The following is a 115,343-nucleotide window of genomic DNA, read 5'->3' on the forward strand; positions in this document are numbered from 1 at the left end:
GTGCAGTACTTAACACTGCGAAAGTTGAAGAAGGCAATACTATTGCTGTCTTTGGTCTAGGCGGTATCGGTCTTGCTGCTATCATCGGTGGTACTATGGCTAAAGCAAGCCGTATCATTGCGATTGATATCAACGAAAGCAAATTCGACCTTGCTCGTAAGCTAGGTGCAACAGATTGCATTAACCCAATGAACTACGACAAGCCAATTCAAGAAGTGATTGTTGAATTAACTGATGGCGGCGTAGATTACTCTTTTGAGTGTATCGGTAACGTTAATGTTATGCGTTCAGCACTTGAGTGTTGTCACAAAGGTTGGGGCGAGTCAGTTATCATTGGTGTAGCTGGTGCAGGTCAAGAGATCTCTACCCGTCCATTCCAACTAGTGACTGGTCGTGTATGGCGTGGTTCTGCATTCGGTGGCGTTAAAGGTCGTTCAGAGCTTCCAGGTATCGTTGACCGTTACATGGCAGGTGAATTCCAACTTGATGACTTCATCTCATTCAACATGGGCCTAGACGACATCAACAAGTCATTTGACCTATTGCACGAAGGTAAGAGTATCCGTACGGTTATTCACTTCGATAAGTAATTATCAGCCTTAAACGGCGCTATTCTCAACGTATAGCAATATACGTTGAGAATTATTTTTATTTTCACTTGTTCAATACCATACGCTAATGGATTAGCAATTAACTCATTAACGATACTATATATAATTTCACTTATACCTTATTTGGATACACATCTAAATCATCGTTAATTGAGAATGGCATTTGCCACGCTCTGGCATCACTGTCAGAGCGTTTTTATTTATATACATAATAATATTTATTACATTTCTTGGATTAGGCACTCTAATTATTAATAAGCCTTTAGTATTCCAAGTTCTTCTTTTTATATTCTCGTTACGAAACGAACACCGAACAGAGACCTTTTTCATGAACCGTCGTCTATTCAAATCGTTACCTTTTCAATTAATGATTGCAGCTCTATTAGCATGGAGTATTGCTTCTTTATTGCCATTGCATGCTGGTTTTGAGCAGTCAACTGCATTTAAATTGTTAATGCTAACCAAAACAACTTATATCGGCTTACTCAAAATGCTGGTTGGGGTTGTGGTTCTATTATCCTTATTACAAGGTATTACTAGCATTGGCTCAACATCACGTTTAAAAACATTAGGTTATAAAACAATTGCCTTTTATAGCTTAACATCAACACTTGCAATTAGTTTAGGTTTAGGGGTATCACTGGCGCTTCCTAAATGGCCACATTTAATTGATACAGCAGAAGTCACTGTCGGTAGTAATGTTCAATTGATTGATAATAGCTCTTCTTCTGGTGGTGCTATTGCAGAAAAGTTATTTAACATGGCCTTGGTTAATCCTTTTCAAGCGCTCGCAACCACAAACTTATTAGCGATTGTTGTTTTTGCCTTATTACTTGGTATTGCATTATTAGCTAGCTTACCGCCTAAGCATGCTGTTTTTGAACTTATTTCAGGACTTAACATTGCTATAAATCGTGTTGTCTCTACGGTAATAAAATTAGCGCCGTTAGCTGTATTTGCGATTGTGTTTCAATTTACCGCTCAAAGTGGCAATAGTATTTTTGGTGAATTGGCACTGTTTGCTTTATTAGTGTTTTCATTGACATTAGTACATGGCGGAATTGTATTACCTCTGCTTGCTAAAATATTTACCGGTATTAAATATTCAACATTATTTCGCGCATTATCAGCGCCAATGGCTATGGCATTTGCAACATCATCAAGCTCTGCGACACTGCCACTGTCATTACAAACAGCCCAAGAAGATTTAAATATATCGCAACCCACCAGCAGTATGGTCTTGCCTCTTGGCTCTATTATGAATATGGATGGTACGGCATTATTTGAAGGGGTCGCTGCTATTTTTCTGGCTCAACTCTATGGCATTGAGCTGGGAACATCAGGCCTAATTATGATTTTTATTATGGCAATGGTGTCATCTATCGGTGCGCCAGGTATGCCATCAGGATCCATGTCAGGAATGCAACTTGTATTACTTGCCGTCGGTATTCCGCTTGAAGCTATTGCGATATTGCTCATTATTGAACGTCCACTGGATACTTTCCGTACAGCCGTCAATGTTGAGGGAGATCTAATCGCCGCGTTAGTTGTCGATAAATGGCAAAACCAGTCAACAAAAGTGTGATCTAGGTCTTTTTTAGCATGTTATCGTGTTATTAAGTAATGACCAAATATTGCTTTGACTCTCATTTAACCCTGCCATAGAATTTACACATAATGACAACAATTGGTTACTTAAACCAATTGTTGTCATTAAATTTTTTAACATCCTTTATATCAATAACAGTACTGTTTACTCAACAGGCGATATAATGGAGCCATTGGAAGCTCAAGGACGATGTTAATTCTCTAATAATTTAAGGCAACGACTTCCCCAGTAGTTTTGGTGTTGTGGATTGCCTTATCTATAAATTAATAGGTTTTAATTATGGTCAAAAAATTATTACAGTCGTTCGGATTTAAAAGTGCCGAAACTAAATCTCGTCAACTTCGTGAACGACTTGAGTTTGCTATGCAACAAAATTTAGGTCAACGTGAGTCTCGCGCCAACCGTGCTAGCAATCATCTATAGGTGTTAATTATATTTACGCGCCTTGGCACGCGCTACCACAATAAGACGATTAAGTAGTACCTTTTTCTTAGCCGTGCCCGCTTGATTTAATTCACGCACAATACGTGATACTTCTACTTCCAAATACTTCATTGGTTTTTGTACCAAACTACGAACCAACTTGTCAGCATTCTCAGGCATAGGCTGTTGTAACGCCCACTCATAGCTATATACACTTTCCCCGGTCGCATTTGGCTCTGGTAACGAAATAGAAACCGCTTTAGGCGGTAACTGCATGTCATCAAAACGTGCTAATCGGCGATAATATCCCTGTACTACAGCTGATTTATGATATGGTAATTCACCCTCTTGATATAATACCGGACCAATCTCTTGCGCTACATCAGCCTTTGATTCAATGATAAATTGACTGGCATTTTTATCCTTACGCACATACTGATCTTTTTTAGTATTTTCGACTGTATAATAAATTTTCGCACTCTGTTTTGCGCGTGTTATTGCCACATAGGCAAGTCGACGTTCTTCTTCAGTATCGGCAGAAATGCCCAATGCAGACCGGTTTACATAAGGAAAAGCATCTTTATCCCAATAAGGTAAATGAACCTGCGTATACTCACAGCCTTTAGCTCTAAATATCGTGGTTAATTGAACACTGTTATTATTTTGAGTCTGATTTTCAGCCGCTGATTGTTGAGTATAATATTCAAAATACTGCAATGCTTTTTCACAGTTTTGATCCATCGATTCAAGCACAGTTTCAACACTGTCTAAGCGCTCAACCGCCTCTTCAATTTCCGTCGCTGTTGCTTCAGTTTTCCAAATCCAAGTATCTAATTCACTGTCACGCCGATACTGCCTGTAAACAGCTAATGCTTTAAAATTGCCTTTCCGCTGTAGCATTAGCAATAACTCAATCCTATCTGTAAACGTTTCTAGATTTAATGTTGGTTGAATTTTTTGGGTTTGTTTTATGACAGCCAACCATTCAGAGCTTGGTCGGTGCGCTAGAGCCTCACACAAAGGGCGTAAGCTTTTATTCGGCACATAACAATGTGGGAATGATAATAAGTTAAACAACAAATTTGCTTGCTCATTATTGGCTAACGTCAAAAAGCGTCCAGTTGCCAATACCATAATATCCATTAGTAATTTAACTTCACGGCTATGAGTTAGCACTGAACCAATCGGCATGTGGTAAGGTATTTTCTTGGTTAAAAAAGCAAGTTCAAATAGCATTGCTTGCGACCAGCGCCGGACTAAAATAGCCACTTCTGCTGGTTGGCCACCCTGCGCAATGAAATCAGCGACTGATTGCGCAATTTCTCCCACTTGACGCGCAGTTCCGATAACATCAACCGTCGTATCAGCAACGGACTCATGAGCAATAGTTTGAAAGTCATGAAAACGCTGTTTATTATTGGCAATCAAATGGCTAGCGGCTAACGCTAAACTATGCCCAAAGCGAAAAGTGTGTGACAAACTATAAGTAGTTGCAGGCGCAAAATCTTGTTCGAAATTAAGCATAAATTGAGGTGCACTGCCGCGCCATTTATAAATACATTGATCAACATCGCCAACAGCAACTAATTGGGCTTGTGGCGACAACAATAATTTTAATAGCTGATATTGAGCGGTATTTATATCTTGGAACTCATCAACCATCATAAATTGAATTTGCTGATGGTAATGTTTCTGTAACGCGGGATCATTATTTAATAACTGGATTGTTTCAACCAGCCAATCATCAAAAAATAATTGCTTACGCTCTTTGCGGACCGTCTCAAAATTCCAAAAAGCTTCAATAATAAATTTATATTCACTGCTAATTTCAGACAGTTCAAACACTTCTTTTGGAGGTAACATATGTGCTTTTACCAGTCCAATAAAGCTCATCAGTAATTCAATGGTACGTGGATCTTTAAACTGCTGCTGTTTTTGATACGATTTTTCTTGAGCTGCCATTTGTCGCAATATCAGTTTAGCAATGGTTTTATCACTATCACCATTATTAAAGTCAATTTGGTAACCCGTCGCCGCTAAATACCCAGATTGTCTCAATAATTGAAAACAAAAGCTGTGAAAAGTATGCACAGGTACCCGTTCAGCTAACGGTATTTGAGCTAACTTGGTTTTAAAGTCGGTTCGAATATCGCGGTTGAACATCAACACCAGCATATTTTCAGCTGCTATCGTCTGTAATTTATGCTCAACAACACCGACTAATGTGGTTGTTTTCCCCGTTCCAGCACCCGCTACACATAGCGCATTACCTGACTGATGATAAATAAAAGCAGTTTGTTCAGCTGTAAAACGGGTCATTAACAATACTCAGTAGACAATAAATGCATAGCGAGCGAGTATAACAATTGCTATCTGAAGTTTAAATCGTAAAGCCGCCATTAGCATCAGCAAACACAAATGTAGCGTAGGTCTATTTCTATCTGTTAGAATTTGGCTAATTATAAATGGCAACATGCTATTTCCTGACCCAATGACCGTATCTCTCGGTGTTACAACGACTAAGAATTACCACATGTTAAAAAACAAAAGTTTCATGACCAACGCCCTTTCGCTATTACTGTTATTCATTGGTTATATTACTAACAACCACATTATTCTTTACTGTGGTTTATTTGCCTTTTCAGGTGCATTAACCAACTGGCTTGCTATTTATATGCTGTTTGAAAAAGTTCCCGGTCTATATGGATCAGGCGTTATTCCTGCCCGTTTTGAAGCCTTTAAAGCAGCAATCAAAGCATTAATGATGGAGCAGTTTTTTACTCAACAAAATATCAGCCGCTTTTTAAAACAAAGTAATGTTGGACCTGCACAATTAGACATGCAACCTATCATTCAAAAGATCGACTTTGCTCCAACGTTTGATTCATTATTGAATGTGATTATGGACTCATCATTTGGCGCTATGATCACCATGATGGGAGGAACGGAAGCGATGGAACCATTACGCGAACCGTTTATTGAAAAAATGCAACAATCAGTTACCGATATCAGCCAACAAGATAACTTTAAACAAGCACTCAAAGAACAACTTAGCCAACCAGAATCGTTAGGTGATATTGAAGGGACTATCGAAGATATTATTGATCAACGTCTCAATGAACTTACCCCTAAAATGGTTAAAGATATGGTTCAAAAAATGATCAGTGAACACCTTGGATGGCTAGTGATTTGGGGCGGTGTGTTTGGTGGCGTAATTGGTATCATTTCAGCATTAATTACTGGCTAATATTGATCGTTATCAGTCGTATTGTTAATAATCGACAATACGACTATCGCTGAACTTTTAATCGTGCACTTTGCTCTCTCTTTACTCTTCCATTATATATCGACAATAACGGTGAAAATGGCTCTTTTTTATCCAGTCAATTTCATTTATTACACCAAAAGTGTGATAAATGTTGAATAATGATAACCAACAGTGATAAATACCTGTATATGTATCCAGTTGGAATTCATTTTTCTTGGCAAATTTCTCAACCCATTTCACGGTTGCAGCAATTGTTAGTGGTTTAACAGCAACCACGCTTTTATCTGCAGACCATATTAGCCCTAGTATTGCACTATGGATGACCTTTTTTGGCACCATTGGTGGGCTTTTACCTGACATAGATTCAGACCATTCAACCTCAATGAAAGCCTTGTTCACGCTGTTAGCGGGGTTTTGCTGTTTTATACTTGTCAGCCATATTTACACCCAAGTCGCAATGCTAGAACTGATTCTTTACGTTGTATCACTATTTATTACGATTCGTTATTTTGGCAAAACAGTATTTGATCGCTGCACGGTACATCGAGGTGCATGCCATTCCATCGCATTTGTCACCCTTATTGCTCTATGTTGTGTACATATATGTGTCTTGCTTGGTCACACGGCAACCGACAGCTGGTTAGCAGGTGGGTTTGTGCTACTTGGTGGTATAGTTCATTTAGCATTAGATGAAATATACAGCGTTGATCTGTCAAATAAACGCCTAAAGTCATCATTTGGTACAGCACTTAAACCGTTTGCTTTTACCAAACCGTTTATCAGCCTAGCTCAAGTTATTGCGATTGTAATTTTATTTAATATCGCTCCTAGTTATGACGGCGCATTACACGTCATCACCAATTGGAGCCATTTCCAATTTACTCCAGTCTGGTTCAATATTGAAGACACAAAACAGTGGCTATTGCATATGTTTTATATTACACCCCGTGATTTACATGCCTTTTATCAACGATTTTAACTTCTCTTAATCAACTCATTCCTCATCATGTTAAGTACAATACTTCACTATTGTACTTACGTTTTATTATGATACGGCACTCAAGGCAATCGTTTGCTTTTTTGCTGGTAGTCCAACAATGAACCTAGTATTATGCCCAATAAGATGAGTGATTAAGCGACATATTGCCTTAAGCACTCTGTATTTCGATGCCATCGTTTTGAAATAGGAATTTCACCATGAGCCTTGCAAATCAAGTTCTTGCCGTCAATGACGACCTTCCCATCCGTACCGATAAACCCGTCCATAGTGGGAAAGTACGCTCCGTTTATTGGTTAACAGAAGCAGATAGCCGTCGTCTTATTCAACAAAAAGGCTATAACGTTCAACCTGATGCTCCTTTAGCAATAATGATCATCAGTGATCGAATTTCTGCATTTGATTGTATTTGGCATGGTGAAGGTGGTTTAAAAGGTGTTCCTGGTAAAGGGGCTGCACTCAATGCAATTTCAAACCATTGGTTTAAACTATTTAAAGATAATAACTTAGCTGATAGTCATATTCTCGATATTCCTCATCCATTTGTTTGGATAGTACAAAAAGCGAAGCCTGTAATGGTTGAAGCAATTTGTCGTCAATACATCACCGGTTCTATGTGGCGAGCATACAGCAATGGTGAACGTCATTTTTGTGGGATAGAGCTACCAGAAGGTCTAGCAAAGGATCAAAAACTTCCTCAACTACTGATGACGCCATCAACCAAAGGTATTCTCAAAGGCATTCCAAATGTTCCTGAAGCTGATGATGTTAATATCACTCGAAAAGACTTAATCGATAATTACCAAGCTTTTAATTTTCGCCACCCTGATGATATTAATGTCTACGAAAAACTCTTAGCTGATGGCTTTAATGTCATTAGTGACCAATTAGCTAATTTAGACCAAATTTTTGTCGATACTAAATTTGAGTTTGGTTATGTTACAGACACCAATGGTGACGAAAAACTAATTTACATGGATGAAGTCGGCACACCAGATTCATCACGTATTTGGGATGGCGCAGCCTATCGTGATGGGCAGATTGTTGAAAACTCAAAAGAAGATTTTCGCCAAGTGTTATTAAATTATTTCCCTGATCCTGATATTTTATTAAATAAAGAACGGATGCCTGAACGCTTTGCATTAGCGAAAAATAATGCATTGCCTCAAGAAGTATTAATGCAAATTTCTACAATATATACCAGTATTGCAGAAAAAATTACCGGTAAAGCAATTGTCTTAAGCCAAGATCCTAAAGCCGAAATCATTGATATTTTACGTCATCAATATCAGCTTATTGATTAATATTTTTGTAGGGGGCTATGCCACATGTGCGCCATAGCTCTCTTGTTCTAATACTAATATTCTATTCATATTTCCCTTACCATTATTGTTTAACATGCTTTTTTATTTACACTATCCCACCATCAAATAACCCAACCCACACAACCATAACAACCAAGAAAAATCGCACAAAAAAACCAACCAAACATCAACATTTACATCGAAAAACCCAACAAGATCACAACACCAACAACCACGAAACCCTGCAAAAAAAACAAACAATCACACTTACTATTTCACTAACTTTCACATAACCACTTTTACCATTAACAATTACTGTTAATGTCAAAAAAATACCATTTTATCCGTAAAATAATGCATTTATTAATTGAATAAATACAGCAGTCTACTTTATGATCACATTGCAATTAGAATTGATATAAATATTTATAAGAACTCATTTTTTACATTTAACAATCTCAGGAGGTTTTATGAGCAGTATTACTGATCCTACTGCCAAGAAAACACGCAGCCGCGAATGGAAAATGTTCCTTTTTATTACCATTTTTCTTTTCCCTATTTTAAGCGTCATTTTCGTTGGTGGTTATGGCTTCACCGTATGGATGTTGCAATTGTTTGTCTTTGGTCCTCCCGGTCACGGTGGTTGATTTCCTACTTTACGCTGCAAGCATCATATAAAGAGAAACAATAATGAAAGCATTTTTGAAAAGAGCTTGGCTAACCCTATCACGCCCAAGTGTTCATATTAGCCTCGGAGTCCTCGCTCTCGGTGGTTTTGTTGCAGGTATTATTTTCTGGGGCGGGTTTAATACTGCACTTGAAAAAACCAATACTGAAGAGTTCTGTGTCAGTTGTCATGCTGACAATGTTGTGCCTGAATACGTTAATACTATTCATGACAAAAATCGCTCAGGTGTTAGAGCTACATGTCCTGATTGTCATGTACCCCATGATTGGACTGATAAAATTTCTCGTAAGATTCAAGCAAGCAAAGAAGTATTTGCTCACTTTGCAGGCTTTATCGATACCCCTGAAAAGTTTGAAGATCGTCGTATCGTGCTCGCTCAGCATGAATGGGAACGATTTAAAGCCAATGGCTCACAGGAATGTCGTGATTGTCACGATTATAAAGGCATGGACTTTGAAAAAATGTCACCTGTTGCTCGCGTACAAATGAAAAATGCCGCCGAGCGTGATCAAAGCTGTGTTGATTGCCATAAAGGTATTGCTCACCACTTACCCAAAGATATGGACACCAGCGGGGGCATGATTTCAGAGTTAGTACAACTGTCACACGGTACTGACTACAGCAAAGGTGAACAAATTTACAGTGTCCGTTTCTTACCCGTTTATGAAGACAAGGCTATGAAAGTTGAAGCCGGTATTCTAAACCCAGCTTCTGGTGTAAAAGTCATAGATGAAACCGATGATGCCATTGAAGTTGAGATTGCTGGTTGGCGTAAAGATAAAGGCTATGGTCGTGTAATTCAGGAAGACTTTGGAATGAATATTCCTGTGGCCTCTCTGCTTAAAGAATCAGCACAAAACGACAAAGTCGTTGATAAATATGAAGAGAAAGTCGATGACTTAACCGGTCTTCCTTGGCAACGTGTAACAGCAAAAGTGTGGATGCCTAAAGATTCATTAGTCAATGACATCACACCGGTATGGGCGCAAGCAAAAACAGCTTACACCACTAACTGTTCTGTTTGTCACACACAACCAGCTGAAGGCCATTTTGATGCCAATACATGGCCAGGCATGTTTAACGGTATGTTGGCATTTGTAAACTTTGACCGTGATAGTGAAGCGATTGTGTTGAAGTATCTACAGAAACATTCTTCTGATTTTTCTAATGGCCAACACTAAGCGTTGATGGAGTAAATACTATGTCTGTATCAAGAAGAAGTTTTCTTAAAGGTCTTGCGACAACAACTGCAGCGACTGTTATCGGCCCAAGCCTACTCGCATCATCAAAAGTGTTTGCAGACGATCAAATTGGTCAAGGCACGTGGCGTTATTCTGGTTCTCATTGGGGGGCTTTCCGCGCTCAGATCTATGCCGGGAAAGTACAACAAATTGAAGCGATTGAAATAGATAAAAACCCAACCGAAATGCTAAAAGGCATTAAAGGAATTATCTATAATCCATCACGTGTTCGTTATCCTATGGTGCGTCTAGACTGGCTTAAAAAGCACAAGTTCAGCGGCGAAACTCGCGGCAACAATCGCTTTGTCCGTGTAACATGGGATGAAGCCTTAGATCTGTTCTATCGTGAGCTTGAACGTATTCAAAAAGACTATGGTCCATGGGCGCTACACGCAGGTCAAACTGGCTGGCGCCAAACCGGTCAATTCCATAGCTGTACTAGTCATATGCAACGTGCTGTGGGTATGCATGGTAACTACATCACCAAAGTTGGCGACTATTCAACAGGTGCGGGTCAAACCATCATGCCTTACGTGCTAGGTTCGACCGAAGTGTATGCTCAAGGTACATCATGGTCTGAAATTTTAGACAACAGTAAGAACATTATTTTATGGGCTAACGATCCGGTTAAAAACCTTCAGGTCGGTTGGAACTGTGAAACTCACGAGTCCTACCCTTACCTTGCGCAGCTTAAAGAAAAAGTGGCAAAAGGTGAGATCAATGTTATTTCAGTTGATCCGGTTAAAAACAAGACTCAACGTTACTTAGAAAACACCCATCTATACATTCACCCACAAACTGATGTGCCGTTTATGTTGGGCGTAGCGCACACGCTTTACACTGAGAATCTTTATGATAAAGAATTCATCAAGATGTATTGCTTGGGCTTTGATGAGTTCATTGGTTACGTAACAGGCGAAACCAAAGACAAGGTTGAAAAAACACCAGAATGGGCTGCAGAAATTTGTGGCGTTCCCGCTGATCAAATTCGTGAGTTTGCTCGTATGCTAGTTAAAGAGCGTACTCAAATTCTATTTGGTTGGTGTATTCAACGTCAAGAACACGGCGAACAACCTTACTGGATGGGTGCGGTTATTGCGGCGATGGTTGGCCAAATTGGTTTGCCTGGCGGCGGTATATCTTATGGTCACCACTACTCTGGTATTGGCGTTCCATCAACAGGTTTTGCAGCACCAGGCGGCTTTCCACGTAACGTCGATGAAGGTCAAAAACCTAAATGGGATAACAATGACTTTAACGGTTACAGTCGTACTATCCCTGTTGCACGCTTCGTTGACTGTATTTTAGAACCCGGCAAAGAGATTAAGTACAACGGCTCTAAAGTCATTCTTCCAGATTACAAAATGATGGTGATAAGTGGTAACAACCCTTGGCATCACCACCAAGATCGTAACCGCATGAAGCAAGCGTTCCAAAAATTACAAACTGTGGTAACGATTGATTTTGCATGGACAGCAACTTGTCGCTTCTCTGATATCGTATTACCTGCATGTACTCAGTTTGAACGTAACGACATTGACGTTATGGGCTCATACAGTGGTCGCGGTTTAATTGCGATGCAAAAATTGGTAGATCCGTTATACCAATCAAAAACTGACTTTGATATTTTCACTGAATTATCACGTCGCTTTGGTAAAAACAAAGAATACACCCGTGGTATGGATGAAATGCAATGGGTTAAAATGCTGTATAACGATTGCCGTAAAGCTAATGCAGGCAAATTCGATATGCCTGAATTTGATGTATTCTGGCAACAAGGATTCCTTGATTTCGGTACTGGTAAACCTTGGGTTCGCCATGCGGATTTCCGTCAAGATCCTGAAATCAATGCTCTGGGGACACCGTCAGGCTTTATTGAAATCACCAGCCGTAAGATTGGTCGTTACAAATACGAACACTGTCAAGAACACCCGATGTGGTTTGAAAAGACAGAACGATCTCATGGCGGGCCTGGTTCTGATAAACACTCATTCTGGATGCAATCTTGTCACCCCGATAAGCGTTTGCACTCACAAATGTGTGAATCAGATGAATTCCGAGCGACTTATACCGTTCAAGGTCGTGAGCCGGTCTACATAAACCCCAAAGATGCTGCAACTAAAGGCATTAAAGACGGCGATGTGGTAAGAGTATTTAATGATCGTGGTCAATTACTTGCTGGCGCTGTAGTTACAGATAGCTATCCACAAGGTGTGGTGCGTATCGAAGAAGGTGCATGGTATGGTCCATTAAATGAAAAAATAGGTTCGCTTGATACCTATGGCGATCCAAACACATTAACCATGGATATTCCAACCTCAGAATTAGCTCAGGCTACCAGTGCCCAAACCTGCTTAGTAAGCATTGAGAAATTCACAGGCGAGTTACCCCCAGTAACAGCCTTTGGTGGCCCAATAGAAGTAAGTTAATCTCGTGATCTTAGTGTGATATTTAAGCCCTCGTACTCTTCATTGATACGAGGGCTTTTTTACGCCAACAAATCATTGTGATTTGCAATCATCAGCATAAATTAAACCCTCACCAGCAACATTATTGTGGAATAAGTGTATCAAAAAAGAGACATTTGCTTATTTTTTGTCAAACTTATTATGCACATATTGATCAGTTGTCATCTGTGAGCGAAAATTAACTTATAAGCATGGAGGTTTATAACAGTTTTATTTTATAGATATTTGATTTGAAAGGTACATACTATGTCAGGTTTTTCTTATCCCCATACTTGCCCATTAATTGACAAACAAATAGGTCGAGCAAAAGGTGATCTAACCACTTATGCGCGTGATTTATTACGTTCTTATAATATTGAAATCAGTGGTCAAGAGATGCGACTTGCTGGCGAAGAGTTATTTAGTGCACTTAGCGATATTTTTGAAAAAACACGCAAAACAAATGAAGATATGCGTACAGAAGCACACAAGCAAATAGTGGCGCTTGAAGCCGAAAATATGGAGCTAAGGGCATTATTATATTGCCAACGTATGGCAAGTTAAATGCCGATTATTTGCCTTATAAAACCCATAAAAAAGCCACCGCGAACGGTGGCTTAGTATGCTTACTGCGTTTATATATTAAACGTCGTAAGTAGTAGAAGCAGTGTCGCCACCAGTACCAGTCCAATTAGTATGGAAGAATTGACCACGAGGCTGATCAACACGCTCGTAAGTGTGAGCACCGAAGTAATCACGCTGCGCTTGGATCATATTCGCTGGAAGGCTTGCCGTTGTGTAGCCATCAAGGAATGTTAATGCTGATGTCATGGTTGGCATTGGTAGGCCAATTTCCATCGCTTTTGATGCGACTTTACGCCATGCTGGCATGCTGCTTAATAGAATATCTTTGAAGTATGTATCTGAACCTAAGAATTTGATTTCTGGGTTAGCTTCGTACGCATCACGAATATTACCTAGGAATGCACTACGAATGATACAACCACCACGCCACATTAGCGCTACGTTGCCGTAGTTTAGATCCCAGTTAAACTCTTCTGAAGCTTCACGAATTAGCATAAAGCCTTGCGCGTAAGAAATGATCTTAGATGCAAGTAGTGCTTGACGTAATGCGTCAACCCATACTTGCTTATCACCATCAACCTTAGCAATTGTTTTACCAAATAGGCTTTCAGCTGCAACACGTTGATCTTTCATTGAAGATACACAACGCGCAAATACAGCTTCTGTAATTAGCGTTAGTGGAATACCTAAATCAAGTGCGTTAATACCTGTCCACTTACCAGTACCTTTTTGACCAGCAGTATCTAGAATCTTCTCAACTAGTGGTTGACCATCTTCATCTTTATAACCAAGAATTTCAGCCGTAATTTCAACTAAGTAGCTATCTAACTCAGTTTTATTCCACTCTTGGAAAATCGCTTGCATCTCGTCATGAGAAAGCTCAAGACCAGATTTCATAAAGTGGTATGCTTCGCTGATTAACTGCATGTCACCGTATTCGATGCCATTGTGAACCATTTTAACGAAGTGGCCAGCACCATCTTTACCTACCCAATCACAACAAGGCTCACCAGCAGCTGTTTTTGCTGAGATTGCTTGGAAAATTGGTTTGATTGCAGGCCATGCAGCTTCAGAACCACCAGGCATAATTGAAGGACCAAAACGTGCACCTTCTTCACCACCAGAAACACCAGAACCTACATATAAAATACCTTTTGCTTCAAGCTCAGCAACACGACGGTTAGTATCTGGGTAGTTTGAGTTACCACCATCAATGATGATATCGCCTTTGTCTAGTAACGGAACTAGTTGGTCAATAAATGCATCAACAACATCACCAGCGCGTACCATTAACATCACTTTACGTGGTGCTTCTAGCTTAGCAACAAGATCTTCAAGAGACGTTGCGCCAATAATGTTAGTGCCTTTTGCAGCACCTTCTAGAAACTCTTCTACTTTAGAAACAGTACGGTTAAACGCAACAACTTTAAAGCCATGGTCATTCATATTAAGGATCAAGTTTTGACCCATAACTGCTAAACCAATTACACCGATATCGCCTTTCATATTATTCTCCTTGTGCTAGCAGTTTTGCTGCTGCTGCATCTAAATACCATTCTGTTTCGCCATGAGAGGCTTTAATTTTTGCCGCCGGATAAACAAGCTCTTCCGCCGGTGTACTATTTATTTGTTGTAAGACGTCGGCCTTACTTTCACCCAACACCAAGTAAGTAATACGATCAGCATTTTCAAGTAAACGTGCTGTTTTTGAAATACGCTGTTGACCACTTTGTGGTTGAGTCGCAATCACTGCTAGTGCAGGATCATCAAAATTGGTTTGATGTGGAAATAAAGACGCAGTATGACCATCGCCACCCATGCCTAATAAAATCCAATCAAATGCAGGCAAGCCATTTTTATGCGGGATCACCGCATCCATTTCTGCTGCAAAACGCGCGCATTCAGCTTCAACCTCAGCTTCACCACGAATACGATGAATATTTTCGGCAGGAATACTAATATGCTTAAACAATAGCTCGTTAGCTTCACCAAAATTACTTTCAGCATCTGTTGGAGCAACACAACGCTCATCACCCCACCAGAAGTGAAGCTTATTCCATTGAATATTGTCAGCAAAAGGCGCTTGCGCTAATACTTTAAACAATAATTTAGGGGTACTTCCCCCTGATAATGAAATATGTGCGGCATGATCTTGCAGGCTCATCGCTTGCAGTGTTTCAGCTAGAGAAACAACAACATCATGCGGAGTCGCAAACACTTTATAATTAATCATGCTTATAACTCACAATAATCTGTATTGGCCAAGTTTTTACATGGGAAGCGCCATTGACGACCATCATTTGATAGTAATTCATCAGCTTCTTTAGGTCCCCACGTTCCTGCCGCATAACCAAATAAATGCTCTGGTTGTTCTTTGTAGTCAAGAATTGGCTGAACAAACTTCCAGCAGGCTTTTACTGCATCAGTACGCGCAAACAAGGTCGCATCTTGCTTCATACAGTCAAGCAGCAAACGTTCGTAAGCGGTAAGCATATTAAGCGACTCAATGTTGTCGTAATGGAAATCCATTGACACTTCTTGAGATTCAAAACCTGCACCTGGTTTTTTAAGGCCGAAGCTCATTAAAATACCTTCATCCGGTTGAATACGAATGATTAATTTGTTCTCTGGAGCATTAGCACCAAACACTGGATGTGGCGTCTTTTTAAAGTGAATCACAACCTCTGTAACACGGGTTGGTAAACGTTTACCAGTACGGACATAAAACGGTACACCGTTCCAACGCCAGTTTTCGATAAACATCTTCATACCAACGTATGTTTCAGTACGTGATTCGTCATTAACACCGTGTTCTTGACGATATCCAGGAAGATGTTTACCACGAACGTCAGACTCAGTATATTGACCTAAGACTAAGTTTTTATGTAAATCATCATCAGATAAAGGTTTAAAGCTTTGCATCACTTTAACCACTTCATCGCGAATAGAATCAGCATTGATTGCAGCAGGTGATTCCATACCTACCATTGCTAATACTTGCAATAAATGGTTTTGGAACATATCACGTACAGCACCTGCACCATCGTAATAACCGCCTCGATCTTCAACACCTAATGCTTCAGATGCTGTAATTTCTACATAATCGATGAAGTTACGGTTCCACAATGGTTCAAACATACCGTTAGCAAAACGGAAAACTAATAAGTTTTGTACTGTTTCTTTGCCTAAGTAATGGTCAATACGATAGATTTGATGCTCTTGGAAGCATGCGTGGATTTGCTTATCTAACGCAATTGCAGATTCAAGATCATAACCAAATGGCTTTTCAACGATCAGATTTTTCCAACCGTCAGCTTCATCGTTAAGACCATGAGCTGCAAGACATTCAGGAATAACACCATAAAGGCTTGGCGGTGTCGCAAGATAAAAGACTGCATTACCACGAGTATGATGGGTATCTTTAAATATGTCTAAGCGCTGCTTTAATACTGCGTATTCTTCAGCGTCAGAAGTGTTTAATGCTTGGTAATATAAATGCTGACAAAACTTCGTTAATGTCGCTGCGTCTGTTTTTTCATTTTCTTCTAATGCAGAGCGAAGTTTGTCACGAAAGTCCTGATCGCTATATGCCGTACGACTAACACCTAAAATTGCGAAATCTTCTGGCAATAAACCATTCGCGTATAAGTGATAGAACGCAGGAATTAATTTACGATGAGTCAAATCGCCTGACGCACCAAAAATCACAATTGCGTTATTTTCTGGTTTAACCATGTAATGTTCCCATTTATTTACAGATCATTCGATCTGGTACAGCAATCAATTGCTTGGTATAACGGGCGTTATTATGCCGTAATTTTCAATTTGGTATCTATTATTTCGTGATAAAAATTAAAAATTTTTGTTATACCTTAAGTCTCATTTCAGTCGATGACTACATATAATCTATGGCATTTATCGCTAATACAATAACATATCAGACAATTTGCTACTGTTTACTCTTCTTTATACTGTGTATGTTAACAATTATTGACCTCGGTGCTAGACGAAAAAACCTATTAGTCCAATAGGTTTTTTCATCAAATTATCCCTTTTAACCATTTACTATCATTTTATAGTGTCGATTAATATGACTTTAGTGTGAATATAAAATCCGTCCAATGCAATCGATTACTTGAATACAAACCACAAATCAAACCTCGCTTGCTATATTTTTAAGCATATTGGCTACTTATTTTTATATGTTAGTATCTGCTCAACGCTTGATAAGCAACACAATGGCGGTTATTATGCCCGCAATTTCAGCCACCTTTATTTTGGTGGCTTTTTCGTTATAAAGTGCACTCATTCAACAATGACGGCACTAATATTCCATAGCAAACAGGTTATCCCATGTCTAAATTTTTCTTTAAAGGCCGCATCGAAAAAAAACCAAAGCACAGCAGCTGTGGCTACAACACAAAGCGCGAGAATAAGCTTGGCACGGAAACCAATCCACTCACATTGATTGTGACCACAGAAGAACGTCAACAGCAATTAGAAGCACAACTAGCAACTGAGCAACTATTTGCAACAATTACTGTAGATGCTAATGCAGAAGAAGATATTACCGAGCTGACTGCAACATTAAACAAGCCCGTCACTACAGTATTTGATAAAACACCTAATCGAAATGATCCTTGCTCATGTGGTAGCGGTAACAAATACAAAAAATGCTGCGGTAAATAATTTTCCTAATAACAAAACAGGGGCATGAGTTCCTGTTTTATTCTCTCCTAATTCATTATACCGATGGTAAAAATATCACTCCTAGGTATAAAATTCTGCCTAAATTTCAAAAGTAGATACAAATATGAGCAAAAAAAGTCAGGGATACGCTTGCGTAGGCCTTTTTAACCCCAAAACACCTGAAAATGTCGGATCTGTTATGCGTGCAGCGGGCTGTTATGGTGTTAACTCTGTCTTTTATACTGGCACTCGCTATGATCATGCAGCACAATTTTGCACTGACACCAAAAATGCAGCACTTGATATTCCTTTAATTGGTGTTGAAGATCTAAAAGCGATCATTCCTGTCGGTTGTGTGCCCGTTGCCGTCGATCTGATTGATGATGCAAAGCCATTACCTGAATATAAGCATCCGAAACGGGCTTTTTATATTTTTGGTCCTGAAGACGGTACATTAAAAAAAGATATCACTGATTTTTGTCGTGAAACAATTTATGTTCCAACCAAAGGCAGTATGAATTTAGCGGCGGCAGTCAATGTGATTTTATATGACCGCTTAGCGAAGGGTGATAATTTTTCTAATCATAAATAACCCTGATCTATAAAAACCACTGCAACTCAATCCTATAGTGCAGTGGTTATATTGCTAGCGTTGAATACCACGCTGTTTGTAAAATTTTCTTTTATCTTTATACATCGCTTTATCCGCAATAGAACAAAGTTGGTCAGTCGAATAATGTTCGCTACTCGCATACCCCATTGCAAAATGTATTTCGACACTTTGACCACCGGGTAAAGTCGCATAATTGCAGTTTTCGCGAACAGTTTCTAATCGCTGCCATAAAATAGCACAACTATCATCATCACCAGCTTCAAGAATAATGGCAAATTCATCCCCGCCTAAACGATAAACCTTATCTGTTACTCGGCATGCCTCAACCAAAAGCTTACTGGTTTGAATTAATAAAGCATCGCCCATATTATGGCCATAATTATCATTTGCTCGCTTTAGTCCATTCACATCTAACATAAACAATCCAAATCGACGCTCAGGATAACGATGAGATAGCTGGATATGTTCTTCTAGATCATGATCAAATGCTTTTCTATTTGCAATCCCTGTCAATGAATCCGTTATTGCTATACGTGCTAATTCACTATTAAGTAAACGGCCTTCTAATTCAGTAGATAACTGGCGAATAAATAATGAAATAACCTCAAAGTCATCACGCTGAAGCTTTTCATATTGCATAACAATCATACCAACGACTTCATTATGGCTGTTTTTTATCTTAAAACAGTGTAAATATTCATCCCCATTAGGTAAGCAATAATAATCACTATAATGAGAGTTAGGTTGAATATTATTCTTTTTTAAACAATCCCTATCAATATTCTCACATGCCCATGACCCATTATTATACCTATAGGCTTTCATTGCCCACCCTGCGGTAGGATATAAAGCAACAACTTGAGTCATTACAACTTCAATAATATTATTAGCTGCTTGCAAATCATGACTAAATGATAATAGCGACTGCAACATTGAACGTCGATTTTCTTCTCTCATTAAAGAAAAACTTAATGCCAATGTCTTCTCTTCAACTTTTCTTTCTAATTCATCATTAAAATCGACTAATTGTAAGTTCGCTTGTTCTTTTTCTTTATAAGCTACATTTAACTCTGCATTCTTTATTGCTAAATCAGAAACTTGTGCTTGAATAGTTTTCGCCATATTACGAATAAGTTTATCAACCATGAAAAATTCTGCAAAACGAAGATCACGATTTGAGCGTTGGTATTCACCTTGAGAATAAGCACGTACAGTCGCCATTAATCCCCCTAGTGGTCTAGCAATCCAACGGTATGTCATTCCAGCACTAAAAAATGCCAATATAATAATCACCGAACCAAATAAAGAAATATATTTCAATGAGTTAATATATGGATTTTTACTTATATATTTATCCATATAAACCACCATTGTATATTCAATCGGTTCTGATATATATTTGTTCTCTAATTTGATTTTTATTGTTTTCTGTATTGTCGGTGTGTTTTCAGCGATATCACTTTGCGATATTATAATATTACTCATATCAGCCATATTTTTCATATCACCAGTTCGATTATTTTTAAATATTACTCTCTCGCCATCTTTTAAATATGGTTTTAATACTTTTTTAATATTTTCTATTGGTACAACAAGAATCAAATAACCTAATGGTAAATGCTTTAATTCATCAGTCATAGAGCGAAAAATAGGTACACCAATAACAACACCTCGACGTGTTGGATTATATTTTTCCGGCATTAGTTTCTCGCCGTTATAATAAAAAACCCATTGTTTTAATCGTTTTTTTCCTTTTATTGACAACCTATGATTAAGTTCCTTTTTTAATTTTGAAAATGAGTTTAACCCAGGAATACCATTATAACTTTCAATTTCATTCCATTGGTCATCAATTAAATAAGCCGCTTTAGTTAATGGCGTATTTTTTACTAATGTTCCCAATGAATTAATAACATGTCCAGCAAGAAAATAATTGTTTATTGCTTGTACAAATAACCTATCACGTGATAACACATCTAAACTTGTTGATAGCAATGAAAAACGATAATAAAATTCTTGTTCAATAGTGCTAGCAAGTCGATCTAACATATCAATACGATAATTTGCTTCAACATCTGACTGTTGTTTTAAAAGCAATCCACCGACAATCGCGGCAGGTACAACTGAAATAATTAGCATTAATAATGCTAACGATGATTTTAACCGTAACTTCATCAATTATCGTCCAACTGATTCATCTGCTCTATTGCCATTTTTTGCATATGTTGTGCTGAGTATTCCGCAGTAGCGCCCGCTTGATAACGTTGGAACCCAATAGCCATCGCTTGCCATGCAATAGACATATTTAGCGATGAAGACATTGGCGTTGTTAATGCCATCTGACGAAACAGGATCTTATGATCTCCAGTCGCATTTTGTTTAAGTTGTTTATAATAAGCCATAGATATAGGTAATAGGTCAGTTTTTTCATACACTAATTGTTGACTACTTGGTTGCTGAACAAACTCAGAGAACGCTTTAATCAGCTGTTGTTTTTGTTTTGAATGACGCTCATACATTGGAATCGCTAACACAAATGTACTGGCCATAGGGTGCATCCTATGTCCATTAATCTTAGGTAATACCGCTACACCTAAATCATCACCTAGCATATTCTTTAAATCACGGTATGCCCAATCTCCATTGATGGCATAAGCACTCTTTCCTTCGACAAAATCGTCTTGAGAACAACGGTAATCACACTCTGGATTAACAATGCCCTGTTGTGCTAAAAAACGATAATATTTTAATGTTTTAACCATTGCCGGAGTATTTAGCGTAATTTTCCCATCTTCAATCGGTTTACCATTAAAGGCTGTTAAAAATGGCATCAAATAATACATATCATTATAATTCCAACCAATTGGCATTATACTTTTTGCTAAAAAGGCATTTTTTTGCAAAAGAATATCGTCAAAATCTGTCGCTGGATGCGTCACATATTTTTTATTGTAATACAATAATAAAAAATTGCCCTGAATAAGAGGCACTCCCCAACATTCTGATTTTGTTTTTACTGTTGAGCTAACCATATGATTCAGTTTTTCTTTATACCAATTATCAGGGATCGGCCATAGGTTCATCATCTTATGAAGACCTAAAAAATCAGAGGGTATAACGACTAAATCTGGAAAAACATTATCTTGTGCACTTAAAATAATTTCAGCTTTTATTTCAGATGGATCCAATTGTTCAATTGAGATTTTAACATCATGCTTTTCCTGAAATTTATTCGACATTGCTGCTAAAAATTCATGATTTTGATGAGACGACCAAATTGTTAATGTTTCTGATGCCAGTACTGATTGAGAAAATAATAAAATGAATAACAAAAAAGAAAAATGAATATTATTTAATAAATTATTGAACATTATTTTAATAAAACCCCAAAATATTTTGTATGACATATTAGAGCTAATAATAATAACTAACTAAAACCTATATAGGCTCTATTAAACAATAAAAAACTGATATGAACTAGCAAAAAGTATAGACTATCTGCATAATAAAATTGTTAATTGATAACAATCAAAAAATACATTGTTTTTTTGTATCTATTGCATGACAAGTATAACCTGTTCTTATCTCCCCACCTCTTCACATAAGAAAGAATAAACCATAATGAATATCAATCTATCATTGAAGCATATTTTACCATTATCACTATTACTTCTCATGGCTTGTGTAACCAAGGTTAATGCATCACCACAACACGCTAGCACATTCAAAACCTTAAATAGTAATGTTGGCCAACAACCGCATAAAGAAACGATAGCACAACAAAAAATGATTAATTATGCGAGAAAAAACATAGGTATACCTTATGTTTGGGGAGGAACATCACCAAGCGGGTTTGATTGCTCAGGATTTATTAAATATGTTTATAACCATTTTAATATATCTATTCCACGAACGACTGCGGCATACACACAATTGTTTAAGCATTCAATATCATTAAAAGATGCAAAAGTTGGTGATCTGATTGTTTTTACAGGGACTAATTTAAAAATTAGAAGGCCAGGCCATGCGGGGATTATCACTGAAATAAAACCAGGGTTGGTTAAATTTATTCATAGCTCATCATCTAAAAAGCATTTTGGCGTCACTGAAACGAGTTATTATCAAAGTGGTTATCCAAAACGCTATTTAACCGTTATACGAATGCCAAATCCTACAATAAAGGAGTAAAAATACTCCTATTTATTGTTTTGTTTATGGTGCGACACATTCGGTAAGTAACCGTAAGCATCCATAATCAATTAACCAATCATGCTGTTGTTGATCTTTTACTAAAAAACAGCCTGAATAATTTAATGCATTAGCAAAAACGTCACCAATATGATTAGTGCGTCGAGGGATCACCAACATCCAATTTTGAGTTAATAAAATATTGTATGGTAAACACTCGATCGGTTCATTGATATTTAAACTGGCATTTTTAGGCGTCAAGCCCAAATCATGCATTGCAGCCAAATAGCAAAAATATGCTTTTTCACTATTAATCCGATCAAAAGTAAATAATTTATGCCTAAAGGGTAACTGACCTGACAGAATCAAACTTTCTAATGGCACCATCGTTTTCATCAATTGCATATGTCGATGAGGCTGACTTGCTCCAGCTTCTGCTGCTGAATTAAAAAAACCTAATACGTTTTGATAACTAACACCTTGGATCCAAGCTGAAAAATCTCGTAGGTCAAGTAAAGACGACTGGTTCACAAACCCTTTACTACAAATCAGTAAATGTGGTTCACTGACTGGATATTTATTTAATAAACACACATGTTCGTCACCCACTGTATCAACAAACATTCGCTCTTCATAAGGCAAAAATGGGTTAGGCTGTGTCTGTCCTTGCTGTATCTTTTTATTAATATTGTCATTCATAACCTTAATAAAAAAATCAACGCCCTGCTCAGATACAACTGAGTTCATAGTCGAAATTGGCAGTAATACGTGTGCTTCACTTGCCTTTTTAGCAACGGTTAACGCTTTATCCCATAACATCAACAAATACCTGCAACCATTCTAATCACTAGAAAATAAAACAACACCAACCTCTCACCTAATAAAAAAAACGTATTATTAGATCCCAAAATTATAATTCGTAATGAAAAGTTTACACTTTTGGTGAAAAATCACTTTTGCTAAAAACGGTTTGAATATAGCTCTCATTAGTGAAAGTTTGTATTATCAGCCGATAAATTCTATTGTTCACTTACGATGTTAATTCGTACTCCAAAGTAGATTATAGACTTTAATGATTAAACTTTATATTGGTCATATAAAGTGCTTCAACAGGGTACTACAGATCGGTCAATCTGCTACCCTGCTCTCTTTTAGATACTCATCATATAAGCAAAAAAAACGCCCATCAATAATGAGCGTTTAACTAAAAATGACAAATTGTTAAATAAGTTGCGCACCAATTAAGAAGCAACCGAAGAACAGACTCATTAGCATTGCACCTGAACCTCCTGCCACTTGATAATCATCATCTGATGCCGTTTGAGCTGATTTTCTTATATTACGAATCATTAACATCGGTATAAATACCGCAATAAATACTAAAATCAATCCAGCATAGCTTAAAACAGACAAGAATTGATTAGCAGCAAAGATTGCGCCTAATAAAGGCAAAATAAATGTTAAAATATAAGTAAATAAGCGATTTTTTCTAAATAAATCAATATTTTGATCAAACAATGACATCGCGACGCCTAAGAATGACGTTAACAACGCTAAGCCCGTGAAAATAGAAAGAATGATGTGAATGCCAACAAAACGAGAACTTAACGCATCAATAAGCACTGAAACATTATCAAACTTAATTAATTGCTCAGCAGATAAACTTCCGACCACTGCGTATAACCATAGTAAATAACAGCCTAGAGGGATAAGAGATCCTAATAAAACCATATTTCTCAATTGCTTATGCGTTGCTTTTTTATTATAAGATACAAGAGAAGGTATAACAGGAAAGAAACCAAAGCTAGTAAACAATACTGCGCTGGTTTTAATTAAATCAACGTTATTGGTATTACTTGCTTCAAAGAAGTGATTAAAACTCATACCCGGTATTAATGCGGCTAACGTAATAATCAAGACTGCGATCATGATGATAAATAACACACGGTTAAGTTTATCAACCACACCCGTTCCTGCAGCAACAATCCCCCCAGCTAACACTGTGAAAATGATTTGACTATGCAGTGTCGATAATTCAAAACCCAACCCTGTCACCAGTTTTTGTAATAAATCACCAGCACCAATAATGTAAGCCATTAACAGGCAAACTAGTAAAGCATACAACAACCCATTAGTAATGAGTTGCCCACCTTTACCTAGTGTTTTGCGTGCGATGGTATTCATACCTAAGCCACCGCCAACTTTAATACTGGCTTCTAATAATAATAAAGCAGCATATGTTGTCCCACTCCAAATAAACAGCATCAATAATGAGCCTGAAAGTAAGCCAAACTGAGCTAATACCATAGGTATAGCAAGCATTCCTGCGCCTAAAGCCGTGCCCGCAATAATTAGCGAACTACCTAGTAATTTTGTATTCATATTTCCATTTCTTCTTATTTGTTAGATACAGCTATCCATATACCTCAACTGAGATACATGACTAATAACAGATGATTTTTAGTCGATAAAAGGCGCGGTTACAGTGAACCGTTACTAAATCGGAAACTAAAATAACAAGCAGAAGAAAAACTCATCTTACATACCTTATGAGTAATACAAGCATGTACTATTAATGATGAGGGGGGGTAACAGTGTTCATTTTGAGGGTGATGCGTCATTATCGTACTCCTAAACGATGAATCCCAGTCTATTAGCAATATTCGGTCAGAATATAATTCTTGTTTCGGTCAAAAACAGAATGGTCAGCTAATAACTGCATACTAAAGCACATTGTTCAGGAATGGAATGAATGTTTATGTTTCTACCTAACAAAAAACCCAATCCTAAGATTGGGCTATCTTTATATAAGCGATGAGACAACAACAATTAGACGCTGAGAGTTGTATTATCATTCTGTTTAGGGTTATTACCAAAGCGGTTGCTTCCTTCTGTACTGTTTTGCAACATGAAGTAAAGTAACACCAGAATGCCCACGATAGGAATGAGCATAATCAAAGCCCACCAACCGGTACGATCTTGATCATGCAAACGCCGAACAATCACAGCAACTGTAGGTAAAAATGCAAAAACCGCATATATAGCAGCTAACACACCATAGCCTTCAACCAATGTTGGTAAGTGTAATGTTGTGTCGACTAAGCCACATACCATACTAAGGAATGCGTTAATTAATGTAAAAAACCAAAACTCTTTTCTGCGTGAACGCCCTTGAAATTGAGCATATTTACGAAGAACAGCAAAATACCAATTCATTCTATTTCCTTGTGAATATTAATAACGCTTAATTCGGACGACTTTCATTATTTCAAATTCTAAGCCTGCCACTGTAATTGAATCAGCATAATAGGTCATATTTACTTTTGCGCCAACAAGGGTTCGATACCTTGATTTACGCTTAAACTTAAAAGGCACGTTATAACCGTCAATCATCAATGAATGCTGTATCCACTCGCCATCATCTCGCTGCGTATGAGAATTCACTGTTACGCCTTCACTGTGAATTAATTGCGCGTGTTTTGCGATGAGTTTGTCACTATCAGACTTCATTGATCATCTTCCTACTATTGGTGCTTTATTTCGAATACAAAAACAGAGAGCTAGGCTCTCTGTTTATTCTAATCTTTCAGCGTCAATATACCACGATTAAAGCGGAAGAAATAAGCCCGCTAAAGTCGCACTCATTAAATTAGCTAACGTTGCAGCAAAAATCGCTTTCATACCTAAGCGAGCAATTTCAGGACGACGTTGAGGTACAATACCACCTAACCCCCCCATTAACATTGCGATAGATGTTAAGTTAGCAAAACCACATAGTGCAAATGTTACGATTGCCTGCGAATGCTCACTCAATTTCGCAATCGTTTCTGGTTTCATTAACTCAGCAAACGCAATAAATTCATTTACTGCAATTTTAGTACCAATTAGGCTAGCTGCGGTGGTTGCTTCTGACCAAGGTACACCAATTAACCATGCCACTGGCGCAAATATATAACCGAAAATCATATTAAGACTAAGATCATTAATCCCAATCCAATGACCAATATGGCCTAACCCACCATTTACCATCGCAATTAAACTGATCACGGCTAACAGACTTGCACCTACAGCCATAGCAATTTGTAGACCACTTAGCGCGCCACGAGATGCAGCATCGACTAAGTTAACGGGTTCATCTTCTTCACCGTCATCTTCTTCTTCCATGCTATGTACACCTTCAGTTTGTGGCACGATCAATTTTGCCATCATCAATCCTGCAGGCGCAGACATAAAACTAGCGGCAATAAGGTATTTTAATTGCACCCCAAGACCGGCATAACCCACCATCGTGCCACCAGCAACAGAAGCTAGTCCACCAACCATTACTGCAAATAATTCTGAGCGAGTCATACGGGCTAAAAATGGACGTACAACTAATGGTGCTTCTACAGAGCCAACAAAAATATTCGCCGTCGCTGACATCGATTCAGTACGTGTAGTGCCCAATAGACGTTGTAATAAGCCACCGATGCCACGGATAACCCATTTCATAACACCTACATAATATAATACGGAAATTAATGCCGAAAAGAAGACAATAGAAGGTAAGACATTAACCGCAAAAATAAAGCCCAATTTAAATTGTGCTAATTGACCAAACAAAAATGATGTACCTTCGCGGCCATAATCAATCACGCCAGATACTGCACCAGAAACACTATTTAATACCACTCGGCCAACGGGCACATAAAGAATAAAAGCGGCAAACACAACTTGAATGCAAAAAGCTCCTAAAACACTGCGCCAATTAACTGCTGAGCGGTTTTCTGAAAATAAAAAACCTACTGCAAAAATAGTAATAATACCGAGCATGCCAACAAGATAATGCAAAGTCATTCCCCAATGTTTGGTGTAGTAAACGATTGCGGAAAGAGTGTATTCATAAAAAAAAGTGTGACAAGGATCAAATTGTTATTGCAAGCAACAGTAACTTAACAAATTAAGCTTAAATTGCATTATTTTTAGGCTAAGCAAACGAAAATCATTAGATTGGTTCCTATAGGGGATACTATTACCTCTAATAATTACAATTTGGAACATTAACTCCCCTGTTTTAGCCAACCGTTTGCGTGAAGTTGCTGTTTTTTGCATCATCACCATTTACACAAAATATTGCCCGCATCTATATGCCTACGAATAAATTCTATAAATAGATTCACTTTATTAGGCAAAAATTTATGTCTTGGATATACAGCATATAACGGCATATGCTGTGTCAATTGCCAATCAGGCATTAATCGAATCAACTTTCCTTGACGAATCTCATCAGTTAATAAATATGTTGCCAAATAACCAATACCATTACCTGAAATTGTTGCGTCTCGAATAGCATCAGCAGAGTCGACACGGTAATTACCTGTCACTTTAATATTCTGATTATTATTTTGCTGACTAAAACTCCAAACATTATCTTTGCGTTCACGGCTAAAATAAATAATACAGTTATGGTCAGCTAAATCACTCGGCTGATAAGGTACACCATGAGTGGCTAAATATTCTGGGCTGGCCACTAATACAAAATCACAATTACTCAAATGACGAGCCACAAAACCTTCTGGTGGTGAATCCATAAAACCAATCCAAAGATCAAGTTGCTCTGCAATCAAATCAACACGGTGATCAAACAAACTCAACTCTAAATCTAATAATGGATGTTGTTCATGAAACTCATTGATATATGGTGCCACATGATGAGAAGCAAAAGATTGTGCTATACCCACCCGCAATAATCCTTGTGAGTTATCTTCATTTCCTAATAATTCACTTTCAGCTTCATTGATTTCTTGCACTACTTTCTCACAGTGCTTCGCAAATAAACGTCCGGCCTCTGTTAACGCAAATGATCGGGTTGTTCGTTGTACTAACTGCACACCAAGTCGCTGTTCTAACTGTTGTGTGAGTTTACTGACTTGAGTACGTGAGATATCAAGTAGTTGCGCGGCTTTAGTAAAGCTTTGTTGTTTAGTTAGCGCATTAAATACAATCATTTGTTGTGCTTTTTTTAACATCGACAACCTATTTATTTTAAGAAAAAACCATGACAATCCAAACAGATTAATGCGGTGTCATCGTAATATGGTTTATTGTTGACAGTATATGACATCCAATTATGTGATTGAATATTGATTACGTTAACGACACTTAAACCCTCCAAATAAAAGAATTTTTTAATACATACTTATTAAGCATTTATTACAGCATTCATAGAGTGTTCAAACTTCTGAAACATTACTGTCACATAACTTTTCTAATCTTTGTCATGTTCATTCAAACCTATTGGCATTTTGCCCAACAAGAAAGGATTAGGAAAATGAAAACAAAGATTATCGGCGCAGTTGTTGTTGCAAGTTCACTTGCTGTTAGTTCTGCAGCGTTCGCTGGCGAGACTATCTCTGTTGTAGGTTCTAGCTCTGTTTCTCCCCTCATGGAAGTATTGGGTGAAACTTATGCGAAATCTAACGATGTAACGGTAGAAGTTCAAGGACCAGGATCATCAGCAGGTATTCGTGTTGCTCACGACGGTTCAGCTGACCTTGGTATGTCATCTCGTAACTTAAAAACATCAGAAGAATCACCACAAATAAAAGAAATCGTTATTGCACGTGATGGTATCGCCGTTGTTGTGAATAACAATAACCCTGTCACTGATTTAACCAAAGAACAAATCACTGAAATCTACAAAGGTAATGTAACTAACTGGAATCAAGTCGGTGGCGAAGATAAACCGATTGTTGTCGCAACACGAGATACAGCGTCAGGTACTCGTGGCGCATTTGAAGACATCATGTCGTTAAAGAAAAAGATTAACGGCATAAAAGTATCAGCGATTTCCCAAAAAGCACAAGTCGCAAGTGGTAACGGTCAATTAAAAACGACGGTAGCCAATAACCCTTTCGCTATCGGTTATATTTCACTGGGCTCGGTTGATAATACCGTTAAGCCACTGACTATTGATGGACATAAACCATCCGTCGCAGCGATTAAAGCCGGTGATTATAGCGTTCAACGCCCATTTATCGTGGTTTATAAAGAAGGCCGTCCATCAAAAGAAGCATTGGAATTCCTAACATGGGCCCAATCACCAGCAGCGCAAAAAATTGTTGCAGATAAAGGTTTCATCTCAGTTAACTAATTTTTATTTTAGCGCTCAACTTAATTTGAGTTGAGCGTTTTTGACTTCTCAGAAATAGGCTGCTCATTGGTAGCCTTTCTGGAGTGTAGGTTATGACCATCGCGAATATTGAAAAATCAACTAAGAATATACCATCGTTAAAGTCGAAAAAACGTATCGACTGGCGCGAAATGTTCTTTAAATACCTGTTTATGCTCAGTGCAGCTATCGGTATCTTGTCACTTATTACTATTGGCTACTTTATTTTCCGTGAAGGCTATGCAGCTTTTGCTTACTCTGGTGTTGCAGGTATTGTCCTCGGCACCGATTGGTTACCACCAGCGCTCTATGGTATTGCACCGATGATTGTCGCTTCACTTGTTTCAACAGCAGGTGCAGTAATGATTGGTGTCCCCGTTGGCGTATTAACTGCCATTTTTATTGCTGAAGTAGCACCAAGACCCCTTGCCAGTTTTATTCGTCCAATGATTGAATTGTTAGCCGGTATTCCATCTGTTGTTTATGGCTTTTTTGGGCTGGTTATTATTGTGCCGCTGATTCAAGAAATATTTAATGTACCAGCGGGTAATACAATCTTAGCGGGAATTATCGTACTTGCAGTGATGATTCTACCAACCGTAATTACCATTTCTGAAACATCAATTCGTGCGGTACCACGGGCTTATAAAGAAGGTTCGTTAGCGCTTGGCGCATCACCGATGTTTACTATTTTTAAACTCATCGTTCCCGCTGCACGATCTGGCATTATGACTGGCGTGATTTTAGGCGTAGCACGTGCACTTGGCGAAACAATGGCAATCATTATGGTTATGGGTAATTCCCCTGCGATGCCTGAAGGGTTACTTGAGTCAGCACGAACACTAACAGCAAATATTGCTATTGAAATGTCTTACGCCACCGGTATTCATGCTAGCGCACTGTATGCCACAGGTATTGTGCTATTGGTGTTTATTATGACACTCAACGGCATCCTTCTTTATCTAAATCGTGAGCGAGCGAGGTAATTTACAATGCTTAATCATCACTCTTTATCTGCTCAAACCAGTCGACTAGAAAATGCCAATCCTGCGGCACAAAAACGAAAAGATCGCTTAGCTATTGCCGTTATCTGGTTAGCGGCTGGCGTTACGGTTGGCTTTTTATTATGGGTTATGTGGTACATTCTCAGTAATGGCCTTGCTCATGTGGATTGGTCGTTTATTAGCTCAAACTACACCACGATTGGCAAAGAATCTGGCATTTGGCCAATGATTGTATCGACTCTTTATATGGTTGCTGCTTCAATTGCTGTTGCTGCACCATTAGGGATCATGACTGCAATTTATCTTACTGAATATGCCAAAGTTGGCAGTCGGTTAGTTAAAGTTATTCGTTTTTGTACTGAATCTTTAGCTGGTATTCCTTCGATTATCTATGGCCTTTTCGGTATGACCTTTTTTGTGGTTATTCTCGGCTTTGGTTATTCGATCCTATCAGGTGCATTAACTTTAAGTATTTTAATTCTTCCGGTGATTATTCGTACCACTGAAGAAGCATTAATGGCGGTACCACAAACTTACCGTGAAGGTTCATACGGTTTGGGAGCCTCTAAGATTTATACTATTTGGCGACTCATTCTTCCGAGCGCAATGCCTGGAATTGTGACCGCCATTATCCTCAGCGTTGGTCGCGTTATTGGTGAATCGGCACCGGTATTTATGACAGCAGGTATGGTAGCGCGTATACCTGACAGTGTGTTTGACTCGGGACGTACACTGACTGTTCACTTGTACAAACTTACTCAAGAGCTTTATACCGTACATGAATGGAACCAAGCTTATGGTACTGCAACAGTACTCATTATTGTTGTTCTTGTAATTAACCTAATTACCAAGCTTATCGCTAGCCGTTTTAATACTGCGACTTACTAAATTTTGAGGATCCATTACATGAACAAATTTAACATTGAAAATCTTGATCTTTTTTACGGTCAAAACCAAGCATTAAAGCAAATTAACTTACCGATCCCTAACCGCCAAGTAACGGCACTTATTGGCCCTTCTGGTTGTGGAAAATCAACCTTATTACGTTGTTTAAATCGTATGAATGACTTAATCGAAGGCGTTACCATTAAAGGCTTACTGACCATTGATGATGAAAATGTTTATAGCAATATAGACGTGGCTCAATTACGTATCAAAGTTGGAATGGTATTTCAAAAGCCAAATCCATTTCCAATGAGTATCTACGAAAATGTCGCTTATGGTTTACGTGCTCAAGGTGTAAAAGATAAAAAAACCTTAGACGCCATTGTTGAACAATCTCTTCGTGGAGCCGCATTATGGGATGAAGTCAAAGATCGTTTGAAATCGCATGCTTTTGGCCTTTCTGGTGGTCAGCAGCAACGTCTATGCATTGCACGCACCATTGCAATGAAACCTGAAGTAATCTTAATGGATGAGCCAACATCAGCCCTTGATCCTATAGCAACCAAAAAGATTGAAGACTTGATGGAAACACTGAAAAAAGAATTCACCATTGTTATTGTGACTCACTCAATGCAACAAGCTCGCCGTATATCAGATCGAACAGCGTTCTTCTTAATGGGGGAATTAGTTGAACATGATGAAACCCAAAATCTATTTAATAACCCAGCAGATGATCGTACTCGAGGTTACGTTAATGGCGATTTTGGTTAAGCCTATTTTTAACGAATAATAAAAGCGATGGTACTTCTTGCCTCTTCTTTATGAAGGGGCTTTTTTATTAAAACCTCATAAAATCAGTAACTAAAATACAATCACACGATACTATTAAGAGAAATGATTGCAGTACCACCTATAAACATGTATTTTATAGTTATGTTTTATTTCTACTCAGTAGAGGCACACATCATGGCAACGATTCCAAAAGACTACGTGAACTATAAATCCACTCCAATATTTACTGCTGAAAATATTCCGAAGATGTTTTTACATCGTCACAATACTCGTACTGGTGTTTATGGAAAAATATGCGTATCACAAGGACAACTCAAATTTTATGGCTTTAGTGACCGACGTAGTGATATTGAACAACAAGTTATCATTCATGCAGGTGAGGTTGCCATTAGTCCACCGCAATACTGGCACAAAGTCGAATTTTTAACTGCTGATACACAATTTCAAGTCTGTTTTTACGCTCAAAAAGACAGTCAAATTGTGTATGATAATTTAAATGAACGAGATCCAGAGTGATAACAACACCATAGCGCATTCACACAATCATTACTCCATTAGTTCGAAATTAACTCTATAATGAAAGTACATAAATAAGGATTAGATAGTCTTGCCCACCTTGATAGCTAACACTTGATAATGCCAATTATGGAGGGTGTGATGATGCGCTATAAACAACAAATAAGACAAGTTACGGCTTGGATAGATGTACTTACATCAACGAATATTCCAATAAAATCAGTGGCTATATTAATTAATAACTCTCCTGTTAATAAATTATTTGTCTACCAATTAAATCATCGAAATATAAAATCCTATACATTAATCAAACAATTAAACCCCCAAATTTTAATTAATCAAATTATCGACAATGATTGCAATATTATTATTGTTGATAAGTCGAGTTACTTATTATTGCAGCAAATATTGCCCTCTTTACAACACAATGTCGTGATTGTTCTTACACAAGAATATTGGCAACCAGATTGGACATGGGCTTTTAATCACTATCGGTTTTTATGTCAGCAGGATTTACCTTAGCAGTTATTGTCATTCACGATAAAAACAGTTGCTACATCAATTTTTCAATTTTGAATGAATATTTATAGCAGCGAGCGTCGATTTAGTTATAATCTGCGCACATTTGTCTAATGGCAATATATAGCTTGTTATCAGTAGTCATTATAAACACTGATAACTTTATATTATCTCTTATCACCAGCAGGAGTTTATCGCAACATGCGCTTACTGGTATTAATGCTTATCTTCGTTTCTACGCTCAGTTTTGCAGAAACAAAACCACAGCCGACGATCCCCCCACAAACGAATGTTGAATATAAACAACTTCAAACACTAAACAAAGAACTTAACGTTTTAGCAAAAGAAGCGACATCATCAACAGGCTCTTCGCTTGATGTTATTCGCCTGCAATTACTTAATAAAAACAAAGAATTAAGAACAACACTTATTGGGTTAATTGACGATAAGAAAGCAGATAAAAAGCTATTGCTTAAACAAGTAGAACAACAAATAGCGTTTGCAGCAGACGCTGAGAAGTTCCTACAAACTAAACTTGAACGCGATCAAAAAGCGCTTGATAAAGCAAAAGATACTGACAAGCTAGAGGCTTTAAAGGCGCTGACTGAAAGTCGTGATTTTATTATTCTTGTTCTTAATGAAGAATGGGAAAATTATCAATGGATGAAGCAGTTAGGTAAACCTCAACCTAATGCGATTAAAGCACTTAAAAACAATATTGAGCATCGTCTTGATTTTATGTCAGCATCACTCACATTTGGTAGTCAAGCTCTTGATTTAAATAATAAGCAGTTAAAGACGGCAACCGGTGATGAACTCAAAGCACTGCAAGTTTCGCAAATTTTAGCGCAACGCCAAGTTGATAGTGATACTAAAAACCTCACAGATCTCGTTAAATTAGCTGACAATATGGACATTGATACCGCAGAATATAAGCGGGTACTGTTTGAACAAACAGGTAATGTCACAGATGACTTATTAAATAGTAAGGTAATGTGGTCAATTGCGACCTCATGGACCAGTGAGCTTGGTTCATGGTTATTTGAAAATCTACCGCAAATGATCTTTAAAGTATTTATTTTTATCTTTATTATCTTTGCATTCAAAACATTAAAGAATATTGTTCGTAAAATGGTAACGCGTGCGGTTTCGACTAAGAACTTCAAAATGTCGATGCTAATGCAAGAATTCTTTATTTCAATGTCAGGTAAAGTTGTCTTTGCTGTCGGTATCCTAATCGCACTTTCGCAAGTCGGTTTAAACCTTGCGCCTATTCTAACCGGTTTTGGTGTTGCAGGTATTATTGTTGGTTTTGCTCTACAAGATACATTGTCTAACTTTGCATCAGGTATGATGTTATTGATCTATCGCCCATTTGATGTCGGTGATTTAGTCGAAGCGGGTAGTATTACTGGTAAAGTTAGTCACATGAGTTTAGTTAATACTACAATTAAAACCTTCAGTAATGAGATCATTATCGTACCTAACAGTAAGATCTGGGGCGATATCATCAAGAACGTAACACATGAAAAAGTACGTCGTATTGATATGGTTTTTGGCATCGGATACAGTGATGACATCGAAAAAACAGAGCGTGTTTTACAAGATATAGTTGAATCTCACCCTTCTGTTTTACGTAGCCCAGAACCAAACATTAAGCTACATACGTTAAATTCATCATCGGTTGATTTCATTGTTCGTCCTTGGGTAAAAACAGATGATTACTGGGATGTGTATTGGGATATTACTCGTGAAGTGAAAATGCGCTTTGATCGTGAAGGGATCTCGATTCCATTCCCACAACAAGATGTTCATTTGCATATGGTTGAAAAAGCGATTGAGTCAAAAATAGCTAAATAGTACCCTAAACGATGTATTTAAGAGGGTAAGTCTCACTTATCCTCTTATTTTTCATCAAACCAATAAAACACACTTCAATTATTCATACCGTTTACATATCCGTCACTAAATATGTCAAAAATATACCTTTAGAAACAAATAAAACCGCATTATTCGGCAAGAAATAGGTATAATCCATGCAAGCAAGTATTACGATAAAATAGTTTTTTATTCAATATTCTCATAATCTGTATGGCGTAATACACATGCCTAACAAAGAAGATGACAATCATTTATCTAGCAAATTTTTCTCTATGAATGTTTGCACTTTGCTCACTTATCAACATTACTGTTCAGGAATAACTATAATGAAAAAGCGTCTATTATCAGCTCTGGTACTTCCTATGATGTTAGCTGCATGTTCAACAACGGGTATTAACACTCAAACAACACCACACCAAGTAACGGGTAGTGAGCTTGCTAACGGTAGTTGGTCATTAGTGCAAATTGATAATCAAGATATTGCTCAACCAGCGCCTTTTCAAGCGCCTACGCTAGAATTGGCAACAGATCTAGCTGCAAATGGTCACGCGGGCTGCAACCGTTACTTTGGTCAAGCCGAAGTAAAAGACGGTCAATTTCGCATTGAAAAAATGGGCATGACAATGATGCTATGTCCAGATAACGAAATGAAGATTGAACAGACTTTTGCTCAATCTCTTGCTGATTGGAATAAAGTTAGCATTTCAGGCGATACCATGACCATGACTAACGCCAAACATACCTTAACATTTACACGTGATGCTGCAGCGACTAACGCGCAATAATTATTGGTAAATAAATATTAAAAGCCGTCTTCATCCTTTCAATAAGAAAGCGATATTTATAGACGGCTTTTTTATTGTTTCGATTATGCTGCAGTCACTTCACGGTATTTATCACGCAAAATATGGGCAGCAGTTACCATATTGGTTAATGCCGCTTCCGTTTCAGTCCAATTACGTGTCTTTAAACCGCAATCTGGGTTGATCCATAAACGCTCAATCGGAATCAAAGCCGCAGCTTTATCAATTAACCCAGTGATCGTTTCAACCTCTGGAATATTTGGTGAATGAATATCATACACACCAGGCCCTATTTCATTTGGATAAGCAAACGCTTCAAATGCTTTAAGTAATTCCATGTCTGAACGTGATGTTTCAATGGTTATCACATCAGCATCTAATGCCGCTACTGATGCGATAATTTGATTAAACTCGCTATAACACATATGCGTATGAATCTGTGTTTGTGGTGCAGCTCCTGCAGCTGAGATCTTAAACGCCTGCACAGCCCAATCGAGATACGTCTGCCATTGGCTCTGTTTTAGTGGCAACCCTTCTCTTATTGCTGGCTCATCAATTTGAATAATATTAATCCCTGCTGTTTGTAAATCTGCCACCTCATCACGCAGTGCTAATGCAATCTGATTGGCTATCACTTCGCGGGATAAATCTTCTCGTGCAAACGTCCACCCTAATATTGTTACGGGACCAGTGAGCATTCCTTTAACAGGTTTAGTGGTTAAAGATTGTGCATAGCGGATCCAATCGACAGTCATTGGCTTGGATCGGTAAATATCTGACACAATAATTGCAGGTTTAACACAACGCGATCCATAACTTTGTACCCAGCCATATTGAGTAACGGCAAAGCCCTCTAGCTGCTCTGCAAAATATTCCACCATGTCATTACGCTCAGCTTCACCATGCACTAATACATCAAGTCCCAAATTATGCTGTCGAGTAATTGCATCTTGAATATGTATCTCCAGTGCTTGATGGTAGTCAGCCTCAGTTATTCGCCCCGCTTTAAAATCGCTACGTTGACTACGAATAGCCGTTGTTTGTGGAAATGAACCAATCGTCGTCGTGGGTAATAAGGGTAATTGCAACGCATGTTGCTGCTGAATCGCTCGCTCAGCATAAGGAAGCGCTCGTTGCGCTAATTGTGGTGTAATGGCTGCAGTACGTTGCTGTACTTGAGTATTATTCACACGTTCACTCTCAAGACGGGCTTTTATACTAGCACTGTAATCAGTACATGCAGCAATCGCACTTTGTTCACCATCAAGCGCTTGAGCCAATAAGGTAATTTCATGACATTTTTGTTTGGCAAATGCTAACCATTGACGAACGTCGCTATCCAGCTCAGTTTCACTCTCAACATCTATTGGGCTATGTAATAAAGAGCATGAACTTGCTAACCATAAATTACGCCCTAATTGCTGCTTTAGCGGCTGTAAACGAATTAGCCATTCAGCCAGATCTGCCCGCCATACATTGCGACCATTAATTACACCTGCAGATAGCACCCAATGACTTGGAATAGCGTCAGCCACGACTGATAATTGTGCTGGTGCTGCTGATAAATCAACATGTAAACCATCTACATTGAGCTGTGAAATTGTGGCGAGCTGATGGCTAATATCATCAAAATAAGTGGTCAGTAATAACTTAGGACCACCATGAAGCACTTGATAAGCTAATTTAAAACTTGCTGTCCATTCAGTGGGTAATTCAAGCGCTAATGCTGGCTCATCTATCTGTACCCACTCAACCCCTAATGCGGTTAATTTGGTTAATATTTGCTGATAGGCTGTTAATAAGCGAGGTAATAATGTCAATCGATCAAACCCTTGCTGTTTCTCTTTACCTAACCATAAATAAGACACCGGCCCTAATAATACCGGCTTAACGTTATGGCCTGCTTTTTTAGCCTCTGCCACTTCTTCAAATAACTGTTGCCAACTAACGTTAAAATTATCTTCTGCAGTAAATTCTGGCACGATGTAATGGTAATTAGTATTGAACCATTTGGTCATATCAGCAGCGGCACATGCACATCCCGTCGGCGCTTTACCACGTGCGACAGTAAATAAGGTATCTAAATCAGGAAAACCTTGCTGATGACGGCTTGGAATATGACCAAGCAACATGCTTGTGCCTAATACATGGTCATACCAAGCAAAATCCCCTACTGCAACGTAATCTAGTCCGGCACTAAGTTGATCATTCCAATGCCGATGACGCAACTCTTGTCCAACGTTTTTAAGTTGAGATTGATCGATCTCACCCTGCCAATAACGTTCTTGAGCAAATTTTAATTCGCGCTGACTACCAATACGTGGATAGCCTAAAATATGGGTCACCGTTTTAGTTATATCGGTCTTTTTTTCTGATTGTGCTGTCATTGTTATATTCCTTTAATCCGCTGTGTATTAACCATAAATCCATATAAAAACAATGGCTAAGATGACATTAGTTGACTAACACAGTGACCAATAATAACGCTGACAACAAGGTGATTTTCCTCATAACGATCATGAATTTTTTTCACGTTAAAACGCTAGTAATTGATAAAATCAATCGATAACATAGCCGTTTAGCCATCTGGATGTTTACAATTACAGCGTTAACGAGTAGATTATAAAACAATCAATGGCTAACTCAGTACTCCAAGGATGGAATATGATTGAACTTAAACACCTCAAAACATTAACAGTACTGAGAACAACAGGATCACTCACTGCAACCGCAAATAGTTTATATTTAACCCAATCAGCACTGTCTCATCAGCTAAAAGATCTGGAACAACGCTTAGGTAGCCAACTTTTTTTACGTAAAACACGCCCAGTACGCTTTACTGCTGAAGGTAAAGTGCTGCTTGATTTAGCCGACACCGTATTGCCCAAAATACAAATTGCCGAGCAAGCACTAGCCAATAGCAAACATCAGACAACGGCAAGATTACAAATGGCCATTGAATGCCATTCGTGTTTTCAGTGGCTAATGCCAGCATTAAAACAATATCAAGTACTATGGCCTGATGTGGATATTGATTTTTGCTCTGGGTTTAGTTTTGATCCAGTTCCGGCATTGGCTCAAGGCGAATTAGACTTAGTCATTACATCAGATATTCACCCTCGCAACGAAATTCATTATGAGCCATTGTTTGATTTTGAAATGTGCCTCATTGTTGCTTCGCAATCACCATTAGCGACAAAGTCATATATAGAGCCTGCTGATCTTATCGATCAAACTCTACTCAGTTATCCAATTCAACGTCATCGCTTAGATATTGTTAAGCACTTTCTTCAACCCGCAGCCATTGAGCCATTAGCATGGAAGCAAGCGGATAATAGTCTGATGTTGATACAAATGGTGTCTGCGGGAATGGGAGTTACGGCATTACCGAATTGGGCAGTTGATAGTTTTGTCCGTCAGGGATTAATTGTCAGCAAACCATTAGGCACCGGATTATGGCGGCGTCTCTTTGCGGCGGTACGAGCATCAGAATACCAGCACCACTATTTGAAGGCTTTTTTTGCAACAGCGAAACAGCAATGTCAGCAGCATTTGCAAGGTATTAAAGCGGTTTAACACCTTGCATCAATAAAGCTCACTTTACTTAAACTGATTATTTAGTGGATCGTAATGATAGCCTTGCTGAGCCATTTTTTCTGTCAGTTCAGTTTCACTTAATTCATAACGAGAGGTTAATTCTGCCATTGAGCAACACTCTAACCGTAAACGCTCATTCACAATGCCAATCACAATATGGGTATCCATACCAAGTAAGTTATTAATTTCCATTTTATCCCCCTTACTATTTCAATGATCATCGCCATTACTGTACGTAACTCATTAAGCATAGACGATATGTCATAAATTCTCCTTGCCGTATATCGCAGCTATAAAAAAGCCTTTATCTCAAACAAGATAAAGGCTATTTATGACTCACTGTGATGGCTTAAAATAAGGTTAATTGCATCACAGCTGAAAACGTAAGTAGTACCGCAGCTGCTAATAGCTGCCATTTATTGACGGTTTTATGTAATAAAATATGCCCTGACCATACCAGTAATGCAATGACTAAACACACCAATGAAGTGACAACTTCAACAGTATAAGGCGCAGTTGCAACCTCACCCATAAAGATAATTTTCCACACTAATAGCAAGACTGACACTATTGCACTCACAAAGCCTACAAAGGGTAAAATGCGGTGAAAAGCCTGTAAGCGGGTACGTGAAAACGTCAGTAATACATGGGCAAGTAAGCTACCGTATAGCGCCATCGCCATTAAACTTAACAGCATTTCAGGCATATCCATCATTGGCACTAACATCATCCAACAAATGAAACCTAATACATTCGATCCATAAAGTACGATGAGAGGCCCTGAATCTCGTGTTTTACTGGTTTTCACTTTGACAGTAAAAAATAACAAACTCAATAACGGCAGTATCGCCCATACTTTGCAGATCGTAGCTAACAACCAGCCAACCAGTAATACTGGCAACATTTTATGTACGCGACCACGTTGACCAGGGCAAATCTCCCCTTTGGTGAGAACTAAAGTAAGAATACATTGCGCACCAAGCAGTGCCGGAATTAAAAATGCGAGATAGCCGATCATAATAAGCATCATAAAAAATAAAGGGAGCACAATTATACTCAAGTCACGTCAAGATGCGAATCTCAGCCGCCCCTTTAATGCTAAAGATACTCACCTCATTAATTGTTCCATTTGCTGATCTTCAAATAGCCACGTCATGAACAAAAAGGAACACCAATAATGTTCGTTCGCTCATTTATGTGCGTTTGCTCACCAAATAGCATGTAATTTAATGGCATATTAACCATATTAAAATAGTGGGCGTTTAAAGCGCTAATAATATAATTCAATAACGATAAGCGAAACGAACATGACGACTTGGTTAGAAACAGAGGTTGTGATCATCGGCGGTGGTGCAACTGGTACGGGGATAATGCGTGATTGTGCCCTGCGCGGTATAAAATGCATTTTAATTGAAAAAGACGATTTAGCCTCTGGTACAACAGGTCGAAACCATGGCTTACTTCACTCTGGTGCCCGCTATGCTGTGACAGATCCAGAGTCCGCTAAAGAATGCATTACTGAAAATCGTATTCTTAAAAATATTGCTCGTCATTGTGTAGAAGATACGCAAGGATTGTTTATTTCTCTGCCAAGTGATGATCTTCAATTTCAACAGCAATTTATTAGCGCCTGCCAAGGTGCTGATATTGATGTCGAACAATTAACCCCACAACAAGCGTTACGATTAGAGCCGAACTGTAATCCGCATTTAATTGGAGCAGTAAAAGTCCCCGACGGTACCATTGATCCTTTTCGGCTTGCTTCATCAAATGCACTTGATGCTATCGAACATGGCGCACAATTGTTTAATCACACTTTTGTTACTGATCTTATTCAACAAAATGGCGTCGTTAAAGGGGTTAAGTGTTTAAACCTTAAAACCAATACTCACTTTGAAATTAGAGCGCAGCAGGTGATTAATGCGGCTGGGATCTGGGGACAGCAAATCTGCCAGTACGGTGATCTTAATATCACTATGTTCCCTGCTAAAGGATCATTATTGATCTTAGATTATCGCATTAATAATTTAGTGATCAACCGTTGTCGCAAGCCCTCTGATGCCGATATTTTAGTCCCAGGAGATACCATTTCACTGATTGGAACAACTTCGGAGCGGATTGATTATAAAGACATTGATGATCTTCATGTCACCAGCAAAGAAATTGATATTTTATTAAAAGAAGGTGCCAAGCTTGCTCCAATCATGGCCAATACTCGAGTATTACGCGCTTATGCTGGCGTGCGTCCATTAGTGGCTGTTGATGGTGATACTAGCGGTCGTAATATTAGCCGCGGGATCGTGCTATTAGATCATGCTGAACGCGATAGCATGGACGGTTTTATTACCATTACTGGCGGTAAATTAATGACCTACCGTATGATGGCTGAATGGACCACCGATTTAGTTGCCAAAAAACTGGGGAATACTACTCCTTGCACCACTCATCAACGGCCATTACCGGGTTCCGAACAACCAAAAGCCATTAAGCACACAGCCAGTTTAGCTAAACCTGTTTATCAATCCGCTTATTACCGCCACGGTGAGCGCGCGCAACAATTTTTAACCGATGATAAGAAAAGCCAAGCCATTATTTGTGAATGTGAAATGGTAACTTGTGGTGAAGTTGAATATGCCATCAAGCAACTTGATGTGCATAACTTAGTTGATTTACGCCGTCGTACTCGCGTTGGTATGGGACCTTGCCAAGGGGAATTATGTTCTTATCGAGCGGCTGGGCTATTTGCTGAATATGGCAACACTGATGGCAACCATGCCAGCCATATTCTGAGTGATTTTCTTGAAGAACGCTGGAAAGGCATTAAACCTGTTTTTTGGGGAGATGCTTTACGCGAAGCCGAATTTTCTTATTGGATTTATGAAGGTCTATTTGGTGTCAGCGATATTCCACCAGCAACAACATCTACCAATACTAACCAGCCACAAGGCGAGGAAAAATAATGAAATTTGATAATATAATTATTGGTGGTGGTGTTGCAGGCTTAACCTGTGCGATCCGTTGTGCTCAAGCAGGACTTAAAACAGCCGTTATTGCTGCAGGTCAAAGTGCACTCCATTTTTCTTCAGGATCAATTGATGTGTTAAGCCGTTTACCTAATGGTACTGCAATCCAATATCCTTTTCGTGAATTTGACCGATTAACGACTCAATCACCACAGCATCCTTACAGTAAATTAGGGCTTGATGTTACTTGTCAAGCGATTGATTGGTATCAACAGACAATGGCAAATATTGGCATTGAACTGCATCATCAAGCTGATGATTGTAACCATCTGCGCATTACTCCAATGGGAACATTTAAAGCAACATGGTTATCGCAATCCACTGTACACCCTTTTCCAATGTTTGAACCCGCACAAGCATTACATAAAATCGCATTAGTAACGATTGATGGTTTCCGTGATTTTCAGCCCCAATTAGCAGCCGATAACTTACGCCTATTGCCCCACTTTGCTAACGTGGAAATTACCACTGCAGCCGTTGCATTACCTGATGTTGAACTCATGCAGCGTAATCCGTGTGAATATCGCTCAATTGATATTTCTCGTGTCTTAGCCGATGACCATAAACTACAACGTTTTGCGTTAGCCATGAAAAATACCATTGGCGAGGCAGATCTGGTGGTTCTTCCTGCTGTCTTTGGCAACGGTACTGGCATTAAGATCATCAAAAAAATTGAACAGTTAACTGGTTACACACTGTGCGAAATTCCAACCATGCCGCCATCGTTACTTGGCATTCGTTTAGAAGATGCGATGAAAAGCTATTATAAATCGTTAGGTGGGTTGATTCTTGCTGGCGATGAAGTGACTCATGGTGAATTTGAGAATAACCAATTACAACGTATTTTCACTCGCCACCATGGTGACATGCCACTGGTTGCCAATCACTATTTACTCGCCAGTGGCAGTTTCTTTAGCCGTGGTTTACATGCAGAACGCCATCATATTGAAGAAGCCGTTTTTGGGTTAGATATCGCGCCATTAGCATCAACCAACCACCAGCATTGGTATCAATCACAATTTTTCAGCGATCAACCGCATCAATTTCTTGGCATGGGGGTTGAAACTAATCAGCAGTTACAACCTAGCCTTAACGGTAATACCATTACCAATCTCTATTGTGCAGGGGCTATTTTGGCGCATTACAATCCTATCTTTGAAGGCAGTGGTAGCGGTGTTGCTATTAGTAGCGGTTTTCATGCGGCACAATCAATGATCGCTCTACAGAACAATCATCAATCAAGCGCTATTTTTCCATCATTAGCAGAGGGCAATATCTAATGCTCAAGCAAGATACCAGTTTTGACCAATGCATTAAATGCACCGTATGTACCGTTTATTGCCCTGTTGCTAAAGCCAATCCGAATTACCCTGGCCCTAAACAATGTGGCCCTGATGGCGAGCGATTACGGATTAAAAGCGCGGAATTTTATGATGATATGCTCAAGCTATGCACCAACTGCAAACGCTGTGAAACCGCGTGTCCTTCTGGCGTTAAAATTGGTGACATGATTGCTGTTGCGCGTAGTAAACATGCTAAACACGATCTAAATATTAAAACTATTCGTGATTTTGTCCTTAGCCATACCGATTTAATGGGATCTGTCGCAACCCCTTTCGCACCAATCGTCAATGCGATTACCAGCATGAAACCGGTTAAAAAAGTCATGCATAAAACCATTGGGGTTCATGATCATAAAAGTTTACCTAAATATTCCCATGGTACTTTTCGCCAATGGTATAAAAAACACTGCCATAACCAAACTCACTATCCACAACAAGTACATTATTTTCACGGCTGTTATGTGAATTATAATCACCCACAATTAGGTAAAGATTTCATCAAAGTCATGAATGCAATGAACATTGGTGTGCAATTACTAAAAAAAGAAAAGTGTTGTGGTGTACCACTGATTGCTAATGGTTTCTTTGATAAAGCCAAGAAAAACGCATTGCTCAATACTCAAAGTTTTGCAGCGGTTGTTGAAAAATATAATTCAACCATTGTTTCAACCTCTTCAACTTGTGCGTTTACCTTACGTGAAGAATACCCACATGTTTTAAAAGTTGACAATGCCAACGTTGCTGATCGGATTGAGTATGTAACTCGTTTTCTACTTAAAGCATTTATGAATGGTAATACCCCTAAGCTAAAACCTATTAATAAGAAAGTGGTCTATCATACTCCGTGCCACCTTGAGCGTACCGGAGGGAGTTTATATACCATTGAATTACTGAAAATGATTCCAGGTTTAGAACTTGAGGTATTAGATAGTCAATGTTGCGGCTTAGCCGGAACTTATGGTTTTAAAACTGAAAATTATGATACTTCAATCAAAATTGGTGAGGACTTATTTCAAAAGATCCGCCAAGCCAATGCTGATTATGCAATAACTGATTGTGAAACCTGTAAATGGCAAATTGAGGAAAACACTGATTTAAAAACAATTCATCCAGTTAGTTTACTGGCTATGGCATTGGCTAACTAAACACACCTTTACCAATCGGTTATTTTTGATAATACTAATCAAATACGCAGTATTTTCCCCGATTAAATACTGCGTACTTTTTAACTCGCGCAATAATTAGCGAGACAGGTTTATCAAACGATTGAGTCACATTATTATGTTATTTCTAAAACCACTAGGACTATTGTTTACCGCACTGATATTAAGCAGCTGTTCCTTTATGGCTATTGCAGCTGATAGCACAGAAGCCGTTCATTTTAAAACAGGAACGAGCAGTGAACAGTATGTCGCCACAACTGCCAGCTATGATGTTAATAATTATGTTTTTTATGCCAAAAAAGATCAGCACTTAAAAGTCACCCTCGACACCAAAAGCACTAAATTATGGGTTATTCTTCTCGATTCAAAACTTGAACGAATTGCTGATTTAAATCCATATTCTGCTGATATTAATGACAATGGCGAATATGTATTACCTTACAATGGCAAATACACTATTCGCATTGGTCAATATCGCGCCTTTGCTCGCCGTGGTGAAAGCAGTCATTACACATTAACTATCGCGATCGATTAGCTATTATTGCCTCATTGAGGTTGTAAAACAGGTTGTTGCTTGGTTTTCATTAAGTACCCACATAAGATAAACATCAGTGAGTACAATACTGTACCTCCAGTAACAACCATACTCCAACCGCCATGCTGCCAGCAGTAAATCAGCAAAAAGCCCCCTAAACTACCACCAACATAATAATGAACTAAATAGAGCGCAGTAGCCGTTGCTTTAGCGACTTTGGCATGATGACTAACCCAAGCATAAGCTAATGAGTGGGTAAAAAATGCCCCAGAGCTCAATAACAGCAAGCTGATTAAAATAGTAATGCGTGATTCAACTAAACCTAACCACATTCCCACCAAACTTAAAATACCGCCTAAGATCATTCCAGATATTGGATTAAACTTACTTGCCCAACGACCGCTTAAACGTGATGTAATAGTGCCACTTAAATAACAAACAAAAATTAATGATGCCCAACTTAATGGCAAATTAAATGGTGCGGCTACCAATCTAAATCCAGTCACTGAATAAAGGTTAATAAATAACCCAAAATTTATTCCGCCAATTAACATTGCTAACCACAAAACAGGTTGTTTAAGATGGTCGATTAATTGACGAGCATGTACATGTAATTGATGGTTATGACGAACAAAATGTTGCTGTGGTGGTAATAATTTAATCACCACAATAGCCCCAATTAAACTCATGGCCGCCATTCCGAATACCGCCCAATGCCAGCCTAGCTGTTCACCAAAAATACCGCCATACAATCGTCCAGCAATCCCGCCTAATGAGTTAGCACTAATATAACTCCCCACTGCTAACATTAATGCTGTAGGGCTAAACTCTTCTGCCATATAAGCCACAGCAACCGCGACATAACCTGCAACCGAAACTCCCATCACCGCGCGTACTAAAGTTAGGCTCAATAAATTTTGAGTGAAAACCATCGCAATTCCCACAATGGGCATCAATAGTAAGCTAATCACCATAATCAGTCGTCGTCCGACTATCTCAGAAGCAATGGCCCACGGAATTAAACATACTGCCAGCATTAATGTTGTTGCCGCTAACACCCAGTTAATTTGAGTCGCGGACACAGCAAATTCTGTCGCCATCAATGGCAACATTGGCTGAAATAAATATACATTACAAAAAACGATAAATGACCCTAATGCCAGTGCAAAACTGGTTTTCTTATAGGCTACTGTGTTTATCTCGATCATGATCTCACCTTTTAAACGATCTATGCCTATCCCACAATGTCATTAGGGTAGAGATATCTTATTTTCAAAAACTAAACATAACGTGACAAGACGATAACAATAGCCTCATAATAATGAAAATATATAATTAATATCACAGTGATAAACAAAGATTATAACCATGGACACGCGTTTACTTATTTACTTCACTCAATTAGCACAAACAAAAAACTTCACTCGTGCTGCTGAGCAACTTCATATTGCACAACCAGCACTGAGCGTGGCGATCAAAAAACTTGAACAGCAATTAGATCTGACATTATTTTATCGTAATGAACGCAAAGTTAGCCTCACTCAAGAAGGTGAAGTGTTGCTTATACATGCTAAACAAATATTACAAAAAATCGACGATGCAACCTTAGCCATGAAAGAGTTACGTGGATTAGAAAAAGGTGAAGTACGACTTGGAGTGCCAAGTATGCTGGGATCCTATTTTTTTCCTCAAATACTGATGGGCTTTAAAAGCCACTACCCCAACTTAAAATTAACCATTGTTGAAGCAGGTACCCAATCAATTAGACAAATGCTCGTTGAGGGGGAATTAGATCTTGGTGTCATTATTAATCATAACGTACCGAGTAGTTTACAAATAGAGCATCTATTACGTTCGCAGATGGTCGCTGTAGTGAGTGAACACCACGAGTTTGCGACCAAAAAAAGCCTCTCTTTTGACGACTTTTTTGGCCAAGAATTAGTGGCATTTAAACCTGGGTATTTTCATCGTGAAATTTTAGATCATATTTGCGAACAACATCATTTAACCGCAAATATTTCATTTGAAACTAATTTATTACCCATGATTTTACAGATTATTCGCCATGATTTTGCCATCACATCCTTACTTGAATTGGTCACGGATCATGAATCGAACGTTATTCCTATTCCCTTTGCTAAACCTATTCATTTAGATCTTGCAATGGCATGGCGCAAGCAAGGTTACCTCTCACTTGCTGACAGAACATTTATTGAATACGTTAAACAGCAATGCCAACAATAATCATTACAAATAGTGATACGAGTGCGAATTTAACATTTAACAAACATCAACAAACCAATACATAACACCATAAAAATCAAATTATTAACATTATCAATAAAAGCATGGCAGAGATCATAACTTCGACTGTTAATAGTCGTTCATAAGCTGCTTTTTAGTTACATTAGTCGCGCCTTTTATGAAAAAAATGCCGCAAAACATCATAAATGCATATTTAATTTGATTTTAGGAGAGGACTTTCCATGACGGAATTATTAATTGGGTTGGTGATCACCATTGCCGTTGGTTATTACATTGTAAAAGGATATAACGCAGCTGGCGTTTTATTAACAGCAGGGGTGTCATTACTCATTATTGCCGGTTTATTAGGCCATTCAGTGTTACCTGCTAAAGTAGCATCTACTGGTAACTTATTAACTGACTCACTTGAGTATGTGAAATACATGCTTCAAAACCGTGGTGGCGGCCTAGGTTTACAAATCATGCTATTGTGTGGTTTTGCCTCTTACATGACGTATATCGGTGCAAATAATGTTGTTGTAAAACAATTTTCAAAGCCTCTTTCTTTTATTAAATCACCTTATGCATTATTAGTTGCCGCCTATATTGTGGCATGTTTAATGTCACTTGCCGTTAGCTCTGCAACCGGTCTTGGGGTGCTATTAATGGCTACCCTATTCCCAATGATGACAGCGATGGGTATTTCTCGCCCAGCAGCAGCTGCGGTATGTGCATCACCTGCGGCAATTATTTTATCACCAACATCGGGTGACGTTGTTGTTGCAGCTGAAAAATCAGGTTTACCATTACACGTCTTTGCCGTTGAAACTGTATTACCAGTTTCTATTTGTGCCATTATCGTTATGGCTGTGGCAGCGTTTTTCTGGAATAAATACCTTGATAAGAGAGACAATACGCCAATGGAACGTGTTGATATTTCAGAAATGGAAGTCAATGCACCTGGTTATTACTCGATCTTACCTTTCATGCCAATTATCGGTGTATTCTTATTTAACGGTGAAACTATTCCAGGCTTAAAACTGGATATTTACACAATTGTCATCGTTTCAATTGCACTTGGTTCTGTGGTTGATTTCTTGACTAACCGTTTAGATGGTAAGGCGACATTAAGTAATCTAGAGTCTTGCTATGCTGGTATGGGAGACGCATTTAAAGGCGTTGTAATGTTATTAGTTGCTGCTGGTGTATTCGCACAAGGACTGATGACGGTCGGTACGATTGATAACCTGATTTCACTAGCAGATAAAGCCGGTGCTGGTGGTTTCGCATTAATGCTACTACTAACAGCGCTTACCGTTGCTGCCGCTATTGCAACGGGCTCTGGTAACGCACCTTTCTATGCTTTCGTAGAACTTGCACCTCAGCTAGCAGGTAAATTAGGTTTAAGCCCTGCTTTCCTGATTATTCCGATGTTACAAGCATCAAACTTAGGTCGTACCATCTCACCTGTTTCTGGTGTTATCGTAGCAACATCTGGCATGGCAAAAATCAGCCCATTTGATGTTGTTAAACGTACCTTCGTGCCTGTTATCTGTGGTTTAGCTACCGTTATTATTGGTACATTTGTCTTAGTACCTATGTACGTTTAATCATTATATAGAACATTAACGACTGAAAAATACCAAGCCCATTGAGAAAATACTCTCAGTGGGCTTTTTTTATATTGCTATTCACGGCACAATTCTATTATTAATCAAACCACATGATGATGTTATGAATAAACAACAAGCCCTGATCCAAATCTTGACCTTTGGTCCTCAACGGGACGCGGCGTTTTCAGTCTTTGTAAATGCCGAAAACTCTCCCAATGATCCCCCTTTTGAGGTCAGCCACCAGCATTTGATCATGGTATTAGAAAAATACCTTGCTGATGAAATTGATGCTGATGATATCGAGCAATGGGCAAATTTAATTGATTTCAGAGCAGATATTGATGGTAGTGCTATTGAAGGCTATTTATATGCATTAGCCAATCCAGAAATGATGGGCGGTGGCGAAAATAAAGCGAACATTTTACGTATGCTCGCTGTACTAACCCAAAGCTAACAGAGCTTAACCCGCACGAAGAGCAAGTAACGCCACTAAATCATAAGGCGGTTGATATAAACAGAAATCAACAACTTTAGTATCGACCGCTAAGATTGACATTCGATCAGCCAATTCATTACCTTCAATACCAACATGACCATTCACATGGTGGATCACAAGCTGTGATTTTAGTGCTTGATAACGGCTAAACATTTGTTGAATTAAAGCGAGATTTTTAATTTCTCCACCGGCTTTTTTCCAGCCATTTTTTTGCCATGTTATCGCCCATTGGGTAATACATTGAATTGAATATTTCGAATCACAAAAAATAGCGACAGTAGTCCCTTGTGCCAACGCTTGTTCAGCTAAAATCAACGCTTGATTAAGTGCATTTAACTCGGCGGTATTATTGGTGCCCATTGGCTCATACAAGCCATACCATAACTCACTGAGCTGATTGTTTTGGTATAATGCTAATCCTGATCCCGCTTTACCCGGATTAGGATCACAACCGCCATCAGTAAAAATTTTAATTTCAGCCGTTAATGCATGAACTTGTTCGCTGGTTAATGAGCCTTTACTGGTTGTTGTACGCTTTACAGCCGTTTTATTACTTCCCGCAGCTGTAGATCTTACTGCTTGAGGCTGTTTACCAAAAGCAGCCGTTGCTTCTGCTTGAGTTGGAAATGATTTATAGCGTGCACCTGCAAATTTATCGACTTGCTGCTTACAACTTGCCCAATCACTATAAATACCGGGCTCACGACCTTGCCATACCACATAAAACTTTTTGGCCACTATCATCTCCATACTATATCTAGAACATACATACTTGGTATTCTAAGATTCTATCACTAATGCAGCTTTATGATTATGCTAAGATAAACACCACCACTAAAATATACTCGTATCATTGTTAATACTGTTGTTAAATAATGATATTAAGCAATCACCATTCAACATTTATTTATTCACCGTGTGAGTATGGAGTTCAGTTTTGAGCCATAAAATACGCTTAGACATTGCTAATGGCATGTCACAGCTGGGGATCAATGTTCAACCACAAGATAATATATCAACCGCCATTTTTATGGTGCTTTGCTGCGCTCTTGCATTCTTATCTTATGTCTTTGTGCGTTGGGGCTTACTTACATTATTACGCTCAGCTATAAAACGTTCCCAAGCGACATGGGGACACGTTATGGTGCGCCATAAAGTGTTTGAAAAATTATCACTGACGATTCCAGCAATGGTACTCAATCTTGTTATACCGCTTGTATTAGATAAACATGCCATTCTCAGTAGTTTTATTGATCGCACCCTTAGCTTATGGTTAATTATCGTACTCGTTAGAAGCTCATATGCATTTCTTGATGCAACCAACGACATGGCCGATATTAATCAGATCAGCCGTAACCTACCGGTCAAAAGTTTTGTCCAATTATCAAAATTAATCCTCTTTTTTATTGGCTTTATCATTGCTATTTCAGTATTAGCTAACCGCTCACCTATTTATTTCTTAAGCGGTTTAGGTGTTGCTACAGGTTTAGTGTTATTAGTTTTCCGCGATACTATTTTAGGTTTTGTGGCTGGTATTCAACTGTCAGCTAATCAAATGGTAAAGGTGGGTGATTGGATCCAAATGGATAAATATGGCGCTAACGGTAGTATTGATGAAGTCTCTTTGACAACCGTTAAAGTAAAAAACTGGGATAATACTGTGACCAATATCCCTGCCTATGCACTGGTACAAGACTCATTCATTAATTGGCGTCAAATGCAGGAATCTGGTGGGCGACGCATCAAACGTTCAGTGCTAATAGATATTGAAACGATTAAATTTATTGACGAGCAGCAACAACAAAAATTAGCCCAGATCCCTTATGTGGCCGATTTTATAACGAAAAGAAATACTGACATCGCTAGCGGTGATGCGCATGCATTACAGCTTACCAATATTACGGTATTTCGTGCCTATCTTGAGGCTTACTTAAAGCAAAACAATAAAATTCGTCAAGATATGACCTTTTTGGTACGTGAATTAGAGCCAACGGCACAAGGTCTACCCGTGCAAATTTATGTGTTTGTGAATGATACTCGGTGGGCTTTTTATGAAGCCGTTCAATCTGATATTTTTGACCATGTATTAGCTATTTTGCCCCAATTTGATCTTGCTGTTTATCAAAGTCCTGATGGCTCAGATGTACGAAGTCTACAATCGAACATAACACCAGCTTAAGTCTTTAGCTTAAACCACGCTCAACAAACAACGATCAACGGTTATTTATTCGCCGTTGATCGTTTATTTATAACTTAAATATTTCTAATTTTAGTGGCTGCGAGCGCAGAAGAAACCGCTATAGTTAACTGTCTAACTCCAATTTACTAAAACCTTGTTTAAGATCAGGATTTATAATCACTAGCCAGCCTTTTTATGAGCCGCTATAATTCCCGCCTCAAAATATAGAGGTCAAAACATGCACACTAAAGTAACACCTATTGATAGCTATCCTAAGTATTGGGCTGAATGCTATGGCACAGCTCCATTCTTGCCAACATCTAGAAAAGAGATGGACGCTCTTGGCTGGGACAGCTGCGACATTATCATTGTTACTGGTGATGCCTATGTTGACCATCCTAGTTTTGGTATGGCAGTTATTGGTCGTTTACTTGAATCTCAAGGATTTCGCGTTGGTATTATTGCGCAGCCTAAATGGGACAATAAAGACGATTTTATGGCGTTGGGTAAACCGAATCTTTATTTTGGTATTACATCCGGCAATATGGACTCAATGATCAACCGCTATACCGCAGATCGTAAGTTGCGTAAAGATGATGCTTACACTCCCAACAATGAAGGTGGGAAACGTCCTGATCGTGCCGTATTGGTGTATTCACAACGCTGCCGTGAAGCCTACAAAGAAGCACCTATCGTACTAGGTGGTATTGAAGCAAGCTTACGTCGCCTTGCACACTATGATTATTGGTCTGACAAAGTTCGTCGCTCAGTATTAATGGATGCAAAAGCAGATATTCTGTTATTTGGTAACGCTGAACGTGCACTGGTTGAAGTCTCGCACCGTATCGCTAATGGCGAAGATATCAAGTCATTAACTGATATTGCAGGCACTGCGGTAATGATCAAAGACATTCCTGAGCGTTATCAGGAAATTGATTCATCACGTATTGAAAAGCCTGGTCGTCCAATGGTGATGCAAAACCCTTATGCGACCGAAGAAACTTGTGCGTCTAATAAAGAAGAAAAAGAAAAACAGCCACAAGTTGTTCACGTTCGTCCATCACGCCACGATGCTGAAAATACAGTTGTACGTTTGCCTTCTTATGAAAAGCTAGCCAATGACCGTATTTTATATGCTCACGCAAGTCGTGTAATGCACTTAGAAACTAACCCTTATTCTGGACGTGCATTAATTCAAAAACATGCTGATCGTGAATTATGGATCAACCGTGCACCGATTCCATTATCAACTGAAGAAATGGACTTTGTGTTTGGATTACCGTTTGCTCGCGTACCTCATCCAAGTTACGGCAAGGCAAAAATTCCAGCTTATGACATGATTAAAACCTCGGTTAACATCATGCGTGGTTGTTTTGGTGGGTGTTCATTCTGTTCAATTACTGAACACGAAGGTCGTATTATTCAAAACCGTTCTCAAGAATCTATTCTTAATGAACTAGAAGATATTCGCGATAAAGTTCCAGGTTTTACCGGTACTATTTCTGATTTAGGTGGCCCGACAGCTAACATGTATCGTCTTGGCTGTTCTGACACTCGTGCAGAAGCTAACTGTCGTCGCCCATCATGTATCTTCCCTAAGATTTGTGAGAAGCTAAACACAGATCATAAACATCTGATTGATTTATATCGTAATGCTCGTAATGTTAAAGGCATTAAGAAGATCATGATTGCTTCTGGTGTGCGCTATGATTTAGCGGTCGAATCGCCAGAATACGTGCGTGAACTTGTTACTCACCATGTTGGTGGTTATTTAAAGATCGCACCTGAACATACAGAGAAAGGCACACTTGATCTGATGATGAAGCCAGGCATGGGTACCTATGACCGCTTTAAATCAATGTTTGAACAATACAGTCAAGAAGCAGGTAAAAAACAATACCTGATTCCATACTTTATTTCAGCACACCCAGGCTCAACTGACGACGATATGTTGAACCTTGCATTGTGGCTTAAACAAAATGATTACCAGTGTGATCAGGTACAAAACTTTTACCCATCACCAATGTGTAATGCCACAGCAATGTACCATTCTGAAACTAACCCGTTGAAGAAAGTGAAGTACAAAGGTCGTGAGGATTTATTTGTCGCTAAAGGTGAACGTCAACGTCGCCTACACAAAGCACTATTGCGTTACCACGATCCACTAAACTGGCCTCTTATTCGTGACGCACTAACAACAATGGGCAAGAAATATCTTATTGGTAATCGCCCTAATTGTTTAGTACCAGAAGCTGGTAGTGAAGCAGAAATGACTCCGGCAGAACGTCGCGGTTCAGGTCGTCACGGTTCTAAGCGCTTTGCAACAAAGAACCCAAATCAGCCTGATATTCGTACCGATGGTAAGCGCCCACAAGGTAATCGAAATGGTAAGCCTGTAGGTAATGGTAAACCACAACCAAACGGATCACGTAATAGCAATCCAGCAAAAGCAGGCACTAGCAGTAACCGTGGTGGCAGTAATAACACCAGCACCAATGGTAACCGTAATGGAAAGCCAGCCCAGTCAAATAGTCGCCCGACTAACCGTAATGGTAAACCCGGTGGTCAACGCCCAAACGGTAAACCAACACGTAGCCGCAACGGTGCGTAAATATACTGATTAGTGGATATTTATAACCGTTCAAAAACGCCACCTATTTTATTAAGTGGCGTTATTTACAATAATTTCAAATACCTCTAATAATTAAAATCACTTATATCTAATTTATTGCTAAGCTACTAATTTTTTAATATTTCTCATTCTACCTAATGATTTATATTTAGCCTCAAAATAAGAAATAGCATCAAAAGTAAATCGATTATGTATTTTATTATTATTTTTACTAAAATCATCACCTACAAGTAAAATATGATTAAAATCTGATTCTAATGCATATTGAATGTTTTCTTCAGTTGCACTTCCGTTAGGAAAAGCATAAATATCTGTTTTTATATTAATATCGTTCATAAAATCTCTACACATATTCAAATCATTAATAAAATATTTTTGAGATTGTTTAGACATAGAAAGATGTTCATAAGAATGTACTCCTATTTGATGATATGTTGAGACCTCCTTTATTTCATCGATAGTCATCATTGCAGAACAAAGAAATTCAGAATATTTATAGATATAATCCTTTATTAATTTCTGGTGAATGATAAAATTATTATAATCTAAGTTCTTAATTTTAGAAGATATATAGTATCCTAGTTTGTTTCTATTTTGTAAATCCTTCCTCGTAATGCTAGGTCTTATAGGTAAATTCAATATTAACTCATCAGGAGCATTACCAATAAAATCTTGTAGATATACATTGATAGGAGACTCTCCAGATAAAACACATGAAGGGATAATGTTTTGGTTCACCTTTATGTTATGCTTATATAAAATAGGAACTGCATAATCAATAAAATCTTTATAACCATCGTCAAATGATAAAATCAAATCTGGCTTATTTTTATCTTCACCCGTTTCACCAAATAAAATTATATTATAATTTAATTTTAAATAAATTATAATATCTTCAAATAAAACAGGGTCAAGTGGACTATATATACTACCATCAAAAGGAGCGACTCTGTGAAAATTAAGTATTGTTAAAATAGAGTTATCTGTTAATAGTTGCAACCTGCTTTTGACCCTAAAGTCATTAGATAAAATTCGAAAAATATTTTTTTTTGTAATATCAATTATCATAATAAACACTCATTAAATCTAATATAACTATTAAGTAAAACATATTTTACCTTTTATCATGCGATCTCTAAGTTATTAGATTAATATAGTTAATAATAAAAATATAATAAGAGGGTTTAACAGTAAATGTTAAACCAAGTTTTTTAAAAAATACACGATAACATCAGATGTATTATCTAGTATGGTAACCTTAGTATTCTATACATCAAGATAGTTGAGCCTAAAACCTAATCTATTAATCTTGGTGAAAATATTATTTAATATATGTATCAATTTTAGCAAAATCTAAAACTATTAAACCTTCAGTAAAATTAAAAGTATGTGTTGCAACTATAGAATCAAAATAATCTGCCGCAACTTCAAACTGAATATCTTCTTCATACTTATATCGTGATATTTCATTAACTTTTGATACCCCAAAAGATTTACCATATAGATCACAACCTTGAATTTGATAGACACGGTATATATTTTCATCATCAAAGAAAAGTCCACCATTACGACCAATTGATGCATTATATATAACAGGGTTACTTTTATGCTCTACCCAATCACCATTCAGTAAATCTTTAGAATAGAAAAGATGTAATTCAGAATAATGATCATTTCCTAATAGTGATGAGTCAACATTAGACATCATCCACCACGTACTATCAACTTTAACAATATTAGTATCTGCAGCTGATATATTTTTTATTAAAATTTTTTCTAACTTCCACTCTAATGGGAAATTAACACATTTATAAAGTCTAATATCTTTTGCTGAACAACTTTCAGGGCACATATAAAGATTATCACCATCCCTAAATAAATAAGGATAAGATAAATGAAATTCTTCTTCTAAAGCTACTCCTAAATATTTATACCCTTTAGGATCAATTTCATATACTGTAATTAACCCTTTACGTACAGCAAAATCATAATCTTCAACGAAACAATAATGTTTATTTCCTTGTTTTATAATAAAAGGGTCTGCTAAATAATGATTATCCGGATTTTCAATGATAGTAGATTCAGACAATGACACATCACACCAACTATCTGTAAATTGATAAGCAACACCCCAGGTTATCGTTTTTGATGTAATGCTTCTCCAAGCTCTAATATAACAACAACAAAATAGCTTATATAAATATAATATTTGAACTGATATACTAGGTACTGAATATGAAGGGAACATTGATCTATGCTGATTTACAACATGATAATGAGCACGCTTTGAAGCAATATTTTCAACTAATTTGTGAATAACTGAATTAGACTTAGAATATAGTCTAATTAAATTTAAGGTGAACATAAAAGACGTCATAATACTTCCATTAAAAATCACATCTTCTATTTTTTTTAATTTATAATTAGTTACCTTCACACTAAAACTAGTAGTATCGTGCTTATTAAGCACATCATAAAAACCAGCACATAAAGAACTACTAAAAGTAGTATTCGTATAATTTAATGAGATGACACCAGAAGGAAATAATTTTAAAAGTTCGTCTGGAATTTTTTTACTGCCATAATGAATTAATAAATCAACATTTTCTCTTCTTATTTTTATAATTTCATCTTCGGTATATCTATAGAAAAAATCACCATTTAAAGCACTATTATATATATTAAAATTTCTGATTGATAAGTTCTTTATATTGATTTTAAAAAAATAATTATTAACTATTTTTTTGTTTTTAATTAATAGAAAAACTTCAAATTTTATAACTAACTTCAAAAAAAGTTTTTTTATAAAAAGATAAATATTAGATAGTAACGATATATTAATTTCTTTAATAGATGGAAATTTAAAAAAACAATAGTGCGTAATAGTAAATTTAACATCATATACCTTAGAATCTAAAGCTACATCTAAGAAGTCATAAATTTGTTTTGTATTATTATCATCATCTAATAAAACACCAACTTTTAATTTCCTCACCAATAATCCCTTATAAACAGCCAAACTTAAGTAAACATAGTCACAAAAAATATACATTATTTTTTCTTATAATTATCAGTATTTACAAATAGTACATCATTAATATTATTATTTATATTTTCATTAGAAAAATAGAAATAATAATTATATAAAGCTTTAATAACTTCTTTCTTATTCCAATCCTTAGTTAAATATAAATGTCCTGATGATATTTCATGTTGACTTATATTTTGTAATGGCTGTTTGTTTACGTAAGCCTTAATTACCTTACTGTATATATCATGGGCATGATTCATTACTTTAATATGTAATTCAGATAATGATTCATTACCTATTAGAGGACATTTTTCTGTAACAATTAAATTACCAGTATCTATGCCATCATCTAGCCACATAACGGTATTACCTATTAAATGAAAATTCCGATTACTTAGACACCAATTAGTACAATTCGGACCACCTTTTACATAAGGAGATATACCTGTATGTAAGTTCATAATTTTAGATGTTTTTGAAAGCTCTTTGATTAACTTTGCACCCAGTAAATTGGTACCTGAAACTATCACTAAATCAGGACTTTCATTAACTATAAACTCTAAAACTTCATCTGAATTAATATCATTAGTTGAAACTTTTAATACTCTACTTTTGAATTCATCTGTAATAATGAAAGAACGTTGCATTTTTCTCCAAGCTAATGATAAAGGTAGAGCACAAATACTTTGTATAAATTTACTATATGATTTCTTCTTATTATATTTTTTTGATACCGTTACAACTGATGAAATAGTAGCGATTTGAGACACTTTGCTAATAAGTCCCCAATGGTTAGGTTGATCACCTATAAAAGCAACAATTTTCATAAAACCTCTGCTAAATGTCTGAAATTTATATTTGTTATATATGAATTTAATTAAGCTAGTACTGAAATAGTTCTATCAATGACAATAGATTCATCAAACTCTTTTTCAACTTTTAGCCTCGCGTTGCTGCAAATTATCTTATAAGCATCTTCAGGTAACATTAGTATTTTCTTCATTGCACCAGCTAAAGATTTGCTATTCCTCGGTTGACACAAAAATCCATTATAACCATCTTTAATAATATGCTTACATCCAGGGACATTCGTCGCTACACTCGGCAACCCCATAGCTCCTGCCTCAATTAAGGTTTTAGGCATCCCTTCTCTATATGATGGTAAAACAACACAATCAGCCTTTGCATACACACTAACAACATCATCACTGCTCCCTAGCCACTCAATGAAAGGATATTTAATCCATTGGTTCACTACATTCATAGAAATAGATGATTTATTCTTATTATCAATAAAGCCACATATTTGTAATTTAAAATCAAAGTTCTCTTGATACAAAATTTTAGCAGCTTCAACAAGTTCATTTAGACCTTTATCAGACAAAATCCGACCAACAAAAAGAAAAGTAAAAACATTTCTATAAGATTTATATAACACTGGATAAAACTTCTCCGTATTTACACCAGAACCTGGTAATAATTCCAATTTAAATTTATTGACTAACTTATTATCTGATAACATAGAAAAATCATCTGGATTTTGACAAAAAACTTTATCGGCATAAGGTTGGGATAATTTGTATAGTATCCTGACTATTTTTGATATTAAATTATTATTAATAAAAGCAGTCCCTAAACCACATACATTATTTATGACAACAGCACCATATATCTTAGCAGCCCAAGTTCCATATACATTATTTTTCAATGTATAATTGAAAACATAATCGGGTTTTATTCTACGATAGAGACATAATAGCTGATATAAAGTGATTATATCTTTATATACATTGTAACCTTTATTATCCATATCAATATTAGACCAATAGCATCCAAGTTCAGACATTAGCCTTTTAGAATAATTATCTCGAGGTGAAATACAATAAACTGTATACCCTTTATCAATAAACGCTTTAATTGATGATTGTCTGAAGTTATATAAATACCATGATGTGTTTGCGGAGAATACAATTACTTTCACTTTAATAAATCCTTATAATAAAGTTCAATAGAAATTATAATAAATAATAAACCACTAACATATAGTTAATGCCTAAATTAAACGCCACTCATATTTTTACTTACCATTCCATATTTTTCATTTAGTATTTTGTATTTATCAATTATTTTAGATAAATGATTTATATTTAATTCGACGTCAGAACCAAAATTATGTGGATGCCACCATAAATGATAGCAATGTCCATTTATAGCGGCATGTTCCATTTCAACTAATACTCTTCTGAGTAATAATGCTGAAACTAATGATGGCATTGTACGAGATATAGGTCTTAAAAAACGGCTTGCTGATATATTAGTCATTCCATTTGTTATCGATGCCTTATACCCATGATACCCATCTATCGGTAAGACGCTGTCAAAAGCTTTAAATCCTCTAACTAAATTACTTCGTTGATTTTGGGATTTCTCCTGATATATAAGAGAATTAGGATTACTCCTATAAATATTTATATTATGTTTTTTACATACTTTTAAATAATCATCAGAGAACTGGTTTCTTGGAAAGACAATACTTTTTATATTTATGTCATTATCCGTTGCAATAGCTAATAATGATTTAGTATCAGCATCAAATTGCTCTAACGTTTGACCTTTTTCTAAGCAATAATAATGAGAAAATGTATGAGATGATATTTCTTGTCCATTATTTTCTAAAATCAATTTTATTAAAGATGGAGCAAAATGATATGGATCTGTTTTTTCTGAATCTCCTACACAGTTTGAGAGGTAATCGTAAGGGTTATACCTGTTATTTTCATATGATGGCATCTTATCAGGTAAATATTTAATTATTTCATTTTTGTTATTAGCAAACAAAAAACCTACAGTCGCCCATGAAGCATGAATATTGTTTAATTTAAACAAATTTAAAATTTTTGGTATTGCTTTACGAGCACCAATAATATTATTACCATAAGATCTAATTCTCCTCTTATCAAATACACCCCACATTAGTTCAAAATCTATTGATATTATAAAAATACCATTCATAATTATCTCCAATCTTATAGGTAGCTATCATATGGAATCCAAGAACTTGCGTGCGAGCCAAAAAAAAGCCAAGAAAACAAAACAATAAAATAATATAGATAGGTTAACGTAATAACAAAAAACTTATCCCAATACTCAAAAATATCAAATAAATTAGCAAAAACTAATATTTGAATAGGTATTAAGTAAATTGAAAAACGATCTATCATCGTTGATAAATTAGGGAGAAAAACCAAACAAAATAATAATAATAATGATGATATAGAAAGAAGATAAGTAAGATTATATATTGGTTTAGTATAATTAAACCTACTTTTAAAAAGAATAAATATAATTGATGGTATAACGCATAGAATTACTCGCATCAATGCACCAGGAGAAGTATAACGATTACTCTCTATGTATGTATAAATCATTGCGTCAAATGTATTTGTCATAAATAAATAAATAATAAAATAGACAAATAGTGAACAGAAAAATACTTTTTGATATGTAGGCCGCTCCGTAACTATAAATGCAAGAGGTATCATAACAATTGCAGTTTTGTGAAAAATAGATCCAAAAAGAACCAATAAAACATACCCTCTGACATTATCATTACTTAGGCTTATAATTGCTAACAGAAAAAATGAAATAGCGATAGCCTGTCTTGAATATCCCATAGATACAACCAAAAAAAGGTACGGGAAAGAAATTATTAAAGATATAAATGTACTGCTTTGGTTATTACTAAATTTCAATAAAGCAAATGAAAATATAATACCGCATGTTAAATTTACGCCTACCATTCCAAAATCAGAATGATAAGATAAATAGTTTATTATCTGATATCCAAAATCCTTCATTTGTAGAACTTCATAAAAGGATAAGGTTTTCATTAAATCATAGTAATATTTATATGAAAACCAATCAGGACCAATCTGGTACCTTAATCCTATAATTAAACTAAATGATATGAATATAATGAATAAGATAAAATTTTTACTATATATAAAATATCTAGTTTCTATGATTTCGTTTTTTTTAAAATCAAAAACTATTGAAAAAAAAACCAAAGAAAAGAATACAATGAAATATATCTCCATTATGCTACCTTAGAAATTATTTTTAGTAGGACATCCTGCTGTATTTGTAAGGAATATTTATCTTCTACTGATAATCTTGCTTTCCTTGAAAAATCTTCGTATACAAAATCAGAATCAACAATTCTATTTATAGAATCATACCAAGAATTTTTTTCATTTATTAAAAGACCACAGCCTAAATGATTTATTATATTTTCATTAGTACCAACCGATGATGCAACAACCGGTATTCCACAAGCCATATATTGTATAAGCTTATACCCACATTTACCTTTTTCGAAATTTTCATCTGGTATTGGCATTATACCCAAATCAAATTTTTGAATATAACTGACTTCTGAATCTTCGCTCCATGGTAATACTTCTATATTACAATAAGGAAAATGATTAACTATATCTTTATTAGCACCAATCATAACCATCTTGTATTTTTTATTTTTCAGTAAATCTATAATATTTGATTTAATCTGTAATATATATTTTTGTGTATAAGGAGAACCAATCCAGCCAATAGTGACCTGACCACAAGGTAATTTTTTATGAAGTCTAGGGTACCGACTTATATCTACAACTGTTGGTATTAACTCTATGTTTTTAGCACCAGCCAATTCAGCATGTTGATATATATAGTTATTTCCAACAATGACTACTTTAGCATATTTCATAACCTTATCGATTTTTTTAGATAACATAAATCTAACTAATTTATTATTTGAACTATCATAATTGTGAAAAATGGCATCATCATAATCAACAATATAATTTATATTTAAAATGCTCATTATCCATTCAAATAATGATGGCAGATATGGAAATAATTCTTTTTCTATGTAAATTAAGTGATATTTCTTAACAGAAAATAAAGTAATAAATCTTTTAAAATAACAGTAAGCTATTTTAAATACTGACTTAGTATTTTTAGAGTAATACGAAGATAGATATTTATCGTCAAACAAGTATGAAACTGTTACCTGGAATTCATTAGATTCAAGAAATGGAATATATTGAAACGTTCTTAACCTAGAACTAGCACCCATCCTTGAATACTTGGTAAACATTAATATTTTTTTCATAAGATACTCTTTGATAAATTTTGTTATACCTTTTAGCGCCAACATCTGCAGAAAATAGTTCTAATGCAGCTTGTTTACACCGTCGAGAACAATCAGGATCAGCTAACAAACTCTTCATTTCATTTAATGCTGTAATTAAATCCTGTTCCGAGTTATTTTTAACCACAACACCAATATTGAATTTTTTAATTAGATTAGCCATGTCACCAACACCTTCATTCCCTAATATAGGAATACCACAAGCCAAAAATTCAGCCATTCGTGTAGGAGCAGAACCTATTTTGCTGATTCCGGAAGTAAAATAAAGAATAGCAAAAGTCATATCATTTATATTAGACTGAATATCTTCTGGTTTTGATGATTTAATTTCTATTTCACTAATTGAATATTCTTTAGCTAGACCGTATAAAAAACATTGATCGTCTTTTGTAATCAATTTCACCTTTGAACTTTTGAATACTTTTTCAGATAATTTTAACGTTTGAAATAACCAATCACTATAATACCAACCACTTATAATAGTACCCATAGTACCAATGATGATATCTTGATTAGTTTCCTTTATATCATTTTTAAAACGAGTTAAATCTACACAAGTTGGAATTACTGAAAATTTATCTTTTGATAATGTTGGATTTTGATTCAATATATAAGGTAAAGCGGCGTTGGTTAAACTAACAATAGCTGCAGAATCATTAAATAACTCCCTTTCAAAGAACTTTAACATTTTATAAATAATAGAATCTTTCTTTAAACGTTCATCATCAACCATTTCTTCTAACCAAAGAGCACGCATATCGAATATAAATGGTAATTTAATTACTTTTCTAGCCAAATAAGCAGCAATACTAGGGATATAACTTCGGCAATGCATAAAATCAAATTTATATTTATTATTTAACTTGTATATATCAAAGATTAAATTAGTTAAATCCCAAGAAGTAGCAAATAGTCTTGGCTTTTTATGATAGATTCTAGGTTTCCAAATTATATTATTTTCATAGCACAATGATTTTAATTTATCCACTTGTATTTTATTATCAAAATCATCTTTCTTTTCAAATGTAATTAATATAAACCGATAACTACAAGAAAGACGGGTTAAATAGGCAAGAATTTGAGATTGCCCTAAGGGCTCAAGTATTCCTGTATAAGAAAGATATAATACTATTTTTTTATTCATTATTATTTAACCTACACCTTGCTAGTTGTGAATATTCATTTACATATTTATAGTTGCTCTCACTCTTTAATAAAATATATCTTAATCTTATATACCTAAGATACTTATACAGTTTACCTTTCAATAAATATTTAGAAATTTTTATGGCTAATGAATCATCTTGCGAGTATCCAATACTAGATTGGAATCCATTTATTCTGAAAGATTTATTATAAAGTATTCTGGGATTATTAAATCCGCCCTTTGAAAAAAGTCCATGCCAATCATCAGCAATGAACTCTATATTTTTATTAATATCATATAATTTTTTTGCTGCCTCACTACCAATAACATATACAGCTGTAGTTCGTACATCTTTCATTGATAATGGATATACTAATTTTCCATTATTTAATTCCATTTGGTCATATAATGAGTATTTAGCTGTAGTTATATTTCTATTATACAAAAAGATTATTTCATCTTCCTTTATTATACTTTCTATTTCATTTAATATAGCATCAATGTTATTTGGTAGAATAACATCATCTTCAATAATACATGCACTTTTATTTCCAGATTTGAATATTTCCTTATATGCTTCAACATGTGACAAAGCACAACCTACTTGCCCATCATTAAATTCTTTACAATATGAATTTCTATTTATTTTTGTCCCATCGACTCCAATTATTTTATATTTTTTTTTACTTTTCTTTATTTCATTATTAATATGTAAATATCTTTCTCTTAATCGTATTATTGATATTAAATATATGTTCATAATAATCTCTAAAGTATATTTAAATACTTTTCCGCAATAATATTCACAGAAAAATCAGATGCTCTTTTTCTTAAAAAATTAATATCAGTATTAGAATTTAACTGTTTAATTATATTTTCAGAAAGTAATTTCTCATCATTAATTGGGACCAAACATCCATATGCTCCATTACCTAGAATTTCCCTAGGTCCATTATCACAATCAACACTAACTACAGCGACACCATAATTTAGTGCTTCCAAGATCACTACAGAAAAACCTTCATAATGAGATGATAACACGAGGAGATCTGCGTTAAGGTATATATTTTCTAATTCTTGGCCTTTTTTATTTCCTACAAAATCGATCTTATCTGATATTTCTAAACTTTTAGCTAATGACTGTAGTTTTTCTTTCATTTCACCATCACCCACGATGGTTAATTTAACATTTTCATCTTTTAACAATACTAATTTAAATGATTTTATTAATAATTCATGATTTTTAGCCCATTTCAAACTACCAACACTTATCACATTCTTTTCAATATTTTTTTGTTTACATATTTCACCTTGGTATAATTCAACAGGATTATATATTGTTTTTATAGATTTTCCTTTCAACCAGCCAAGCTCCTCAAGATCTCTTGATGCATTATTAGATACATTCAACCGACAATTAGCTAAAGGATAAAATATATTAATACTAAGTCTAAAGATAAGTCTTTTAATTTTATTTTTTATCCATGGCGTTTTGGAAAATGTTGTATGATCACTTAATACTAAATTCACTTGTGAGAATGAAATAAGTTTAGCTATTACTCCAACAATTGTTAATGGCCACATAATACACAAGAGTGAATCCGGCTTTTCATTCCTTATATAACTTCTTAATTTCAACAATCCAAAAAATTCTTTTTTCTCATTCTTTACACTTAAATCTACAATATTGACCTTTTTATTAACATCACTGATTAGTTCACCTTTTTTATTCATCAAAATAAAATCAACTGATATATCCTCCATTTTTGAAAAGTGATTAACTAAAATAATAGCGACACGTTCAGCTCCACCAACAGTTAAATTTGGAATATAAACTGCTATTTTTTTCATATTATATTCTCTGAGAGATAGATGTTAAATTTAATCTATTAACTATAAATAATATTAATATTACATATACAATCAAGGATATTAGCAATGTCCCTAATATATTAACAATATAATTTTCACAAGATGAAAACATATATTGACCAAAAAGCCCTGATATTATCGTTACAATAAGTATTGGAAATATTATTTTAATCTGTTCCGTTAAAAAAACTTTACTTATTTTACCACTTATATGTCCATATATAAAAAATGACAGATATGCATCAATTGATATCCCTATACAAATATATTCCAAACCAAAATTAATACTTATAGCCAATATGACTAGTGTTATTATTCTAGTTATAATTTCTAATTTTAGTATTTTACCAGGTAAACCTTTAACATATAAAAAGTTACTATTTATCGATTTTATAGGAAAAATCATCGCTCCTATACAGAGAATAAATAACAAGTTAGAAGTAGATTTCCACTGTTCACCTAAAACAAGACTAACGATCGGTTTTGAAATCACAGCCAAACCAAACATTAATGGAAATACTATTAGTGAAGATATTAACATTGTTTTTTTATATGCTAGTTTTAGCCTATCCTCATCATTTTGAATCGAGCAAAACATAGGATAAGTAACACGTTGTATAATGTTAATGACCGTAATACTTGGTACACTTGATATTGTTCTTGCTAGGCTAAAAACACCTAAGTCTGTAGATATAAATAATTTTCCAATAATAATTTTATATATATTATCGAAGAATGTTCCAATTAAACTTGCTGCAAGTACTTTTGAACCAAAACCAAATAACACATCAAATGATGCTTTTGAAAATCCGCATTTAGGCTTCCATGGATTAACTATATTAAGTAAGACAATATTAATAATGTTAAAACTTAAAGATTGAAAAACAATCGCCCATACACCATATTGGTTATACGCTAGAAATAAAGCTATTAGCGAACTACATATTACACTTATCAGTGATATTATTGCTTGCCTTTTGAAGTCCATTAATACTGTTAATCGAGTACGCTGAACTATAGTAAATGAACTAAGTATTATATTAATACCTAGTACACGGGCGAGTATAATTAACTCAGGCTGTTGATAAAAATCTGAAATATAAGGAGCAGAAAAAAAAATTATTAAATAGCATACTGATCCAACTGCAGTACTAAAATATAAAGTAGTCGCATAATCAGCTTCACTACGATCTTGTTTTCTAATTAGTGCACTACTAAAACCACCGTCAACAAAGTTTTGAGAAATTGCAATAAATATTGCTAACATGCCAACTAAACCAAAGGCATTAGGACCAAGCATGCGTCCAAGTATTAACATGATGATTAGTTGGACTGCTTGTGTCACTATTCTCTCAATTGCACTCCACTTTATTCCGTTGACAGTTTTTTGTTTTAAACTATTCATAATCAAAAAACAATATTTTTGAAAAAGACACCATTATTATCTTTTTCAGATAACAATGGCTCTCCAAATAACGGCCAATCAATCGCTAATTCATCATCATTCCATAATATAGTGTGTTCTGCTGTTGGGTTATAATAATCAGTACACTTGTAGATAAATTGAGCTTCTTTGCTAGTTACATAAAACCCATGTGCAAAGCCTTCTGGTATCCATAATTGGCGCTTATTTTCAGCAGAAAGATATATTCCAACCCATTGCCCAAATGTCTGTGAACCATTTCTTATATCAACGGCAACATCAAACACTTCACCAGATATTACCCGCACTAATTTCCCCTGCATATTTTGTGTCTGATAATGCAAACCACGTAAAATTCCTTTTTTGGACTTAGAATGATTATCCTGAACAAATTGAGTCGGCTTCCCTGTTACCATCATTTCAAAGTGCTTTTGATTCCAAACTTCCATAAAATAACCACGTTCATCCCCAAAGACTGTAGGTTCAATAATTTTCACATCAGGAATATTTGTTGCTGTTATTTTCATAATATTATTCCATTAATTTAAATATTCGATTAGATGGCTTAAACCTTTTTGCCACTCACTGGCTCTAATTCCAAATGTTTGATTAATCCTTTGCGTATCTAATTTTGAATTAGCTGGACGTTTTGCTAAGGTTGGATATTCATTCGTTGTAATATAACTTAATTGAGGTACGCTAACTAATATCTGTTGTTCAACTGCTTTATCAAATATTGTTTGCGCAAATTCATACCAACTTACATGTGGTAAACCTGAATAGTGATAAATACCAAACTTGTTATTATCAAACTGATCACCCTGCTCAAAAATTTGTTTTGCGATAACAATTAAAGTGCTTGATATATCACTTGCATAAGTAGGACCACCGAATTGATCACCAACCACATCCAACCTATCTCGTGCTTGAGCTAGTCTCAGCATCGTTTTAACAAAATTATTCCCATGTTGACCAAACACCCATGCAGTGCGTAAAATAATATGCCGAGAGCAAGCATTGACCACTTCTTGTTCTCCTGCTAGCTTACTTAATCCATATATACCTTGAGGCCCAAATAGATCATCTTCGCTATATATGCCACGTTTATCTCCTGAAAATATATAATCCGTAGATATATGCAATATTGCTGCACCGATTTTATTTCCAGCTTCCGCTAAATATTTTGGACCATCACGATTGATGGAATAGGAAAGTTCAATTTCTACTTCTGCTTGATCCACAGCTGTATACGCAGCTGAATTTATAATTACATCAGGCCTAAACTCTAATACCATTTCAGTTACAGCAAGTTGATCCGTAATATCTAATTCTTTTCGATCAACAGCTAATAATTCAACATTAGTACAACTTTGTAGCTGCTTAACTAAGCAACTACCTACTTGTCCGTCGCAACCCGTTATTAAAATTTTCATCATGGCTCCATAAGTGGCAATTCACTAACAACACGCATCAAGTATTGTCCATATTCATTTTTGAGCATTGGCTCAGCTAAAGCTTGTACTTGTTCGGTTGTTAACCAGCCATTACGCCACGCAATTTCTTCTAAACATGCGATCTTAAGACCTTGTACATTTTGAATTGTCTCCACAAAAGAAGAAGCTTGCTGCAGACTTTCATGTGTACCAGTATCAAGCCATGCAAACCCACGACCTAATAGTTCAACATTTAGCGTCCCATCATATAGATACATTTCATTTAATGTCGTAATTTCCAGTTCGCCGCGAGATGATGGCGTAACCTTTTTTGCCATCTCAACTACACGGTTATCATAGAAATATAAGCCTGTAACTGCATAATTTGATTTAGGACTTAACGGTTTTTCTTCAATTGAAATGGCCTGCATCTTTGGGTTAAATTCAACAACACCAAAACGCTCTGGATCTTTTACCTGATAACCAAAAACGGTGGCTCCATATCCATGCGATGCAGCATTTATCAATGTTTGACCAAATGATTGACCGTAGAAAATATTATCTCCTAACACCAGACAGACACTGCCATTCCCAATAAATTTTTCGCCAATGATAAAAGCCTGTGCTAATCCATCGGGAGTAGCTTGAACCGCATACTCCAAGTTGATACCAAAATCAGAACCTTCTCCTAATAAACGGCGGAAATTATCAATATCTTCTGGCGTAGTGATAATTAATATATCGCGAATTCCTGCTAGCATCAGAGTTGATAATGGATAAAATATCATTGGCTTATCATAAACCGGTAATAACTGCTTAGAGACGCCGCGAGTGATTGGATATAAACGTGTACCTGAACCTCCAGCTAAAATAATTCCTTTCATTTTATCATCCCTATATTTACAAGAATCGATAGTAATCGTTAAAATTAAACGCTTATAATTTAAAAAATATTAATTGAATTAGTGGTGAAATTTACAAACAAAATAAAAACATCAGCTCTAATTAATAAAACTTGAAATTGATAATTTTAATTACATGTTAAAAACAAAATGTATCAAATATCTATTTGATTGTATTCCAGCAATTACACTAACCATCTAATACTCGACTACACCATTTTTTATTATTTAAATACCATATAACCGTTTTACGAATACCTGACTCAAATGATTGCTCTGGCTTCCAACCTAATTCACGTTCAATCTTAGATGCATCAATCGCATAACGAATATCATGCCCTGGTCGATCAGTTACATAAGTAATTAAATTCTGGTATTGAGTTACAGCTTGAGGTTTATTAGGTGCTAACTCTTCAAGCAGTGAACAGATTATTTTCACCACTTCAATATTGGCTTTTTCATTATGACCACCGATATTATATGTCTCACCAACCTTACCTTTAGTGATAACGGTATAAAGGGCTGATGCATGATCTTCAACGTAGAGCCAGTCACGAATTTGCATACCATCGCCATAAACAGGTAATGCTTTACCGGCTAAGGCATTTAAAATAATTAACGGGATAAGCTTCTCAGGAAAATGGTAAGGACCATAGTTGTTTGAACAATTAGTCACAATGGTTGGTAAACCGTAAGTACGCAGCCATGCTCTAACTAAATGATCACTTGAAGCTTTTGATGCTGAATATGGGCTCGAAGGTGAATATGGTGTCGTTTCAATGAACAAATCATCAGTGCCTTCTAAATCACCATATACTTCATCAGTAGAGATATGATGAAAGCGAAATGACGCTTTCTGAACTTCATCCAACAGGTTCCAGTAAGTGCGTGTTGCCTCAAGAATAGTATATGTACCAATAATATTCGTTTCAATGAATGCTGCAGGACCATCAATTGAGCGATCAACATGACTTTCAGCTGCTAAGTTCATTACTGCATCAGGTCTATGCTTAGCAAATACACGATCTAACTCTCCACGATTACAAATATCTACTTGTTCAAATACATAACGCTCACTACTATCTATTTCAGAAAGGGATTCCAGGTTCCCTGCATATGTTAATTTATCAAGATTAACGACACTATCTTGAGTATTATTAATAATATGTCGAATAACTGCTGAGCCAATAAAGCCAGCACCACCAGTAACTAAAATTTTCATGGGATAAAAGTTCTCTATTTCTGATAGTTATTTACTAAATTCAACTGCGAACAATAAATATTTATTCTAAAAATTGCTTATACCAAGGCATTGCAACACTGATTCCTGCTAGAATTCTATATTGTGGTTCATAACCCAATTTAGTTTGTGCTTTTGTTATATCAGCTTGAGAGTGGCGAACATCACCAACTCGAAATTTACGGTAGTTAGGCTTAGTAATATGATTAACATCATTCTCATTCAGTACCCTCTGAATAGCATAATATAAATCATTCAAGGTAGTACGATCCCCAACAGCAACGTTATAAATCTGATCCTTTGCTTCATCGGATGCTGTTGCGGCTAATATATTTATCTGAACGGTATTTTCAATGAAACAAAAATCACGACTCGTTTCTCCATCACCATTAATAAATATAGGCTCATTATTGATCATGGCAGATGCCCATTTAGGAATCACCGCAGCATAGGCCCCATTTGGATCTTGACGCTTTCCAAATACATTAAAGTAGCGCAAACCAATTGTTTTAAATCCATACGTCTTTGCAAATACACCTGCATATAACTCATTAACGTATTTAGTCACAGCATAAGGAGATAATGGATTACCGATATTTTCTTCTACTTTTGGCAGTGCTGGATGATCACCATAGGTTGAACTTGATGCTGCATAAGTAAAACTTTTTACTTGCTCTTCTTTAGCCGCTGTTAGCATATTCAAAAAACCACTAATATTAGTCATATTAGTGGTCAGCGGATCATTAATTGACCGTGGAACAGAGCCTAACGCTGCTTGATGTAGTACATAATCCACATCTTTGATTACTTTCTGACAAGTATTAAAATCACAAATATTACCTTCTATAAAATTAAACCGATCCCACTGTGCTTCAGAAACCAGAGATTTAACTTCATCAAGATTATATTGATGGCCTGTACTAAAATTATCTAAGCCTACAACCTTTTGATTTAATAGTAATAGTTTCTCTAATAGGTTCGAACCGATAAAACCCGCAACGCCCGTAACCAGCCACACTTTAGGGTCATGTAATAATTGTTGTTGAATATGTTGATACATGGTCTTTTTTTTCCTTATATTAAGGTGGGTATTTACCCACCTTATGCATCTTATAATTACAACCTCATGTCAACATATTGTTTTTCAAGAACATATTTCAGATCATATATAACATGTTTAGACTTACCGAGAGATTTAATCTCATCGGCTCCCATAACTTTAAATTCATTGTGCGCCACTGCGATGATAATTGCATCATAGTGGCCTTTCTTTATGTCATCGCACAACTCTAGACCATATTCGGATTTTGCTTCTTCTCTCGAACACCAAGGATCCATAACATCGACATTGATATTGTATTCTTCTAGTTCTGAAATAATATTAACGACTTTTGTATTACGAAGATCGGGGCAGTTCTCTTTGAAGCTCAACCCCATCACCAATATATTCGCACCTTTAACATGAATACGTTTTTTCAACATTTTTTTGATCAGCTGCGAGACAACAAATTTTCCCATTGTGTCATTAAGACGGCGTCCAGCAAGAATCATCTCAGGATGATATCCCACACTTTGCGCTTTTTGAGTTAGATAATATGGGTCGACACCAATACAGTGACCTCCGACCAAACCAGGACGAAATGGCAAAAAATTCCATTTAGTTGCCGCAGCCTCTAACACTTCTAACGTATCAATATTGAGTTTGTTAAAAATAATCGACAGCTCATTAATAAGTGCAATATTGACGTCACGCTGTGTGTTTTCAATAACCTTAGCAGCTTCTGCAACTTTAATAGAAGAAGCCTTGTGCGTACCTGCCTTGATAATACTTTGATAAAGTTTATCAATAAACTCGGCAGCTTCTGGTGTTGAACCACTCGTGACTTTTAATATATTGGTCACTCGATGTTCTTTATCTCCTGGATTTATACGTTCAGGTGAATATCCTGCATAAAAATCTTGGTTAAATTTAAAACCAGAAACACGCTCAAGTATTGGGATACAAATTTCTTCTGTCGCCCCTGGATAAACAGTTGATTCATAGATAACAATATCATCTACTTTAAGTATCTTACCTATCATTTCAGACGCTTTTACGAGTAAAGATAAATCAGGTTGCTTATGTTTATCTATTGGAGTAGGTACAGTAACAATAAATACATTACATTGAGTAAGATCTTCGATATTTACCGTATACTCAAGTTTTTTGGCCGCTTTTAATTCTGAAGTGGAACATTCAAGCGTAAAATCGTTTTTATCTCGTAATTCAGCAATACGTTTAGCACAAATATCAAATCCAATAGTATTGTGCTGCTTACCAAATTCAACCGCAAGTGGTAAGCCAACATAACCTAAACCAATAATACCTATTGTTGTATTTTCTAATAACAATTCCATTTTATTATTCCATTAGTTGAAATTTAATTTAGCTTTAACAAAGAAGGTCCTATATTAATAGAAATAGAGTATTCAATTTAAAGCCAGATTATTAATAACTTTATAACATTTAGAAATTAACTAATAATTCTTTTCTTTTTCCTTGTGAAAAAATTATTTATTGCAACATTTTTTAATCGGCTAAGCATAACCAATGTTGTAAAATACAATATGAATAAAAACAAAAATGTAATAAACATCGTTGATTCATGAATATTATTTAAATCAGCCCAAACACCAAAGACTGAAAATATAGTAGCTATAAAACAAATTACAATTAACGTCATAGTCGGTGATAATCCCATGCGCTGGAAAATATGGTGTATATGCTCACGATCAGGTTTAAAAGGAGAATTCCCATTAATTACACGTCGAATCATAATTGTGGCCATATCCATTAATGGAATAGCAATTATCCATAATGCCGTAACTGGTTTTAAAGCTTTTGTCTCTATATTCTGAGTTCCACAAAGTAACATCCAGATAATAGAAAAACCTATAAACATACTACCAGCATCTCCCATGAATACTTTAAATCGAAAACCAAATGGAAATCCAATATTTAATATAATATAAGGGATAAGTGCGTTAACAATTAATAAGCATAATGTCGCTAAAAATTCGTTACCATTTAATATGAAAAAAAATCCCAATGAACAAAATGAAACTGATGCTAATCCACCAACTAAGCCATCAATACCATCAACCATATTAAACGCATTAATAGCACCAATAACAGCCATAATCGTAATTATAATACCAATGGATTCTGATAATATAATAGTTTCATTACCAAATAAGTAACCTAGATTAACTAACTTCAGATCACCTATTAATATCATTGCGAGTGAAATAGTTGCTTGAACTAATAAACGTATTTTCACACTAATATTAAAATAATCATCTAACACACCTAGTAATATTAATAATGTGGAACAACTTAAATACAACTGTAAATTAACACTCATTGGTATATATAATAAAATAGCTATAATTAATGCAATATATATTGAAATTCCCCCAACTAAAGGAATCATTCCCTGATGTAATTTTCTAATATCAGGCCTATCTACTAAACCTATGATTTTCGCTATTTTTCGCATAACAAAAAGTGATGAAAAAGATGCAAAAAAGACAAATAAATAAGCATTATCCATAATAGTAACCTTATCCTTGTAATAAATATAACAACTTTGACTATTTACTTAATTTCATAAAAACATATTTGTACTCCTATTCTTATATAAAAATATCAATAATTTCAAAACAAAAATAAAATTATTATTTGAACTTTATAACACCAATATTTGATACCATTTTTAGAACATTATTAATCTCTTTCCAAAGAATGACTTTATTATCTATTTATTTTCCGTACTGTAACTGTATTCTCTATAATAATTAATAGCTTTACGTTCCACAGCATTTAGAATAAATCCTTTCACCTCAATACCATTTTGCTCAAATCTTTGTTTAGCTGCTTCCAGTTCTTTCACCGATGTTTTTGCAAAACGGGCAACTATTAATGTAGTTCCAACATGCGCTCCCACTATTGCTGCATCTGTCACGGCTAAAATAGGTGGTGTATCAATAATCACAATATCGTAATTAGCTGAAGCCCAATCTATTAGCATTTTGAAACGTGGGTGGAATAATAATTCAGATGGATTTGGTGGTATGTCACCTCTACCAATATAATCTAGATTAGACACATTGGGATGTTTGATGATCGTATTGATATCCAGTTGACCACTGAGATAATCTGAAAGACCTGGCTTATGTTCGACACATAACTGACGATCCATTCTTCCTTTACGCATATCAGCATCAACTACTAAAACACGTTGTCCTGTTTGAGCTATAACCGTAGCCATATTCGCAGCTATGAAAGATTTACCTATACTAGGAGTTGGACCTGAAACCATCAAAACATTATTTTTTGCTTCCATCATTACAAAATACAAACTAGTACGTAAACTACGTAATGCTTCAATTGACAAATCGGCTGTATTAGCAACAGCAAGTAAAGTATCTTTCACTACCAATTCTCTTTTGCGTTTTTCCTTTTTAACCATTTCATTTTGCCAACTCGATGCAGGAATTGAAGCGTAAACAGGTAACCCGATAAACTCTATTTCTAATGGGTTTAAAATTCCTCGATTAAATGCAGCACGAAAGAAAGCTTGGGCTAGACCTATAACTATCCCAACGAAAAAAGATAAGTTAACAATCATTTTTTTATTAGGTGATATAGGAGTCATATCTACATCAGCAACATCGATAATGCGCACATTACCAACAGTACCAGCTTTTATTAATCGTAATTCCTGTGCCTTATTAAGTAACTGTATATATATTTGTTGATTTACGTTTACATCACGTGTTAGTCGTAATATATCTTGTTGAGTTTGTGGTAATTTTTTTATTTCATTATCAAAATTTATTTTTTGCTGCTCTAAATAATTTCTATTATCAAGAAGGCTAATATAAGATGGATGATCTTTAGTAAAACGCTTTGCCAACTCAGTTTCTTGAAATTTTAATTCACTAAGTTTTGTCTCAACTGCAATCAAACTATTTAAGGTGGAATTAGCTTCAATATTTAAATCGACTGAACCATTGACTAAACGATAGTTATTTAACTTATCTTCTGCTTTACTCAGCTTATCTTTAATACCAACAATCTGCTCAGTTGCAAAGTTAATACCTTTTTCAACCTCTTCAGACTTCCGTTCTACATTTTGTAATAAATAATTATTACTAATATCGTTCAGAATAGCCTCAATCAAATTTAGAGTTGTCCCTTCCAAAGTTAGTACTAACATACCAGTACCAACTCCTTGTTCAAAAATAGACAAATTATTTTTCAATTGACTAATAGCATTACTTCTTGTTTGCTTATCAATAGCAAAAGTCTGCCCTTTTTCTCCACTAATCTGGTTAACAATTAGTTTAAATGAGTCATTTTTAATTAATTTACCAACTTTACCATCAATGATATATTCCCCTTGAGAATTATATATTTTGAACGTTTGCTGTGATAAATTTTCAACTTCAAGCAATAACTGCATTTTTGAAGTGCTATCAAAAAGACTTATTGATAGTTGTGGAATTTTCCCATATAACTTTACTAAAATATAATCAATAATAGATTGATATTGAGGCGTCACTACAGTTGTAAGATCAAGATTATCGACTGTCTTCCCTAAAATCATCCTAGAAGTAATTAAACCTACTTCAGCATTTGTTAATGGTTCAACTGATAACTCATCGCCTATTCCAAGCATATCAGACAATGCACCACTCTTTGGTTCTACTTGTATCAACGCATCTGCTTGATAAATTGGTGTAGAAAAATAAACTTTACAAAATCCGACTATCGTTGCCATCGCTATTATTAATAATATACTCCAACGATACTCTAGAACAACTCCTATTATTTTACCCAACTCAATATCATTATTTTTTTTTACTGACGTTAATGTCGCATCCTTTATTACACTCATGACAGCTAATCCATTATATTAAAATGTTGAGAGTTAAAAATTACAATAAATAATAAAGTCATTTTTATCACCAAGAATGCATAATAATTTCCGTTGTTTCTTAACATTCTTGATCTAAAAGATTTAATTTCTACTTGAATTAATCCTATTACCAATCTCTAAAATTACTTCTTGTTTCTGATATTAAATTAATACTATTAATCGTTGGAAGGAGTTGTGAAATTACACGGTTCCAGCGAACTATTGGTGCAGCTGTGACATAAACAATATCATATGGACGTAAATCAAATTCAGTACCAATCACTAGAGCTGTAGCATCCTTAGCATTAAGTTGAAATAGATCAACCATAGGGGCATTAATGTTATCTTTACCAAAACCTGCTTTTGTTGCGCGTATTACAAAGATGCCAGTTGCATCAGCTTCTATCTCATTAATTCCGCCTACACTGCTAAGAGCTTCCGTAAGACTCATACCTGCCCGGTCAATTTTCAGTAATTTTGGCTCTTTTACTTCCCCCATCACAAAAACTTTTTGCGCGTCGTCACGTGGGACATGAATAATATCGCCGCTTCTTAACAAACGATTTTGAGTCAAATCACCACGTTGTATTAATGCATATAAAGATACAGTCTCATCTTTACCATTACGAGTTAGCGTTACATTACGCCAATCAGAATTATCACTTAGACCACCAGCCTTATTGATTGCATCCAGTAAGGTTAGAGGAATATTAGTAATCGGCTGCTGACCAGGGTTTTTAATTCCACCTGTTATATAAGTTTTTTGAGATTGAAAAGAGGCAATGCTTACATCAACTTGTGGCTTTTCAATAAATGATGACAAACGATAAGCAATATCACTACGTACTTGGGTTACCGTTTTACCAACAACATTCACTTTTCCAATGTATGGATAAAAAATAGTGCCATCCGCATGAACCCAACTTCCTGACTCACTAGCACTACGATATGAGCCAGCAGGTATTGTTAATTCTGGGTGATCCCAAATAGTAATATTTAAAATATCACCCGGCCCAATATAGTAACGATAATTAGATAATTCATTATCTAAACTCGGGTTAGTCTGCGCCATAATATGGTTAGTTTTAAATTCACCTACTGATTGTGCTGTAAGTGGATATATATTTACACGATTTGAAATATTACTATTTTTACTTTCGATAACACGTTTACCATCAAGGCTAAGGTGTGACCCAGGTACAGAGCAACCTGTCAATAAAGAAGTCAGTAATATACTAAACAGGGCTTTTTTTGTTAATGTCATATTAATATTCACAGGGATGATGTAGGTAAAATAGAGTACAAATAAAAGTCTTATCACCGTTATGACCTCATGCCTATTCAGACATGCTACCGCCCGAAGATTACAGCCTCTCAATTGCTTTAATTAGGATTAAATCCACTCAATAATGTATTTAAACAAGATCAGCTAACTATCTAATTTAATGAAATAAACTATATATTCGCCATAAATTGCATTACATAAGGGGATTCACTTGTTGACAAAACGAAAATAAGAACAATTAAAAAAAACACTATTAAAATCAATGGTTTTTATTACACATATTGTGAATAAGGAATACCTTAGTAACCATTGTATGTTTTCCTGGAAAAATCATGCTTATTAGCAATTTACAAGGCGGGTTCATAGCAATTAATATGATGCTTTTTTGTTTCACTTATGAAACAAAAACAATTGATAAAAATAACTATATGTAAATGATTTGTACAAACTGCGGTTTTGAAATATTTTTAAGTACTAATTTATGTGAAGTGGTCGACAAATATTAACCACAGTTTTAAAAGCTAACTCACGATCTTAGCTTACGCAGTTTCTATTATGGATAAAACCCTCTGATTAGATAGCCAAATGAACTATGCCACTTCAGCTAATCACAAATAAAATGTTGTCTCCTTAGTTACTGTTCGTTACAAAATGCTATTAACACTCATTATTATCATCAGATAAGATAAAGTTGTTCTTATCATTCTTTATATACCTTTAAAGAAGATCTTTAAGTTAATTCTACATGCATTATATTTACACTAACCCTGCATACCTTAAAGGCATTCCTTCCTTTAGCGTAAATGCCTTATTTTTCGGTTACTAAATGGAATTTTTATGCGAATTTAGTATTTAATGATGACATGTAAGCATTATCTTTGTTATGTGATTAATTGAGGAAACTATGGAACCGATTAAAACCCAAATGATTTTAGATGCATTCAACCAACTTCCAGGGTGGTGGGGATTTAAAAATAAAGACTCTGTTTATATGTATGCAAATACTGAATTTAGTAAAATGATGGGACTAGAACATCATCTAGATTGCATTGGTCGCACAGATTTTGATATGCCAAGCCCTACCAGTCATTGTGCTAGTATATTCAGAGAGCAAGACTTACAAGCAATGAGAACCGAAAAGGTAGTGCGAACCCTTGATATCCATCCTTATTATGATGGTAGTTGGCGAGTGCATCTTTGTACTAAAGTAGCATGGCGTGATCAGAATAATGAAATTATTGGTATTCTATTTTCAGGTATAGAATTAAAAGACACCGCAATATTGAAAGCTGGCCACTGGCTTTGCCGTAGTACAGAAATGCCGCTTATAAAAAAGTCCTATTTAAACTTAACGTCTAAGAATTCAGACATTTATCTTAACACTCGTGAATCTGAAGTTTTATTCCTCACGCTCTACGGGAAGAAGCCTCAATCTATTGCAAAAAATTTAAATGTATCGGTTAAAACTGTAGAGACTTATATATTAAAGTTAAGAGAAAAATTTAATGCCAATTCAAAAATAGAATTAATTGATTTAGCATTAGATTTAGGATTTGGCTCGAATATTCCAGAAAGTCTGCTAAAAAAACAACTATCAATAATATTAAGTTAATTGTTATTAAACTTTTTATTATATTCAATACCATGATATATTTTATTAAAAATTCAAATCCAATAATTCACATTATGTTGAAAGCAAACAAGGACACCATCATAACCACTAGTATGATCTCACGGTTGAATCACTAGAGTATCAACATCAACAAATAATTAGTACCCTTTGTTTTCAAATCACTTTCAAGGATTATAAGTTATTGTGAGATTTATCTATACTGTTTGCCTTACTTCTTCATTATTTATTGCGAGTACAGCAGCTGCAAGCACTGCTCAAGATTATGATGCTTGCCTACTCAACGCGGTAAAAACCCAAAATGGTGATTTAACACTCAATAACATCCGTTTGCGTTGTACCAAAAATATTGCAGCGGCAACAACGCATCAGGCTTCTCCCCAGCCAACGCTTGTTTCTCAACGCTTACAAAATGAACGTGAAACAGCGTTCAACCGCTTCGTTATTACTCCCCATCGTATGAATTATTTTCTACCAATAGTCATGACTGACAGCATCAATGATGCCGCTTATAAAGATAGCCAGTGGGCGGGTAAGATGAAAAATGCTGAAGCGGAGTTTCAAATTAGTTTTAAAACACCATTAAATTATGGTGATTTATTGATTGATGATGATGGCTTATTTGTCGCTTTCACCTTGGAGTCATATTGGCAAGTGTATGCCGCAGACCTTTCACGTCCGTTTAGAGAAACCAATTATCGTCCCGAAATATTTTACCTAGCCCCGACACCATGGGCCCCCTTTGGCACCAAAACTTGGATGACACTAGGTATTGAACACCAATCAAATGGTCGAACGCAGGGTTTATCGCGCAGCTGGAACCGCGTCTATACAGATCTGATCATTGAGAAAGGTAATTTAGCGGTATCATTGCGCCCGTGGTGGCGAATTCCTGAAGATAAAAAACAAACACCCATCTCACCCACAGGCGATGACAATCCAGATATCATCGATTATATGGGGCATTATGAGATAAATGCGGTTTATAAGTGGCAAGATTACGAGTTTAGTTTTACCGGCCGCCAAAATTTTGCAACTCACAAAGGCTATGGTGAATTGGGATTGACCTTCCCACTATGGGGTAAGTTACGAGGTTATACGAAATACTCAACAGGCTATGGTGAAAATCTCATTGATTACAACCATAAACAGCAACGACTCGGTGTTGGTATTGCCCTTACTGATTTACTTTAACGAAAGAGTTCAAATCCGATAAAAATGATTGCTGCAGAGCCTAATACCGCCACAAGACCTGTGACAATCTGATTTTGTTGTGACTTTGATAAATAGCGAATCACCCAATATGCAAAGCCTAATAAACCAAAAATAATCAGAATTTTTAACATATAGCACTCCATTGACTTGGTGAATAAATTACAGCCAGCAACATCCACCATTTTTAAAGATAATACTGATGTCTTATCTATCAGTGTAGGCGTAAATACCAATAAAAATAGCACCCTTAGGTGCTATTTTTGGTTCAATGCTTATCTTTCGTTAGCATGACTTTTAAACATTGGTATATCTTGCAACTGTGGAATAATTTGCTGAAGTTGCTGCTCTTGTTTAGCTAAGCCTTCAATTGATCCGCATAAATCATTTGCTTTTACTTTCATCTCACCACTATGTTGAGTCACAGTGTCAGTGATCTGCGTCTTTAATTGCGAAAATTTAGTCTGCATTTGACTAAAATCGAGATCACCATGTTTCATTTCATCACCAAGCGCCATTAATACACTTGATATTGATTCGACGGTAACTTGCTGCATCGCATTTTCAAATTCCGTTTTCCAGGTGGTATCCATACTACTAAACACATCAGCAGGCATCACAAACTCACCTTGCGCGTTATAAAATTTATGCTGCGCCTGCTCACTTAATTGTTTCACCAGCGTCTGTACTTTAGTAAATGCAGCTTGTGAGTCAAAACTGCTTGATACATCTTTCAATACTGCTAATGCTAGGTCTGTGCCTTGTTGAGCTAACGCCGCCATCTGTGGCAAATAGGTCTGCATATTATCGCTGTAAGCTGTTAATGCTTGCTGTTGCATCGTATTAAGATCAACCTGCTTACCATTAATAAACAAATTATTATTATCATCTATTAATAGCTTTGGCTTTCCTGCTTCATAAACAGACACGTTACCTTTATCAATATGAATTGGATTCGGTACATTAACAGGACAGCTTTGCGCATATACTGCTCCTGAACTTAATAGCAGTAACCCACTAATTAGCCCTTTTTTCATCACTCTTTCTCTTTTTTTTATCAAAAAAAGCAGCTATTCAAAGCTGCTCTTTTAGGTTCATTAATCGTTAATGGTTATTATCAACTTGAAACACATTATGATTAAACAACGATGCCACTATATCAGCAGAAGATGCACCATCTATTAAGCCTAAATCGTGTTGTGGGTTGAAATTTTCTAACACAATATGCTGTGACTGCCCTTGAGTACTATTCACTTCAAGATTGAGATTGCCGTTATCATCAACATCAGCACTAACATGTTTCAATAAAACATCCATATCAACAATACTATTATTATCATCAGTCAATAAGTCGTAAAGATTGATTTGATCTTTATCTAATTCAAAATCAGTAATGGTATCTGTATTTTCCACCGCCGAAAGCGATGTTTCATGCCATATGAACACGTCATTACCACTACCGCCGGTTAAAATATCATTACCTTGGCCTGCAGCAAGAATGTCGTTGCCACCGAAACCAAACAAAGATTCACCTTGGTTATCAGCAGTCAAGATATTATCTTGTTGATTACCAAAATTATCACTTAACTCAAGATTACCACTATTAAGTAACGCATCCAATTTATCAGCATTAGTCATACTAGTCGCATTATCACCAAAGAGATCATTATGACTAACACCATCTAATATGATGTTTTGCACAACTTGATGTTGATCGTCAAAAATCTGAATTTCAGTATTGCCTTGTTGCTCTACTATATTTAAACGATTATTCAAATCTTCAACAGATTGAATATCCTGACTATTAAGCGCATCACCAAGATTAATGGTATCAATACCCACTTCAAAATCCATTATAGTGTCTGTCGCTGGCGCATTAGCTGTACCAAAATCGGCTTCAGACCATAAGAAAGTATCTTTAACGCCATCGCCATGGCCATTAAGATCACCTCCCCACAGAATATCATCACCTCGACCGCCAACTAAAATATCAGATGCTAAACCACCGACGAGAATATCATTGCCGTCACCGCCAAATAGGGTTGCTTCAGCGGTACTATCAATCACTAAATTCGCTTGATTCGACGCACTATTCTGACCAATGATATTATTGGTTACACTAAGATCATCAACCACGACATCAATATTAACCGCAGGTGATATTGCTTGAGAACCATCAGATTCAGTCGATACAGCAGCAACGCTGATTGTGTGTGCACCTTGAGTAAGATCTTTAATATAAACATCATTCAGATCTTGCGCAGTAATTTGCCACTCACCATTACCTAAATCGGTACCAATAACATTGCCAGCTTTATCAACAACCTGAGCTGAGCCTAAATCACTAAGTTTGACTGTCAGTGTTTCAGAAGCATCAGCTGACGCTGCAGCAATTAAGCCAATCAAAGGTAACATTGTCCCTAATGAGCTTTGAATCGCAGCGGTTTGAATATGATCAGGACTTAAACTTAAGGACGGCATATCCGCTTTTGGTGTGACGGTAATATTGACTTTATTGGTCGTCGATAGACTACCACCAGAACCGGTATTACCACCATCATTGGTTGTGATGGTCAATTCATCATTGCCACTGAAATTTTCAGCTGCAGTATAGCTCACGCCACTATCAAGTACCGCGTTGATATCTGCCATTGAACCTTTCAGAACCACATTACCGCTGCCATCATCAGTAACTTCAACACCACTATTTGTTGGTAATGTAATCGATAGTGAGCCATGGTTAACCGCTAATGTCACCGACATCGCTTCATTATTGGCAAGCTCATTAAAATCAGTATCGGTAACTTTTATACCTTCCACAACTGTTGCAGTATCTTCACTCGCAGTAATCGTGGTAGGTACATCATTGACCGGTGCATCATTAACTGCCTCGACAGTAATATCAACTGTACTCACATCGGTTAACGCACCACCACTACCGACATTACCGTTATCAGAAGTGGTCATGGTTAGCTGATCGCTACCGTTATAGTTTTGATCGCTACTGTATTCAATCCCCGCATCAAGCAAGGTATTAATTTTATCGATATCACCACTTATCACTAACTTACCGTCACCATTATCAGTGATCGTTAGTCCTTGAGTATCGGTAGCAATAACCGCCAGTTGTCCATGCTCTACGCTTAGCTCAACTGTCATTTGCCCCGATGTACCACCTTCTTTGGCATCAATATCTGCAATGCTCAATCCAGTAATAATATGGCTACTGTCTTCATTAACATCAAATGTTGCTGGTACTGTATTTACAGGCGCATCATTTACCGCATCGACAGTAATATCAACTGTACTCACGTCAGTTAACACGCCACCGCTACCAACATTGCCGTTATCTGATGTAGTCATGGTTAGCTGATCGCTACCATTAAAGTTTTCATCACCAGTATATTTAACACCCGCATCAAGCAAAGTATTAATCTTATCGATATCACCGCTTATCACTAACTTACCATCACCATTATCAGTGATCGTTAGTCCTAGAGTATCGGTGGCAATAATATCCAGTTGTCCATGCTCTACGCTTAGCTCAACTGTCATTTGCCCCGAAGTACCGCTTTCTTTAGCGTCAACATCTGCAATGCTCAAGCCTGTAATAACATGGCTACTATCTTCATTAACATCAAACGGTGCCGGTACAGTATTTACAGGTGCATCGTTAACCGGTGTTACGGTTATATCAATAGTGTCAGTATCGGTTAATGGACCGCCAGCACCTGAATTACCATTATCGTTAGTGGTCATTGTCAGGCTATCTGTACCGTTAAAATCTTTGTCACCGGTATAGTTAATACCATGATCTAAAAGTTGATTAATCAAATTTAAATCACCATTGATAATCAACTTACCATCACCATTATCAGTGATGGTTAAGCCTGATGTATCAACACCCGCAGCAATAGCAAGCTGACCGTGCTCAACACTTAGAGTGACAGTCATATCCATTACTGCATCATGATCGTTGCTATCAACATCGGTAATTTGCAAACCATTTATCACTAGCGTAGCGTCTTCATCAACCGTTAATGGATCTGAAGGTAAATGGTTTACTGGTGCATCATTATCAGGAATAACATCAACATGGATAGTCTTATCAACTGCAACACTGTCGGTACCAACAACACCGTTGTCAACCGCACGAATATCGAGATTTAAATCGCCATTCCAAATAGTGCCGTCAATAACCGTTTGATTATTAGCATCACCCGGATGGAAAATTAACGAATCCAGATCAGAGCCTGTCACTTTAATTATCCATGAACCATCAGCTTGCTTTTCAGCACTGCCATCAACCCCATCAGGTAAGGTAAACGAACTAGAATCAGGTACGTTAGTGATGGTTATTTGTAATGATTCAGCCCCATTTTCATGTACATTTGGACTCGGATTATTAATGGTGTTTTTGTCGTCATAAGCTTTAATACCCAAATCAAGCGTAATCGGATTATTTTCATCACCGGTGACATTGGTTGTAACGTCAGTATCTACTTTATCGGCAACTGGCTGTACATCAATAGTGATGGTTTCACGATTCTCTGCTGGTTTATCCAGTGAGTCTTCTTTTGAATAAACCACAATATCAATATCAACGGTACCGCTGAAATCATGGGGTGGACGCACTTTAATATCACTTAAATCAAAGCTTTCACCAGATGCAGTAATTGTCCATATACCACCACCATTATTGACAGCACCTTCAATAATAAAACCATCGGGCACATTTTCTAATTTCATCGAAACAATATGCTCAGAGCCATCGACATCTTCTAAAGAACCACTGATTCCAGTCAGTGGAATAGCGGTATCTTCATCACCAACAATAGGCGTATCAATACCTTGCCATTTGATTTCGTCATTCACAGCAATTACATCAAAACTAACCGTACTATCAAATGATTTTGTATCAGTGACTGTCGCCCCGCCGGTTTGATCATAAATAGCAGTATCCACCACTGTTGTACTGACATTGATATCGACCTTACCGCTGAAATCAAGTGCAGGCTTGAAATGAATATTATCAAGCTGACTTTGATCAACCGTAATTGACGTGCCTAGCACATTGCCATTAGCATCAATAAATACGCCATTGGTAGTATCAGCTAATGTTAGGGTTACTGACTGTATCGTTTCTTTACCATCAGTCTCTGATGTATCGGTATCTTTTAAACTCATCGAGAGATCGAGTTTAATATCACCATCTTCGTAAGCAATATTGTCGTATACCTGCTCTTGCTTATCATCAGAAGTCGAGATTGGCTGCTTATCAGCGTTTAAGCCATCAGTTTCTACAACCGTAATCGCGACATCTTTAGGCCCATCAACTTGCGGTGCAACTTGCACAGCAATGGTGTCGTTCTTGGTTATGTAATCACCACTTTCAGTATCCGTGGTGACATAGGTAACATCAAACTTAAAATCTCCCGCATAGTCATCAGGAAGATTTAATGTGATGCCTGAAAGATCAACCGTACCATCAGCACCAACAGGCACTTTTAATACGTACTCACCAGTAACGTGGTCAAAATCAGCGCCTGAAATAGTTGCACCCGCTGGTAAATTATCGATGCTTTTGATTACTAAGGTAAAGTCATCGTGAGCTTGATCACCGTTCGCTGTACTGATGGTAACAATGTGATCCATCATTTGCTTACCGAGATCAACACTATTATCTTCAGTGCCCGTTACGATATAGTTATCATTAGCTATGATGTCTGCGGCTTTTTCAGTATGACTTTCAGTATTAGCGCTAAAATCTAACGTGATTGTTCCTTCCTTGTTAACTTTATCACTGACATCACCGTCATCGCTCATATCTTGAACAAGGGCATTAATATTAAGGGTTAACTGACCTTTAAATCCTTCTGGTGCAATTATTTTTAAGTCATCTAGTGATGATTGCGGCACCGTCCAGCTACCATCACCATTATTAATACCACCAATGATCACAAATCCTTCCGGAATAGGATCTAACACAATTTGCGTGATCACTTCTGAACTTGAACTATCATCATTTTGCCAGATAATTTTACCGTCAGATCCAGCATCATTAGATAAATCAATCACACCGTCGCTACCAGAGGCTATCGTAGTCTCTTGTGTACCATTATGATCTATAACTATTGAACCATCAGGCTCAACAACCGCTTTAATATCAACATCCAATGTGCCAGTAATATCTTTGGTTACTGTTTCTTTATTACCGTCGACATCAGTTTGAGATACCGTAACCGTTGAGGTTAACTTTATATCTTGATCTGAATTATGAGGCGCAGTTACGGTTAATTCACCGCCATCAAGTAATGTCTGTAATTGCTGTGCAGTTAACACAACGTTGCCATTAGTGTCTGTAGTCAGTTCTACGCCATTAATAAATAGTTGATAACCTGTCGGTAATCCACCTAAAGCTAACCCCGTAATATGCTCTTGCGGATCAGTCAGCGTTGGTTGCCAATGAACAATGGTTGCTTCGTCTTCGAGTCCTGTCGATATGGTGGTGTAATTATCCGCATCAATTTCAGGTGTGATATGAATAATCAACTCACTGTTAAACTCAGCACTTGCACCATCATTTTCAGTCACCACTGTGCGCACATCTAAACTGATATCTTCAGTACTATTCTGTGGTGGTTTAATAACAATATTGGTTAATGAGTCTAGGTTTACTTGGTAAATAGGCTGACCATTACTGTCTTCACCTGCGTAAACTAAGGTTTGTAGATTACCTTCTGCATCATAAATCTCAGTCCCTTTTGGAATACCTGAAATAACCACACTCAGAGTTTCAGAGCCATCAGTATTACCGTCAGCATTGGTGTGCTCACCAGAGACGACTTTAAAATCAAATTTAGCTTCGCCATCTTCTTTAATCGTGGTTTGTAAACCATCTCGACCATCATCTAATGGTGTCCAATCAGGGTTATCAGAGACAATTTCAGGGTGATCAACCACACCGGTTAACGCAACATCAATGGTTTGAGGACCAATAATTTTTTCACTGGTCTCAGTCGTCACTTGGCCGTTAGCATCTGTCACTTGTGCGACATCACGGACAACACCATTAACCGTAATACTAAAATCAACATTACTGTCTAACGGCGGTTGCATTGATAAACCGCTTAGCTGTTGGTATGAAATCTCATATACGCCATCGCCATTTGGCGTCAGTAGCTGATCATTAAGATACAGCACAGCGCCATCAGGCAATGCCGAAATTTGTAGATATAAAGTCTCAGAACCATCGGTATTATCGTCCAATGATGTCAAGTTAATATGGCTTGATAAATCAATCCGCTGATCTTCATTTGCTTCAACACGCGTGACTTTCAATACCGCATCATCAGCCACAGGACTGACATTAATAATCACAGTTTTAACTTCAGAGTCGGCGGTTTGATGACCATCGACAAAATTATTTTTCTCTTTGCTCTGTGCCTGAATCGTTAACTCAATATCGCCACTGAAATTATCAACCGGATTCACTTCAACTGACGCCATCTGGTTTGCTGTTACCTTATACACACCAGAGCCTGGTGACGTTTCAGTTAATAACTGTCCATCAATTTCTAAAGTACACTTATCTTGATATTCTACTGGTACCGTAATGAAATAGAATAGCCTTTCTGAACCATCAGTGTCTTGTAAATCAGCCACAACATTGAGTAACACGTTATCCTGATCTTCTGAGGTGACATAGTGATCAACAGAACTTGCATTCCAGATTGGTGTATCCGCAATACCTTGCACATCAATAGAGAACTCACCATTCATAACCGGATGATTACCACCATCAGTGGTATTTACTTGTGCAGTTACGTCGAATTTTATTCCAGCAGCTGAGGTTGAATAGTCTGCATCAGGAACAAAAGTCACACCTTGTAAAATAAATTTCACATCTGGTGGATTGGTATTATCAACTGCAAACGCCTCCGGTGGTAAGGTAACACTACCGTCACTATTAACTGTGAGTGGCTGGCCGTTATACATAAACACACCATGTGCTTGTGTTTGCGGTTGAATAGTTACTGTACCAACATGTTCACCACGGTCGTTATCCCCACCATCAATGATCATATTGATTTCAATACCACCACGATTAGGGTCAACGTTATCAGTTGGATCGGTAGAGTGACGACCATCCTCTTCTTCACCGACACTATTTTCAACTTGCAGTATGGCGTCTTTATCGGAAATATCTAAAGTTATAGTGCCAGTTGCAGTATCGCCGTCACCATCGGTTACTTCAAAACCAATTTGTTTAATTAGCTCTTCTTGGGTTTGAGAGATGTTATCTTTGGCTATAAAGTAAGTATCACCATTAGGCTTGATCATCAGCTCACCTAATACTTGCGTACCATCTTTCACTTCATAGATTCGATATTCACCGGATTGTTCTAAGCTAGACAACGCAATATGTTGGCCATCAACAATCAAAGCCGTCACTTCAGCACCATCAGCCCCTGTTGCTGTAATCACATTTTGTTGGGTACTTGAGCTATCTTCTACCGTCGCTAATGTCACATCCTGAACCGATGGAATATCATCTTGAATTGTGACATTCACATTGACACTTCCACTGACATCACCATCGTTATCGATCGCATATACTGGAATATCAATGGTTAATTGATCTTCACCTTGAGTTGGATGATCTATTGTGCCATGCAATTGGAAGATATAACGTCCAGTTGGTAGTAAGTAATAAGTAAATACAACATTACCGTTAGCGATACCTTGGTAAGTACCTTCACTTGATTGCGATAAAATTATTTTATTACCGTGCGAAGTTATGTCATTTTGTTGATTAAACGAGTCAACGTCTACTTTGTAATTAGTGACATAATCACTACCTGAGTTAACAACAATATCGCCAATAGCTGCTTCGCCATCACCCGACGGAGTCGAACCTGAGGCTAAATCACTTTCTTCAACCGTTAATGCAGGTGCAGCAATAATTACTGGATTAGCGCCATCTTCAATAGTTATTTGAGCATTAACATCATTAGTAAGAGGATCACCATCAGTATCATTAACTTGTACTGGTACATCGATAACGATCTTATCGCCATCAACATTTACCCATCCACCATTATCACTACCATTATGGTCAAGTGGAGAGTGTTGGGTAATCGAGACTTTAATATCAACATCATGTCCGTTTGCAGCTTGTGTCGCGGTCACGGCGACTGTAACAACAACGTTTCCGTCAGCAGCACCCGTTAATACACCTGTATTATGATCATAATTAAAACTGATCTTTTCGCCATTAGAGGTTAATTCTGATTGTAACTCATCGATTAATGCCGTCAGCTTAGCGTTATCGATTGTTGCCGAGGCTGGATCAAGACGATCGACACCAGCAGTAACTGCAATATCAGTATTACCTGATACTGGATATCCTTGCTGACCAGGCGCTGGCGTTAAATCACCTTCTGTAATGGTAATTGAGCCAGTTTCACCACCTGTAGCATTTTCACCATCAGTCACAGTAATAACAACTTGTCCTTGCGTACTGTCACCATCATTATCCGTCGCCGTCACACCAAGGTTAATCTTGGCAATATTCTCATTGTTTTGATCAATCGGACCTGTGACTTCAACCGTGTATGAGCCATCTTTAGCAATCGTTACTACCATCACTGGCTTGTTATCGCTATCAAGTACGGTTAATACGTTGCCGTTAACTGTAAATGTGGTCGCGGTGCCATTACTGGTTAAACCTTGAAGGCTTGGCTGGTCAGCATTGAAATCAAGCTGATGAATTGCATCTGAGCCCACATCCAGCGGCACTTCGCCCGTTATAACTTGACCACTTTGGGTGGTTTCATTAATCGTGGTGCCACTGTCAGTACCAAATTCAGGGTTAGCACCATCAACAATAGTGATATCAACATTGGCAGCATTATCTAGCCAATCACCATCGGTATCTTGCGTCTGAATCGGCACATCAATGGTAATTTTATCGTTAACGCTATCAACCAAACCATCGACACCACTGTCAGTATGGTTTAACGGTTTGTCTTGAACAATCGTGACTGTTACGTCGATATCGTGACCGTTCGCAGCTTGAACTGCATCCAATGAGACTGTTACCACTTGCTCACCGTCAGCGGTCACACCAACTAATTGCCCGGTGGCGCTGTCATAACTAAAGCTGATCGCTTGATTATCACCCGTGGTTAACTCTGACTCTAATTCGCTAATTAATTTGGTTAATTGAGTAGGATCGATGGTCACTTTAGTTGGGTCAAGACGATCAGCACCAGCCTTAATCACAATCGTAGTGTTGCCCGATACTGGATAGCCTTGCTCACCTGCCTGAGGGGTTAAATCACCTTCGGTAATAGTAATATCACCGTGCTCATTACCACCCGCATCAGCGCCATCATTAATAGTGATCACTACCTGACCGTTAGCAGTATCGCCATCATTATCCGTCGCTGTCACACCAAGGTTAATCTTGGCAATGTCAGCATCGTTTTGATCAATGGGGCCTGTAACTTCAACCGTGTATGAGCCATCTTTCGCAATCGTTACTACCATCACTGGCTTATTATCGCTATCAACCACGGTTAATACGTTACCGTTAACTGTAAATGTGGTCGCGGTGCCATTACTGGTTAAACCTTGAAGGCTTGGCTGGTCAGCATTGAAATCAAGCTGATGAATTGCATCTGAGCCCACATCCAGCGGCACTTCGCCCGTTATAACTTGACCACTTTGGGTGGTTTCATTAATCGTGGTGCCACTGTCGGTACCAAACTCAGGATTAGCGCCATCAACAATGGTGATATCAACATTGGCAGGGTTATCTAACCAATCACCATCGGTGTCTTGCACCTGAATCGGCACATCAATGGTGATTTTATCGTTAACGCTATCAACCAAACCATCGACACCACTGTCAGTGTGGTTTAATGGTTTGTCTTGAACAATCGTGACTGTGACGTCGATATCGTGTCCGTTCGCCGCTTGGCCTGCATCCAATGAGACTGTTACAACCTGCTCGCCAGTCGCGGTCACACCGACTAATTGCCCGCTGGTGCTGTCATAACTAAAGCTGATCGCTTGATTATCACCGGTGGTTAACTCTGACTCTAATTCGCTAATTAATTGGGTTAATTGAGTAGGATCGATAGTCACTTTGCTTGGGTCTAGACGGTCAGCACCCGCCTTAATCTCAATCGTAGTGTTACCCGATACAGGGTAGCCTTGCTCACCAGCTTGAGGGGTTAAATCACCTTCAGTAATAGTAATATCACCGTGCTCATTACCGCCCGCATCAGCACCATCAGTGACAGTAATAACAACTTGTCCTTGCGTGCTGTCACCATCATTATCCGTCGCCGTCACACCAAGGTTAATCTTGGCAATGTCTGCATCGTTTTGATCAATGGGGCCTGTCACTTCAACCGTGTATGCGCCATCTTTCGCAATCGTTACTACCATCACAGGCTTGTTATCGCTATCAAGTACGGTTAATACGTTGCCGTTAACTGTAAATGTGGTCGCGGTGCCATTACTGGTTAAACCTTGAAGGCTTGGCTGGTCAGCATTGAAATCAAGCTGATGAATTGCATCTGAGCCCACATCCAGCGGCACTTCGCCCGTTATAACTTGACCACTTTGGGTGGTTTCATTAATCGTGGTGCCACTGTCAGTACCAAATTCAGGGTTGGCACCATCAACAATAGTGATATCAACATTGGCAGCATTATCTAGCCAATCACCATCGGTATCTTGCGTCTGAATCGGCACATCAATGGTGATTTTATCGTTAACACTATCAACCAAACCATCGACACCACTATCAGTGTGGTTTAACGGTTTGTCTTGATTAATCGTGACTGTGACGTCGATATCGTGGCCGTTCGCAGCTTGAACTGCATCCAATGAGACCGTCACCACTTGCTCGCCGCCAGCGGTCACACCGACTAATTGCCCGATGGTGCTGTCATAGCTAAAGCTGATCGCTTGATTATCACCCGTGGTTAACTCTGACTCTAATTCGCTAATTAATTTGGTTAATTGAGTAGGATCGATGGTCACTTTAGTTGGGTCAAGACGATCAGCACCAGCCTCAATCACAATCGTAGTGTTACCCGATACAGGGTAGCCTTGCTCACCAGCCTGAGGGGTTAAATCACCTTCGGTAATGGTAATATCACCGTGCTCATTACCGCCCGCATCAGCGCCATCATTAATAGTGATCACTACCTGGCCGTTAGCAGCATCGCCATCATTATCCGTCGCCGTCACACCTAGGTTAATCTTGGCAATATTCTCATTGTTTTGATCAATCGGACCTGTGACTTCAACCGTGTATGAGCCATCTTTAGCAATCGTTACTACCATCACTGGCTTGTTATCGCTATCAAGTACGGTTAATACGTTGCCGTTAACTGTAAATGTGGTCGCGGCACCATTACTGGTTAAACCTTGAAGGCTTGGCTGGTCAGCATTGAAATCAAGCTGATGAATTGCATCTGAACCCAAATCGAGCGGCACTTCGCCGGTAATAACCGTACCGCTTTGGGTGGTTTCATTAATCGTGGTGCCACTGTCAGTACCAAATTCAGGGTTGGCACCATCAACAATAGTGATATCAACATTGGCAGGGTTATCTAGCCAATCACCATCGGTATCTTGCGCCTGAATCGGCACATCAAGGGTGATTTTATCGTTAACGCTATCAACCAAACCATCGACACCACTGTCAGTGTGGTTTAATGGTTTGTCTTGAACAATCGTCACTGTGACGTCGATATCGTGACCGTTCGCCGCTTGAACTGCATCCAATGAGACCGTCACCACTTGCTCGCCGCCAGCGGTCACACCGACTAATTGCCCGCTGGTGCTGTCATAGCTAAAGCTGATCGCTTGATTATCACCCGTGGTTAACTCTGACTCTAATTCGCTAATTAATTTGGTTAATTGAACTGGGTCGATGGTCACTTTAGTTGGGTCTAGACGGTCAGCGCCCGCCTTAATCTCAATTGTAGTGTTACCCGATACAGGGTAGCCTTGCTCACCAGCCTGAGGGGTTAAATCACCTTCGGTAATGATGATATCACCGTGCTCATTACCGCCCGCATCAGCACCATCATTAATAGTGATCACTACCTGGCCGTTAGCGGTATCGCCATCATTATCCGTCGCCGTCACACCAAGGTTAATCTTGGCAATATTCTCATTGTTTTGATCAATTGGACCTGTGACTTCAACCGTGTATGAGCCATCTTTAGCAATCGTTACTACCATCACTGGCTTATTATCGCTATCAACCACGGTTAATACGTTACCGTTAACCGTAAATGTGGTCGCGGCACCATTACTGGTTAGGTTGGCTAAATCCGGTTGGTCGGCATTGAAATCAAGCTGATGGATCGCATCTGAGCCCACATCGAGAGGCACTTCGCCGGTAATAACTTGACCACTTTGGGTGGTTTCATTAATCGTGGTGCCACTGTCGGTACCAAACTCAGGATTAGCACCATCAACAATGGTGATATCAACATTGGCAGGCTTTTGTAGCCAATCACCATCGGTATCTTGCACCTGAATCGGCACATCAATGGTGATTTTATCGTTAACGCTATCAACCAAACCATCGACACCACTGTCGGTGTGGTTTAACGGTTTGTCTTGATTAATCGTCACTGTGACGTCGATATCGTGACCGTTCGCCGCTTGGACAGCATCCAATGATACCGTCACCACTTGCTCGCCGTCAGCGGTCACACCGACTAATTSTCCGGTGGCGCTGTCATAGCTAAAGCTGATCGCTTGATTATCAGCGGTGGTTAACTCAGATGATAATTCATCAATTAATTGGGTTAATTGAGTAGGATCGATAGCCACAGTCTCAGGATTGAGACGATCGGCACCTGCCTCAATCACTATCGTGGTGTTGCCCGATACAGGGTAGCCTTGTTCTCCAGCCTGAGGGGTTAAATCACCTTCGGTAATGGTAATTTCACCGTGCTCATTACCGCCCGCATTCGCGCCATCAGTGACAGTAATAACAACTTGTCCTTGCGTGCTGTCACCATCATTATCCGTCGCCGTCACACCAAGGTTAATCTTGGCAATGTCTGCATCGTTTTGATCAATGGAACCTGTCACTTCAACCGTGTATGCGCCATCTTTCGCAATCGTTACTACCATCACAGGCTTGTTATCGCTATCAAGCACGGTTAATACGTTACCGTTAACTGTAAATGTGGTCGCTGCACCATTACTGGTTAGGTTGGCTAAATCCGGTTGATCAGCATTGAAATCAAGCTGATGAATTGCATCTGAACCCACATCCAGCGGCACTTCGCCGGTAATAACCGTACCGCTTTGGGTGGTTTCATTAATCGTGGTGCCACTGTCAGTACCAAATTCAGGGTTGGCACCATCAACAATAGTGATATCAACATTGGCAGCATTATCTAGCCAATCACCATCGGTATCTTGCACCTGAATCGGCACATCAATGGTAATTTTATCGTTAACACTATCAACCAAACCATCAACACCACTGTCGGTATGGTTTAACGGTTTGTCTTGAACAATCGTGACTGTGACGTCGATATCGTGACCGTTCGCCGCTTGAACTGCATCCAATGAGACCGTCACCACTTGCTCACCGTCAGCGGTCACACCGACTAATTGCCCGGTGGCGCTGTCATAGCTAAAGCTGATCGCTTGATTATCACCCGTGGTTAACTCTGACTCTAATTCGTTAATTAATTGGGTTAATTGAGTAGGATCGATGGTCACTTTGCTTGGGTCTAGACGGTCAGCACCCGCCTTAATCTCAATCGTAGTGTTACCCGATACAGGGTAGCCTTGCTCACCAGCCTGAGGGGTTAAATCACCTTCGGTAATGGTAATATCACCGTGCTCATTACCGCCCGCATCAGCGCCATCATTAATAGTGATCACTACCTGGCCGTTAGCAGTATCGCCATCATTATCCGTCGCCGTCACACCTAGGTTAATCTTGGCAATGTCAGCATCGTTTTGATCAATGGGGCCTGTGACTTCAACCGTGTATGAGCCATCTTTCGCAATCGTTACGACCATCACTGGCTTATTATCGCTATCAACCACGGTTAATACATTGCCGTTAACTGTAAATGTGGTTGCGGTACCATTACTGGTTAGGTTGGCTAAATCCGGTTGGTCGGCATTGAAATCAAGCTGATGAATTGCATCTGAACCCACATCCAGCGGCACTTCGCCGGTAATAACCGTACCGCTTTGGGTGGTTTCATTAATCGTGGTGCCACTGTCAGTACCAAATTCAGGGTTAGCGCCATCTTCAATGGTGATATCGACATTGATTGGTTTATCAAGTGAGTTACCATTTGAATCAGCTCCCTGAATGGCAACATCAATCGTGATGCTATCACCGTTATGAGAGACTAAACCGCCATTAGTTTCTGCAATATGATCAATGGGCTGATTAATTGTAGTAGTCACATTAACAGTGACATCACGACCATTTATTGATGATGCTTCAAGGGTAATAGACATAACTGTCGTACCGTCGAGAGTACCAATAATTGTATTTGTCCCAGTATCGTAAACAAAGCTAACCGCTTTGCCACCAGAAGATATGTCGCTATTTAATTCAGAAAGTAATGCATTAATAGAGAGAGGATCAAAAACAAAAGAGCTACTTTCTAGTGGTAATGTTGCTGCGTCAATAATAATGGATGTTGATGTTTCTACAGGATAGCCCTGTTCGCCAGGTTGGGGTGTTAGATCACCTTCAACAACAACCATTGAGCCTAACTCGCCACCATCTGCCGCAAGAATTATATTCGGATCAATTGCTTGAACGGCGCGTTGAGGATTATAAGCAGTATCAAAACCGGCCTCTGCTAATACAGCATCATTATCATAATTAATAGTGATAAAACTTGCCGTTGCAGAGGAGCCATTTAATCCCACATTGCCGGCTGCTGTTGCATTACCTGCAGCAGGTGCTTCAAATAATGTTGTCGGATCTTGCCCAGCTAAGATTGCATTTTGAAGTGATTCAATGTCATCTGCAGAAAAAGATATATCGGCTTTAGCATCGCCATTAAAGGAAATACTATTATCTAGTTCAATCGTTTCGATCCCTGAGGGGGTTAAGATTGAACAACTAGGACAAGGGAAATTAACCACTTGCTCTACGCCATCTTTTATAAAAATAAATTTAGCATCACGATTAGTAACGATAACTTCGTTACCTTGCAACGTATGAGTATCTACTAAAGGTATAGGCATTTGATTTGGCTGAAGAATAAAACTTTCACCATCAACAAGCTTAAAATCTTCAACTTTATTATTATCATTATTAACCATGAAATCGCCCAACCTTTAAATTCTTCAATAGCATAATAGCTAAACTGGATAAGTTAACACCATCACGACTGTATAGATTATAACCCACAAATTATCACTAATTGTTCAGTTTGCTCAATCAATCATAGACTTATTATATACGTAAAGGTTAAAAATAACTTTACGTCAATACTTTAGGAGCTTATCATTAGTTTTAATTATAAACAAACAACAACTTAACATATAGTCATGAATAATATGTAGAATTAGAATCATTCACCGAAATCATGACTAATAAAAAAAACAATATCCCTTAGAGTTATTTATATTTACAATAATAATATTTTATATGCAAAGTGGTCGGGCTAATTATTACAACTAAAACATTGTTTTTTTAACAATAATGCTAACATTTCCATAGGCCGTTATTTCTCGATACATAGGTTTTTATATGAGTAAAAAGACCACCTCGATATCAACCGATGATCTCGATTTTATTGATGATAAATCAGCAGCATTACTGCTTAACACTCCCAAAAGTGCCAGAATTATTTTATGGGTAATGGTGCTATTTCTCTTTATCGCATTTATTTGGGCTTATTTTGCAAAACTCGATAAAGTCACTACCGGTTCAGGAAAAGTGATTCCATCATCTCAGTTACAAGTCGTACAAAACCTTGAAGGCGGGATTGTAAAGCAAGTTTTAGTGAAAGAAGGCCAGCAAGTAAAAAAGGGACAGACACTATTACTTATTGATGACACTCAATTTAAATCAGATTTTAAAGAGAAGAACCAAAGTCTTGCATCAACCCAAGCAGATGCATTACGTCTTAATGCATTACTTGCTAGCGTGACTGTAAATAGAACCCCAAACAATAAAGAATGGCGTAAGAGTGTGAATGTCAAAAGTCTACCCCCGACATTTACGGCTGAATTTCAACAACAACATCCACAATTGGTTCATCGGCAACTAAACCAATTTACGGGTAAATTAAACAATTTAGAAAACCAACTTTCTGTCGCTTCACAACAGGCATCACAAAAAGAAAGAGAACTAACAGAAACTCAATCACGAGTAACAAATATTCGTAGCAGTTATAACATTGCATTAAAAGAATACAATATAACCAAGCCGTTAGCAGAAGAAGGTGTCGTACCTCGCATTGAGTTACTGAAGTTACAACGGGCACTTAATGACACTAAGCGGGATTTAAACTCAGCTAAACTTCAAATTCCTGTGACTCAAGCAGCGATTCAAGAAGCAGGGTTTAAATATATTGATATAGCTTTGCAATTCCGTTCAGAAATTCAAGCTAAACTGAATGAAACCAGTGATAAATTATCCAGTATGACAGAAACACAAGTGGGCCTAAAAGATCGAGTGAAACGTACGACGGTGGTATCTCCGGTTAATGGCACAGTCCAAACTATTTATGTCAATACTGTAGGCGGTGTTATACAGCCAGGTATGCCATTAGTAGAAATTGTCCCTACAGAAGACACACTATTGATTGAGGCTAAAATTGCTCCTCAAGATATCGGCTTTTTGCGTCCTGGATTACCAACAATTATAAAATTTAGCGCCTATGATTTTACTAATTATGGGGGGCTAAAAGGCACGTTAGAAACAATAAGTGCTGATACGATCCAAGATAAAGAAGGCAATAGCTTCTATCAAGTAAAGATTCGTACCGATGCAAGTAGCCTTAAAGGTCCTAATGGCGAAGCATTACCTATCATTCCAGGAATGACAGCATCAGCAGATATTATTACAGGCAAACGTTCTGTATTGGATTATCTATTGAAACCTGTCCTCAGAGCGCGTCAAACGGCGTTAAGAGAATAAAATAATGACCAAAAAACATGTTTTAAAAAAAATCACATTATTGATTGGCCTTCAATGTTTGGCAACGCCTGTAATGGCACAATCTCTAGAACAAGCAATTGCAGAAACATTATCAACCAACCCCGATATCAAAAGTGCTTATAATGAGTTTCAAAGTAAGCATCAATTAATCAATGCCGCTCAAGGTGACTATTTACCCTCTGTCGATCTAGAAGCTGGTATCGGCCATGATGATTACAGCAATAGTAATTTAAAAGGCCAGTACCGTCCTCAAACTGCCAAAATTAATATTCGACAGTTAATTTGGGATGGTTCTATTACCTATAACGATATTCAACGTAATAAGTCAGAAACAGAAGCACAACGCTATCAGCTATTATCTGATGCGCAAGATAAAGCACTAAAAGCAACCGAAGCCTATCTTAATGTGCTTCACGCGCAGGATGTACTTACTCTGTCTAAATCTAACCTTAAAGTGCATCAAAAAATGTACGTTGATATTAAAAAACGTGCTGATGCTGGGATTGGCTCGACAGCGGATTTAGCGCAAGTTGATGGTCGTTTAGCTAGCTCTAATACCAATTTATTAGCAGCAGAAAGTAATCTTCAAGATAAGATCACCGCATTTGTACGTATTGTTGGTACTTACCCAACCGATCTTGTAAAGCCAGAAGTTGATGCTAATTATCTCGCAACGTCGTTAGATGATGCACTTACTAAAGCTGAAAAAAATAACCCGGTGGTTTATATCGCATCTAATGATATCAATGCTGCTGAGTATCAATACAAGCAAGCTAAAGGTACCTTCTATCCTTCTTTTAGTATTGAAGCCTCACAAGAATGGGGAGAAGATCTAAACGGCTCACCGGGCGACACTGATGAGCTTAAAGCAATGCTAAAAATGCGCTATAACCTGTTTAACGGTGGCAGCGATGTTGCAAAATCACGTCGAGCGGCTTACCAAATCAATAAATCCAAAGATATTCGTGATCGCGCTCATCGTATGTTAGAAGAAGGCACTCGCCTTTCTTGGAGTGCATTAACGTTATCGAAAAAGCAAAAATTATTCTTACAAGAACATGTTGATGCTTCAGCGCGTACTGTTATTGCTTATGAGAAACAATTCAAGATTGGTCAACGCTCTTTATTAGATGTGTTAAACACTGAAAATGAATTATTTGAAGCACGTAAAGCCTATTTAACCGCTGAATATGATGGCATTTTAGCTAAATACCGCGTGCTAAATGCTACAGGACTTATCCTCAGTGAAATGCGGGTTGAAATACCTCAATCTTGGGCACAGTCGGTTAAATAAAGGAACATAATATGAAATATATCATTACGGGTTTACTGGCTCTAACACTCTTTGGCTGCTCTCTTTCAGTGCCTCAACCTCCTGTTGCCAAACAAACCAAAAATCTGTTTGATAACGACAGCGATGGCGTTATTAATCAGCGAGATCATTGCCCTAAAACACCGCTTGATGCCGTGGTTGATAATGATGGTTGCCCTACTTATGTTGATAGCTCAGAAGAAAATAGCATTCATGTTCTATTTGCTAATGACTCCTCAGTGGTAGCAGAAAGTTACATGCAAAATATCAAACAAATGAGTGCGTTCTTAGCAAAATACCCTAAAACACACATTGAACTAAAAGGTTATGCAAGTCCGGTTGGCAATGCCAATTATAATGTTGCCTTATCACAACGCCGCGCAATTGCGATTCGCCAAGCGTTAATCAATGATGGTGTTGCAGCATCTAGAATAAAAACCGTGGGCTTTGGCGACAGCGATCCTGTTAAAGCAAATAATATCGAGCAAACAAATACGCTAAGCCGCCGAGTTATTGCACAAGTTGTTGGTTATCAAGGTAATGTTGTGAAAGAATGGACTGTATATACTGTCCGTAAAAACTAAACAGATAATTACCCGTTGAAGAAAATAATTTTTTGGCTACTGTGTTGTTTAATTACACTAAATGCATATGCTGCGAGTAAGCAGCATATCGATAAAATAACGCAATTTTATGGTGAGCGCGCGGGTATGCGAGCAATCGCATGGCGCGCACTCATCAAAAATTCACAACATTTGACAACTCAACAAAAACTCAACGCTGTTAATGATTTTTTTAACCAATTTGTTTTTATTAGCGATCAAAAACTATGGGGGCAAGAAGATTATTGGGCAACACCTTACGAATTTGTTGGTGTTGGTGCTGGGGATTGTGAGGATTTTAGTATAGCTAAATATCAAGCTCTACTTGAACTAGGCATTGATGATAATAAGCTCAGATTAGTGTACGTAAAAGCACTTGAGCTTAATCAATTCCACATGGTAGTCGCCTATTATCCAACGCCATCAGCCGTTCCTCTGATTTTAGATAACCTTAAAGGGACGCTATCACCAGCAACTGAACGTAATGATTTATTACCAATCTACAGCTTTAATGGTAGTAAATTATGGCTCGCAAAGCAGAAAGGTCAAGGTCAAGTGGCTGGTAACGCTTCTCGCTTAAGCCTTTGGAATGATCTACGTCATCGTTCGCAACATACAAAACTTAACCAACCACGAAACATTTTTTAATGAGTAAATTACAATGACTCTTTACCGACAACTGCTACTGTGGATGCTAGTGGTATTATTCTTACTGACCAGTACTGTCTTTGCGATTCAATTTAATACCACTAAAAGCTATTTAATTGAACAACAATCAACAGAGCTCAATAATGTTGTCAGCTCAGTTGGGTTTGCATTATCTCCATATCTAAAAGCCAATGATTTTATTGCTGCCGAATCGGTCATCAATGCAACCTTTGATTCGGGTTATTACAGTAAAGTAAAATTAACTTTATTAGATTCAAACAAAGAAATCATTCGCCAATACCCACAAATAATAAAAAATGTGCCTAATTGGTTTCAATCCGTTGTTCATATCGATGCTATTACACAAACTAGAACATTAGCCAATGGCTGGTTACAACTTGCGGAGTTTACGGTAACAAGTAGCCCTGCATCTGCATATATTCAATTATGGAAAGCGACAATTCAGCTTGTTCTTGGTTTTATTGCTTGTCTATTTTTAGGTGCAATTGTGTTATCACTTGTACTCAATAAAGTGCTAAAGCCTTTAAAACAAATTCAAAAAAGTGCTCAGGAAATGGCTAATAACCATTTTACGGCACCGTTACCAACCCCATATACTCGCGAGTTAATTGATGTAGTCACTGCTTTCAACTCAATGAATATTCAGTTACAACAGCACTTTGAACAACAAGCTCAAGAAGCAGATACCTTACGCATTCGTGCTTATCAAGATCCCGTATCAGGATTAGCTAACCGCAGCTATTTAATGACCAAACTACACTCCTGGTTAGCCAACAAACCGACTGGCGGCATTATTTTATTGAAGTCTGATGCGATTGAAGATAGTTACCAACAAGCAGGTTATGAATTAGGCGATCCTTTAGTGCTAAAATTAGCAGATCGTTTAAAGGAACTTTCTGCCGATGACATTACTATCGCACGTTTAAACCAGTCTGAATTCATGCTTATTGCACCAAACGTTTCTGAAGAAGATCTTACCGACACTGCCCGTGTCATGCTATCTATGACATCAGAATTAAATCTTGATCCACTCGGCATTGCTCCCCTTCAAGCCGCAGTTGGCATTGTTATGTGTTCTGAAACATTAACGATAACAGCGCTACTTGCACATGCTGACAACGCCCTAAATAAAGCCCGCCAACAAATAAAAGAACCACTGGCTTTATTAGAAGTGAGTGCCAATAAAACAATACCCGCAATCGGTAAACAACAATGGAATGCATTGGTCGATGAAGCAATTGCGAATAATTTAATCCATTTCACTTTTCAAAAAGCCATTGATGCTAACAATGCAATTATTCATAAAGAAATGTTTGCATACATCAAAAAAGGCCAACAAAAATTTAATGCTGGTCAATTTTTGTCTGCTTTAGAAAAACTCAATGATGGCGCCAAATTTGATCGCTATATCATTGACACTATTTTTAATAAGTTCACCAAACAAACCAAAGCGGTTCCTGTCGCAATAAATATTACTCAAAGTAGTATTAATGATACGGGCTTTATTCGTTGGCTTAACAATAAACTGCAATCATGCCCACAAATGAAACAACATATTTTATTTGAGTTGCCAGAAATTTGTTTTATTAAAAATATAGATAACACCCGTTTACTATGCGAAATCATTCGTCAAAATGGATTTCAATTTGGTATCGATAATTATGGCCACAATTTCAGTTCAACTGGATATCTCAACCAATTACGGCCTCACTATGTGAAGCTTGATTTTGCTTACACGTCACAATTAGATGATCAAGTAAAAATGGATGTTTTAGAATCAATAACGCGCAGTGCTAATAACCTTGCTGTAATGACCATTGCTTCTCGCGTAGAAACTATTGAACAAAAACAAAAACTTACATCACTAAAAGTTCAAGGTTTCCAAGGCTATGTTACTGAAGAGTTAGTTAATGGAGAGCTAAAATGAAAGATCCATTACTACAATCATTGACTTATATTAGTCGCTTTTATGGTCAAGCAAATTCACCCGATGCATTAATTGCCGATCTGCCACTTACCGATGGATTACTGACGCCTTATTTATTGCCTCGAGCAGCAGAAAAAGCAGGTCTTCAGGCTAAACAGACACAGTTAGCCTTAACGAAATTATCACCGCTATTATTTCCTGTGATTGCGATCCTAAAAGGTGGTGATGCCTGCGTGGTACTCAGTCTTGATAAAGAAAAAGGTCAGGCTGAAGTTGTACTACCGCAAACAGATAGCTCTGAACAATGGATCAATATCGATGAATTAAATGCGCAATACACAGGTCATTTATTTCTAATCAAAAAACGGTTTCGCTATGATGATCGTTCTCCTGAAATATTAAAAAACCGTGATGGTCATTGGTTCTGGAGTACGTTATGGGAATCACGCAGTATTTATCGTGATGTCTTTATTGCTTCTATTTTAATTAACATGTTTGCTATTGCTGCGCCGTTATTTACCCGTTTAGTCTACGATAAGATTGTTCCTAATCTTGCCTTTGATTCATTGTGGGTATTGGCTATCGGTATTACTATCATTTTTATTTTTGATTTTGCTTTAAAAATATTACGTAGTTATTTCATCGATTTAGCGGGTAAAAAATCAGATCTTCTTATTTCAGCGAAGATATACAGCAAAGTAATGGGAATTCGAATGGAAGCTAAGCCTGCTTCTGTTGGTGCCTTTGCTCGTCATTTACAAGAATTTGAATCGATTCGAGAGTTTTTCACATCAGCCACTGTTTCATCATTAATTGATTTACCGTTTGCATTATTGTTCTTATTTATCATTTATATAATGGCAGGTCCGCTGGCTTTAGTACCACTAATTGCGGTATTAATTTTAGTTATTTATAGCTACCTTATTCAACGACCACTACGCCGCACCATTGAAGAAGGATCTCGGCTAGCATCTCAAAAGCATGCTAACTTGATTGAAAGTCTATCAGGGCTAGAAACTATAAAAATGTTTGGTGCTCAGAGTCAATTTCAATATCGCTGGGAAGAAGCTGTTACCCATATTTCAAATTGGGGACTAAAATCGCGTCGCTTAACAGATTCAGTTCAAAATACTGCCGGATTTTTGCAGCAATTTGTCTCTGTTGCGATGATCGTTGTCGGGGTTTATTTAATTGCCAATGGTGATTTAACCATGGGGGGATTAATTGCCTCAACGATGCTAAGTGGACGTGCAGTAGGGCCAATGGTACAACTTGCATTACTATCAACACGTTACAACCAAGCTAAATCTGCAATGACCATTATTGAGCAATTAATGGCGATGCCTCTCGAGCAAGAAGACGGTAAACGTTATATTCATCGTCCCATTATTCGTGGCAAAATAGAGTTTGATAATGTTACCTTTTCTTACCCTAATGCAACCCAAGCTGCATTAAAGAATGTTAGCTTTACCATTAACCCTGGTGAAAAAGTGGCTATTATTGGCCGTATTGGTTCAGGTAAAACCAGTGTTGAGCGTATATTAATGGGTCTATATCAACCACAACAAGGCTCCGTTCGTATTGATGATACTGATATCAATCAACTGCACCATATCGATATTCGTCGTAATATCGGTTGTGTACCGCAAGATATCACCCTATTTTTTGGCTCTATTCGCGATAATATTATACTTGGTCGTCCCCTAGCGACTGACAAAGAAATTTTACAAGCGGCTGAACGCGCGGGTGTGACTGCATTTACTCAACATGATGCAGCAGGTTTAGAAAAACAAATCGGAGAAGGCGGGCATGCACTCTCCGGCGGTCAGCGCCAAGCAATCGCGATTGCACGCGCATTTCTTAGCCAACCACCAGTTGTGATTATGGATGAGCCAACCAGTAGTATGGATAACCGCTCAGAAATGTATATAAAGCAGCAGCTTCATAAAATGACCAACGAAGAAACGCTGATTTTAATCACCCATAAAACAGGAATGCTTGATGTGGTTGATCGGTTGATCGTTATGGAACATGGCCATATTGTTGCTGATGGGCCAAAAGATCAGGTATTACGAACATTACGTAACGGTAATATTAATCAACAACCAACAAATAAATAATGGTTGTGATAGCACTCATTATTATTTAGCGAATAATAGTTGTAATATATCGCCAGTTTGTCCACCATAACAAACTGGCAAGTTAATTATTTAGGATTCTCGTGGAAAAAGTTGCTATTTTTGTCGATGTCCAAAACATCTATTATACCGTCAAAGAAAAGTACCATTGTAATTTCGATTACAATGCTTTTTGGGCAGAAGTATCGCAAGGGCGTCAAATTATTGCGGCTTATGCTTATGCTATTCATAAAGGCGATGAAAAACAGCGACAATTTCAAAATATCCTACGCGGCATTGGCTTTGAGGTTAAATTAAAGCCCTTTATTCAACGTAGTGATGGCTCTGCAAAGGGTGACTGGGATGTCGGTATTACGATTGATGTATTAGAACATGCAGCAGATGTTGATCGGATTATTTTATTGTCTGGTGACGGCGATTTTGATTTATTGGTTGATAAAGTACAAACCAAATATAATGCCGTTGTTGAAGTCTATGGCGTTCCGGGATTAACCGCAACCTCATTAATGAATACTGCAAAATATTATCGTGAGATTGAAAATACTTTACTGCTTGGACGTTAGTTTTTTTGAACAGTAGTATTACTAAAAAGGCCAACAATATATTGTTGGCCTTTTTATGTATGATATGATGTTTATTTTATATTCTGAGCGTGAACAAGACCGCTATGACTATAAATACCCATCAGTTCACTTGCTGCTTGGCGTACCATTTTCACAGGAACAATAATGAAATAGATAGACGCTAGAATCACCATTGTTGGATCTGCATAAACAGCCAAATGTGCATATTGGGTCATCATCAAAATTTTTGCAACAACAAAGCCCATTAATACAGAGGCACTGATAACAGTATCCATTACCCACTGCTTAGCTTCGGCGTCTGCTAATGCTGATGAGATATTTTTACTTTTGGCTTTGATATAACGATAAGTACCATAACAACCAACAACACTAATCATACCAAAGGCTAAAGCAACACCCGCATTAATATCGCGCCCGCCCGCTAAAACGGCTTCAACAGCGGAATAAAATGACCAAATACACATTAAAGCAATCACTGAGCCTTTAATAGCAATAACTGCTGGTGCTATCATTGCGACTTGCGAACTATCTTTATTTATTTCAGGTTTATGAAGATAATGCGCGGCACCCAGAGATAACATCGTTAATGCCAAACTCACTAAAGAATATGCACCATCAAAAATAATCACTAAAGAACCCACTAGTGATCCAAGTACAATCCCCAAAATAGCAAAAGTAAACGATGACACGGTAGACAACAGGAGTAAACCGCGCTCTTGTTGCATTGAACTAGACATATAGGCCTCAATCGACAAATTTTTCGTCGTTTTTTTGTTTAATTATGAATCTAATGAGATAATACAACCTCTTCTATTAATACTATAATCACTGAGCGTCGATTTTATCGTCGCTTAAAAGTATTATTACGCGTTGTTTTACTCTTATATATAATCTATCGGTCTCATCAATGAAAATAGCTCAAATTGAAATGTTTCTATCGACTATAAAAACAGGCTCAATTGCTGAAGCTGCTCGTCGCCATGGTAAAAGTCGTACCACTGTCAGTGCATCATTAAGTGCATTAGAAGATCACCTAGGGGTTGAGCTTTTAAACCGCAGTGGTAACCGTATTACGCCAACAGTTATTGGTGAAGCGACAGTGAATGATTTTGAACGTATCATTCTCATAGCAAGAGATATTGATACTCGCTGCGAGCAATATAATATAGGTGTTGAAGCCAGCATTCGCATTGCACGTGATGATTCATTACCAGAAGCATTATGGCGCCAATTATTACGCCAAATTCGAACTCAGTTCCCGCAAACAAGTGTCTCTATTTATAGCGCTCCAACTCAAGAGCTAGAAGAAATGGTGGCACAGAACTTCGTCGATGTTGCTTATGGTCTATTACCTGATACTCATCATTTTTCACGATTACAACAGACTGATTTAGGCCAGATACGTATGATGTCTGTTGCTCATAAAGAGCATCCTCTGAGTCAGCTACGAAAAGTTAATGATGCCGATCTCGAACGCTACACTGAGATTGCGGTGGCTTATTTTGATGAAGAAAGCTTACGAATTGTGACCCCAAAAGCGGGTAAATATATCGCGTTATCTTTTTATGAACACTTACGAGATGCTGTACTTGATCAAACAGGCTGGTCATCACTACCAGCCATTTTAATTAAACAGCATTTACGAGAAGGCACACTTAAAGTTATTAAATATAATCGAGCTATGAATTGGCAGTCGTATGGTGAAGTTGTTGAAAATGAAGCGCGCCGTGGCACTGTTGTAAAATGGCTTTCTGAACAATTAGAAACCTATTTATTTGATGAAAGTGATTAATATCAATATGATATGCGCTGTAATTAGCGCATTAAATATTGCATAAATTTAACACTAATGTGAATTTATAAAGTAATCACTTTTTAATGATAAAACATAAATTAATAGTAAATAGATCTGACAAACAAATATTTATTGCTAAACTTATTCCAATCTATAAGTAAACATTCAGATAATAGTTACAATCTATGATAATAAATTATTCTTTATAATTATAATTTATGCTTAAATTTTTAACTCATGGCTAGCTTGTACAGCGTTTTTAATTCAGTATGTGCGCCATAAATTAGGGGCGCTAACCATTAATTCTATTGGTAATAGTTGTAATAATGACAGATTCATCAAAGTAATAATTTAATTAGAGCTGAATTTGGTACAAGTATTTAGCCCTTATCAAGGGAAATTAGAAAGTTCTGTTAATTCGTTATTAAAACTTTTAGCGCAACCTAAATCGTAATTTAAAAGGAAATAATCTTTATGATGAGAAAATTAGTTGCTGAGTTTATCGGTACCGGTTGGTTAGTTTTAGGTGGCTGTGGTAGTGCTGTATTAGCTGCTGCATACCCAGATTTAGGTATTGGCTTTTTAGGTGTCGCACTGGCATTTGGTTTAACAGTCGTTACTATGGCATATGCAATTGGTCATATCTCAGGTTGTCATTTAAACCCAGCTGTTACTGTTGGTTTATGGGCAGGTGGTCGCTTCCCTACTGGAGACGTTATTCCTTACATTGCATCACAAGTACTTGGCGGTATTGCGGGTGCGGGTGTGCTTTACATTATAGCAAGTGGTCATGCTGGTTTTGATTTAGCCAATGGCTTTGCATCTAATGGTTACGGTGCTCATTCTCCTGGTCATTACTCACTACTGTCTTCATTTGTTACTGAAGTTGTAATGACATTCATGTTCTTATTCGTAATTTTAGGTGCGACACATAAGCTTTCTTCACCACAAATGGCAGGTCTTGCAATTGGTTTAGCGCTAACACTGATTCACTTAATCAGTATTCCAGTAACCAATACATCAGTTAACCCTGCACGTAGTACAGGTCCTGCATTATTTGTTGGCGATTGGGCGACATCACAATTGTGGATGTTCTGGGTAGCACCGCTTATTGGTGCAGTGCTTGCGGGTGTTGTTTACCGTTGGTTATGTCCAGACAATGAATATCGTTCAGTAAGCTAATAACGATATCAATGCTACAAATAAAAAGCGAGCTTACTCATAAGCTCGCTTTTTATCGCCAACGTATTTTTAATACGAGGCAATATACATCCTGTTATTTATTCATCAATGCTAATAAAGCCTGTAACGGATGTTTAAATTGGATATGCTCTAGACGTTTAACTTGGCTACGGCATGAATATCCAGTAGCCATACAACGCGCAGGATCATACTGTTCAATATTGGCTTTCCAACTCAAGTTATACACCTTTTTAGATGCGTCGAGTTTATCTGCCTCATGGCCAAAGGTGCCCGCCATACCACAACAGCCAACTGCTACCGCTTCCATTACACCACCCAAATGACTAAATATAGTCCCCCACTGCTTTTCAGCATTTGGCATTTTGGTTTTTTCAGTGCAATGGGCAAATAAATACCATGGCGTATCATCCAATGGTGTTTGTTGAGGTAGATCTGTTAGAAGCGGTAATAGCCATTCATGTACCGTTAGCACTGTAAATTTCCCGCGCCGTTGTTGCAATACTTCTTGATACTCATCGCGATAACACAATACCAACGCCGGATCGACACCAACCATTGGAATATTCAATACTGCTAATTGATTTAAAAAGTCGGCAGTTGAGGATGCTGTTTTTGCAAAAGCCTTTAGGAACCCCTTTACATGTTGTGCTTTACCGTTGGGCTTAAATGGCAACAATATTGGTTTTTTACCTAACTTTTCAACTAAATGAATAAAATCACGTACAACTTGAGCATCATAAAAACTGGTAAATGGGTCTTGAACTATCAATACATAATTTTGACGTTCATGATCTGATAACGCTTGCAGCCATTGCATGTCAAAACATAAAGCGTGATGGCCATCCAGGCTTTCAGCTAATGTTGGGACTGATAATAATGGCATATCAACATAGCCAATAGTTTTTACTGTCAGCTTTTTCGACCATTGTGGACGAATAAGACTATTAACAACCACAGGTGCTTTTGCCATTAACGGTAAAACATTTTCAACATACGCGACTAAATAATCTTTCGCGGGGCGCTGATAACGACTGTAATAGATATTCATAAATCGCGACCGGAAACTGGGTACGTCGACTTTAATCGGACATTGACTAGCACACGCTTTACACGCCAAACAACCATTCATTGCTTCCATCACTTCATGTGAAAAATCATAATGCTCACGATTAGCACCATAAGTATTCTTTAATCGCTCAATAATCTGCTTTACTGTTGGTGATGTGGTTAATAGTTGTTGTTCCAGCTCATCGGCATTAATACCTTGCTCCGCTAATTGCCTTAACCATTCACGCACCAATCCAGCACGACCTTTCGGTGAATGACGACGATCGGCAGAAACCTTCATCGATGGACACATTGGTGAACTGGTGTCGTAATTAAAACATAAACCATTACCATTACATTCCATGGCTTGTTTGAAACTATCGCGGGTGGAAATGGCTATTTGACGATCATAAAAACCACGCTTCACACTATCAACTTTGACTAATTCACTGTCATTGCCAAGTGGTGTACAAATTTTACCTGGGTTCATACGATTATAGGGATCAAATGCTGCTTTAATGCGGCGTAACTCGGTAAATAATTCGTCGCCAAAAAACTCAGGGCCATACTCTGACCGAAATCCCTTACCATGCTCCCCCCACATCAAACCGCCATATTTAGCAACTAATGTAACTACTTGATCCGATATTTGTTTCATTAGCAGTTCTTGCTGCGGATCACACATATCTAGCGCTGGCCGCACATGTAATACACCGGCATCAACATGACCAAACATGCCATAATTAAGAGATTTATCATCTAATAATTGCCTAAACTCAGCAATAAAATCAGCCAGATTTTCAGGTGGTACACAGGTGTCTTCTGCAAATGCAATCGGCTTTTGAGCGCCTTTCGCTGCTCCTAATAAACCGACTGCTTTTTTACGCATGGTATAAATTTTTTGAATCCCAGCAAGATCATCACAAACTTGATAACCAATAACCCCAGCTTGTTGATCCACAATCAATTGTTCAAGTTGCTGACAAAGTGCTGCTACTTGTTGTTGATTATCTGCAATATCATTACTGGCAAATTCAACCATATTAATACCTAACATGGTTTTTCCCGGTACATCGATTAATAGATCCTCAACTGTATTCCAAACAATATCTTCTTTCGCTAAATTCAAAACCTTAGAATCAATGGTTTCAACAGATAATGCATGTGCTGCTACCATCATTGGCGCATTACGTAGTGCTGAATCAAAACTATCGTATTTAATATTAACAAGGGTACGAGATTTTGGGATTGGCGTGATATTTAACTTTGCTTCTGCGATAAATGCTAATGATCCTTCTGCACCACATAATAGCCGTGCAATATCAAAAGATTGGAGTTGATCATCATAAACATTTTTTAAATCATAGCCGGTTAAAAAGCGGTTAAGCTGTGGAAATTTATCCAGGATTTGTTGGCGATTATCTCGACAAATTTGCGCGGTTGTTTGTAAAGCCTTATTAACTAATAAATCCTGATCTAAGGCGTCTAACTGTTCTAAACTCAATGGCTCAGTATTGAGTATTGAACCATCAACCAATACCGCAGTCAGGGCTAAAACATGATTCGAGGTTTTACCATATTTAAGCGATCCTTGGCCGGATGCATCAGTATTAATCATACCGCCAATTGTGGCTCGATTACTGGTTGAAAGATCGGGTGAGAAAAAGTATCCATGCTCACGCAAAGCATCATTAAGTTGATCTTTGATCACACCACTTTGAACACGAACCCAGCCTTCTGCCACATTTATTTCTAGTATTTTATTAAAGTAACGAGAGAGATCAACCACGATACCTGAAGTCAGTGATTGGCCATTAGTGCCAGTACCGCCACCACGCGGTGAAAATGTAACACGTTGAAATTCTTCATGATTACCTAACTCCCCGACTAATATTAAATCATTAATATCACGCGGTAATATCACAGCTTGGGGCAATTGTTGATAGATGCTATTGTCCGTAGCCATTGCCAAACGGCTGGCATAGCTCTTTTCAATATCACCTTGAAAGCCTGCATTTGATAATGCAGTTAAATACGACAGTACAGCATTATCAATACTGCTTTGATAGGTTAATGCAGGTAACATTATTTCAACTCTCCCTCTCCAGTCGTTACGCAATCATGCGCTGCCGCGTCCTACGACAACTGGGCTTACTATTATAATTACTCGTTTTAACAAAATGTTAAAAATATATTATTTCACTTTACTCTACCTAGAAACTAAACAAAACCATTTCTATAGTAATATCTTGGTGTTCAGCAGCCGATTCGAATTAGCCGACTAAACACCAACTATAATTGCCGTTAAATCCCACCCATGAGGGTATATTTCATTTCAGTATATTCTTCTAGACCTTGGTGGGCCCCTTCTCGGCCTAATCCCGATTCTTTAACACCACCAAACGGGGCAAGTTCTGTTGAAATTAGCCCTTCATTAACCCCTACCATGCCATATTCTAAAGCTTCACTTACAGTGAAAGCGCGCGAAAGTGATTGGGTATAAATATAAGCTGCCAAACCTGAATCGGTATTATTAGCACGTTCAATTACTTCTTGATCATCACTAAAACTAAAAATAGCAGCTAATGGTCCAAAGGTTTCCTCTATTGCCACCAGCATATCATCGCGCACATCACGAATAATCGTCGGTTGAACAAAACAATCACTCGATAGTTGTTGCGTTCCTAAAACTAAACTCGCCCCTTTTAACATCGCATCATGAATATGACGCTCAACTTTTTTAACTGCGGCACGATTAATTAATGGGCCGATTGTCACGCCAGTATCTAAACCATTGCCAACTTTTAATAACGATACTTGTTGATATAGTCGTTCAATAAATTGCTCATAAATAGACTTATGTACATAAATACGATTTGCACATACACATGTTTGACCTGCATTGCGAAATTTAGCAATCATTACGCCATCAACAGCACGATCAATATCGGCATCATCAAAAATAATAAATGGTGCATTGCCACCTAACTCTAATGACACTTTTTTCACCGTCGTTGCAGCTTGTGCCATTAATAATTTACCGACGGCCGTTGAGCCCGTAAAAGATATCTTTCTAACTTTTTTATTACCGGTTAATTCTGCACCAATTTTAACCGCATCCCCAGTAACGACATTGAATAAACCGTCAGGAATACCCGCTTGTTGTGCTAGTGCTGCAAAAGCAAGTGCAGTAAAAGGAGTATCAGGCGCGGGTTTTAATACAACAGCACAACCGGCTGCAAATGCTGGAGCACATTTACGCGTGATCATTGCCGCAGGAAAATTCCACGGCGTAATAGCTGCCACAACACCAACAGGCTGACGTGACACTAAAATACGCGCGTCCGTCTTATGGCTTGGAATCATTTCACCATTCATGCGTTTAGCTTCTTCGGCATACCATTCTATAAAGCTAGCAGCATAGGTGATTTCACCCTTTGCCTCATTAAGTGGCTTACCTTGCTCTAACGTTAAGATTGTCGCCAACTCAGCCATATTCTCAACGATAAGATCATACCACTGACGTAATACTGTCGCTTTGTATTTAGCCGTTGTTTTTGACCATTGGCGATAGGCTTTATCTGCAGCTTCTATCGCAGTGCGGGTTTCTTCTACCCCCATTAAAGGCACATGGCCAATAACGTCGGTTGTGGCAGGGTTAGTGATAACTGTCGATTTTCCTGAATAAGCGTTTATCCACTCACCATTAATAAACGCTTGCTGTTTAAACAATCCACCTAAAGATAATGTCATTACTGTACCCTGCTTTATTTATACAATGAATTAGACTTGATATTGACCATCACAAAAGAGATTCATTGAAATATATAACCAACTGATTAATTTATTATATTACACACTTATCACTGTAACTGCTTAGAACGATAGGTAATAAAGCAAATAATGTAGAAAAAAACAGCAAAAATTATACGATTCATCTGCAAATAACCATCATCACAACTACGCTTTAAATAGTAGTAATAAACGTAATGATTAAATTGAACAATCACTTTGCTGTACTTTAAAGTGGATATAAATTGCTTATGCAAAAAAGTAGACAGCTTACCCATCTTCGCCATGGTATAAAAACAGGAGCAACAACCTCTTTTATCCATGAACAAGATTTCCCAGCGACAAATCCATTTGTTTTATGGGAACACTTCACATCAAAAAACAATACCCGCCATAGCCTTAATTTTCATGGACACTCAGGAATAGAAGCCATCAGCTATCCCGTTATTGGCACTATTAATCATCATGATTCGACCCCACAGCACCATACTATTCAGAGTGGCGATATTCACGTAATGATCAGTGGTGAAGGTGTTATTCATAAATCGACAGTCTTACCGCTACAATCAACCAGTGAATCAATTCAGCTATGGACCGCCTTACCTGCTACTAATAATATTGAAATGTGCCAACCCTCAAGTAAGTTAGTCACCAAAAATCAATTACCGCTTATTGAAGACAATCATT

General features: G+C 37.3%; 86 protein-coding genes (1 of these 86 running past the window's edge). 43 read left to right on the forward strand and 43 right to left on the reverse strand.

Annotated elements, in window-relative coordinates:
- From G6R09_RS09175 to G6R09_RS19860, 3 genes are all read left to right on the forward strand, one after another.
- On the forward strand, positions 1-590 hold a 590-nt coding region (locus tag G6R09_RS09175; RefSeq protein ID WP_163921925.1), incomplete at its 5' end, for a zinc-binding dehydrogenase.
- Between the two features lie 349 nt (positions 591-939).
- A complete protein-coding gene (locus G6R09_RS09180; RefSeq protein WP_065167848.1) occupies positions 940-2,196 on the forward strand; it encodes a dicarboxylate/amino acid:cation symporter in 1,257 nt (418 codons plus the stop codon).
- Between the two features lie 303 nt (positions 2,197-2,499).
- Positions 2,500-2,643 carry a hypothetical protein gene (locus G6R09_RS19860; protein ID WP_181315014.1) on the forward strand — a complete coding sequence of 48 codons (144 nt, stop codon included), beginning with the start codon at positions 2,500-2,502 and terminating at the stop codon, positions 2,641-2,643.
- 3 nt (positions 2,644-2,646) lie between these two features.
- Here G6R09_RS19860 and G6R09_RS09185 read toward each other — a convergent pair whose 3' ends face one another.
- Complete coding sequence (locus G6R09_RS09185; protein ID WP_163921928.1) at positions 2,647-4,962, reverse strand: ATP-dependent helicase; 2,316 nt, start codon at positions 4,960-4,962, stop codon at positions 2,647-2,649.
- A gap of 214 nt (positions 4,963-5,176) precedes the next feature.
- Here G6R09_RS09185 and G6R09_RS09190 point away from each other — a divergent pair, with 214 nt between their 5' ends.
- From G6R09_RS09190 to G6R09_RS09220, 7 genes are all read left to right on the forward strand, one after another.
- Positions 5,177-5,890: a DUF445 family protein gene (locus G6R09_RS09190; RefSeq protein WP_065167846.1), complete on the forward strand. Its 714-nt coding sequence runs from the start codon at positions 5,177-5,179 to the stop codon at positions 5,888-5,890.
- A 235-nt stretch (positions 5,891-6,125) separates the two neighbouring features.
- Positions 6,126-6,890 (forward strand): metal-dependent hydrolase, encoded by a 765-nt coding sequence (locus G6R09_RS09195; protein ID WP_163921931.1) that lies wholly within the window; start codon positions 6,126-6,128, stop codon positions 6,888-6,890.
- Positions 6,891-7,108: 218 nt separating this feature from the next.
- Entirely contained in the window at positions 7,109-8,212 is a 1,104-nt protein-coding gene (locus G6R09_RS09200) for a phosphoribosylaminoimidazolesuccinocarboxamide synthase (protein ID WP_163921933.1), read from the forward strand.
- A gap of 470 nt (positions 8,213-8,682) precedes the next feature.
- On the forward strand, positions 8,683-8,859 hold the full coding sequence (torE, locus tag G6R09_RS09205) for a trimethylamine N-oxide reductase system protein TorE (RefSeq protein WP_036794120.1): 177 nt from the start codon (positions 8,683-8,685) through the stop codon (positions 8,857-8,859).
- Between the two features lie 43 nt (positions 8,860-8,902).
- Positions 8,903-10,081, forward strand: coding sequence for a pentaheme c-type cytochrome TorC (gene torC, locus G6R09_RS09210; protein ID WP_163921936.1), 1,179 nt, complete (start codon positions 8,903-8,905; stop codon positions 10,079-10,081).
- A 20-nt stretch (positions 10,082-10,101) separates the two neighbouring features.
- A complete protein-coding gene (torA, locus tag G6R09_RS09215; RefSeq protein WP_065167842.1) occupies positions 10,102-12,570 on the forward strand; it encodes a trimethylamine-N-oxide reductase TorA in 2,469 nt (822 codons plus the stop codon).
- 285 nt (positions 12,571-12,855) lie between these two features.
- Entirely contained in the window at positions 12,856-13,152 is a 297-nt protein-coding gene (locus G6R09_RS09220) for a hypothetical protein (RefSeq protein WP_065167841.1), read from the forward strand.
- A 78-nt stretch (positions 13,153-13,230) separates the two neighbouring features.
- Here the strand turns inward: G6R09_RS09220 and gnd are convergent, their stop codons facing one another.
- The 3 genes from gnd to zwf are packed head-to-tail and all read right to left on the reverse strand — an operon-like array spanning position 13,231 to position 16,908.
- A complete protein-coding gene (gene gnd / locus G6R09_RS09225; protein WP_065167840.1) occupies positions 13,231-14,679 on the reverse strand; it encodes a decarboxylating NADP(+)-dependent phosphogluconate dehydrogenase in 1,449 nt (482 codons plus the stop codon).
- Between the two features lies 1 nt (position 14,680).
- Positions 14,681-15,406, reverse strand: coding sequence for a 6-phosphogluconolactonase (gene pgl / locus G6R09_RS09230; protein ID WP_065167839.1), 726 nt, complete (start codon positions 15,404-15,406; stop codon positions 14,681-14,683).
- Between the two features lie 2 nt (positions 15,407-15,408).
- Entirely contained in the window at positions 15,409-16,908 is a 1,500-nt protein-coding gene (zwf, locus tag G6R09_RS09235) for a glucose-6-phosphate dehydrogenase (protein ID WP_065167838.1), read from the reverse strand.
- Positions 16,909-17,526: 618 nt separating this feature from the next.
- On the opposite strand from zwf, the gene G6R09_RS09240 reads away from it, so the two are divergent.
- A complete protein-coding gene (locus G6R09_RS09240; RefSeq protein WP_065167837.1) occupies positions 17,527-17,862 on the forward strand; it encodes a PBPRA1643 family SWIM/SEC-C metal-binding motif protein in 336 nt (111 codons plus the stop codon).
- 124 nt (positions 17,863-17,986) lie between these two features.
- Positions 17,987-18,454, forward strand: a complete 468-nt coding sequence (locus G6R09_RS09245; RefSeq protein ID WP_065167836.1) for an RNA methyltransferase — start codon at positions 17,987-17,989, stop codon at positions 18,452-18,454.
- 54 nt (positions 18,455-18,508) lie between these two features.
- Here G6R09_RS09245 and G6R09_RS09250 read toward each other — a convergent pair whose 3' ends face one another.
- Together G6R09_RS09250 and G6R09_RS09255 are read right to left on the reverse strand one after the other, a co-directional pair.
- The gene (locus G6R09_RS09250; protein WP_240345723.1) at positions 18,509-20,650 is read right to left on the reverse strand and encodes a GGDEF domain-containing protein; all 2,142 of its coding nucleotides are present in this window, start codon (positions 20,648-20,650) and stop codon (positions 18,509-18,511) included.
- A complete protein-coding gene (locus tag G6R09_RS09255; RefSeq protein WP_163921940.1) occupies positions 20,650-21,846 on the reverse strand; it encodes an extracellular solute-binding protein in 1,197 nt (398 codons plus the stop codon). The genes G6R09_RS09250 and G6R09_RS09255 overlap by 1 nt, the downstream gene beginning before the upstream one ends.
- Before the next feature lie 250 nt (positions 21,847-22,096).
- On the opposite strand from G6R09_RS09255, the gene G6R09_RS09260 reads away from it, so the two are divergent.
- Positions 22,097-22,663, forward strand: coding sequence for a C40 family peptidase (locus G6R09_RS09260; protein WP_163921943.1), 567 nt, complete (start codon positions 22,097-22,099; stop codon positions 22,661-22,663).
- A 24-nt stretch (positions 22,664-22,687) separates the two neighbouring features.
- Here G6R09_RS09260 and G6R09_RS09265 read toward each other — a convergent pair whose 3' ends face one another.
- The 6 genes from G6R09_RS09265 to G6R09_RS09290 form a co-directional block, all read right to left on the reverse strand.
- The gene (locus G6R09_RS09265) at positions 22,688-23,482 is read right to left on the reverse strand and encodes a phosphorylase (RefSeq protein WP_065167834.1); all 795 of its coding nucleotides are present in this window, start codon (positions 23,480-23,482) and stop codon (positions 22,688-22,690) included.
- Positions 23,483-23,884: 402 nt separating this feature from the next.
- On the reverse strand, positions 23,885-25,045 hold the full coding sequence (locus G6R09_RS09270; protein ID WP_163921946.1) for an amino acid permease: 1,161 nt from the start codon (positions 25,043-25,045) through the stop codon (positions 23,885-23,887).
- A 447-nt stretch (positions 25,046-25,492) separates the two neighbouring features.
- The gene (locus G6R09_RS09275) at positions 25,493-25,879 is read right to left on the reverse strand and encodes a DUF805 domain-containing protein (protein WP_065167833.1); all 387 of its coding nucleotides are present in this window, start codon (positions 25,877-25,879) and stop codon (positions 25,493-25,495) included.
- Positions 25,880-25,897: 18 nt separating this feature from the next.
- Complete coding sequence (locus tag G6R09_RS09280) at positions 25,898-26,173, reverse strand: hypothetical protein (RefSeq protein ID WP_065167832.1); 276 nt, start codon at positions 26,171-26,173, stop codon at positions 25,898-25,900.
- Between the two features lie 96 nt (positions 26,174-26,269).
- Positions 26,270-27,499: a NupC/NupG family nucleoside CNT transporter gene (locus G6R09_RS09285; RefSeq protein ID WP_370738401.1), complete on the reverse strand. Its 1,230-nt coding sequence runs from the start codon at positions 27,497-27,499 to the stop codon at positions 26,270-26,272.
- 257 nt (positions 27,500-27,756) lie between these two features.
- On the reverse strand, positions 27,757-28,671 hold the full coding sequence (locus G6R09_RS09290; protein ID WP_065167830.1) for a LysR family transcriptional regulator: 915 nt from the start codon (positions 28,669-28,671) through the stop codon (positions 27,757-27,759).
- A gap of 302 nt (positions 28,672-28,973) precedes the next feature.
- On the opposite strand from G6R09_RS09290, the gene G6R09_RS09295 reads away from it, so the two are divergent.
- The 8 genes from G6R09_RS09295 (at position 28,974) to G6R09_RS09330 (ending at position 36,195) form a co-directional block, all read left to right on the forward strand.
- Positions 28,974-29,795 carry a phosphate ABC transporter substrate-binding protein gene (locus G6R09_RS09295; protein ID WP_065167829.1) on the forward strand — a complete coding sequence of 274 codons (822 nt, stop codon included), beginning with the start codon at positions 28,974-28,976 and terminating at the stop codon, positions 29,793-29,795.
- A gap of 92 nt (positions 29,796-29,887) precedes the next feature.
- Entirely contained in the window at positions 29,888-30,799 is a 912-nt protein-coding gene (pstC, locus tag G6R09_RS09300; protein WP_065167828.1) for a phosphate ABC transporter permease subunit PstC, read from the forward strand.
- Positions 30,800-30,805: 6 nt separating this feature from the next.
- Positions 30,806-31,705 carry a phosphate ABC transporter permease PstA gene (gene pstA, locus G6R09_RS09305; protein ID WP_065167827.1) on the forward strand — a complete coding sequence of 300 codons (900 nt, stop codon included), beginning with the start codon at positions 30,806-30,808 and terminating at the stop codon, positions 31,703-31,705.
- Between the two features lie 18 nt (positions 31,706-31,723).
- Positions 31,724-32,473, forward strand: coding sequence for a phosphate ABC transporter ATP-binding protein PstB (gene pstB, locus G6R09_RS09310; protein ID WP_065167826.1), 750 nt, complete (start codon positions 31,724-31,726; stop codon positions 32,471-32,473).
- A gap of 195 nt (positions 32,474-32,668) precedes the next feature.
- Positions 32,669-33,010: a DUF1971 domain-containing protein gene (locus G6R09_RS09315; protein WP_065167825.1), complete on the forward strand. Its 342-nt coding sequence runs from the start codon at positions 32,669-32,671 to the stop codon at positions 33,008-33,010.
- 141 nt (positions 33,011-33,151) lie between these two features.
- Positions 33,152-33,532 carry a hypothetical protein gene (locus G6R09_RS09320; RefSeq protein WP_163921949.1) on the forward strand — a complete coding sequence of 127 codons (381 nt, stop codon included), beginning with the start codon at positions 33,152-33,154 and terminating at the stop codon, positions 33,530-33,532.
- A gap of 198 nt (positions 33,533-33,730) precedes the next feature.
- A complete protein-coding gene (locus G6R09_RS09325; protein ID WP_163921952.1) occupies positions 33,731-35,389 on the forward strand; it encodes a mechanosensitive ion channel family protein in 1,659 nt (552 codons plus the stop codon).
- Positions 35,390-35,736: 347 nt separating this feature from the next.
- Positions 35,737-36,195: an META domain-containing protein gene (locus G6R09_RS09330; RefSeq protein ID WP_065167822.1), complete on the forward strand. Its 459-nt coding sequence runs from the start codon at positions 35,737-35,739 to the stop codon at positions 36,193-36,195.
- Positions 36,196-36,278: 83 nt separating this feature from the next.
- On the opposite strand, the gene metE is transcribed toward G6R09_RS09330, so the two are convergent.
- Positions 36,279-38,600, reverse strand: coding sequence for a 5-methyltetrahydropteroyltriglutamate--homocysteine S-methyltransferase (gene metE, locus G6R09_RS09335; protein ID WP_065176665.1), 2,322 nt, complete (start codon positions 38,598-38,600; stop codon positions 36,279-36,281).
- A 277-nt stretch (positions 38,601-38,877) separates the two neighbouring features.
- Between metE and metR the strand changes: the two genes are divergently transcribed.
- Entirely contained in the window at positions 38,878-39,789 is a 912-nt protein-coding gene (metR, locus tag G6R09_RS09340; protein WP_065167821.1) for an HTH-type transcriptional regulator MetR, read from the forward strand.
- Positions 39,790-39,813: 24 nt separating this feature from the next.
- Here metR and G6R09_RS09345 read toward each other — a convergent pair whose 3' ends face one another.
- Together G6R09_RS09345 and G6R09_RS09350 are read right to left on the reverse strand one after the other, a co-directional pair.
- Positions 39,814-40,002, reverse strand: coding sequence for a DUF4250 domain-containing protein (locus tag G6R09_RS09345; protein ID WP_065167820.1), 189 nt, complete (start codon positions 40,000-40,002; stop codon positions 39,814-39,816).
- A 157-nt stretch (positions 40,003-40,159) separates the two neighbouring features.
- On the reverse strand, positions 40,160-40,828 hold the full coding sequence (locus G6R09_RS09350; RefSeq protein WP_163921955.1) for a hypothetical protein: 669 nt from the start codon (positions 40,826-40,828) through the stop codon (positions 40,160-40,162).
- Between the two features lie 289 nt (positions 40,829-41,117).
- On the opposite strand from G6R09_RS09350, the gene glpA reads away from it, so the two are divergent.
- The 4 genes from glpA (at position 41,118) to G6R09_RS09370 (ending at position 45,874) form a co-directional block, all read left to right on the forward strand.
- Complete coding sequence (gene glpA / locus G6R09_RS09355; RefSeq protein ID WP_163921958.1) at positions 41,118-42,770, forward strand: anaerobic glycerol-3-phosphate dehydrogenase subunit A; 1,653 nt, start codon at positions 41,118-41,120, stop codon at positions 42,768-42,770.
- Positions 42,770-44,113, forward strand: a complete 1,344-nt coding sequence (gene glpB, locus G6R09_RS09360; protein WP_163921961.1) for a glycerol-3-phosphate dehydrogenase subunit GlpB — start codon at positions 42,770-42,772, stop codon at positions 44,111-44,113. Before glpA ends, glpB begins: the two co-directional genes overlap by 1 nt.
- A complete protein-coding gene (gene glpC / locus G6R09_RS09365; RefSeq protein WP_163921964.1) occupies positions 44,113-45,321 on the forward strand; it encodes an anaerobic glycerol-3-phosphate dehydrogenase subunit GlpC in 1,209 nt (402 codons plus the stop codon). The genes glpB and glpC overlap by 1 nt, the downstream gene beginning before the upstream one ends.
- Positions 45,322-45,520: 199 nt before the next feature.
- Positions 45,521-45,874, forward strand: a complete 354-nt coding sequence (locus G6R09_RS09370; RefSeq protein ID WP_235859675.1) for a hypothetical protein — start codon at positions 45,521-45,523, stop codon at positions 45,872-45,874.
- Between the two features lie 11 nt (positions 45,875-45,885).
- Here the strand turns inward: G6R09_RS09370 and G6R09_RS09375 are convergent, their stop codons facing one another.
- Positions 45,886-47,082, reverse strand: a complete 1,197-nt coding sequence (locus G6R09_RS09375; protein ID WP_163921967.1) for an MFS transporter — start codon at positions 47,080-47,082, stop codon at positions 45,886-45,888.
- A gap of 160 nt (positions 47,083-47,242) precedes the next feature.
- On the opposite strand from G6R09_RS09375, the gene G6R09_RS09380 reads away from it, so the two are divergent.
- The 3 genes from G6R09_RS09380 to G6R09_RS09390 all read left to right on the forward strand — a co-directional run bounded on the left by G6R09_RS09380 (position 47,243) and on the right by G6R09_RS09390 (position 50,185).
- Positions 47,243-48,118 (forward strand): LysR family transcriptional regulator, encoded by an 876-nt coding sequence (locus tag G6R09_RS09380; RefSeq protein ID WP_065167814.1) that lies wholly within the window; start codon positions 47,243-47,245, stop codon positions 48,116-48,118.
- 242 nt (positions 48,119-48,360) lie between these two features.
- Positions 48,361-49,728 carry an anaerobic C4-dicarboxylate transporter DcuC gene (gene dcuC, locus G6R09_RS09385; RefSeq protein WP_163921970.1) on the forward strand — a complete coding sequence of 456 codons (1,368 nt, stop codon included), beginning with the start codon at positions 48,361-48,363 and terminating at the stop codon, positions 49,726-49,728.
- 124 nt (positions 49,729-49,852) lie between these two features.
- Positions 49,853-50,185 carry a hypothetical protein gene (locus G6R09_RS09390; protein WP_163921973.1) on the forward strand — a complete coding sequence of 111 codons (333 nt, stop codon included), beginning with the start codon at positions 49,853-49,855 and terminating at the stop codon, positions 50,183-50,185.
- A gap of 6 nt (positions 50,186-50,191) precedes the next feature.
- Here G6R09_RS09390 and G6R09_RS09395 read toward each other — a convergent pair whose 3' ends face one another.
- The gene (locus tag G6R09_RS09395) at positions 50,192-50,965 is read right to left on the reverse strand and encodes a ribonuclease H family protein (protein WP_163921976.1); all 774 of its coding nucleotides are present in this window, start codon (positions 50,963-50,965) and stop codon (positions 50,192-50,194) included.
- Positions 50,966-51,164: 199 nt separating this feature from the next.
- Between G6R09_RS09395 and G6R09_RS09400 the strand changes: the two genes are divergently transcribed.
- Positions 51,165-52,406 carry a mechanosensitive ion channel family protein gene (locus tag G6R09_RS09400; RefSeq protein ID WP_087846186.1) on the forward strand — a complete coding sequence of 414 codons (1,242 nt, stop codon included), beginning with the start codon at positions 51,165-51,167 and terminating at the stop codon, positions 52,404-52,406.
- 238 nt (positions 52,407-52,644) lie between these two features.
- The gene (locus tag G6R09_RS09405; protein ID WP_065167811.1) at positions 52,645-55,017 is read left to right on the forward strand and encodes a YgiQ family radical SAM protein; all 2,373 of its coding nucleotides are present in this window, start codon (positions 52,645-52,647) and stop codon (positions 55,015-55,017) included.
- Between the two features lie 120 nt (positions 55,018-55,137).
- Here the strand turns inward: G6R09_RS09405 and G6R09_RS09410 are convergent, their stop codons facing one another.
- The 20 genes from G6R09_RS09410 to G6R09_RS09505 form a co-directional block, all read right to left on the reverse strand.
- Complete coding sequence (locus G6R09_RS09410; RefSeq protein WP_087846188.1) at positions 55,138-56,106, reverse strand: polysaccharide deacetylase family protein; 969 nt, start codon at positions 56,104-56,106, stop codon at positions 55,138-55,140.
- 253 nt (positions 56,107-56,359) lie between these two features.
- Positions 56,360-58,090: a hypothetical protein gene (locus G6R09_RS09415; RefSeq protein WP_163921979.1), complete on the reverse strand. Its 1,731-nt coding sequence runs from the start codon at positions 58,088-58,090 to the stop codon at positions 56,360-56,362.
- On the reverse strand, positions 58,090-58,896 hold the full coding sequence (locus tag G6R09_RS09420; protein WP_087846190.1) for a formyltransferase family protein: 807 nt from the start codon (positions 58,894-58,896) through the stop codon (positions 58,090-58,092). Before G6R09_RS09420 ends, G6R09_RS09415 begins: the two co-directional genes overlap by 1 nt.
- A 50-nt stretch (positions 58,897-58,946) precedes the next feature.
- Positions 58,947-60,050: a glycosyltransferase family 4 protein gene (locus G6R09_RS09425; RefSeq protein ID WP_087846191.1), complete on the reverse strand. Its 1,104-nt coding sequence runs from the start codon at positions 60,048-60,050 to the stop codon at positions 58,947-58,949.
- A 77-nt stretch (positions 60,051-60,127) separates the two neighbouring features.
- Entirely contained in the window at positions 60,128-61,081 is a 954-nt protein-coding gene (locus G6R09_RS09430) for a polysaccharide deacetylase family protein (RefSeq protein WP_163921982.1), read from the reverse strand.
- 14 nt (positions 61,082-61,095) lie between these two features.
- On the reverse strand, positions 61,096-62,166 hold the full coding sequence (locus G6R09_RS09435) for an EpsG family protein (RefSeq protein ID WP_163921985.1): 1,071 nt from the start codon (positions 62,164-62,166) through the stop codon (positions 61,096-61,098).
- A complete protein-coding gene (locus tag G6R09_RS09440) occupies positions 62,166-63,239 on the reverse strand; it encodes a glycosyltransferase family 4 protein (protein WP_087846194.1) in 1,074 nt (357 codons plus the stop codon). Before G6R09_RS09440 ends, G6R09_RS09435 begins: the two co-directional genes overlap by 1 nt.
- Positions 63,193-64,422 (reverse strand): glycosyltransferase, encoded by a 1,230-nt coding sequence (locus G6R09_RS09445; RefSeq protein ID WP_087846195.1) that lies wholly within the window; start codon positions 64,420-64,422, stop codon positions 63,193-63,195. The genes G6R09_RS09440 and G6R09_RS09445 overlap by 47 nt, the downstream gene beginning before the upstream one ends.
- On the reverse strand, positions 64,415-65,185 hold the full coding sequence (locus tag G6R09_RS09450; protein WP_163921988.1) for a glycosyltransferase family 25 protein: 771 nt from the start codon (positions 65,183-65,185) through the stop codon (positions 64,415-64,417). The genes G6R09_RS09445 and G6R09_RS09450 overlap by 8 nt, the downstream gene beginning before the upstream one ends.
- Before the next feature lie 8 nt (positions 65,186-65,193).
- Complete coding sequence (locus tag G6R09_RS09455; protein ID WP_163921991.1) at positions 65,194-66,276, reverse strand: glycosyltransferase; 1,083 nt, start codon at positions 66,274-66,276, stop codon at positions 65,194-65,196.
- Position 66,277: 1 nt separating this feature from the next.
- Positions 66,278-67,702, reverse strand: a complete 1,425-nt coding sequence (locus G6R09_RS09460; protein ID WP_163921993.1) for a lipopolysaccharide biosynthesis protein — start codon at positions 67,700-67,702, stop codon at positions 66,278-66,280.
- Between the two features lie 2 nt (positions 67,703-67,704).
- Positions 67,705-68,247 (reverse strand): dTDP-4-dehydrorhamnose 3,5-epimerase, encoded by a 543-nt coding sequence (rfbC, locus tag G6R09_RS09465; protein ID WP_087846199.1) that lies wholly within the window; start codon positions 68,245-68,247, stop codon positions 67,705-67,707.
- A 12-nt stretch (positions 68,248-68,259) separates the two neighbouring features.
- Entirely contained in the window at positions 68,260-69,156 is an 897-nt protein-coding gene (gene rfbD / locus G6R09_RS09470; RefSeq protein ID WP_087846200.1) for a dTDP-4-dehydrorhamnose reductase, read from the reverse strand.
- A complete protein-coding gene (gene rfbA, locus G6R09_RS09475) occupies positions 69,153-70,037 on the reverse strand; it encodes a glucose-1-phosphate thymidylyltransferase RfbA (RefSeq protein WP_087846201.1) in 885 nt (294 codons plus the stop codon). Before rfbA ends, rfbD begins: the two co-directional genes overlap by 4 nt.
- 208 nt (positions 70,038-70,245) lie before the next feature.
- The gene (gene rfbB, locus G6R09_RS09480) at positions 70,246-71,277 is read right to left on the reverse strand and encodes a dTDP-glucose 4,6-dehydratase (protein WP_163921996.1); all 1,032 of its coding nucleotides are present in this window, start codon (positions 71,275-71,277) and stop codon (positions 70,246-70,248) included.
- A 61-nt stretch (positions 71,278-71,338) separates the two neighbouring features.
- Entirely contained in the window at positions 71,339-72,355 is a 1,017-nt protein-coding gene (locus G6R09_RS09485) for an NAD-dependent epimerase/dehydratase family protein (RefSeq protein ID WP_087846203.1), read from the reverse strand.
- A gap of 56 nt (positions 72,356-72,411) precedes the next feature.
- Complete coding sequence (gene tviB, locus G6R09_RS09490) at positions 72,412-73,692, reverse strand: Vi polysaccharide biosynthesis UDP-N-acetylglucosamine C-6 dehydrogenase TviB (protein ID WP_087846204.1); 1,281 nt, start codon at positions 73,690-73,692, stop codon at positions 72,412-72,414.
- A 116-nt stretch (positions 73,693-73,808) separates the two neighbouring features.
- A complete protein-coding gene (gene wecA, locus G6R09_RS09495; RefSeq protein WP_163921999.1) occupies positions 73,809-74,888 on the reverse strand; it encodes a UDP-N-acetylglucosamine--undecaprenyl-phosphate N-acetylglucosaminephosphotransferase in 1,080 nt (359 codons plus the stop codon).
- A 204-nt stretch (positions 74,889-75,092) separates the two neighbouring features.
- A complete protein-coding gene (locus G6R09_RS09500) occupies positions 75,093-77,237 on the reverse strand; it encodes a polysaccharide biosynthesis tyrosine autokinase (RefSeq protein WP_163922002.1) in 2,145 nt (714 codons plus the stop codon).
- Positions 77,238-77,385: 148 nt separating this feature from the next.
- Entirely contained in the window at positions 77,386-78,522 is a 1,137-nt protein-coding gene (locus G6R09_RS09505) for a polysaccharide export protein (protein ID WP_087846207.1), read from the reverse strand.
- Positions 78,523-79,447: 925 nt separating this feature from the next.
- On the opposite strand from G6R09_RS09505, the gene G6R09_RS09510 reads away from it, so the two are divergent.
- Together G6R09_RS09510 and G6R09_RS09515 are read left to right on the forward strand one after the other, a co-directional pair.
- Positions 79,448-80,155: a PAS domain-containing protein gene (locus G6R09_RS09510; RefSeq protein WP_087846208.1), complete on the forward strand. Its 708-nt coding sequence runs from the start codon at positions 79,448-79,450 to the stop codon at positions 80,153-80,155.
- Positions 80,156-80,359: 204 nt separating this feature from the next.
- Positions 80,360-81,367, forward strand: a complete 1,008-nt coding sequence (locus G6R09_RS09515; RefSeq protein ID WP_373423712.1) for a phospholipase A — start codon at positions 80,360-80,362, stop codon at positions 81,365-81,367.
- Here the strand turns inward: G6R09_RS09515 and G6R09_RS19865 are convergent.
- From G6R09_RS19865 to G6R09_RS09525, 3 genes are all read right to left on the reverse strand, one after another.
- The gene (locus tag G6R09_RS19865) at positions 81,364-81,519 is read right to left on the reverse strand and encodes a hypothetical protein (RefSeq protein WP_162840644.1); all 156 of its coding nucleotides are present in this window, start codon (positions 81,517-81,519) and stop codon (positions 81,364-81,366) included. The genes G6R09_RS09515 and G6R09_RS19865 overlap by 4 nt on opposite strands.
- A 141-nt stretch (positions 81,520-81,660) precedes the next feature.
- Positions 81,661-82,422 (reverse strand): DUF2884 family protein, encoded by a 762-nt coding sequence (locus tag G6R09_RS09520; protein ID WP_205522994.1) that lies wholly within the window; start codon positions 82,420-82,422, stop codon positions 81,661-81,663.
- Between the two features lie 67 nt (positions 82,423-82,489).
- A complete protein-coding gene (locus tag G6R09_RS09525; RefSeq protein ID WP_163922005.1) occupies positions 82,490-97,741 on the reverse strand; it encodes a retention module-containing protein in 15,252 nt (5,083 codons plus the stop codon).
- 430 nt (positions 97,742-98,171) lie between these two features.
- On the opposite strand from G6R09_RS09525, the gene G6R09_RS09530 reads away from it, so the two are divergent.
- The 7 genes from G6R09_RS09530 (at position 98,172) to G6R09_RS09560 (ending at position 106,798) form a co-directional block, all read left to right on the forward strand.
- The gene (locus G6R09_RS09530) at positions 98,172-99,566 is read left to right on the forward strand and encodes an HlyD family type I secretion periplasmic adaptor subunit (protein ID WP_163922008.1); all 1,395 of its coding nucleotides are present in this window, start codon (positions 98,172-98,174) and stop codon (positions 99,564-99,566) included.
- Between the two features lie 4 nt (positions 99,567-99,570).
- Positions 99,571-100,881, forward strand: a complete 1,311-nt coding sequence (locus G6R09_RS09535) for a TolC family outer membrane protein (protein ID WP_163922011.1) — start codon at positions 99,571-99,573, stop codon at positions 100,879-100,881.
- Positions 100,882-100,892: 11 nt separating this feature from the next.
- On the forward strand, positions 100,893-101,483 hold the full coding sequence (locus tag G6R09_RS09540; protein WP_163922014.1) for an OmpA family protein: 591 nt from the start codon (positions 100,893-100,895) through the stop codon (positions 101,481-101,483).
- A 15-nt stretch (positions 101,484-101,498) separates the two neighbouring features.
- On the forward strand, positions 101,499-102,149 hold the full coding sequence (locus G6R09_RS09545) for a transglutaminase-like cysteine peptidase (RefSeq protein ID WP_065168361.1): 651 nt from the start codon (positions 101,499-101,501) through the stop codon (positions 102,147-102,149).
- Positions 102,150-102,162: 13 nt separating this feature from the next.
- Positions 102,163-104,097, forward strand: a complete 1,935-nt coding sequence (locus G6R09_RS09550; protein ID WP_163922017.1) for an EAL domain-containing protein — start codon at positions 102,163-102,165, stop codon at positions 104,095-104,097.
- Positions 104,094-106,217 carry a type I secretion system permease/ATPase gene (locus G6R09_RS09555; protein ID WP_065168359.1) on the forward strand — a complete coding sequence of 708 codons (2,124 nt, stop codon included), beginning with the start codon at positions 104,094-104,096 and terminating at the stop codon, positions 106,215-106,217. The genes G6R09_RS09550 and G6R09_RS09555 overlap by 4 nt, the downstream gene beginning before the upstream one ends.
- A 101-nt stretch (positions 106,218-106,318) precedes the next feature.
- Positions 106,319-106,798, forward strand: a complete 480-nt coding sequence (locus G6R09_RS09560; RefSeq protein ID WP_065168358.1) for an NYN domain-containing protein — start codon at positions 106,319-106,321, stop codon at positions 106,796-106,798.
- Between the two features lie 71 nt (positions 106,799-106,869).
- Here the strand turns inward: G6R09_RS09560 and G6R09_RS09565 are convergent, their stop codons facing one another.
- Entirely contained in the window at positions 106,870-107,556 is a 687-nt protein-coding gene (locus G6R09_RS09565; protein ID WP_163922020.1) for a cation transporter, read from the reverse strand.
- Positions 107,557-107,726: 170 nt separating this feature from the next.
- On the opposite strand from G6R09_RS09565, the gene G6R09_RS09570 reads away from it, so the two are divergent.
- On the forward strand, positions 107,727-108,611 hold the full coding sequence (locus G6R09_RS09570) for a LysR family transcriptional regulator (RefSeq protein ID WP_163922023.1): 885 nt from the start codon (positions 107,727-107,729) through the stop codon (positions 108,609-108,611).
- A gap of 480 nt (positions 108,612-109,091) precedes the next feature.
- Entirely contained in the window at positions 109,092-109,796 is a 705-nt protein-coding gene (gene aqpZ, locus G6R09_RS09575; protein ID WP_200813411.1) for an aquaporin Z, read from the forward strand.
- 94 nt (positions 109,797-109,890) lie between these two features.
- On the opposite strand, the gene G6R09_RS09580 is transcribed toward aqpZ, so the two are convergent.
- On the reverse strand, positions 109,891-112,950 hold the full coding sequence (locus tag G6R09_RS09580; RefSeq protein WP_163922026.1) for an FAD-binding and (Fe-S)-binding domain-containing protein: 3,060 nt from the start codon (positions 112,948-112,950) through the stop codon (positions 109,891-109,893).
- Between the two features lie 218 nt (positions 112,951-113,168).
- The gene (locus G6R09_RS09585; protein WP_065168353.1) at positions 113,169-114,617 is read right to left on the reverse strand and encodes an NAD-dependent succinate-semialdehyde dehydrogenase; all 1,449 of its coding nucleotides are present in this window, start codon (positions 114,615-114,617) and stop codon (positions 113,169-113,171) included.
- 290 nt (positions 114,618-114,907) lie between these two features.
- Here G6R09_RS09585 and G6R09_RS09590 point away from each other — a divergent pair, with 290 nt between their 5' ends.
- Positions 114,908-115,343: the 5' portion of a pirin family protein gene (locus tag G6R09_RS09590; RefSeq protein WP_163922029.1), read on the forward strand. The gene runs 401 nt beyond the window's last position; the window shows 436 of its 837 coding nt (coding positions 1-436); it begins with the start codon at positions 114,908-114,910; its stop codon lies off the right edge, out of view.

The organism is Photobacterium sp. Alg240-V54, assembly GCF_900537155.1.
Lineage (GTDB): Bacteria > Pseudomonadota > Gammaproteobacteria > Enterobacterales > Vibrionaceae > Photobacterium.

Coding starts and splice junctions, on each gene's coding strand:
- G6R09_RS09180 (WP_065167848.1), top strand. CDS start 940: ATGAACCGTCGTCTATTCAAATCGTTACCTTTTCAATTAATGATTGCA.
- G6R09_RS19860 (WP_181315014.1), top strand. CDS start 2,500: ATGGTCAAAAAATTATTACAGTCGTTCGGATTTAAAAGTGCCGAAACT.
- G6R09_RS09185 (WP_163921928.1), bottom strand. CDS start 4,962: ATGACCCGTTTTACAGCTGAACAAACTGCTTTTATTTATCATCAGTCA.
- G6R09_RS09190 (WP_065167846.1), top strand. CDS start 5,177: ATGTTAAAAAACAAAAGTTTCATGACCAACGCCCTTTCGCTATTACTG.
- G6R09_RS09200 (WP_163921933.1), top strand. CDS start 7,109: ATGAGCCTTGCAAATCAAGTTCTTGCCGTCAATGACGACCTTCCCATC.
- torE (WP_036794120.1), top strand. CDS start 8,683: ATGAGCAGTATTACTGATCCTACTGCCAAGAAAACACGCAGCCGCGAA.
- torC (WP_163921936.1), top strand. CDS start 8,903: ATGAAAGCATTTTTGAAAAGAGCTTGGCTAACCCTATCACGCCCAAGT.
- torA (WP_065167842.1), top strand. CDS start 10,102: ATGTCTGTATCAAGAAGAAGTTTTCTTAAAGGTCTTGCGACAACAACT.
- G6R09_RS09220 (WP_065167841.1), top strand. CDS start 12,856: ATGTCAGGTTTTTCTTATCCCCATACTTGCCCATTAATTGACAAACAA.
- gnd (WP_065167840.1), bottom strand. CDS start 14,679: ATGAAAGGCGATATCGGTGTAATTGGTTTAGCAGTTATGGGTCAAAAC.
- pgl (WP_065167839.1), bottom strand. CDS start 15,406: ATGATTAATTATAAAGTGTTTGCGACTCCGCATGATGTTGTTGTTTCT.
- zwf (WP_065167838.1), bottom strand. CDS start 16,908: ATGGTTAAACCAGAAAATAACGCAATTGTGATTTTTGGTGCGTCAGGC.
- G6R09_RS09240 (WP_065167837.1), top strand. CDS start 17,527: ATGTCTAAATTTTTCTTTAAAGGCCGCATCGAAAAAAAACCAAAGCAC.
- G6R09_RS09245 (WP_065167836.1), top strand. CDS start 17,987: ATGAGCAAAAAAAGTCAGGGATACGCTTGCGTAGGCCTTTTTAACCCC.
- G6R09_RS09250 (WP_240345723.1), bottom strand. CDS start 20,650: ATGAAGTTACGGTTAAAATCATCGTTAGCATTATTAATGCTAATTATT.
- G6R09_RS09255 (WP_163921940.1), bottom strand. CDS start 21,846: ATGTTCAATAATTTATTAAATAATATTCATTTTTCTTTTTTGTTATTC.
- G6R09_RS09260 (WP_163921943.1), top strand. CDS start 22,097: ATGAATATCAATCTATCATTGAAGCATATTTTACCATTATCACTATTA.
- G6R09_RS09265 (WP_065167834.1), bottom strand. CDS start 23,482: ATGTTATGGGATAAAGCGTTAACCGTTGCTAAAAAGGCAAGTGAAGCA.
- G6R09_RS09270 (WP_163921946.1), bottom strand. CDS start 25,045: ATGAATACAAAATTACTAGGTAGTTCGCTAATTATTGCGGGCACGGCT.
- G6R09_RS09275 (WP_065167833.1), bottom strand. CDS start 25,879: ATGAATTGGTATTTTGCTGTTCTTCGTAAATATGCTCAATTTCAAGGG.
- G6R09_RS09280 (WP_065167832.1), bottom strand. CDS start 26,173: ATGAAGTCTGATAGTGACAAACTCATCGCAAAACACGCGCAATTAATT.
- G6R09_RS09285 (WP_370738401.1), bottom strand. CDS start 27,499: ATGACTTTGCATTATCTTGTTGGCATGCTCGGTATTATTACTATTTTT.
- G6R09_RS09290 (WP_065167830.1), bottom strand. CDS start 28,671: ATGTTAAAAAAAGCACAACAAATGATTGTATTTAATGCGCTAACTAAA.
- G6R09_RS09295 (WP_065167829.1), top strand. CDS start 28,974: ATGAAAACAAAGATTATCGGCGCAGTTGTTGTTGCAAGTTCACTTGCT.
- pstC (WP_065167828.1), top strand. CDS start 29,888: ATGACCATCGCGAATATTGAAAAATCAACTAAGAATATACCATCGTTA.
- pstA (WP_065167827.1), top strand. CDS start 30,806: ATGCTTAATCATCACTCTTTATCTGCTCAAACCAGTCGACTAGAAAAT.
- pstB (WP_065167826.1), top strand. CDS start 31,724: ATGAACAAATTTAACATTGAAAATCTTGATCTTTTTTACGGTCAAAAC.
- G6R09_RS09315 (WP_065167825.1), top strand. CDS start 32,669: ATGGCAACGATTCCAAAAGACTACGTGAACTATAAATCCACTCCAATA.
- G6R09_RS09320 (WP_163921949.1), top strand. CDS start 33,152: ATGATGCGCTATAAACAACAAATAAGACAAGTTACGGCTTGGATAGAT.
- G6R09_RS09325 (WP_163921952.1), top strand. CDS start 33,731: ATGCGCTTACTGGTATTAATGCTTATCTTCGTTTCTACGCTCAGTTTT.
- G6R09_RS09330 (WP_065167822.1), top strand. CDS start 35,737: ATGAAAAAGCGTCTATTATCAGCTCTGGTACTTCCTATGATGTTAGCT.
- metE (WP_065176665.1), bottom strand. CDS start 38,600: ATGACAGCACAATCAGAAAAAAAGACCGATATAACTAAAACGGTGACC.
- metR (WP_065167821.1), top strand. CDS start 38,878: ATGATTGAACTTAAACACCTCAAAACATTAACAGTACTGAGAACAACA.
- G6R09_RS09345 (WP_065167820.1), bottom strand. CDS start 40,002: ATGGAAATTAATAACTTACTTGGTATGGATACCCATATTGTGATTGGC.
- G6R09_RS09350 (WP_163921955.1), bottom strand. CDS start 40,828: ATGATCGGCTATCTCGCATTTTTAATTCCGGCACTGCTTGGTGCGCAA.
- glpA (WP_163921958.1), top strand. CDS start 41,118: ATGACGACTTGGTTAGAAACAGAGGTTGTGATCATCGGCGGTGGTGCA.
- glpB (WP_163921961.1), top strand. CDS start 42,770: ATGAAATTTGATAATATAATTATTGGTGGTGGTGTTGCAGGCTTAACC.
- glpC (WP_163921964.1), top strand. CDS start 44,113: ATGCTCAAGCAAGATACCAGTTTTGACCAATGCATTAAATGCACCGTA.
- G6R09_RS09370 (WP_235859675.1), top strand. CDS start 45,521: ATGGCTATTGCAGCTGATAGCACAGAAGCCGTTCATTTTAAAACAGGA.
- G6R09_RS09375 (WP_163921967.1), bottom strand. CDS start 47,082: ATGATCGAGATAAACACAGTAGCCTATAAGAAAACCAGTTTTGCACTG.
- G6R09_RS09380 (WP_065167814.1), top strand. CDS start 47,243: ATGGACACGCGTTTACTTATTTACTTCACTCAATTAGCACAAACAAAA.
- dcuC (WP_163921970.1), top strand. CDS start 48,361: ATGACGGAATTATTAATTGGGTTGGTGATCACCATTGCCGTTGGTTAT.
- G6R09_RS09390 (WP_163921973.1), top strand. CDS start 49,853: ATGAATAAACAACAAGCCCTGATCCAAATCTTGACCTTTGGTCCTCAA.
- G6R09_RS09405 (WP_065167811.1), top strand. CDS start 52,645: ATGCACACTAAAGTAACACCTATTGATAGCTATCCTAAGTATTGGGCT.
- G6R09_RS09410 (WP_087846188.1), bottom strand. CDS start 56,106: ATGATAATTGATATTACAAAAAAAAATATTTTTCGAATTTTATCTAAT.
- G6R09_RS09415 (WP_163921979.1), bottom strand. CDS start 58,090: ATGTATATTTTTTGTGACTATGTTTACTTAAGTTTGGCTGTTTATAAG.
- G6R09_RS09420 (WP_087846190.1), bottom strand. CDS start 58,896: ATGAAAATTGTTGCTTTTATAGGTGATCAACCTAACCATTGGGGACTT.
- G6R09_RS09430 (WP_163921982.1), bottom strand. CDS start 61,081: ATGAATGGTATTTTTATAATATCAATAGATTTTGAACTAATGTGGGGT.
- G6R09_RS09435 (WP_163921985.1), bottom strand. CDS start 62,166: ATGGAGATATATTTCATTGTATTCTTTTCTTTGGTTTTTTTTTCAATA.
- G6R09_RS09440 (WP_087846194.1), bottom strand. CDS start 63,239: ATGAAAAAAATATTAATGTTTACCAAGTATTCAAGGATGGGTGCTAGT.
- G6R09_RS09445 (WP_087846195.1), bottom strand. CDS start 64,422: ATGAATAAAAAAATAGTATTATATCTTTCTTATACAGGAATACTTGAG.
- G6R09_RS09450 (WP_163921988.1), bottom strand. CDS start 65,185: ATGAACATATATTTAATATCAATAATACGATTAAGAGAAAGATATTTA.
- G6R09_RS09455 (WP_163921991.1), bottom strand. CDS start 66,276: ATGAAAAAAATAGCAGTTTATATTCCAAATTTAACTGTTGGTGGAGCT.
- G6R09_RS09460 (WP_163921993.1), bottom strand. CDS start 67,702: ATGAATAGTTTAAAACAAAAAACTGTCAACGGAATAAAGTGGAGTGCA.
- rfbC (WP_087846199.1), bottom strand. CDS start 68,247: ATGAAAATAACAGCAACAAATATTCCTGATGTGAAAATTATTGAACCT.
- rfbD (WP_087846200.1), bottom strand. CDS start 69,156: ATGATGAAAATTTTAATAACGGGTTGCGACGGACAAGTAGGTAGTTGC.
- rfbA (WP_087846201.1), bottom strand. CDS start 70,037: ATGAAAGGAATTATTTTAGCTGGAGGTTCAGGTACACGTTTATATCCA.
- rfbB (WP_163921996.1), bottom strand. CDS start 71,277: ATGAAAATTTTAGTTACTGGTGGTGCTGGCTTTATTGGCTCAGCAGTT.
- G6R09_RS09485 (WP_087846203.1), bottom strand. CDS start 72,355: ATGTATCAACATATTCAACAACAATTATTACATGACCCTAAAGTGTGG.
- tviB (WP_087846204.1), bottom strand. CDS start 73,692: ATGGAATTGTTATTAGAAAATACAACAATAGGTATTATTGGTTTAGGT.
- wecA (WP_163921999.1), bottom strand. CDS start 74,888: ATGGATAATGCTTATTTATTTGTCTTTTTTGCATCTTTTTCATCACTT.
- G6R09_RS09500 (WP_163922002.1), bottom strand. CDS start 77,237: ATGAGTGTAATAAAGGATGCGACATTAACGTCAGTAAAAAAAAATAAT.
- G6R09_RS09505 (WP_087846207.1), bottom strand. CDS start 78,522: ATGACATTAACAAAAAAAGCCCTGTTTAGTATATTACTGACTTCTTTA.
- G6R09_RS09510 (WP_087846208.1), top strand. CDS start 79,448: ATGGAACCGATTAAAACCCAAATGATTTTAGATGCATTCAACCAACTT.
- G6R09_RS19865 (WP_162840644.1), bottom strand. CDS start 81,519: ATGTTAAAAATTCTGATTATTTTTGGTTTATTAGGCTTTGCATATTGG.
- G6R09_RS09520 (WP_205522994.1), bottom strand. CDS start 82,422: ATGAAAAAAGGGCTAATTAGTGGGTTACTGCTATTAAGTTCAGGAGCA.
- G6R09_RS09530 (WP_163922008.1), top strand. CDS start 98,172: ATGAGTAAAAAGACCACCTCGATATCAACCGATGATCTCGATTTTATT.
- G6R09_RS09535 (WP_163922011.1), top strand. CDS start 99,571: ATGACCAAAAAACATGTTTTAAAAAAAATCACATTATTGATTGGCCTT.
- G6R09_RS09540 (WP_163922014.1), top strand. CDS start 100,893: ATGAAATATATCATTACGGGTTTACTGGCTCTAACACTCTTTGGCTGC.
- G6R09_RS09550 (WP_163922017.1), top strand. CDS start 102,163: ATGACTCTTTACCGACAACTGCTACTGTGGATGCTAGTGGTATTATTC.
- G6R09_RS09555 (WP_065168359.1), top strand. CDS start 104,094: ATGAAAGATCCATTACTACAATCATTGACTTATATTAGTCGCTTTTAT.
- G6R09_RS09565 (WP_163922020.1), bottom strand. CDS start 107,556: ATGTCTAGTTCAATGCAACAAGAGCGCGGTTTACTCCTGTTGTCTACC.
- G6R09_RS09570 (WP_163922023.1), top strand. CDS start 107,727: ATGAAAATAGCTCAAATTGAAATGTTTCTATCGACTATAAAAACAGGC.
- aqpZ (WP_200813411.1), top strand. CDS start 109,092: ATGAGAAAATTAGTTGCTGAGTTTATCGGTACCGGTTGGTTAGTTTTA.
- G6R09_RS09580 (WP_163922026.1), bottom strand. CDS start 112,950: ATGTTACCTGCATTAACCTATCAAAGCAGTATTGATAATGCTGTACTG.
- G6R09_RS09585 (WP_065168353.1), bottom strand. CDS start 114,617: ATGACATTATCTTTAGGTGGATTGTTTAAACAGCAAGCGTTTATTAAT.